The following is a 112036-nucleotide window of genomic DNA, read 5'->3' as shown; positions in this document are numbered from 1 at the left end:
GTCCGCGCAGGTGCTCGCGGGGTCGCGGCGACTCGGTCGCGTCGGCCTGGCCGCGACCCTGCTGCTCTGGTCGGTCGTGCTCGTGCTGCTGCTGGCGCTTCTCGTCGTCCCGTCGCTCGTCTTCTCGGTCGCCGCGCTCGACGGGACGCTGGCCGTCCTGCAGGTCGTCCTGGTCGCCTGCGCCGCGCTCTGGCTCGTGCTCACCCTCGACACCCTCAGGCTGACCCGGCTCGTCAAGCTCCGGCCGCGCGCCCGCGTCGCGCTCGGGGTGGCGACGGCGCTCGCGCTGCTCGTCTCGGTCGGAACGGCGGGCTACGGCGGCCACCTCGTCGGGATCTCCCGTGGGCTGCTGTCGACGGTGTTCGGCGACGGGCCGGTGGCCGCGCCGGTCGACGGCCGCTACAACGTCCTGCTGCTGGGTGGCGACGCCGGCGAGGACCGCGCGGGGCTCCGCCCGGACAGCATCTCGGTCGCCTCGATCGACACGGCGACCGGAGCGGCGACGGTCATCGGCCTGCCGCGGAACCTCCGGAACGTGCCCTTCCCCGAGGACTCGCCGATGCACGACCTCTACCCCGACGGCTACCTGTGGCGGGGCTGCAACGTCGATCCCTGCATGCTCAACTCCATCCACACGGAGGTCGAGCTGAAGAGCCCCGAGCTCTACCCGGACGCGGTGGCCGACGGCAGCTCCCCCGGCATCGAGGCGATGCGCGACGCCGTCGAGGGCGCGCTGGGGCTGCCGATCCAGTACTACGCCTTCGTCGACATGCAGGGCTTCGCGAGCCTGATCGACGCGCTCGGCGGCATCGACGTCGACTACACCGGCGACGGCGACCTCCCCTTCGGCGGCGTCCTCGACGAGACCACCGGCGAGCTGGTCGGCGTGAACGCCTGGCTCACCCCCGGGGAGCACCACCTCGACGGCAGCAACGCGCTGGCCTACGCCCGTTCCCGCTACGGCTCGGCCGGCGGCGACTACGACCGGATGGTCCGCCAGCGCGAGGTGCAGGGCGCGATCCTCGCCCGCCTCTCCCCGGTGAACGTGCTGCTGCAGTTCCAGGGGATCGCGGACGCCGGCGCGCGCGTCGTCCGCACGGACATCCCGCAGGGCGCGCTGGGCGGCTTCCTCCAGCTCGCGCTCCGGACCCGCTCGCAGCCGATCGGCTCGGTCGAGCTGACGCCCCCGGCGGTCGACCCCGAGCACCCGGACTACGACGCGATCCACGCGTCGGTCGCCGAGGCGCTCACAGGCGGCTGACCCGCCCGCGTCCGGGGGACGCGCCGCGGAGAGCGGCTGAGCCGCGGAGCCGCGGAAAGTCGACGAGCGCGATGTCGCGGGGTCGCGGTAGCGTCGACAGCGGGGTCAGCCCTCACCAGAGAACGGGAGAACGCCGTGAACGCCGTGAAAGCCGTGATCCATCGCCTCCGATCCCTCGCCGCAGCGCTGCGGAGCGCCGTCTCGAGGACTCCGGCCGAGCTGCCGGTCGACCCCTTCGGCGAGCCGCCGCGGGCGCCGCACGATCCGCACGCCTACCGGTCGGAGGCGTGGAAGGCGCCGTCGCCGTCCACGCTGAACTTCCACTGACCGTCGGAACTCGATCGTGCGAGGGACGTGCGGCGCACTGGCGGTCGCCTCCGCGGTCGCGCTGCTGCTCTCCGGGTGCTCCTCGGAGCCGGAGCCGGTGCTCGTCGGAGCCACGGGCGACCTGCACGTGAGCCCCGACGGCGGCATGCTGTTCTGCGAATCGGTCATCGACACCGGCTTCGGCACGGACTGCCGCGACGGCGTCCCGACGGCAGGGATCGACCGGGCGTCTCTCGCTGGCACGCCCGGCGACACGGTCGTCCTCTCCCCCCGGGGCGAGCGGTCGACCTCCCCCGGTGGCCTCGTGCGCACCCTCGAGGACGGCACCCGGGTGTACTCGCTCTTCCTCGTCGGCACGAGGGACGCCGACGTCTTCACCGTCTCCTCGATCGGGACCGCAGACCACACCCTCCCCGACGAGTACCGGAAGCCGGACGTCGACGTCCCCGGCGGCTTCCTCGTCCCGGTGGTCCCGACGGGCTGACCGTCCGGGCCGGGCGAGCGCGGCGGGACCGAGCCGCGCGCCATGAGGGCACTGCGCCATGATCGAGTCATGGTCGCGTCGGTCGAGGTCGTCACCCGCTCGGAGCGGTCGGTCGAGGACCTGTTCGACCGCGCGCGGAGCATCGACCTGCACACGGAGTCGCAGGCCGCGGCCGGTGAGCGGGCGGTCGGCGGAGTCGTCAGCGGCCGGATCGGCCTCGGCGAGGAGGTGACCTGGCAGGCCCGGCACTTCGGAGTCCGCCTGCGGCTGACCAGCCGGATCACCGCCTTCGACGCGCCGCACTCCTTCACGGACGAGCAGACCCGCGGCCCGTTCCGCTCCTTCCGGCACGAGCACCGCTTCGAGCCGGACGGCAGCGGCTCGGTGATGACCGACCGGCTCACCTTCCGCGCGCCCTTCGGCGTCCTCGGCCGGGTCGCCGAGCGGCTCGTCCTCGCGCGCCACCTGCGCCGGCTGCTCGAGGAGCGCGGCGCGTTCCTCGCGGCCTCGCCCGCTCCGGGAGACGACCGGCGCTCGTGACGGCCGCCCGATACTCCTGCCGTTGGAGTATGGTGTCGCCCGTGCCCGAGGAGATGCGAGAGACGACCTTCTGGATCCTGACCGCGCTCGCTCTCGGGCGCCGCCACGGCTACGCGCTGCTGCAGGAGATCGAGGAGCAGTCGGAGGGCCGCGTGCGGCTGCGGGTGACCACGCTCTACGCGGCGCTCGAGCGGCTGGGGTCGGCGGGTCTGATCGCCCCCGACGGCGATGAGCGGGTCACCGGCCGGGTGCGCCGCTACTTCCGGCTGACGGACAGCGGCCGATCCGCACTCGGCGGGGAGGTCGCCCGGATGGAGGCGAGCGCCGTGCGGGCGCGGATCAACCTCGGGCTCTCGCCGTCCGCCGCGCTCTGACCCGACCACCCGACGAAGGAGAACGGCATGACGACGAACGAGGACGCGCGGCGCACCGACCGCTTCCGCCGCGCGCTGCGCTGGTACCCGGCCGCCTGGCGCGACGAGCACGGCGAGGTCCTGCTGGGCATCCTGCTCGACGAGGCCGACGACCGCGGGCACCGCGGCCCGGGCATCGGGCAGCGGATCACTCTCGCGGTCGGCGGTCTGCGCCACCGCCTCCGATCCGCTCCCGGGCGCTCTTCGTCGACGATCGTCCCCCTCGCCCTCGCCACGGCGTTCTTCGTCTTCTACGCCGTCGTCAACTGGTCCCCCGGTGTCAGCTACCCCGGTGCGATCGGACCGTTCACCAACCCCTCCTTCCTCGCCGGGGCGCTCTTCGCGATCGCCCTCGGCCTCGCCCTCGCCGCCCGGACCGGCGCCGCCCGGGTCACCGCCCTGCTCGCCTCCGCCACGGAGTTGAGCATCGCGCTCGTCGCTGCGGCGGCCGGCTGGCTCGGTCCCGACCTGTCGACTGCGGGTCCGGTGGCGGTGCTCGGGGTCCTCGCGGTCGTGCCCTGGCGCGGTCGGGTGGCGGCCGTGATGTCGGTCCTCCTGCTGGTCGGCCTGTCGGCGCTGCTGACCGCCGTCGACGCCCTCGGTGCGACGGTGCTCATGGATGTGCCGGCCGCCCGGGTCGTCCTGCCGCTCCCCGTCATCGCCGCCGTGCTGCTCGCACTCGCCCTGGCCGCCCGCCGCGCCACCCTCCTGGAGCGGAGTCTCCCCCGCGGCGTCTGGGCGTGACGCGCGAGGCGTCCCCGAACGGTCGAGGCAGCCCGTTCCTGCGGGACGTCTCGACCGTTCCGGGACGCCTCGTGGAGGCGTGACGGCTGACGGCGGACCGACCCGCGGCAGGGGTGCCCCGGCAGGGAGTCCCAGCCGTGCGCCCGGCGCTCCTAGCCTGGGCGGACCCGAGGAGAGGACGACGACATGGACCTGGACCCGGACCTGGACCTGGACCTGGACGACCTGATCGCCGCGTTCGACGCGCGGCGGACGATCGAGGGCGGCTCCCCGCTGTACGCCGTTCTGCACGCGGCGAGCCAGGAGGCGCTGCGCATCACCGGCGAGCTGAACAGCGGCTACCACCCGCCGGAGCGCGTGCGGGAGCTGCTCGCGGAGCTGACCGGCCGGCCGATCGACGAGTCGGTGACCCTCTTCCCGCCGCTGCGCGCCGACTTCGGCCGCAACCTCCGGATCGGCGCCCGGGTCTTCATCAACTCCGGCTGCGCCTTCCAGGACCAGGGCGGCATCACGATCGGCGACGACTGCCTCATCGGGCACGACGTCGTCTTCGCGACCCTGAACCACGACCTCGATCCGGCGCGACGCGGCGACCTGCACCCCGCCCCGATCGTCGTCGGCTCCAACGTCTGGATCGGCGCGAAAGCCGTCCTGCTCGCCGGCGTCACGGTCGGCGACGACGCGGTGGTCGCCGCCGCCGCGGTCGTCACGAAGGACGTCCCGGCGGGAGCGGTCGTCGTCGGCGCCCCGGCCCGTGTCGTCCGGAACGTGCGGGAGGCCGGCGCGGATGCGACGGCCTGAGGGCCCGCCCGCGGCCGGTTCCGCGCGTCACTCCGACGGGACGGCGCAGGTCTCCTCGGCGGCGGTCTGCCCGGGGGCGTCGAGCGGTTCCGGAGCGGGCTCCGCGGCGGCGGGGTCGGTCGCCGCAGGAGCGGAGGTGCCAGCCACGACCGGCGGAGCGGGCTGCTCCTCCGCGGGCGTCGACGCGAGCACGACCGGCTCGTCGTTCAGAACCTTCGCCATCAGCTCGCCGCCGAGCACCGTGTCCGGCAGGACCTTGCCCGGCCGGTCCGGGTCGTCCAGCGCCGGGTACTGCACGAACACCATCTGCGCGAGGTCGACGTCCTTGAGGGCCAGCGCGAGCGAGATCATCGTCGACGGGTTCGTCAGCGTGGTGGAGAGGTGCACGTTCGAGGACACCGCCTGCGCGAGTCCGTAGAGCGCGGGCACGTTCGACAGCGTGTCCGCCGAGCGGACCGTGCGCATCAGCGAGGCCAGGTACTGCTGCTGCGAGGAGATCCGGCTGAGGTCGCTCTCGTCGCCGACGCCGTGCCGGGTGCGGAGGAACGCGAGCGCGGTCGCTCCCGAGACGGTGCTCGTGCCGGCGGGGAGGTCGAGCCCGGAGTCGGTGTCGCGGATCGGCCCGGTGAGGCAGATCGGCACTCCCCCGACGGCGTTGCTCATCTCGATGACGCCGTTGAAGGAGACCCAGCCCGCGTACGGCACGGTCAGGCCGGTGAACCGCTGCACCGTGTCGTTGACGCAGGAGAGCCCGCCGGCCTCGAACGCGGAGTTCAGCGGGACGTCGGCGGTCGCCTCCGTGACCTCGCCGGTCTCCGGATCGGTGCAGGCCGGGCGGTCCAGGACGAGGTCGCGCGGGAAGCTGATCACCGTGGCGCTGCGGTGGTCGGCGGAGACGTGCAGCAGGATCGTGACGTCGTTGAGCGTGCCGTCGCGGACCCCGAAGGCGTCGCCCTGCACCGCGTCGTTGTCGGTGCCCACGATGAGGACGTTGAAGCCGCCCTCGATCGCACCCAGCTGTGCGGCGCGCGGCTCCGCGGAGGGCGCGATCCCGAGGTCGACCGCGTTGCCCGCGACGTTGCTCGTGATGCTCGCGGTCGCGATCCCGACCAGGCAGGCGCCGCTCACCGCGAGGACCGCGACGGCGGCCGCAGCGCCGCGGAGCAGAGTCCGAACGCCCGAGCGCGGCCTGAGCCGTCCGTGCCGTGCGCCACCCGTCGTCGCCATCCGTCCCCGCCACCCCCGCAGCTCGTGCCGCCGTCCGCGCGGCGCCCGGGCCAGTGTACGGAAGCGCCTCGACCGGGAGCGGACGGCGTCGCGCCGGGTAGCCTTCCCCGGTGACGACTCCGACCGCAGCGCTCGATCTCGGCTACGCACGCCTGGCGGTCGGCGCCTGGGGCCTCGTGCACGCGGCACTCGCCGCAGTCCTGGTGCCGTTCGCGCTCCTGGGCACCACGTCCGCGATCGACCCGGGCATCGACAGCTGGAAGGACCTGCGCGTGCTGTCGCCCGCGGTGCAGTGGGCCGTGCTCGGCGCGTGGCTGCCCGTGCTGATCACGCCCGTCGTCGGGTTCGCGGTGGTCCGGCGGCTCGCGAGACCGCTGCGCTGGTGGTGGGTGACGCCCGCGATCGGAGTCCTCGCGACGCTCGTCCTGCACTTCCTGCCGTACCTCTTCTTCACCGCCCCTACGCCGGCGATCGGCGGCTAGCGGCACCGCCTGTGCCACCGCCTGTGCCACCGTCTGTGCCACCGTCGCCCGGTACGCTCGTCAGCGGATCCGAGAGGGAGGCGACCGGTGCTGGAGACGATCCTGGAGGCTCTCTCCCTCATCACGCTCCCGCTGGGGCTGCTGTTCCTGTTCGCGGCGTTCGTGGGGCTGCTGATCGACGGGCGGTGGTCGACGACGACCGCCTACCTCGAGGACGGTCCGCCGCGCGCGCTGCACTGGGTCACCCGTGCGGGCGAGGTGCGCTCACGGCCGCTCGCCGTCGACGACCCGCTGACGCCGGTCGGCTCGGACCAGCGCGAGGTCTACTACCGCGAGGAGGACCCGGAGCGGATCCGGCTGCACCGGCGCGCGGATCCGGTGCGGGCGCTGCGACTGACCGGCCTGATCCTGGTCGGCACCGGCGCGGTCTGCGGGATCCTGTCGACGGTGCTCGCGATCCTCGGGAGCTGAGGCCGCGCCGGTGTGCTCGGCTCACGTGCGCCGGACTCACGTGCGCCGGACTCGGGTGCGCCGAGCAAAGGTGCGCCGGGCTCAGGCCTCGGGACGCCGCTCGTCGTCGATCGCGCGGCGGTGCGCCTCGTCCTCGCGATCGAGGGCGGCGGCGCTCGCCGGAGTGATGACTCCGGCCCGCCTCAGCGCGCTCGTCACCGCCGCCCGGACGACGAAGTAGACCGCGACGAGGACGAGCGCGAACCAGAAGAGGTTGATCACGAGGCCGGTGAGCAGGGCTCCGAAGCTGGGTTCCATGCCCTCCACGCTAACCACCGAGTCCGTCCGGAGCCGAGTGTGCCCACCCCTGAAGTCGCGGCGATCCGCCGATCGACCCGTCACGAACGGCTCCCTCGGCACGTCGGCGAGAGCCGTTCGCGACGGATCGACCGCCGACGGGGTGCGCTGCGGAGCCTCAGCGCCAGTGCGCGAGCGTCGCCTCCATCAGCAGGCGGGCCCGGGAGAGCTGCCCGCGGACCACGGTCGCGCTGACGCCGAGCTCGGCGCCGATGTCGTCGTAGCTGCGCTGCTGCAGCTGGCGGAGCTCCCAGCAGCGGCGCTGCAGCTCGGGCATCCGGCCGAGCACGGCGCGCGCCTCGGCGACGAGCGCCGAGCGCTCCGACACCGCGGTCGGGCAGTGGTCGAACGACTCGGGCAAGTTCTGCTCCAGCTCGGCGTGGTTCTGGTGGTCGCTCGAGCGCAGCCGGTCGTAGCAGCGCCGGCGCACCGTGGTCAGCAGCCAGCCGACGATCGTCTCCCCGTCGATCACGCTGTCCATGTGCGTCCAGGCGGCGAGGAACGTCTCCTGCACCACGTCGTCCGCCTCGCTCGAGGCGCGGAGGATGCGCAGCGCCGTCGCGCGCAGCAGAGAAGTGTGCCGGCGGACGATCTCGGCGAACGCGCCGTCGTCGCCCGAGGCCGAGCGGATGACGAGCATCCGGTCGGAGTCGGGCGGGAGCAGCGGCAGCGCGGGCGCGAGGACGGCGCGCGAGCGGCGGGCGGCAGCGGTGCCGGCGGTGGGGGCGGTGCCGGTGGCGGTGGCGAGCATGCGGGCTCCGGTCGTGAGGTTGATGTGTACGCATGATTCGGAGCAGACCTGGGAGCGGATGGCGGGAAGGGCCGCTCTGGCGCGACAGGACGGCCGGAACGTCGCCACATCAACGATTCTGAGCACCTGCGCAGCCGCTGCCGGTGTGGCGTCCGTTGTTGCCGGTCGAGCAGCCCGGAGGGGCGTATCTCCTTGGCAGAGGCGCTCGCACACATGCTGGTCGAGTAGCCCCGGAGGGGCGTATCGAGACCCACCGTCGCCAGCAGGGCAGCCTGCAGACCCGCCTTCCGACGCTGGTGGATGTCGATACACCCGCTCCGCGGTCCACTCGATCAGCAATGGAGGCGCCCACTCGCGCCGGGTGCGGCACGCCCGGGATCGCCTACCGCGACTTCCGCGGCGAGGTGGTGCCCTGGTGACGGCGGTGCGGTGCCGGTCCTGCGGTACCGGTCCTGCGGTAGCGGTCCTCCGGTAGCGGTCCTGCGGTGCCGGTCCACCGGTAGCGCTCCTCCGGAGCCGGTCCTCCGGTGACGGTGGTCTTCCGTACGCTCGGGGGGTGCCCTCTCCTCGACCCTTCCAGCAGCGACTCCTCCGGCAGCTCGTCGGCACGCTGAGCGGCCAGCGCCCCGCCGCGCCGGTGAGCCGGCGCTCGCAGCGCGCCGTCCTCGCCGAGCAGACCGTGCGCGGCGTGCTCGAGCTGGCGGTGCGGCTCGGCGAGACCCTGCTCTCGCTGGGGTCCGCGGCCGCGGAGGTCACCGAGACCATCGAGCGGGTCTGCCGCGCCTACGGCATCGAGGTGCAGGTCGACCTCACCTTCACCTCGATCCTGGTCGTGCACGACGGCAGCGAGGACTCGCCCAGCGTGAGCGTGCTGCGCGTCGTCGCCTCCCGCAGCGCCGACTACGAGCGGCTCGCCCGCGTGACGACGCTGGTCACCGCGATCACCGACGGCTCCCCCGAGGTCCGGGTCGCCGACACCGTCGACTCGTCGACCGCGCGCGACCAGGCCCGGCAGCAGTTCGAGGACGCGCACGAGCGGCTCGACGCGATCCTCGTCCAGCCGCACCGCTACCGGCGGAGCGTCGTGACGCTCACCCTCGCGGTGATGGCCGCGGGCGTCGCGATCCTGCTCGGCGGCGGGCCGCTCATCGTCCTCCTCGCCGCGCTCACGACCGCCGCGATCGACGGCGTCAACCAGCTGCTCGGCCGCTGGGGGCTGCCCGCCTTCTTCCAGCAGATCGCCGGAGCCGCGCTCGCGACCGGAGTCGCGGTGCTGCTGCTCGCGGTCGTGCCGCAGCTGCCGGTCGAGTTCGCCGTGCTGCCGCCGGCACTGGTGGTCGCCTCCGGAGTCGTCGTGCTGCTCGCCGGGCTCTCCTTCGTCGGAGCGGCGGACGACGCCATCAACGGCTTCCCGATCACGGCCGGCGGCCGGCTGCTCGAGGTCGGGCTGCTGACGCTCGGCATCGTCGTCGGCATCGCCGCCGTGCTCGACGGCGCGCGCACCCTCGGCGTCGAGCTGGTGCTGGTCGACTCCTACGCCCGCCCCTGGCCCGCGAGCGTGCAGGTGCTCGGCGCCGGCATCGCCGCGGGCGCCTGGGCACTCTCGTCGCACACGCCCCCGCGGCCGGCGCTCGTCGCCGCTCTCACCGGCGCGGGAGCGTGGGTCGCCTCCGACGCGCTGAGCGGGCTGGGCGCCGCGCCGCTGCTCGCCAGCGCCGTGCCCGCGATCGTGATCGGCCTGCTCGGCGAGACCCTGGCCGAGCGCTGGCGCGTGCCCGCCGTGGTGACCACCGCCTGCGGCATCGTGCCGCTGCTCCCCGGCCTCACCCTCTACCGCGGCGTGCTCGACCTCACGTCCGGCCGTGGCCCCGAGGGCGGGATCGAGCTGCTGCTCCAGGCGGGCATGATCGCGATCGGGCTCGCGGGCGGCGTCACCCTCGGCCGCATCGCGTACCGGCGGCTGCGCACTCCGGTCGTCCGCGCGGTGGCGCCGGTCCGGGCGCGCCGCTCCCCGCATCCGGAGTCGGCGCCGACCGCCGAGGAGCCGCTCGCGCGGACGGGCACGATGCCGATCATCAGCACGATCGGGGTGACCGAGCCGACGGAGGACGACCTCGCCGGAGGGGCCGCGGCGGCGAAGGACTGACGCCCGACGGCAGTGGGCGGCGTCACTCGCTGTCGATGCGGCCGATCTCGCGCCCGTCCTCGCGGAACGCCGCCCGCGCCGCCGACCAGCTGCTCACGTCGACGCCGAGCGCCGTGCGGAGGTAGGCCGTGGTCAGCTGCTGGATCGTGGAGAGTCGCGCGGGATCCGCGTCCGTCGTCTCGGCGACCTCCTCGCCGACGATGCCGCCGAGCGAGTGCTCGCCGCCGTGCAGGGTGAGCAGGTCGGTCGCGCCCGGGCTCTGCGTGTAGGCGTCGGTGAACCAGTCCGGCCCGCGCCGGGAGAGCCGCGACTGATCGCGGTCGCCCGCGACGACGAGGGTCGGCGAGCTCAGCTGCGCGAAGGAGGGGCGGAGGAAGGGGAAGGCCGCCTGCGCGAACGGCTCGAGGTCGTCGCCGGCGACGCCTGTCGCGGCGAGGAGGACGCCGGCGCGCACCCGGCGGTCGGAGCGGTCCGGGCTGAGCGAGCCGTCCTCTCCGACGATGCGGGCGCCGAGCAGCGTCTGCGCCGTCTGCGCGCCCCAGGAGTGCCCGGCGACGGCGATGCGGCTCGAGTCGACCCGGCCGGCGAGTCCGGGCACGGCCGCCTCGAGGACGTCGAGCCGGTCGAGAACGCGGGTGAGATCGGCGATCCGCTCCTCCCAGATCGTCGGGAAGACGGGATGGTCGAAGCCGAAGCCATGACGCCTCGAGTCCAGATGCGTCGGCTGGATCACGACGAAGCCGCGCGAGGCCCAGTACGCGGTGAGCGGCGCGTAGCCGTCGTGGTTCCAGCCGTTTCCGTGTGAGAAGAGCACGACGGGGAGGTCCGTGCCGGTCGTCGGGGCGGAGATCCGCACGGTGAGCGGGACGGGGCGGCCCGGAGCGTCGAGCTCGACGGGGGCGACCGAGACGACGGGGACTGCTTCGGGGAGTACTTCTGGGAGAGAAGTGGGGACGGTGCTGGTCATGCTGGTGCCTTCCGGTTCGCGCTCTGCGATACTGCTTATCGGAGCGACGTTCCGCAACGATACGGAGCGCTGTTCCGTTAAGCAAGCGGAGCGTTCGGAGGAGGAGCAGCAGTGACGGATCATGGCGGCGCCGGCCCGGCGGTCCCCCGCGTCGGCCGACCCCGGCGCGACTCGCAGGCCCTGCTCGACGCGGCCGCCGCGGTCTTCGTCGAGTCCGGCGTCGACGCCCCGGTCCGCGAGATCGCGACGCGCGCCGGCGTGGGCACGGGCACGATCTACCGGCACTTCCCCACCCGGGCCGACCTCGTGGTCGCCGTCTACCGGCACCAGGTCGAGGCCTGCGCCGAGGCCGGGCCGCGACTCCTCGCCGAGAGCGACTCCCCCGAGGCGGCGCTCCGGGAGTGGCTGGCGCTGTTCGTCGACTTCCTGGTCACCAAGCACGGGCTGCCGGATGCGCTGCAGGGCGACGGCGCCGGCTCGGACGCCCTGCACGCCTTCTTCGTCGATCGGCTGGTGCCGGTCTGCGCGACGCTGCTCGAGGCGGCGATCGCGCCGAACGCCCCGCCGGTCGACGCGTACGGCCTGCTGCGCGGCATCGGCAATCTCTGCATCGGCGGCGCGGGCGACCCGCGCTACGACACGGACGCCCTCGTGCAGCTGCTCGTCACCGGTGTCCTGGCGCGCGGCGGGTCCTGAGACGCGCGCTCCGAGGCGCGGCACCCTCAGTCGCCGAAGCGGGTCTCCTTGTGCGGGGCGCCGGTGCGGTCGTAGGTGGTCCAGACTCCGACCTGGCGCCCGCGATCGAACGAGCCGCTCCGCAACCGGGTGCCGTCCAGGCGGAACCACTCCCAGTAGCCGTGCAGCTCGCCGTCGAGCGTGGCGCCGCGAGCGCGGAGGCTGCCGTCGCGGTGCAGGACGTCCTGCGGTTCCGGGTCGGTCATCGGTCTCCTCCGCGGTCGTGCTGTCGCATGCCGCATCGTCGCACGCCGGATCGTCGCACGCCGGATCGTCGCATGCCGCATCGTCGCACGCCGGATCGTCGCACGCCGGATCGTCGCACGCCGGATCGTCGCACGCCGGATCGTCGCACGCCGAGCCGGCCGGCTGCGCTTGGATGGACGGATGACCGCGCTCATCGTCGCCGCCCACCCCGATCGGGACTCGCTCACCCTCGCTCTGGCCCGACGGCTCGCGGAGGAGCTGCCGCCGGCCGAGCTCGCGGATCTCGCCGCGGAGGGCTTCGACCCGCGCTTCAGTGCGGCCGACCGGCACAGCTACCGCGTCGCGGACGAGTACCCGGCCGACGTCGCGAGCGAGCAGCGCCGGCTCGACGCCGCCGAGCACCTCGTGCTGGTCTTCCCCGTCTACTGGTGGTCGATGCCGGCGCTGCTGAAGGGCTGGATCGACCGCGTCTTCGTCAACGGCTGGGCCTTCGAGATCGACCCGGCCGACGGGATGCGCCGGAAGCTCGGCGGGCTCACCGTCCACCTCGTGCCGATCGCCGGCGACAGCGCCGGGGTGTACGAGCGGCACGGCTACGAGCAGTCCCTGCGCACCCAGATCGAGCACGGCGTCGTCGACTACTGCGGCGCCGTGCGCGGCGCGACGGCCTTCGTCCACGACTCCGAGCACGAGGACGCCGCCGCCCGCGCGGCGAGCGTCGACCGCGCGGTCGCGGCCGTCGTCGCCGCGGTCCGCGGGCGTGCCCCCGCGCCGGCCGAGTAGCCGCCTCGGCCGCCCTCCTTCTCGCCCTCGCCGCCCTTCGTGCCGGTCGAGCAGCCGCCTCCTGCGCCGTTCATGCTGGTCGAGCAGCCGCCTCCGGCGCCGTTCATGCTGGTCGAGTAGCCCCGGAGGGGCGTATCGAGACCCGCCCAGCTCAGCACGGTGGATCTACTTGGAAGAGACGCCCGCAGACATGCTGGTCGAGTAGCCCCGCAGGGGCGTATCGAGACCCACCACCGCAAGGACGTCGGTCTCTTCCCCGCCCTGCGCTGGCGCCGAAGGCGCCCCCTCCGCTCGATACGCCCGTTCCGCGGGCTGCTCGATCACCATGGGGTCGCCGTCCGCAGCCGCGATGCGGGTCGTGGGCTTCATGCTGGTCGAGTAGCCGCCACCGGCGCCTCCTCATGCTTGTCGAGTAGCCGCCTCCGGCGCCTCCTCATGCTGGTCGAGTAGCCGCCTCCGGCGACCCGTGCATGCTGGTCGAGTAGCCGCCTCCGGCGGCGTATCGAGACCCACCATCACCAAGGCATCCGGGAGCAAGCCTCCTCCACACTCGCGTTCCGACGACGTTGTCCCCGATCAGCCCATGGTTCCGACTCCGGTGTCGGTATCTCCTGCTTCAATACGCGTATGTCAGAAGATGAGAACGCGGCAGCACTCGCGGAGGTGCGCGACTGCTTCTACGACGCCGCGGCCACCGAGCGCGCCGCGTCCCCGACGCGCCTGAGAGCCGCGGAACGCATCCACCGCGGCTACCGCGTCGCCCTCACCGTCCCGGAGGCGTTCGCCCGCGGCGCCTCCCGGAGCGAGACCCGTGACCTCGTCGAGCGCTCCATCCGCGCCGAACTCGCGGTGACGCTCGGCGTCTCCGAGCGGGAGGTCTGCCGCCGGCTCGAGACCGCGCAGATGCTGATGGAGCACCTGCCGCTCACCCGTGCGCTGCTCCGCGACGGCCGGATCCTCTGGGAGGTCGGCGAGGCGATCTGCAGGACGGCGAGCAGTCTCCCGGGGGCCTCCCGCGCGGCACTCGACGAGCGCGCGGCCGACGCCGCGCTCACGCTGACGACGACCCAGCTGCGCCGCGCCCTGAGTCGCTGGCGCGAAGAGCTGCACGAGCAGCCCCTGAGCGAGCGCCACGCCCGCGCCACGCTGGACCGCGCGGTCTGGATCACACCGGATGTCGACGGCATGGCCACGCTCTGCGTCCACGCTCCCGCGCCGGCGGTGACGGGCGCGTACGACCGGCTGCGCCGCATCGCCCGCACCCTCCGCGACGACGGCGACCCGCGCACCCTGCAGCAGCTCAGCGCCGACGCGGCCGTCGATCTCCTCTGCGACGGCGACATCGCAGGAACGACACCCGACCCCGAGCACCAGCCGGACCCGACCTTCGTCCCCGGAGTGCGCGCCGAAGTCCGGCTGACCCTCGCCGCCTCCACCGCAGTCGGCCTGGACGACGCACCCGCGGACCTCGACGGCTACGGACCCGTCCCCGCGCCGATCGCCCGCGAGCTGGTCCGCACCGCCGCCTCCTTCACCCGGGTCCTGACCGATCCGGAGACCGGCGCGGTCGTCTCCGTCGGCCGCACCCACCGGGTCCCGCCGCCGCAGATGCGCCTGCACCTGCAGCTGCGGGACCAGACCTGCCGCTTCGCCGGCTGCACCCGGCCCGCCGCGACCAGCGAGGCCGACCACACCCTCGAATGGCGCAACGGCGGCGAGACCGCCCTCGAGAACCTCGTCTCGCTCTGCACCTCGCACCACCATCTGCGGCACGGCGACCAGTGGACGTACATCGGGAGCGGTGACGGGACGATCGTCTGGACGAGCCCGACCGGTCGGCGGATCAGCAACCGCCCGCCCCCGCTCCCCGGCCGACCGCCCGACCCACCGCCGAAGCCCCGCTTCATCGACGTTCCCGCGCCGTTCTGACGACGGTGGATCTCGATACGCCCGCTCAGCGGGCTACTCGATCAGCAGGTAACGCGCGCGATACAGGCGTGCGCTCCCGGCCCGCACATGCTGGTCGAGCAGACCCGGGGGGCGTATCGAGACCCGTCCAGGCCCGCACGGTGGATCTACATGGAAGGGACGCCCGCAAAAATGCTGGTCGAGTAGCCCCGCAGGGGCGTATCGAGACCCACCCACCCCAAGGACGTCGGTCTCTTACCCGCCCTGCGCTGGCGCCGGAGGCGCCCCCTCCGCTCGATACGCCCGCTCCGCGGGCTACCCGATCAGCACGCGTCCGGGGCAGGGGCGGCGCCGTGATCGGATCGCGACAGCCCTCGATCCGATCGGGACACCCGCCGTCGGCCCCCGCCGCGAGGCTGGATCCATGACCGACACCACCACAGTCCCCCTCCTCACGGACGACCGGCTCGCCGGCCGCACCGCCCTCGTCACCGGCTCCTCCAGTGGACTCGGCGAGGCCATCGCCCACCGACTCGCCTCGTCCGGCGCGCACGTCCTCGTGCAGGGCCGCGACCGCGCGCGCACCGAGGCGGTCGCGCAGGCGATCACCGCGGCCGGCGGCACCGCCTCCGTGCTCGTCGCCGACCTCGGCGGCACGCCCGACGCCACCCGAGCCGTCGCCGCCGAGGCGCTGCGCCTGCTCGGCGGCCGGATCGACGTGCTCGTCAACAACGCCGGCGTCTTCCCCGTCGGCCCGACCGCCGAGCTGAGCGACGCCGACGTCGACGCACTGCTCGTCACCAACATCCGGGTCCCGCACCAGCTCGTCGGAGCGATCGCGCCGACGATGGCCGAGCGCGGCTCCGGCGTGATCATCAACATCACCTCGTGGATGGCGCGCGTCGGCACCCTCGGCACCGCCCTCTACCCGGCGACCAAGGCCGCGCTCGACCACCTGACCCGCGCCTGGGCGGCCGAGTACGGCGCGGACGGCGTGCGCGTCGTCGCGGTCGCCCCCGGCGCGACGCTCACCCCCGGCAACGCGCACGCCTCGGCGATCCTCGACGCGATGACCGCCCCGACTCCCGCCGGCCGGCCCGGCCGCCCGGACGAGATCGCCCAGGCCGTCCGCTGGCTCGCGACCGACGAGGCGTCCTACGTGCACGGCACGACCCTGCTGGTCGACGGCGGCATCGTCGGCGCGCGGCGCTGACCGGAGCCGGTGTCGGGGAGCAGGTCAGTCAACCTGCACCAGCCGGCCGGGGTGCAGCGCGGCGTCGGCGGCGGGGGTCGTCTCGTAGGCGCGGCGGTAGTCGCGGCCGAAGTGCGATGCGCTCGCGTAGCCGACGGCCGCCGCCGCGCCCGCGGCCGTCTCGCCGCGCACGAGCAGGAGGCGCCGCGCCTCGCCCAGCCGCAGCCGGCGCAGATAGCCGAGCGGGGACATCCCGGTCAGCTCGCGGAACCGCCGGGTGAGCGTCGGCACGCTCGTGCTCGCCTCCGCGGCCAGCGCGTCGAGCGTCCAGCCGTGCGCGAGAGCGCCGGTCATCGCGTCGACCGCCCGGGTCACCGCGGCCGAGCGGACGGCGGACGACGCCGACAGCAGGCGTGGCGCCTGGTCGCTCTGCAGCAGCCGGAGCACCAGCTCGCGGGACACCGCCGGCCCGAGCACCGGGATCTCCTCGGGGACGTCCAGGAGCCGGAACAGGCGGTGCAGCGCGTCGGCGAGCTCCGGGGTGATCGTGCCGATCCGCTCAGGGATCGCGGCGGCGGGCCGGTGCGCGACGAGCCCGGCGACCTCGGCGACGAGCACCGGATCCAGGTGCCAGTTGGCCGAGACGAAGTCGCCCTGCTCGCCGGTCTCGACGACGGCCGCGATCACCGGCAGGTCGACCGGCGTGATCAGGAAGCGGCCGGCGCCCCACTGCTCATCCGAGTCGCCGACGATCGAGCGCTTGCGGCCGGAGAGCACGAGGCTCAGCGTCGGCGGGAAGCGCGTGTAGACCAGCGAGGTCGGCGCCGTGACCCGGTGCAGCCGCAGGTCCAGCGCGGCGGCGCGCTCCGGATGCTCCAGGTGCCGGCGGGCGAGATCGGCGGCGGCGGCGAGGTGCTGCCGGGCGGTCCCTGGCGCGGCGCTCCCGGGCGCGGCGGTCACGGGCGCGGCAGCGCCGCGAGGGCGAGCTCGCCGATCTCGGCGACGCGCTCGGCGCTCCCGCCGTCGCGGGCCTGCGTCGACATCCCGGTCAGCACCGCGACGACGAAGGCGGCCGTCCGCGCCGCGTCGGTGCCGGCCGGCACATCCCCCTCGGCGATCCCCCGCTCGATGCGGGCGGCGATGACGTCCTCCATCGAACGGCGGCGCTCGGCGAGGCGCGGCTCGCTCAGCACGAAGCAGCCGGAGGGCGTGCCCGGGTCGGAGTAGCCCGCGGCGCTCGAGCGGACGACGGCGGCCAGCGCGTCCCAGGCCGTCGGGGCGTCGAGGAGCCGGGCGAGGGCGGCGTCGGCGGTGTCGGAGTAGCAGCTCGCCGCGGCACGGAAGAGCTCGTCCTTGTCGCCGAAGGCCGCGTACAGGCTCGGCGCCGAGATGCCGATCTCGCGGGTGAGCACGGCGACCGTCGTCTCGTCGTAGCCGTCGCTCCAGAAGCGGCGCATCGCCGTGTCGAGCGCCTCGTCGCGGTCGAAGCCCCTCGGTCGTCCTGCCATGCTCCGATTCTATAACAGTCGCTACGGAACGTGCTAGCGTGCGTCGCACCAGTTCTTTATCGACCATTACAGAAAGGCACTCCCATGCAGATCCAGGACTCCGTCGTGCTCGTGACCGGCGCCAACCGCGGCATCGGCGCCGAGTTCGTCCGGCAGCTGACGGCGCGCGGCGCCCGCACCGTCTACGCCGCGGCGCGCGACGCCTCGACGATCGCCGCTGCGCCGGGCGTCGTGCCGATCGCGCTCGACGTGACCGATCGGGACCGCATCGCCGAGCTCGCGGCGACCCTCGGCGACGTGTCGATCGTCGTCAACAACGCCGGCATCGCCCCCACTGTCGACTTCGTCACCGGTGACCTCGACGAGATCCGCCGCACGGTCGAGACCAACGCCTTCGCGCCGCTGATGCTCGCGCGCGCCTTCGCCGGGAGCCTCGGCCGCGCGGGCGGCGGCGCCGTGCTGAACGTGCTCTCCGTGTCGGCCTTCGTCTCGTTCCCGGGCTCGGAGTCGTACTCGATGTCCAAGGCCGCGGCCTGGAGCGTCACCGACGGCCTGCGCCTGGCCCTCGCTCCGCAGGGCACCCAGGTGCTCGGCCTGCACATGGGCCTCGTCGACACCGACATGGCCTCGTGGTCGGACGCTCCGAAGTCGAGCCCCGAGGCGATCGTGACGGCCGCCCTCGACGGCCTCGAGCGCGGCGCCGCCGAGGTCCTCGCCGACGACACCGCCCGCGCGGTGAAGCCCGGCCTCGCCCTCGACCCGGCCGAGCGTTACGCGGACGTGCTCGCCACCACCCGCTGACGCCTCATGCTGGTCGAGTAGCCGCGGGACGCGGCGTATCGAGACCCGCCGTCCCAGCAGGACAGCTCTGCAGACTCGTCCTGCTGACGCCGGTGGATCTCGATGCGCCCGCTGCGCGGGCTGCTCGATCAGCATGGAACGGCCGACACGAAGAGGACGCTCCCTCCCAGGATTCGGAAGGGCGTGGCCGCCGCTTGCCATCATGCTGGTCGAGTAGCCCCGCAGGGGCGTATCGAGACCCGCCGTCACCAGCACGTCAGGTCTGCACACTCGCCCTGCCGACGCCGGGTGGAGGCGGATCCGCGATCTCCGACGCGGTGCGGCCACTGCTCCGCCTTCGCGGGAATAGAGTGGCCTCTGAGACGCAGAAGCGGAACTCCTTCCCGCACCGTCGAACCCAGGAAGGCCCCTCCATGACGCTCCCCCGCGCCGCCGCCGCACTGCTCACCTCCGCGGCCCTCCTCGCGGTCCTGGGAGGCTGCTCCGCCTCGGCACCCGCCGAGACCGCGACAGCCGAGGCCTCGAGCACGCCGACCGCGACCAGCGCACTCTCCGGCTCGATCACCGTCTACGCCGCCGCGTCGCTGAAGGGCACCTTCACCGAGATCGCGACCGCCTTCGAGGCCGAGCACCCGGGCACCACCGTCGAGCTCGCCTTCGCCGGCTCGTCCGACCTTGTGACCCAGATCACCAACGGCGCGCCCGCCGACGTCTTCGCCTCGGCCGACGAGAAGAACATGGCGAAGCTCACCGACGCCGACCTCATTGAGGGCGACCCCGTCGACTTCGCGACCAACACCCTCGAGATCGCCGTCCCGCCGGCCAACCCCGCAGGGATCGCCTCGTTCGCCGACCTCGCCCGCGAGGGCGTGAAGACGGTCGTCTGCGCGGCCCAGGTCCCGTGCGGCGCGGCGACGGTCACCGTGGAGACCGCGACGGGCGTCGACCTCCGGCCGGTCAGCGAGGAGTCGTCGGTCACCGACGTCCTCGGCAAAGTCACCTCGGGCGAGGCCGACGCCGGCCTGGTCTACGTCACCGACGTCGCCGCCGCCGGCGACGCGGTGACCGGGATCGAGTTCCCCGAGTCGTCGCAGGCCGTGAACACCTACCCGATCGCCCCGGTCGCCGGCTCCGCGAACCCGGACCTCGCCGCCGCCTTCACCGCGTACGTGGCCGGCGACGAGGGCCGCACGGTCCTCGCCGCGGCGGGCTTCGGCGCCCCCTGAGCACCCTCCCCCTCCGCCGAATCGGCTCTACGATGGCTCCCATGCCGCAGATCCGGATCAAGAACGCCGCCGACTACCTCGGCGTGAGCGACGACACCGTCCGCCGCTGGATCGAGAACGGCACCCTCGCGAGCAGCAAGGACGCCGCCGGCCGCAGCGTCGTCGAGGGCCTCGACCTCGCCCGCCTCGCCCGCCAGAACGCGATCCTCCCCGTCGACCCGAGCGAGGTGGGCCGCTCGGCGCGCAACCGCTTCGTCGGCATCGTCACCGAGGTGGTCTCCGACACCGTGATGGCGCAGGTCGAGCTGCAGTGCGGCCCGCACCGCGTCGTCTCGCTGATGTCCGCCGAGGCCGTCCGCGAGCTCGGCCTCGAGCCGGGCTCGCCCGCGATCGCGATCGTCAAGGCGACGATGGTCGTGGTGGAGACGCCGAACGGGAAGGCGTGACCCGCTCGCCCGTGACCCGGTCGCCCGTGACCCGCCGGCCGGTGACGCTCTCCGCCGGAGTCCCCCGCTGGGTCGTCGCCGTCGCGGTCGTCGGCGGTGCCTTCGTGCTGCTGCCGCTGGTCGGCATCCTCACCCGCGTCGACTGGGCCGGGTTCGTCCCGCTGATCACCTCGGACTCCTCGATCGCGGCGCTCCTGCTGAGCCTGCGCACCGCCGCCGCCGCCACCGCACTCTGCCTCGTGATCGGCGTGCCGATGGCGCTCACGCTCGCGCGCACCTCCTTCCCCGGCCAGGGCCTGGTGCGCGCCCTCGTGCTGCTCCCGCTCGTGCTGCCCCCGGTGGTCGGCGGCATCGCCCTGCTCTACACCTTCGGGCGGCTCGGCCTGCTCGGCGGCGCCCTCGAGGCGCTCGGGATCCGGATCGCGTTCTCCACCACCGCGGTGATCCTCGCGCAGACCTTCGTCGCGCTGCCGTTCCTGGTGCTCAGCCTCGAGGGGGCGCTCCGCTCGGCCGGCGACCGCTACGAGAGCGTCGCCGCGACCCTCGGCGCCCGGCCCTCGACCGTGCTGCGCCGGGTCACCCTGCCCCTGATCCTGCCCGGGCTGCTCTCCGGCGCGATCCTCTCCTTCGCCCGCGCGCTCGGCGAGTTCGGCGCGACGCTGACCTTCGCCGGCAGCCTGCAGGGCGTCACCCGCACGCTGCCGCTCGAGATCTACCTGCAGCGCGAGACCGACCCGGACGCCGCGGTCGCCCTCTCGCTGGTGCTGGTCGTCGTCGCGGTCCTCGTGATCGGGCTCGCGCATCGCCGGCCGCGCGCCGCCCGAGTGGAGGCTCGCCCGTGACGCTCGAGATCGACGCGCGGCTGCACGCCCGCGGCGTCGACGTCGCGCTGCGGGTCGAGACCGGGACGACCACGGCCGTCCTCGGCCCGAACGGCGCCGGCAAGTCCACGCTCGTCGGGCTGCTCGCCGGCCTCCTCCGCGCCGACGACGGACGCGCGACCCTGGCCGGAGCGACCCTGTTCGACTCCGCCCGCCGCCTGCACCTGCCGCCGCACCGCCGCAGCGTCGCCCTGCTCGCCCAGGACCCGCTGCTGTTCCCGCACCTCAGCGTGCTCGACAACGTCGCCTTCGGCCCGCGCAGCACCGGCGCCGGCCGCTCCGCCGCGGCCGAGACCGCGCGCACCTGGCTCGAGGCCGTCGACGCCGTCGACCTCGCCGACCGCCGGCCGGCGCAGCTCTCGGGCGGGCAGGCGCAGCGGGTGGCCGTCGCCCGGGCGCTCGCTCCGAGCCCGGAGCTGCTGCTGCTCGACGAGCCGATGGCCGCTCTGGACGTCGCGGTCGCCCCGCTGCTGCGGCGGATGCTGCGCCGCGTCCTGCCCGGGCGGACCACGATCCTGATCACCCACGACGTGCTCGACGCCTACACGCTGGCCGACCGCGTCGTGGTCTTGCACGAAGGGCGGGTGATCGAGGACGGGCCGACCCACGAGGTGCTCGAGCGGCCGCAGAGTCCGTTCACGGCGGAACTCGCGGCGCTCAATCTGCTGACAGGCACGGCGACCGGCACCGGGCTGCGGACCGACGACGGCGTGGAGCTGCGGGCGGCGGGCTCCGTCGCCGCGGGCGTGCGGGCCGCGGCCGCGTTCCGGCCCGCCTCCGTGACGGTCGCGCCGGCCCTGCCGGGGGCGCCGGGCGCGGGCCGGGTCCGCACCCGCATCCGCGACCTCGAGCGGCGCGGCGACCTCGTGCGGGTGCGCGCCGCCGGCATCGCGGCCGACCTCTCCCCCGCTCAGCTCGCCGCCCTCGGCGCGGGGATCGACGACGAGGTCGACTTCGTGATCGATCCGGAGGCGGTCGCGCTCTACCCGGCGCGCGGCGTCGCGGGCGGAGGGTAGCCCTCCGCGGCCCGCCCGAGAAGGGCCCCCTCGCGCGGCCTCTCCCGCGGGTAGCTTTCAGCCATGGCGCAGCGCAGCGAGACCAGGTCCGTGCCGTCGACCGCGATCGACGTCACCGTGAACGGCGAGTCGAGAGCGGTCGACGTCGACAACCGCACCACCCTCCTCGATCTGCTCCGGGAGCGGCTCGACCTCACCGGCTCGAAGAAGGGCTGCGATCACGGCCAGTGCGGCGCCTGCACCGTGCTGCTCGACGGATGCCGGACCAACAGCTGCCTCGTGCTGGCGGTGTCGGTCGACGGCCGCGAGGTCACCACGATCGAGGGCCTGGCCGACGGCAACGACCTCCATCCGGTGCAGCGGGCGTTCCTCGAGCGCGACGCCTACCAGTGCGGCTACTGCACGCCGGGGCAGATCTGCTCGGTGGTCGGGATGCTCGCCGAGGCGCGCGCGGGCATGCCCAGCCACGTCACCGCCGAGCTCGGCACCGAGAACGTCGTCCTCGACGACGAGGAGGTGCGCGAGCGGATGAGCGGCAACCTCTGCCGCTGCGGCGCCTACGCCAACATCGTGCCCGCCGTCCACGACGCGGCGGAGCACCCGAGCGAGACGGAGACCGCGCAATGAGGACCTTCGAGTACCAGCGGGCCGCGGACGTCGCCGACGCCGTGCGCCTGCTCGCCGCGTCCCCCGAGGCGAAACCGCTCGCGGGCGGCACCAACCTCGTCGACCTGATGAAGCTCGGCGTCGAGCGCCCCGCCGCGCTGGTCGACGTCAGCCGCGTCGACTTCGGCGGCGTCGAGGAGACGGCCGAGGGCGGACTCCTGATCGGCGCGGGAGTCGCCAACAGCGACCTCGCCGCGCACCCGCTCGTCCGCCGCCGCTACCCGGCCCTCAGCCGCGCCCTGCTCGCCGGCGCCTCCGGCCAGCTGCGGAACCAGGCCTCCACCGGCGGGAACCTGCTGCAGCGCACCCGCTGCACCTCCTTCACCGACGTCTCGAAGCCGTGCAACAAGCGGGAGCCCGGCACCGGCTGCTCCGCGCTGAAGGGCGTCTCCCGCGAGCTCGCGATCCTCGGCATCACCACCGACGCCGACCCCGGGCACGTCTGCATCGCGACCCACCCCGGCGACATGGCCGTCGCACTCACCGCCCTCGACGCCGTGATCCGCTTCGAGACCGTCGACGGTCCGGCGAACCTGCCGATCACCGACTTCTTCCGGCTCCCCGGCGAGCACCCCGAGCGGGACACGAACCTGCCGGCGGGTGCGCTGATCACCGCCGTCGAGCTGCCGCCGCTGCCGTTCGCCGCGACCTCCACCTACCGCAAGGCCCGCGACCGCCGCTCCTACGCCTTCGCACTCGGCTCGGTCGCCGCGGCGCTGGACGTGACCGACGGGACCGTGACCGACGTCCGCCTCGCCCTCGGCGCGGTCGCGCACGCGCCCTGGCGCGCGCGGATCGCGGAGGACCTGCTCCGCGGCGGCCCCGCGACCGTCGAGGCCTTCACGCGTGCGGCGGAGGCGGAGCTCGCCGCCGCGACGCCGACCGAGCAGAACGCCTTCAAGGTCCCGCTGCTCACCAGGCTGATCGTCGGCGTCCTCGCCGAGCTCGCCGGACTCGACGAGGAGGTGGCGGCATGACCGCGCTCGACACGGCCCCGGGCACCCCACTGGGCACACCGCTGGGCACACCACTGGCCCGGCTGGAGGGCCTCGACAAGGTCACCGGCGCGGCCCGCTACGCCTTCGAGCACTCGCCGGAGGGTCTGCTGCACGCCTGGCCGGTGCAGTCGGCCGTCGCGACGGGCATGGTGCGGCGGATCGACGTCGACGCCGTGCTCGCGCTGCCCGGCGTGCACTCGGTGATCACCCCCGACTCCGCGCTTCCCCTCGAGGACGCCGACGACGGCGAGCTGCAGGTGCTGCAGTCGCACGCCGTCGCCTACCGCGGCCAGGTGATCGCGCTCGTCCTCGCCGACACGCTCGAGACCGCCCGCGAGGCCGCCGCCGCGCTGCGCGTCGAGTACGTCGACTCCGGGACCGACGTCGTTCTCACCGAGGACCAGCCCAAGCTCTACGCGCCGGAGCAGGTCAACGCCGGCTTCCCGACCGACAGCTCCGACGGCGACGTCGACGCGGCGATCGCGGCCGCGGCCGTCTCGATCGACGCGCGCTACTCCACCCCGGCGCTGTTCAACTCGCCGATGGAGCCGCACGCCTCGGTCGTCACCTGGTCCGACGGGCGCCTCGACGTCCTCGACTCCTCGCAGGGCACGAGCTCGGTCCAGTCGACCCTCGCGACGCTGTTCTCGCTCGATCCCTCCGTCATCCGGGTGCGCAGCAAGCACGTCGGCGGCGGCTTCGGCTCGAAGGGCTCGCCGCGGCCGAACGTGGTGCTCGCGACGATGGCGGCCATCCTCACCGGCCGGCCGATCAAGATCGCCTACACCCGGCAGATGATGTTCGCGCTGGCCGGCTACCGCACGCCGACGATCTCGCACGTCCGGCTCGCGGCCGATGCGGAGGGGCGGCTCACCGCGATCGCGCACGAGGCGTTCTCGCACACCTCCACGATCCAGGAGTTCGCCGAGCAGACCGGCGAGGCCACCCGCCACCTCTATGCGGCGCCGAACCGACTGGTCACCCACCGGGTCGCGGCGCTCGACGTGCCGACGCCGCGCTGGATGCGCGCCCCCGGCGAGTGCCCCGGCATGTACGCGCTCGAGTCGGCGGTGGACGAGCTCGCGGTCGCCGCCGGGATCGACCCCATCGAGCTGCGGGTGCGCAACGAGCCGGACGTCGATCCCGATTCGGGCTCGCCGTTCTCCAGCCGGCACTACCTCGAGTGCTTCCGCCGCGGAGCGGAGCTGTTCGGCTGGGAGGACCGCGATCCGCGGGCAGGCAGGGACCGCCGCGGCCGCTGGCTGGTCGGCACCGGGGTCGCGGGCGCCACCTACCCCGTGCTCACCTCGCCGAGCGGGGCGCGGGCCACCGCGCTGCCCGGCGGCCGCTTCGTGATCGCGGTCAACGCGACCGACATCGGCCAGGGCGCCCGCACGGTGCTCACCCAGGTGGCCGCCGACGCGCTGGACGTGCCGGTCGACCGGATCGAGATCGTCATCGCCGACAGCGCGCTGCCGCAGGGCCCGGTCGCCGGCGGCTCCTCGGGCACCGGATCGTGGGGCTGGGCCGTCACGAAGGCCTGTCACCGCCTGCTCGCCCTGCTGGCCGACGGGCAGCCGCTTCCCCCGGAGGGCCTCGACGTCGTCGTCGACACCACGGAGGACGTCGCCGGGATGGGCGACTTCGCCCGCTACGCCTACGGCGCCCACTTCGTCGAGGCGCGGGTGGACCTCGACTCGGGCGAGATCCAGGTGCCGCGGATGCTCGGCGTCTTCGCCGCGGGCCGGATCCTCAACCCGCGGACCGCCCGCTCGCAGTTCCTCGGCGGCATGACCATGGGCCTCTCGATGGCGCTGCACGAGCACGGCGCCCTCGACCCGGTGCTCGGCGACTACGCCAACCACGACTTCGCGACGTACCACGTGGCGGCGAACGCCGACGTGCTCGACCTGCGCGCGGAGTGGCTGGACGAGGAGGATCCGCACCTCGCGCCGATGGGCGGCAAGGGCATCGGCGAGATCGGCAACGTGGGCACCGCCGCGGCCGTCGCCAACGGCGTCTTCCACGCCACCGGCGTCCGCGTCCGCGACCTCCCCGTGCAGCCCGACTCGCTGCTCGCCGCCCTCCCGCCCCGCTTCTGACCGTGAGCTCTCCCTCTCGGTCGGACGACTGCATGCTGATCGAACCCCGCGCAGTCGCGTCTCGTCACATGCTGGTCGAGTAGCCGCGGAGCGGCGTATCGAGACCCACCAGCGTCAGAAGACGAGTCTGCAGACCGCCCTGCTGCCGACGGCGGGTCTCGATACGCCCCCGCGGGGCTACTCGACCAGCATGCTCTCGCCCCTGCGGGCCTACTCGAACAGCATGATGTCGGCCCGTGGGGCTACTCGACCAGCATGCTCTCGTCCCCGTGGGGCTGCTCGACCAGCACGGTGGGGCGACACCGCGTCCGTTCCCTCAGCACCGAGCTGCGGATCGGCTGAGGCCCGGCAGCCGGCCGAAGGCGGCGACGACGGCGGTCGCGGCGAACGGGAGGACGGCCCCGGCGGCCGCGAGGCCGAGCCCGGGGAGGCTCGTCGCGAGCGCCAGCAGCAGGAGCAGCACCGCGGCCAGCATCAGGGTGCAGAGCGGCCGCGCGAGCAGCAGCTGCGCGGTGGTGCGCAGCTGCCAGCGCGTCCGCTCCGCGAAGTGCGCGCGGACCACCCAGAACTCCACGGCGAACACCGCGAAGAGGGCTGAGACCACGAGGAGGACACCGGTCACCGCGACGCCGAGGCCGTCGACCTCGACGCCGCCGAGGATCCGGTGATCGACCCAGAGGACCGCGCCGACGCCGAGCAGGGCGCAGCCCGGCACGTTCGCGCGCGGGAACTCGTCGCGCCAGAACCGCGCGAACAGCGAGACGGTCTGCCGGAGCGACCACGGACCGTCCGGGTCGAGCAGCCGGGCGCGGTGCAGCGCGTGCGCGGCGGCCACCGAGGGGAAGAACCCGGCGATGACCGCGCCGCGCAGCGTGAAGAGCAGCATCGCCGCCGAGACGACCAGCACGAGCAGCACGACCCGGCAGGCCGCCTCGTAGCGCTCGGCGAGCGACGCCATCAGCCCTTCACCGCCCCGACCAGCACGCCCTTGTCGAAGTAGCGCTGCAGGAACGGGTAGAGCACGAGCAGCGGCAGCGTCGAGACGATGATCACGCCGTACTTGATCTGGTCCGCGGTCTCCTGCAGCTGCTGCGCGGACTGCCCGCCGCTGCCGCCCTGGCCCGCGACCGACTGGTTCGCGAGCAGGATGCTCTGCAGCACGTTCTGCAGCGGCAGGAGTGAGGCGTCGCGGACGAAGACCAGGCCCGTGAAGTAGTCGTTCCAGTGCCCGACGAAGTAGTACAGCCCGATCACGGCGATGATCGCGGCGGAGAGCGGGAGCACGATCCGCAGGAAGAAGCCGAGGTAGGTCACCCCGTCGATGCGGGCCGCGTCGTGCAGCTCCTCGGGGATCGAGGTCTCGAAGAACGACCGGGCGATGATCAGGTTGAAGACGCTGAGGGCACCCGGGAGCACGAACACCCACATCGAGTTCAGCAGCCCGAGATCGCGGTAGAGCAGGTAGTTCGGGATCAGCCCGCCGGAGAAGAACAGCGTGACCGCGAACACCAGCAGCAGCACCCGCCGCGGACGGAACTCGGGCCGGGCGAGCGCGAACGCCGCCGGGATCGTGACGAGCAGGTTCAGCGCCGTCCCGAGGACGGCGTAGACGACGGAGTTCCGGTAGCCGTTCCAGATCCGCTCGTCCTGGAGCAGCCGCTCGTAGCCCGAGAGCCGGAACCCCTCCGGGATCAGCGTGAGCCGCCCCGAGGAGACCGCACCCGGATCGGAGAACGACGCCACCACGATGAACCAGAGCGGGTAGAGCACGGCGAGCACGACGATCGCGATCAGGAGGCCGGCGACGGCGTCGATCACCCGGTCGAGCGGCCGTTTCGGCACCGTCCGGCGCCGTCGGCGCGGCGGAAGGGGTGCGCTGCCGCCGGCTCGGGCGTCGGCGACGGCGATGCCGCGGGTGTCCGGTGCAGGGGTCACGGACGTCCTCTCCCTCGGGGTCCAGGGGTCCCAGCGCCGGCTCGCCCCTCCGCGCTCCGACGATCCCCCGCGCTCAGAAGACACTGGAACCCGTGGCGCGCTTGGCGAGCTGGTTGGCCACGATCAGCAGGGTGAAGTTGATCACCGTGTTGAAGAGGCCGATGGCGGTGGAGTAGGAGAACTGATTGCTGAGAATGCCGATCTTGTAGGTGTAGGTCGCGATGACCTCCGCGGAGGACAGGTTGAGCGAGTTCTGCATCAGGTAGACCTTCTCGAAGCCGACGCTCAGCACCGACCCCATGTTGAGGATGAGCAGGATGGCCGCGGTCGGCAGGATCGTGGGGATGTCGACGTAGCGGATGAGCCGGAGCCGCCCGGCGCCGTCGATCTTCGCGGCCTCGTAGAGCGACGTGTCGACGGTCGAGAGCGCGGCGAGGTAGATGATCGCGTTCCAGCCGCAGTGCTGCCAGACCTCGCTCATCCAGTAGATCGCCGAGAAGGCGTCCGGCTCGGCGAGGAGGTTCTGACCCGGCAGGAACCGGCCGAGGAGCCCGTTCTCGGGCCGCAGGAAGATGTTGATCATCGCGACGATCACCACGACCGAGATGAAGTGCGGCATGTAGGTGATCGTCTGCACGAAGCTCTTGAGGCGACCGGCGCTGATCTGGTTGATCAGCAGCGCCAGCACGATCGGGGCGACGAACCCCATCGCGAGCGTCCAGAGGCTGATCTGCACGGTGTTCAGCACGATCGTCGAGAAGAGCGGCGACTCGAAGAACTGCACGAAGTAGTCGAGGCCGACCCACTCCCCGCCGCTGAGCCCGCGCGCGGGGACGTAGGTCCGGAAGGCGAGCTGGAGCCCGTACAGCGGCACGTAGGCGAAGACGGCGGTGAAGACCAGCGCCGGCAGCACCATCAGCCAGAGCTGCCACTGGTTCCGCACGCTGCGGAGGGCGCGCAGCGGCCGGGGCGGGGCCGGGAGCGGCGCCCCCGCGGCCGGGGCGAGGGGCGCCCCGGCCGCCGACGAGTCGAGTGCCGTCCGCGTCATGACGCCGCGGTCGCGAGGTCGTAGGCCTTCTGCCAGAGCTCGACGTTCTGCACGAGGCCGATCGACTCGAGCTGGGCGACGTACTCGTCCCAGTCCTCGTCGACCCCGCCCTCCGCGATCCACTGCGACGTCTTCTGCAGCGCGTAGTTGAGCACGGCGGTGTCGTTGTTGGCGGCGGTGATCGCGTCCTCGGCGGACAGCCGGACGTAGTCGGGCATCAGGTCGCGCACGTGGTCGTAGTGCGAGTACTGCTCGGTGTAGACGTCGTCCACCTCACGGAGATCGTCGCGGTTCCAGTCCCCGTTCAGGGTGACCGAGTCGGGGATCCAGCCGGCCAGGCGGTCGGCGAGCGCCGGGTCGCGACCGTCCGCGACGGCGGCCCGGTACGCCTCGGTGACCGAGTACGTGCCGTCGCCGTCGTCCGTGACGAACTCGGGGATCGATCCGGTGAACTGCTGGATCGAGTACTTCTCGCTGTAGAGGGCGTCGACCACCTTCCACACGCACTCGTCGCCCGCCGCGGCCGCCGAGACGGCGAGCTTCCCGCCCTCGTACTCGTTGTCCGAGCCGTCCCAGACCACGTCCTCGGCGGACATGCTCGCGGAGGCGGCGGGAGCGGGCATCGCCACGTACTGGTCGCGGAGATCTCCGAAGTCGGCGAGCGACCAGCCGAAGATCAGGCCGATCTGCGCGGTCTCCCCGTCCCCCGCCTGAGCGGCGTAGTACGCCGAATCGTCCTTGGTGAGCGCGTCGGCCGGGATGAGGCCGGCCGCGAGCAGCTCGTGCAGGTACTCCACCACCCGGCGGTACTCGTCCGAGACGAGGAAGTTGGCGACCCGTCCGCCGGAGACGTGGATCCCCTGCGCCGACGGACCCTTGTTGAACGAGGTCGCGATGCCGGTGGAGTTCAGCAGCAGGAACGGGCTGTACCAGCCGAAGCCGGCCGTCTCGAGGCGGCGGACGTTGAACGGGACCTCGTCCGCCTGCCCGTTGCCGTTCGGGTCCTGCGTCTTGAACGCCTGCAGCACCGTCGTCAGCTCGTCCCAGGTCCGCGGGACCTCGAGGCCGAGGGCGTCGAGCCAGGCCCGGTTGATCATCATGTGCTGGCCGGAGCCGCGATAGCCGCTGCCGCGGGACGAGGAGAGCGAGTGGATCTCGCCCTTCTCGTTCTCGACCAGCCGGCGCGCGTCGGGCTTCTCCTCGAAGAACCGCCGCACGTTCGGCAGGTCGTCCAGGTGCGGCGCGATGTCCTCGAAGAGGCCCGGGTACTGCACCGCGTCGTTCGCGCCGACCGCCCGGAGTGCGATGTCCGGCACGTCCCCCGCGGCGAGCGAGGGGTTCTTCTGCTGGGTCCACGCGGTGTCGTCGATCGTGTTCCAGTTCACCGTGCAGCCGGTCTCCGCCGCGAGCGCCGCGGCCCAGGGGGTCTCGCCGACCGGCACCTGCGCCGTGCTCTGCGCGACGAGGACGTCGACGGCGCCGTCATCAGCGGCCGGACCGCTGTCGGTGCAGGCCGCCAGGCCCGCCGTCAGCGCGAGCGCGGTCGCTCCGGCGAGCGATCGCCGGACCAGGGTGTTCGAGACGAGGGGCATGGTGGTCTTCTCCATCGAAGGGTGAGCGGCAGGGGAACGCGGCAGCCGTGACCGTTCACGTGAACGGTCACGGACGACGAGTGCCCACACGCTAAGCTGGCGGCCGTCGACCTGTCAAGGCAGCTGTCGCCGAAGACGCGAGGCGCTGTCGCCATATGCGTGTTGCCAGACGAGACTGAGAGAAGGAGGGCCGCTGTGGACCGCTCCGGCGAACCGCCGATGCCCCCTCGTCCACCGAGAGACCTGCCGGTTCGCCGCGCCACCATCCGCGACGTCGCCCGCGAGGCCGGCGTCTCGCGGCAGACCGTGACGCGCGCGATGAACGGCATGTCCGAGATCAGCGCCGCCACCCGCGAGCGCGTGCTCGCCGTGAGCGAGGCCCTCGGCTACGTCCCCAGCCGGTTCGCCGCCAACATGGCCCGGCAGAAGAGCATCGCGGTCGGCCTCGTGATCACCTCGCTGCGGAACCCGTACTACACCGACCTCGCCGCCGACCTGCTGGAGGAGTTCGCCGTGCGCGGCTGGCAGGTCGTCGTCGTCGCCGAGACGAACGAGTCCGAGGAGCAGATCGTGGCGGACCTGGCCACCCAGGTCGACGTCATCGTCGGCTATCTCGCCCGGGAGAGCCTGGAGTCGATCCGCCGGGCGGCGCGCGGGGTGCCGGTCCTGCTGATCGAGCGAGACGACGAGCTGCCCGGCGTGCACGCCATCGCCGTGGACTTCGCACCCGGGATGCGCGCGCTGGTCGACGGGCTGCGCGAGCGCGGGGCGCGCACCATCGGGATGCTCGACCACGCCGAGCCCGACGAGTACGCCCCGAGCGCGCGCCGGCTGCGATTCGAGGAGTGCCTCGCGCCCGGCGAGGCCGCGCTCGTCGCGACCGGCGGCGACACCATCGCCGGCGGAGCCGACGCCTTCGGCGAGCTGCTGGCCGCGCACCCCGAGGTCGACGCCGTCATCGCGTTCAACGACATGATGGCGCTCGGCGCCCTGCAGCGGGCGAGCCGCCTCGGGCTCGAGGTGCCGCGCGACGTCCGCATCGCGGGGATCGACGGCCTGAGCCTGGGCGCGGCGATGCTCCCGAGCCTGACCTCGCTCACCATCGATCGCGCGCTGATCGCCCGGGCGGCGGCGCTCCGGCTGGCGGAGCTGCTGTCCCCCGCCGGCGCGATCCCGGGCGGTGCGGGTGCCGCGGGTCCGATGACGGTCGTCACGCCGTGGCCGGAGTGGCGGGACAGCGCATGAGGATCACCGCTCCGGCCCCCCGCTGGCACCGGCCGCGGGAGCGCGCACTAGCCGACGGCCGTCGGCCGGTCAACGCGGTCATCCCGATCCGCTCCGCTCCGTACGCTGAGGATCCGGGCCGAGAGGCCCCACGAGACGGGGGAACCATGCTGCAGGTGACGGTGTCCGAGCGGACGTACCTCCTCGCCGCGGACGCGACGATGGAGCGGACCAAGCAGGACGTGCTCGAGGCGATGCGCACCGCCCCGGCCTTCCTGTCCCTCACGACGGTGCTCGGCGGGCGGGTCGAGGTGCTGCTGACCGCGGCCAGCTCGGTCGTGCTCGAGCTGCACGACGAGGCCCCGCTCCCGACGGCCCCGCACGGCGACGCGGCGCCGGACTACGACGACCTCTACGGCGTCGACTACCTCTGACCCGAGGGCGTGTCGGAGGTCGGTCGTAGACTGACGTCCCCATGCGCAGACACAGCCTGACCCCGCGTCCCGACTGGCGAGCCCGCTGCGACGAGGTCGGCTTCAGCTTCTACGACCTCCCCTCGGAGGGCGGCCGGCCCTACTGGAACGAGTCGGCGGCCTACGGCTTCGCGCTCGCCGAGATCGAGCTGCTCGAGACGGCGACCCAGGAGCTCTTCGACCGCTGCATGGAGGCCTGCGAGCACGTCGTCCGCACCGGCCGCCTCGCGGAGTTCGGCATCCCGGAGCGCTTCCACGAGCTGGTCCGCACCTCCTGGGACGAGGACGACCCCACGGTCTACGGGCGGTTCGACCTCGCCTACGACGGCGAGGGCGCGGTGAAGCTCCTCGAGTTCAACGCCGACACCCCGACCTCGCTGGTCGAGACGGCCGCCGCGCAGTGGCAGTGGCTGGAGGAGACGCGCGGCCCCGAGGCCGACCAGTTCAACGGCCTGCACGAGCAGCTCGTCGAGCAGTGGCGGCACCTCCGCGTCGACCGCTGGCAGCTGGACGAGGGCGCACGGCTGCACCTCGCCTCGCTGCACGACTCCGGTGACGGCGAGCTGATCGTCGAGGACGCGGACACCGTCGCCTACATGGCCGAGACCGCGGCGCAGGCGGGCTTCGACCCGAAGCTGATCTTCGTGGAGGACATCCGCTACGAGCTCGACGGCGCCGGCTTCCTCGACGCCGACGGCGAGCCGATCCGGCGGATCTTCAAGCTCTACCCCTGGGAGTGGATGCTCGGCGAGCAGTTCGGCGGGCTGCTGCTCGACCGGCGCGAGCGCACCCGCTGGGTCGAGCCGGCCTGGAAGCTGCTGCTCAGCAACAAGCAGCTGCTCGTGGTGCTCTGGGAGCTGTTCCCGGGCCATCCGAACCTGCTCCCGGCCGCCGTCGAGCCGCTCGTCGGCACGGCGCAGGTGCGCAAGCCCCGGCTCGGCCGGGAGGGCGCGAACGTGACGATCCTCGACGCGGACGGCGCGGTCGTCGCGGAGAACGGCGGCGCCTACGGCGAGGAGGGCTTCGTGCACCAGGCCCGGGCCGATCTCGCCCGGATCGACGGCCGGACGGTCGTGATCGGAAGCTGGATCGTCGGCGAGACGCCGGCCGGCATCGACGTGCGCGAGACCGGCGGACCGATCACCGGCGACCTCGCGGAGTTCGTGCCGCACTTCATCGAGGAGGGCCGGACCCCCCGCGACGAGCCCCTCTTCGGCCGCCCCGAGCACGGCCGACCCCAGGACGCGCGGGAGAACCGCCCGCAGGACGAGGAGACCCGATGACCACCCCCGACGACCGCGCCGACGAGCACACCGAGAAACGCCCCCAGGACGCTCCGCAGGACTCCCCCGCCGGCGACCCGGGCACCACGCGCACGCGGCGCCGCTCCGGCGACGTCGGCATCAGCGGCATCGCCTCGAAGCGGCGCGGCCTCGTCATCGGCGGCGTCGTCGCGGTCGGCGTGCTCGGGCTCGCGGTCGCGCTGAACTCCGCGAACCCCTCCACCGACGGCGTGGTCACCACCGGCGCCGACGGCCAGGACTACGTCATCCCCGAGAACGCCGAGCGCCCGGTCTACGCGAGCCGCGAGGACTGCCTGGCGGACGTCCGGGAGCAGATCGCGCAGCTGCAGGCCCAGGGCGAGGAGGTCGGCGACGATCCCGAGCAGCTCTGCGAGGCGACCGACGAGTACCGCGGGCACTACGCCGGCGGCTTCTGGGTCGGCCCGCTGATCTTCGCGTCGTCGCGCTGGAGCTCGACCCGGGCGACGAGCTGGGCTCCGGTCACGACGGGCGGCTTCGCGGCGCGCGGCGCGACCCAGCCCGACGTGGTGCAGAAGGCGCCCGCCGGATCGGCGCCCGGCTCGAAGGCCACCCTCGCGGGCGGCTTCGGCGGCACGGGCAAGTCCGGCTTCGGCTCGCACGTCGGCGGCTGAGCGGCGCCTCCGAGGGGCTTCTCAGCGGCGAGCGTCGCGGAGCTGGTCCAGCGCGGCCCGCACGTCGCGCCGCACGTCCTTGTCCGGGTCGCGGACCATCGAGGTCAGCGTCTGCTCGACGCTCGCCGCGAACTCGCCCTTCGCGTCGCGCCCCGAGCCGATCCCGGCGACCGCGGCGGCGACGAGCGCCCGCGCACCGGCCGCGCGGACGCGCGCGTGCTCATCGGTGGTGAGCCGCGCCAGCTTCTTCTGCCCGCCGAGGACCCGCTCGGCGCAGACCCGGGCGCACATCTCGCGCACGCGCCAGGCCGGGTTGGCCAGCCCGGCGAGGACCGCGTCGGCCGCGGTGTCGTCCCAGACGTAGAGCAGGGCGCGCGCGCCCCACAGCTCCGGCCAGTACAGCGAGGGCGCCCCCTGCAGGACGCCCGCCGCGTGCTCGCCGCCGACGGTGAGCAGGAAGGCCTCGCCCTCGTAGCCGCCGGTCAGCAGCGCGGCCGAGCGCAGGGCGACCGCGCGCTCGCCCTCGCGGGCGACCTGGGCGCGCAGGCGCTCCTCGAGCGGATCGGTGAGGGTGACGGAGGGTTCGCTGTCGGATGCCATAGGGCCACCAGCGTAGTCGGGGCGCCGTCGTCCCCGGCGAGGGGGATGCGGCCGCCCGGTCGGCGTCGCTAGCGTGCAGGGATGTCACGAATCACGCGCCACGGCGCTCCCGCGCGCCTCAGCGCCGCCGCCACCACTGCCACCGCCGCCGCCCTCCTCGTCCTCCTCGCCGGCTGCTCCTCCCCCGCCGGCACCGACGCCGGCACCGACTCCGGCAGCGACGCCGACACCATCGACACGGCCGCCGCGGCCGGCGACACGATCACCGGCGACGGCTACTCCTACTCCGTGCCCGAGGGCTGGGGCACCCCCGACGCCGACCCCGCGAGCATGGGCGCGGACACCCTCGCCGCCGACCTCACCGACACCGACGGCTTCGCCGACAACGTGAACGTCGTCCTCAGCCCCGCCGGCGAGGTCTCCGCCGAGCAGGTCGAGGACGCCGGGGTCACCGAGCTCGAGAACGCCGGGGCCACCGACGTCGAGGCGAACGACCGCGTCGTCGTCGCGGGAGCCGAGTCCGCGCACCTCAGCGCGAACCTCAGCGCGTCGGGCACCAGCTACGCCGTCGAGCAGTACTACGTCACCGACAAGGGCCAGACCTACGTCGTCACCTTCTCGTTCAGCCCCACCGTGGACGACGACCAGCGCGAGGCCGTCGCCGAGTCGGTCCTCGCCTCCTGGGCCTGGGCCTGATCCTGACGTGAGCCTGCTCCGGCCGCCGCCTCAGCCGTGCGGCCGGAGCAGGAAGTCGACGTGCCCGAGCACGGACGCCGCGACGAGCGGCCGACGCCCGACGACGGGCAGGATGATCGCCCCGAGGATCGAGAGCCCGAGCTCGTCGACCGGGGCGTCGGCCGGGAGCTGCCCCGCCTCGACCGCCTTCGCGAAGCGGTCCGAGAGCGTCTGGTCCACGCCGAACGCGCGGCCCAGCCGCTCCCCCACCGCCGCGTCCTCCGCACCGGCCGCGATCAGCGAGCGCACCAGCGACGCGCCGGGCTCACTTCCCGCGAGCTCCAGGATCGGCGCGAGCCACACCCCGAGGTCGCGGCGGAGGTCGCCGGTGTCCGGGAGCTGCACCTCGACCGCGACGAGCCGGCCCTCGATCATGCAGTCGGCGATCAGCGCGCCGCGGGAGGGCCACCAGCGGTAGACGGTCTGCTTGGAGACCCCCGCGTCCTTGGCGATGCCCTCCATCGTGAGGTGGTCCCAGCCGCGCTGCAGGAACAGCCGGGCGGTCGCCTCGAGGACCGACTCGCGTGCCGCGGCGCTGCGGACCGGTCCGCTCCGGTGCTCCGTCATGCGACGAGCGTACAGCGGCTCTAGACGAGACGTACCGTATGATCTAGCGACCGCTGTCGCCGCTCGCGTCTGAGCACCTCTCGATCGGACACCTCCTTGGCCTCCCTGCTGTTCCGTCTGGGCACCTTCGCCGCTCGCCGCGCCTGGGCGGTGACCGTCGCCTGGGTCGTGATCCTCGGCGTCGCGGTCGGCGCCTTCCTCGCGGTCGGCGGCAGCCTCACGAACAGCTTCGACATCCCGGGCACCGCGTCCGGCGCCGTGACCGACCAGCTGGCCGAGAAGCTGCCGGACACCGCCGGCGGCACCGGCACCGTCGTCTACCGCACCGCCGACGGCTCCGCGCTGACGGCGGAGCAGGAGTCGGCGATCTCGGCGCTGGCCGCCTCCGCCGAGGACCTCGAGGGTGTCGCCGCCGTCGTCGATCCGTTCGCCGCGCGCCAGTCTCAGCTCGACGGCGCGCAGCAGCTCGCCGACGGCCGAGCGCAGCTCCAGGCAGGGCAGGAGCAGATCGACGCCGGGCAGGCGCAGCTCGACGCGGGCCAGGCCCAGCTCACGGCGGGCCAGCAGCAGCTGACCGCGGCCCGCGAGCAGGCGGTCGCCGCCGGCGCTCCGGAGCAGCAGCTCGCCGCCCTCGACGCCCAGCAGGCGCAGCTCGACACCCAGCAGGCCGAGCTCACCGCGCAGCAGGCGGCGCTCGACGCCTCGCGCACCGAGCTCGAGGCCGGCGCGGCCCCGCTCGACCAGGGCGAGGAGCTCCTCGCCCTCGCGGACGGCATCGGCGTCGTCTCGGCGGACGGCTCGACCGCCATCGTCAACGTCTCCTTCACCGAGCCGCGCCTGGAGCTGCCGGAGGAGGTCAAGCAGGGCGTCATCGACCACTTCGAGTCCGCACCGGTCGCCGGCGCCGACGTCACGTTCGCGACCGATCTCGCCCAGGGCGTCCCGCAGATCTTCGGCGTCGGCGAGGCGATCGGCCTCGTCTTCGCGGGTGTCGTCCTGATCGTGATGCTCGGCTCGCTCGTCGCCGCCGCGCTCCCGATCGTCACCGCCCTCGTCGGCGTCGGCGTCGGCGTCACCGCCTCGCTCTCCTTCTCCGGCGTCATCGACATGGCCTCGGTCACCCCGGTCCTCGGCGTGATGCTCGGCCTCGCGGTCGGCATCGACTACTCCCTCTTCATCGTCAACCGGCACCGCAAGCAGCTGCTCTCGGGCGTCGAGGTGCGCGAGTCGATCGGCCTGGCCAACGGCACCTCCGGCACGGCCGTCGTCTTCGCCGGCTCGACGGTCGTCGTCGCGCTGCTCGCCCTGAACGTCACCGGCATCCCGTTCCTCGGCCTGATGGGGACGGTCGGCGCGGTCTGCGTCGCGGTCGCCGTGCTGATCGCGGTCACGCTCGCCCCGGCGATCCTCGGCCTGCTCGGCACCCGGCTCCTGCGTAAGAAGGCCCGCTCGGCCGTCGTGCACCACGCGGCGGTGAAGACGGTCGCGCCGATGTCCACCCTGCGCGCGGTCCTCACCGTCGTCGGCACCGTCGCCGTGCTGCTCGTCATCGCGATCCCCGCGCTCTCGATGCGCCTCGGCCTGCCGGACGGCGCCAGCGAGCCCGAGGGCTCGACCAGCGCCCGCACCTTCGAGATCGTCGGCGACGAGTTCGGTGCCGGCGCGAACGGCCCCCTGCTCGTCACCGCGACGGTCCCCGGCGGAGTCGCCGACGACGCGCTCCTCGCCACCCAGGTCGCCGTCGCCCGCACCATCGCCGAGCAGGACGACGTCGTCGCCGTGGCGCCCGTCGCCGCCTCCGACGACGGCACGCTGCTCGCCTTCCAGGTGCTGCCGACCGACGGTCCGAACAGCGCCTCGACCGAGGCCCTCGTGCAGGATCTGCGCGCGCTGCCCCCGGTGGACGACGACATCGTCCTCGGCGTCGCCGGCCAGGCGGCCACCAACATCGACATCTCCGAGGGGCTGAACGACGTCCTGCCGACCTACCTCGCGGTCGTCGTCGGCCTCTCGCTGCTGATCATGATCCTGGTGTTCCGCTCGCTGCTCGTGCCGCTGATCGCGACCGGCGGCTTCATCCTGTCGCTGTTCGCGACCTACGGGCTGATCGTCGCGGTCTTCCAGTTCGGCTGGGGCGCCGACCTGATCGGACTGCACTCGACCGGGCCGATCCTGAGCTTCCTGCCGGTGATCCTGGTCGGCATCCTGTTCGGGCTGGCAATGGACTACCAGCTCTTCCTCGCCTCGGGGATGCGCGAGGCCTATGTGCACGGGGCGAACGCCCGCCTCGCGGTCGCGCAGGGCTTCCAGGCCGGCAAGGCGGTCGTGATCGCGGCGGCCCTGATCATGGTCGCGGTCTTCGGCGGCTTCATCTTCTCGGAGTCGACCATCATCCGCTCGATGGGCTTCGGCCTGGCCTTCGGCGTCCTGCTCGACGCGTTCGTCGTCCGGATGCTGCTGATGCCGGCGCTGATGCACCTGCTCGGGCGCTCGGCCTGGTGGCTCCCCCGCTGGCTCGACAGGCTCCTGCCGGACGTCGACCTCGAGGGCGCCGCGCTCGAGCGCAGCCACCCGCACCCGCACGCCTGAGCCCCGCGGCTAGATTGGCGGGATGACTGCCGCTCCGGACTCCCGCGCCTGGCGGCGGTCGCCCGCCACGCCCGACCAGCGCCGGGCCGACGTCGCGACCGCCGCCGTGCTCTTCGGCGCCGCGGTGCTCTCGCTGGTGCTCGGCCGCGCGATCGGGCTGTTCACCGATCCCGCGTCGCCCGCGCTGAGCGCCGCGGTGCTCGCCGTCGTCATCCTCCCGCTCGCGTTCCGGCGGACGGCGCCCGTCGCGATCCTCGCCGTCATCGGGGCCGCGTTCCTGCTGGTCGGCGAGCTGAAGGTGCCGGAGCTGACGATCAGCAACATCGCGCTGTTCATGGCGCTCTACAGCGTCGGCGCGTGGGAGCAGAACCGGACGCGGGCGGGCTGGGCGCGCGGCGTGCTGGTCGCCGTGATGGCGGTCTGGCTGCTGATCACCTTCTTCCGCGCGAGCACGCAGGACCTCGACTTCGAGGGTGCCGGCATCGGCGCGCTCACGCCGATCGCGGCCTACATGCTCCAGCAGATCCTGATCAACGTCCTCTACTTCGCCGGCGCCTGGTGGTTCGGCGACCACGCCTGGGCCTCGGCCCGCCAGCGCGCCCTCACGGACCTGCGCACCCGCCAGCTCGAGGAGGAGCAGTCGACCGTCGCCCGCCAGGCGATCACGATCGAGCGGCTGCGGATCGCGCGCGAGCTGCACGACGCGGTCGCCCACCACGTCTCGCTGATGGGGGTCCAGGCCGGAGCGGCGCGGATGCTCGTCGACGCCGACCCGGCGAAGGCGCACGAGCAGCTCCAGGCGCTGGAGGGCACCTCGCGTGCGGCGGTCGGCGAGCTCTACCAGCTGCTCGGCACCCTCCGCGACGAGGAGTCCGCGCTCGACCCGGTCACGGCCTCGCTCGATCTGGACGCGCTGCCGGCGCTGGTCGCGGACGCCGAGGCCTCGGGTCTGCGGGTTTCGCTGGAGGTGGTCGGCGAGCCCGTCGAGCTCCCTGCACTCGTGGGGCTGAACCTCTACCGCATCGCGCAGGAGTCGCTCACCAACGTCCTCAAGCACGCCGGTCCGGGCACCCGGGCGCGCGTCCACCTGCGTTACGAGGGCGACTCGGTGGAGCTCGAGGTCGCCGACGACGGACTCGGGCGCCCCGGCCCGCGTCGGCAGAGCGGGGGGCTCGGCCTGCTCGGGATGCGCGAGCGGGCGGCGACGCTCGACGGCACTCTCGAGGCGGGGCCGCGCACCGGCTCCGGCTGGGTCGTCCGCGTCGCCGTGCCGCTGGCGGTCCGGGCATGAGCGGCGGTCCGCGCCTGAACGGCGCTGCGGGCGGCGTGCGAGTCGTCCTCGTCGACGACCACGCGCTGATGCGGCAGGGCATCCGCACGATCCTCTCGCTGCAGGCCGGCATCGAGGTCGTCGGCGAGGCGTCCAGCGGCGAGGAGGCCGTCGAGGTCGTGGCGCGCACCCGGCCCGACGTCGTCTGCATGGACGTGGAGATGCCCGGCATCGGCGGTCTCGAGGCGACCCGGCGGATCCTCGCGGAGCCCGGAGCGACGGTCCAGGTGCTCGTGCTGACCACCTTCGAGCGCGAGGACTACCTGCTGGCGGCCCTGGAGGCGGGCGCCAGCGGCTTCCTGCTCAAGAACTCGCCGCCGGAGCGCCTCGTCGCCGGCGTCCGCGCGATCGCCGCCGGCGACGCCCTGCTCGCGCCCGAGCTGACCCGCACGGTGATCGAGCGCGCCGTCGCCCGCGAGCGGGAGCGCACGCCGCTCGCGGAGCCGCCCGCGGGGCACAGCGCGCAGCCCGGCACCGCGCCCGAGAACCTGACCGCCCGCGAGACCGAGGTGCTCCGCCTGCTCGCGCAGGGCCTCTCCAACGACGAGATCGCCGAGCTGCTGGTCGTCGGCCGCGCGACGGTGAAGACGCACGTGTCGAACGTGCTCGCCAAGCTGTCGCTCCGCGACCGCGTCCAGGCCGTGGCCTTCGCCTACCGCTCCGGCCTGGTCGACCCGCGGCGGCCGTCGGAGGCTCCTCCGTCCTGAGGCGGAGACGGCCGTTCACCCCCGCGCCGGAGGTGCCGATGACGCGCCCTCCGTAGCGTGGAGGGGTCAGTCGGATCCGAGGAGGTCGCATGCTCAGCGTGCAGAACATCAGTCGCAGCTTCGGTGCCCATCGCGCCGTCGATGACGTCAGCTTCGATGTCGGGCGGGGCCGGCTCACCGGGTTCGTCGGCGGCAACGGCGCCGGCAAGACCACGACCATGCGGATGATCCTGGGCGTCCTCCGGCCGGACTCCGGCGAGGTGACCCTGGACGGCACGCCGGTCGGCCAGGCCGCGCTGCACGGCTTCGGCTACATGCCCGAGGAGCGCGGCCTCTACCCGAAGATGGAGATCGGCGAGCAGCTCGCCTACCTGGCCCGGCTGCACGGCATCGACAAGGCCACCGCCGTCCAGCGGGCCGACGACCTGCTCGAGCGCCTCGGCCTGATCGAGCGCCGGCGCGACAAGCTCGAGGCGCTCTCGCTCGGCAACCAGCAGCGCGTGCAGGTGGCGGCCGCCCTCGTGCACGACCCGGACGTGCTGATCATGGACGAGCCGTTCTCCGGGCTCGACCCGCTGGCCGTCGACGACGTCGTCACGGTGATCGCCGAGCACGCCGCCCGGGGCATCCCGGTGCTGTTCTCCTCGCACCAGCTGGACGTGGTCGAGCGGCTCTGCGACGACCTGGTGATCATCGCCGGCGGCCAGGTGAAGGCCGCGGGCGAGCGCGAGGCGCTGCGCGAGCAGTACTCCGGTGACCGCTGGTCGCTCGAGACGGACGGCGACGCGGGCTGGGTCCGCGGCGTCCCCGGTGTCGAGGTGGCGGAGCTGGCCGGCACGTCGGTGCTCTTCCACGCGGACCGGGCGGCGGCCGACGCCGTGCTGCGGGCCGCCGTCGAGCGCGGCACCGTGGCGTCGTTCCGGCCCGTGCGGCCGACCCTCGGGGAGATCTTCCGGGACATCGTGGTGAGCGCGCCCGCGGGCGCCGAGAAGAAGACGGAGGCGGTCCGATGACGACGAGCAGCACGAGGAGCGCGACCGGTGCCGGTACCGGTGCCCCGGACGGCCGGCTGAGCACCTGGGGCGCGACGCTCCTGGTCGCCGAGCGCGAGATCCTCTCCCAGATCCGGTCGAAGGCGTTCCTGGTCTCGACGGTCATCACGCTCGTGCTGGTCATCGGCGGGATCGTGCTCGCCAACGTGCTCGGCAGCCGCACCGCCGACGCGACCCCGGTCGCCGTCGTCGGCTCCGCCGCGTCCTCCCTGGCCGCCGCGGACACCCTCGACGTCACCGAGGTCGGGAGTGTCGCGGAGGCGGAGGAGCTGGTGCGCTCCGGCGACGTCGACGCCGCGCTCGTCCCGAGCGACGACGCGGTCGGCTTCTCCGTGCTCGCCCTCGACGAGGCGCCGGAGGGCCTGGTCGCGGCGCTCTCCGTCAGCCCGGCGGTCGAGCTGCTCGAGCCCTCCGAGACTCCCTCCGGCCTGCGCACGCTGATCGGCCTGGCGTTCGGCCTGGTGTTCATGCTCGCCGTGCTCGGCTCGGGTGCGACCATCATGCAGAACACGGTGCAGGAGAAGCAGTCGCGCATCGTCGAGATCCTGCTCGCCGCGGTGCCCGCCCGGGCGCTGCTGGCCGGCAAGATCCTCGGCAATTCGGTGATCGGCGTCGGCACGGCCGCCGCGATCGCCGCCGCGTCCGCCCTCGGGCTGGCGATCACAGGGCAGACCGAGCTGCTCGACCTGCTCTCGGCGCCGCTGATCTGGTTCGTCGTGTTCTTCGTCTTCGGCTTCGTCCTGGTCGCGAGCGTCTTCGCGGCCGGCGCCGCGCTCGTCTCCCGCCAGGAGGACACCGGCTCGGTGATGACCCCCGCGATGATGCTCGTGATGGTGCCATACTTCGGCGTCGTCATCTTCGGCGACAACCCGCTGGTGATGACGATCCTGTCCTACGTGCCCTTCAGCGCCCCGGTCGCGATGCCGGTCCGGCTCTTCTTCGGCGAGGCGGAGTGGTGGGAGCCGCTGGTCTCGCTCGGCCTCCTCGTCGTCGCCACCGCGGCCGTGATGGCCGTCGCCAGCCGCATCTACACCAACTCCCTGCTGCGGATGGGCTCCCGCGTCCGCCTCCGCGACGCCCTGACCGCGAGCTGACCCTGCCAGATCGACTGCATCGTGCCACCGATGGGGCGAGGCCGACCGCGGAGCACGAGACTTCGGACTTCCAGCGGATGATCGGTGCTCGGCTCCCGCCTGAGACCAGCACCGGCACGATCAGGGAGAGACGATGTCGGACGCTCGACGGGACGATGCACCCTTCGAGGAGAGGGACGGCGCCGAGCGCGGGGTGACGCGCCGGACCGCCGTGGCGGCAGCCGCGTGGACCACTCCGGTGGTCTCGGCCGCGGTCGCGGCGCCCGGTGCGGCCGCGTCCGCGCCCATGCCGGTCGATGAGGGACCCTACGTCGGGCTCTTCGTGGTCTCCGGGCGTGCGGGTGAGTTCCGCGTCGATCTGCGGATGGCGAGGAGCGGCGCGGCCGGAGCCCCCGTCGTGCTCGCCGACGAGGCGAGGATCGACATCACGTCGGAGCACGACATCGAGAGCTGGTCCGGCGGGGTCGTCGTCGACGGCCTGCGCGCCGGGCACCTCCTGCTGCCGGCCGGCCTCTACCCCTCGGCCGGCACGTACACCGGCAAGGACGGCGTGACCCTCCAGATCGCGAGGATCGCGGGGAGCGGGTACTCGAGGTTCACCTTGCTCCCCAAGGGCGGATTCGCGGTGACGGCCACCGTGACGCGAGGTCGCGTCCACCCGGGCAGCGATCCGAAGGCGCAGACCGCGCTCGGCTTCGGGACCCAGTCCCTCGTCATCATCGCCTGAGCGGCCGACCTCTCGCGCCGGCCGAGCAGCCCTCGCCTCATGCTGATCGAGTAGCCCGCGCAGCGGGCGTATCGAGATCCGCCCTCGCTGAGGACGATGCGTCTCGATACGCCCCTGCAGGGCTACTCGACCAGAATGCAGCTCACCCGTCCCTCCACCCCGCGCGTCGACGCCCCGGCGCCAGGTTCACCGCATCGCGCCAGCGATTCGGCGGATCCGGACAGGTCACCGAGCATTGCGGCATCCGTCCGGTCTCGGTGAGCCGAGGGCGGACGGCACGACGGGTCGCGAGGAGCCGTGCGACCGGAGGGAGATCTCATGTCCGGCAGTCGTTCGGACGGTCCGGGAGTCACCCGCCGCGCCGCAATCGCGATGGCCTGCGCGGCGCCCGTCCTCGCCGCGGCGGTCGGCGCCCCCGGGGCCGCCGCAAGCGCTCCGCGACCCCTCGAGGCCGGACCGTACGTCGGTCTCTTCCTGGACTCCCTGTCCTCGGGGAACTTCATCGTCGAGCTCCGGGCGGCGCGCAGCGGGGCGTCCGGAGCCTTGGTCGAGCTCGTCAGCGACGCCCGGATGGACGTGACCACCGAGCACGACGTCGGGCACTGGTCGGAGTGGCTCGTCGTCGACGGCCCGCGCTCCGCCCACCTCGTGGTCCCGGCCGGGAGCTATCGGAGCCGCGGCACCTACACGGACCGGGACGGGCGGGTGATGCAGGTGGCGCCCCTCGGCCCGGGACGGATGTACTGCGCACTGACGCCGGTTCCCCCGGGCGGCTTCCGAGTCACGGCGACCGTGACGCGAGGCCCGGTCTCTCCCGAGACGAAGGGCGAGGCTCCCGCCTTCCTCGGCCTCCCGACCCGGACGATCCTCGTCGACGTCTGAGTGCGGCGACGGCGGGTCTCGATTCGCCCCGTCGGGGCTGCTCGACCAGCATGGGGAGCGGCTGCACCCCACGGCGGGCTGCCTCGATCCAAGCCGATCAGCCATCCGTGCTGATCGAGTAGCCCGCGCAGCGGGCGTATCGAGATCCACCCTGCTGACAACGGTGGGTCTCGATACGCCCCTGCGGGGCTACTCGACCAGCAGGGAGCGCTCTGCCCTGCGGGGCTGCTCGCGCGCTACCAGCCCTCGGGGCCCGCGCTTCCGGCCTCGTACTCGTCGAGCGGAGTGCCGCCCTCGGCCCAGTGCGAGAGCACCGGGGTGATGATGCGCCAGCACTGCTCGGCGACGGCGCCCGGCACCGACAGCAGGGTGTCGCCCTGGAGGATGCCGGCGAGCACCTGCGCGTAGGGGTCGAGGGTGGCGGCGCCGGGCTGCGCCTGGAGCGTCGTGCGCTCGAGGTCGGTCAGGTCGTCGGCGCTGTTCACCAGCAGGTCGAGGCTGACGTCGCCGCCCTTGAGCGACATCCGCAGGACCGTGCCCGCGCCGTCGTCGGCGCCGACCAGGCCGCGCGGCGGGGTCGCGGCGCGGAAGTGCACGGCGACTTCGTGGCGCGGGTCGCCGATCGCCTTGCCGGAGCGCAGCACGAACGGCACGCCGGCCCAGCGGGGCGTGTCGACCTGGAGCAGCAGCTGCGCGAGCGTCTCGGTGCCGGCCTCCGGATCGACGTCGGGCTCGTCGACGTAGGAGGGGAAGAACCGGCCGTCGACCCGGCCCTCGGTGTAGCGCGCGCGGCGCGCGGTGGCGGGGTCGTCGCGCCAGAGGCGGACGGCGCCGAGCGCCTCGGCCATCCGCTCGTGCACGTCCTCGGGTGAGACCTCCTCGGGGCGCTCCATCGTCGTGAGCGCGAGCACCATCAGCAGGTGGCTCTGCAGCATGTCGCGCAGGGCGCCGGTGCCGTCGTAGAAGGCGGCGCGCCCCTCGATCCCGAGCGTCTCGTCGTAGACGATCTCGATCTTCTCGATCTGCTCGGCGCTCCAGCTCGCCTCGAGGAGGCGGTTGCCGAAGCGCAGTCCGAGCATGCCCATGACGGTCGCGTTGCCGAGGAAGTGGTCGATGCGCCACAGGCGGTCCTCGGAGATCACCGGGGCGAAGGCGGCGTTCAGCGCGATCGCGTCGTCGAGGTCCTCGCCGAACGGCTTCTCGACCGCGACGACGAGGTCCTCGGGGAGCTCGAGCTTCGACAGCGAGTCGGCGACCTTGTGGCCCATCGCCGGCGGCAGCGCGACGTAGAGCACGGGCGTCGTCGGGCAGGCGTCGAGCAGGGCCTTCAGCTGCTCCGGGTCGGAGGCGTCGGTGGCGACGAAGCGGGCGCGCGAGGCGAGGTCGTCGACGGTGTGCGACGCGATCCCGGCGGCCTCGAGGCTGCGGCGGACGAGGCCCTGCCACTCGTCGTCGGTCTGCGGGGTGCGGGCGGCGCCGATCAGGGTCAGCTCGGAGTCGCGCGCGAGCTCGGCGACGCGGCCGAGACCCGGCAGGAGCAGCCGCTCGGTGAGGTCGCCGCCTGCGCCGAGGATCGCGATGGTGCGGCGGGTGCTCTCGAGAGCGGTGGCGTCGGGGATGCCGATCGGGTCGGTCATGGTGTCTCCTCCTGTGGGTGGGGATGCTGGGCGTCGTGCTGGTGGGTGGTGCGGGATCGTCGTGGCTCGTGCTCCGGGGCTCACGCCTCGGGGATCGTGCGCTCGAAGAGCGCCGGCCGCTCCACGTCCGGGTCGGGGCCGCTGCGGACGCCGGTGTCGAGGGCGTCGATCCGGGCGAGCTCGTCGTCGCTCAGCTCGAAGTCGAACACGTCGATGTTCGCCGCGATCCGCTCGGGGTTCGTCGACTTGGGGATCGCGGAGCGGCCCTGCTGCAGGTGCCAGCGGAGCATCACCTGCGCCGGGCTCTTGCCGTGCTCGGCCGCGATCGCGCCGATCGTCGCGTCGTCCATCACGCTGCGGCGCTCGTCGCCCCAGCCGGGGTAGAAGGTGATGCCGCCGATCGGCGACCAGGCCTGGGTGAGGATCCCGCGCTCGGCGTGCTCGCGGCGGAGGTCGGGCTGCGCGAAGTACGGGTGCAGCTCGACCTGGTTGACGGCGGGGATGACGTCGACCTCGGCGAGCAGGCGCGCCAGGTGCGCGGGCGTGAAGTTGCTGACGCCGATCGCGCGCACGCCGCCGTCGGCGAGGAGCTTCTCCAGCGCCCGGTAGGCGGCGACGGTGGTGTCGAAGCGGGAGGGGACGGGCTGGTGCAGGATCAGCAGGTCGAGCTGCTCGACGCCGAGCTTGCCGGTCGCCTTCTCGAACGCGTGCAGGGTCTCGTCGTAGCCGTAGTCGGTGACCCAGACCTTGGTCTCGACGAACACCTCCGAGCGGTCCAGGCCCGAGCGGCGCAGGCCCTCGCCGACCTCGCGCTCGTTGCCGTACGCGGCGGCGGTGTCGATGTGGCGGTAGCCGGCCTCGAGGGCGGACTGCACGGCGGCGGTCGTCTCCTCGGGCGCGCTCTGGAAGACGCCGAGCCCGAGAGCGGGGAGGGTGACGCCGTTGTTGAGGGTGAGCTGCAGGGTCATGACTCCACGCTAGGACGCGATCGCCGCCGGAGGGAGGGTCCCGCCACCCCCTCGACGGGAGCGCCGGAGTGTGCGCTGATGGAGGCGGTGCTCGACGACGTCCCTCCGCTTCCGGAGCGGAGCGCGCAGCCCTCATCCGGAAAGGTCGGGTCCGCCGTGCCCCTCAGCGTTCTGTTCATCGGAGGAACGGGCATCATCAGCTCCGAGGGCGTCCGCCGCGCTCTCGCCGTCGGGCACGAGGTGACCGTGCTGAACCGCGGCCGCACCTCGATCCGCCCGCTGCCCGACGGCGTCCGGACGCTGACCGCCGATGTCCGCGATCCCGCCTCCGTGCGCGAGGCGCTCGGCGAGGAGCGCTTCGACGCGGTGATCGAGTTCGCCGCGTTCACTCCGGAGCACGTGCAGCAGGACATCGACCTGTTCGCCGGCCGCACCGGCCAGTACGTCTTCATCAGCTCGGCCTCGGCCTACCAGAAGCCGCCCGCGCGCGTGCCGGTGACGGAGTCGACGCCGCTCCGCAACCCGTACTGGAGCTACTCGCAGGACAAGATCGCCTGCGAGGACCTGCTGGTCGGCGAGTATCGGCGCACCGGCTTCCCGGTGACGATCGTCCGCCCCTCGCACACCTACGACCGCACCGCGCTGCCGGTCGACGGCGGCTGGACCGTCATCGACCGGATGCGGCGCGGACTCGAGGTGGTCGTGCCCGGCGACGGCACCTCGCTCTGGACGATCACCCACAGCCGCGACGTCGCCGTCGGCCTCGTGGGGCTGCTCGGCGCGCCGGCGGCGATCGGCGAGGCGTTCCACATCACCGGCGACGAGACGCCCACCTGGGACCGCATCCACCACGACCTCGCGGCCGCCGCGGGCGCCGAGGCGCGGATCGTGCACGTGACCTCCGACGCGATCGCCGCGGCCGACCCGGAGCTGGGCGCGGGCATCGTCGGAGACAAGGCCCACTCGATGATCTTCGACAACGCGAAGATCCGGAGCCTGGTGCCGGCCTTCGCGCCCTCGACCCGCTTCAGTGACGGCGCACGCGAGATCGTCGAGTGGTACGACGCGGACCCGGCCCGCCGAACGGCGGACGAGCGGATGGATCGGCTCTTCGACGCGCTGATCGAGACCTACCGGCCGCGGGCGCTCTGATTGCGCGTCAGACCACCGCGATGGTGAGGTAGTCCTCGATCGGAGCGGCCGAGGTGCTCGTCAGCGAGACGAGGCAGCTGACGATGTAGCCCGACGCGTGGACGCTGAACTGCGGCGGGACCGGAGACTCGCCGTCGCGGAGGCCGGTCGCGTCCGACCAGGCGAGGACGACGACGCCCGGCGTGCGGGAGCCGAGCGGCTCCACGACGACCCAGGGGCCCTCCTCGAGGACGAAGTCGGACAGCACGACGTCGCTGTCGCCCGTGTCGAACGTGATCCGGGCGACGATGTCGCGCACGGGCTCGCTGTCCCGAGCGGCGGAGACGACCGGGGTGAACTGGCCCGCGTAGAGGTCCCCGCCGCCGTTCGCGAGCCCGCCGGAGACGATGCCGAGCGAGGCCGAGACCGCCGTCGAGGCGGCGGCGAGCGGAGCAGCGGAGGCGGCGAGGAGGACCGGGGCGCTCCACAGGGCGGCGGTCGTCGCGGTGCGGCGCGAGACGGGGCGGGGCGTGGTCATGGGGTCCTCTCGGGGCGTTCGGCGGCGGCGGCCACCGAGGGTCACGCTAATGCTCGGCTTCGGGTCTGGTGCCGGATCCGCCCGGGTTGACCCCCGCACGGGGTCACCGCACGCGGTCGCCACCGGGACCGGCGCGCGGAAAGTTCACCCGGCTATGCATCCCCGTTCACCCACGGGAGCGGGAATCAGGAGTGTGCTGGGTGAGCCCCTTCTCAGGGGCCCTCACCCCAAGGAGTCCCCGACGTGACACGACTGTCCCGCTCCGCGCATCGCGGACGCACCGCACTGGCCCTCACGGCCGTCGCCCTGGTCGGCGCCGCCGCCCTGGCCGCCCCCGGCGCGGCCACCGCCATCGGCGCCGCCGACCTCGCCGCCACCGGTGGCGCCGCCCGCATCTCCCCGGTCGACGCCGACCTCTCCGACTCGCTGCGCGCGGCGGTGGAGGAGCAGGACGCGAAGAACGTCATCCTCCTGATCGGCGACGGCATGGGCGACTCCGAGATCACGGTCGCCCGCAACTACGCCTACGGCGCCGCCGGCCGCTTCCCCGGCATCGACGCCCTGCCGATCACCGGCCAGTACACGACGTACTCGCTCTACCGCGCCGACGACCCCGCGACCGGCGCCGTCAAGGGCGCCCCGGACTACGTGCCCGACTCCGCCGCGACCGGCAGCGCCTGGGCGACCGGCACCAAGACCTACGACAACGCGATCTCGGTCGACATCGACCAGGAGCGCAAGGACACCCTCCTCGAGATCGCGAAGGCGAACGGCCTGAAGACCGGCAACGTCACCACCGCCGAGATCCAGGACGCGACTCCGGCCGTGCAGGCCGCGCACGTCGACGCGCGCAGCTGCTACGGACCCGACAGCGCCAGCTGCGGCAACGACGCGCTCGAGAACGGCGGACTCGGCTCGATCAGCGAGCAGATCCTCGACACCCGCGCCGACCTCACCCTCGGCGGCGGCTCCGCCACGTTCGCGCAGACCGCGAAGGCGGGCGACTGGGCCGGGCAGACCCTGTTCCAGCAGGCCGACGAGCGCGGCTACCAGGTGCTCGGCGACGCGACGACGGCCGGTACGGCGGACCAGCTCGACGCGCTGACCGTCGCCGACCAGGACGCGCCGGTGCTCGGCCTGTTCAACTCGGGCAACCTGCCCGTGCGCTACGCGCCGACCCCCGCGACCGTCGGCGGCGCCGACGCCGCGCCGCAGACCTGCGTCGCGAACCCCTCGCGTCCCGCCGAGCAGCCCACCCTGCGCGCGATGACCGAGAAGGCGATCGACCTGCTCGACACCGGCGACGAGGGCTTCTTCCTCCAGGTCGAGGGCGCCAGCATCGACAAGCAGGACCACGCCGCGAACGCCTGCGGCCAGATCGGCGAGACCGTCGACCTCGACGAGGCCGTCCAGGCCGCGCTCGCGTTCGCCGAGGCGGACGGGAACACTCTCGTCATCGTCACCGCCGACCACGCGCACTCCAGCCAGATCGTCGACTCCACCCCGCCGACCTCGCTCAGCACCGCGCTGAAGACGGTCGACGGCAGCACGATGAAGGTGTCCTACGGCACGGCCGCCGAGGGCGGCTCGCAGCAGCACACCGGCACGCAGCTCCGCATCGCAGCCTACGGACCCGGCGCGGCCAACGTCGCCGGCCTCACCGACCAGACCGACACGTTCTTCACCATCTCGAACGCGCTCGGCCTCGACCGCGACATCCGGAACCTGAGCTTCGGCGCCACCGCCGAGCTCTCGGGCAGCACCTTCGCGCCCGGAGCCCGCATCACCCTGACGGCGGAGGGCTTCCAGGGCGACACGCAGCTCATCGGCTCCGCGCCGCTCTTCACCGAGCGCACGGCGACGCGCGACCTCAACGACGGCGCGCTGACCGCCACCGCGAAGGCCCCCACCACCCCCGGGGACTACAGCGTCACGGTCACCGGCGCGCAGTCGGGCAAGGCGATCACCCTCGCCTTCACCGTGAAGCGCTGATCCCCAGGCACTGATCCTCGGGCACTGATCCCCGGGCACTGATCCCCGGGCACTGATCCCCGGGCACTGATCGCAGAAGGGCCGTCCCCATCGGGGCGGCCCTTCCGCCGTCCCCGGCCCGCCCTCCCCCGTCTCGGAGGCGCGGAGTGCTGGCCCCTCGACCCGCCACCGGCCTAGGTTGGACGCACCTGCTCCGCCCGCACCGAGTTCCGATGGAGGAACCCCATGGCCACGATCCGCAGTCTCCGACGGGCGGCGCTCGCGCTGGTCGCCGTCGCCTCCCTCGGAGTGGCGGGCGCCGCACCCGCCGCCGCGCTCGACTGGCCGTTCCCCGGCGTCCCGAGCAGCGGTCTGCCGTCCGCGCAGGAGCTCCGGGACGCCCTCGGCGGTCCGGTCGTCTCGCCGTCGACGTCGGTCGGCTACGGCGGCGCGGTCTCCTCGGTCGACGCGCTCGCGAGCCGGGTCGGCCTCGAGGTGCTCAAGCGCGGCGGCAACGCGGCGGACGCGGCCGTCGCGACGGCCTCGGCCCTCGGCGTCACCGAGCCGTACAGCGCCGGGATCGGCGGCGGCGGCTACTTCGTCTACTTCGATGCGAAGACCGGCGAGGTGAGCACCATCGACGGCCGCGAGACGGCGCCGGCCGGCATCACTCCGGACGCGTTCCTCGACCCCGCGACGGGTGCACCGTACCCGTTCACCCCGCAGCTCGTCTCGTCCGGAGTCGCGGTCGGCGTCCCCGGCACGGTCGCGACCTGGGACGCCGCGGTCGATCGCTTCGGCACCCTCCCGCTCCCGGTCGTGCTGGCCCCGTCGATCGTGCTCGCGGCCAAGGGCTTCCCGGTCGACGAGACCTTCCGCAGCCAGACGCTCGACAACCTCGAGCGCTTCCAGCAGTTCCCCGACACCGCGGAGCTGTTCCTCCCCGGTGGCGACGCTCCGGCGGTCGGCAGCACCTTCCGCAACCCGGACCTCGCGAAGACCCTCGCCCGGATCGCCGCCCGCGGACCGAGCGCGTTCTACGACGGACCGCTCGCGGCTGAGATCGCCGACACGGTGCAGAACCCGCGACTCGCGGAGGGCGCGACCCTCCCCGCCCCGGCCGGTTCGATGACCGAGGACGACCTCGCCGGCTACTCGGTGGCCGAGCAGGCGCCCACTCACACGTCCTACCGCGGCCTCGACGTCTACGGCATGGCGCCCTCCTCCTCCGGCGGGATCGCGATCGGCGAGGCGCTGAACATCCTCGAGAACCACGACCTCGCCGCCGAGGACACCGGCAGCGCCCTGCACCTCTACCTCGAGGCGTCGGCCCGCGCCTTCGCCGACCGCGGCGCGTACGTCGGGGACCCGGCCTTCGTCGACGTGCCGACCGAGACGCTGCTCAGCCAGGAGTTCGCGGACTCCCGCGACTGCACCATCTACCCGGCGGCCGCCTCCACGCGGCCGGTCGCCCCGGGCGCGCTCGACGGCGTCGGCTGCGCGACCGCCATCAGCGCGGAGCAGCCGGACACCGAGAACGTCTCGACCACGCACCTCTCCGTCGTCGACAAGTGGGGCAACGCGGCGTCCTACACGCTGACGATCGAGCAGACCGGCGGCTCGGCGATGACCGTCCCCGGCCGCGGCTTCCTGCTCAACAACGAGCTGACCGACTTCTCCGCGACGCCCGTGGAGGGCGACCCGAACCGGATCGAGCCCGGCAAGCGCCCGCGCTCCTCGATGTCACCCACGATCGTGCTCGAGGACGGGGCGGTGAAGTTCGTCGTCGGCTCGCCGGGCGGAGCGACGATCATCACGACCGTGCTGCAGACGCTGGTCAACCGCATCGACCTCGGCATGACCCTGCCGGAGGCGGTGGCCGCGCCCCGGGCGTCGCAGCGCAACACCGCGTCCACCTCCGCCGAGCCCGGCTTCATCGAGGCCTACGCCGACGACCTCGCGCCCTTCGGCCAGCAGCTGACGCCCTCGGGCGACACCTTCACCTCGGCCGCGCAGATCGGCGCGGTGGCCGCCATTGAGGTCGACCCCTCCGGCCTGATGACCGCCGTCGCCGAGCCCGTCCGCCGCGGCGGCGGCGTCGGCCTCGTCGTCACCCCGGAGAAGTGACCCGGACTCCCCGCTGATCGAGCAGCCCCCGCAGAGGGCGTCTCGAGACCCACCGTTCTGCCGGAGGTGGGTCTCGATACGCGCTGCGCGCTACTCGACCAGCATGGGGCGGGCCGCCCACTTCGTCCTGCTGACCTCGCGCACAATCATGCTGATCGAGTAGCCCTCGCAGAGGGCGTATCGAGATCCACGCACGCAACGACGGCAGCCCTCGCCACACCCTCGACCGCGAAGTCTGCTGGTGCCTCCTCCACGAGATGTCCCCCACCGAGCGACGGATCGCGCCAGCCGCACGGTCTCCCGCAGCGGCGGCTAGGTTCAGGCCGCGTCGAACCGTGACGCCGACGCGAGGAGGACACCGTCGAGCTGCCGCGCGCCCGCCCCACCGACCCTCCCCCGAGCGATCCCACCACCTCGCACAGGCCGCCGACCTCACGACTCCCCCTCGGCCTCGTCATCGCGGCGATCGCCGTCCTCGGGACGATCGCCGCTCCCCTGGTGCTGGCGTACCTCGGCTTCGCCTCGAAGCTCACCTTCTTCGGAGAGTCGCCGACAGAGGAGGAGGACGCCGCAGGAGACGCGCTCCTCCTCTCCGCCGGGATCGTCGCGCTGTCGAGCGCCCTCGCCGTCTGGGTCCTCACCCTCGTCCGCCTGACGACCGCTCCGAAGAGCCGTCACGGGTGGGAGATCCTCTGGTGCCTCCTCGCCCTGCCCGTCACCCTCGTCGGCCTCGCTCTCGTCGTCTCGATCCGGTGAGCGCCCGGCCGGAGGGCCTTGCTACCGTCGCCTGATGGCGAGCATCACCTACCCCGCGCCCCTCCGCGCCGGAGCCGTCGTCGAGGTCCCCGCGCCGTCGATGGGCGTGCCGGAGCACCTGCACGAGCGGCTCGACGCCGCGGTCGGGAGCCTGTCGGCGCGCGGCTTTGACGTCCGGGTCCGCCCCCACGCGCTCACGCCCGGACTCGTGCCGGCGTCCGCTGCGGCGCGGGTCGCCGATCTGCACGACGCCTTCCGGACGGGCGACGCGGTCCTGCCGCCGTGGGGCGGCGAGCTCGCGATCGAGCTGCTCGACGCGCTCGACTGGCGCGCTCTGGCCGACGCTCGCCCGTGGTTCGTCGGCTGGTCGGACGTGTCGACCCTGCTCCTGCCGCTGACGACGATCACCGGGCTGGCGACGCTGAACGGCGCGAACCTGATGGACGAGCCGTGGGAGCTCCCTCTCGAGTTCGAGCGGTGGACGGACGTCGCGGCCCTCCCACCCGGGAGCTCCTTCACCCAGCGCGCCGCGCCGCGCCGCCGGGGCCGGCCCTGGGAAGCCTGGGCGGACGAGCCCCTCGACCGCGATCGCGCCTACAAGGCACCCACCCGCTGGCGCTCCCTCGACGGGATTGCGGACGTCGCGATGCGCGGCCGTCTGATCGGCGGCTGCCTCGAGACGGTCTCGCTCCTGGCGGGCACGCCGTACGGCGACGTCCCCGGATTCGCGCGCCGGTACGCACCGGAGGGGACCATCGTCCACCTCGAGGCGGCCGAGTCCGACGCCGTCTCCGTCCTCCGGATGCTCACCTCGCTGCGCCTCGCGGGCTGGTTCGAGGACGCGAACGGCGTCCTGATCGGCCGGACCGGCGGCGGTGCCGTTCCCGAGCTCAGCCAGGACGAGGCGGTGCGCCGGGCGCTCGGTGATCTCGGCCTCCCCGTGGTCCTGGACTTCGACACGGGACATCAGCCGCCGCAGATGCCGCTGGTGAACGGCGCGCTCGCGGACGTCCGCCTGGACGGCGCGAGCGGATCGATCACCCAGCACCTCGTGCCGTGATCGTCAGGAGCGACCGGGCCGGGTGTCCGGTTACGGTGCCGTGATGGACGCTTCGCGAGAGCTGGTGGACCGCTGGGTGGCGGGGTGGTGCGAGTCGCGCGGGATGTTTGCGCGGCGCGACGGGGACGGCCGGCTCGTCGAGGTCGCGGCGGAGACCCGCTCCCGCGAGTACGTGATCGCCGAGCCGTCGCTGCCCGAGCTGCACCGACTGGCCGCCGCCGTCACCGCGCCCGACGTCTGGCTGACGATCGTCGGCGAGCTCGACGAGCGCGGTCGCGACGCGGTGGCCGGCCTCGACGCCGTGACCAGCGACGAGCGAATGATGACCACCCGGCTCCGAAGGTCGGCGAGGCCGGCGCAGGTGCGGATCGCGGTGAGCGGTCGCGTCGCGCACGCCCGCATCGAGGCGGAGGGCGAGGTCGCGGCGCGCGGGCAGGCGGCGCTGAGCGGCGGCGACGCCGTCTTCGACCGGATCGAGACGACTCCGCGGTTCCGCCGCCGCGGCCTCGGCGGCCTGGTGATGACGGGCCTCAGCGCCTGGGCGGCGGAGAACGGCGCGACCACGGGCCTCCTGATGGCGAGCGTCGGCGGGCGCGCGCTCTACACGAGCCTCGGCTGGACGGAGGTGGCGCCGATCGTCACTCTGCACGGGCGGGCCGCCGGCGCGGCGGTCGACGTGGGGGCATAGCTCCTCCACAGATCGGATATCCGCGGGTTCTCCTAGGGCCCCGCCCGACGGCCGCTCGGGTGTCGGTGGTCCCTGCTTGAATACGCGTATGGATGACCACAGCGACCCGGGAGCGGCAGGGCAGCCGAGCGCGCTCGCCGCCGTCGACGCGCTGACCGATATCGCCGCGGAGATCGGACGCACCTCCGCGCAGCTGCTCCTCACCCGCGCGCAGACCCTGCACCTCGCCTACCGCGCGGCCGTCACCGTCCCTGACGCGTTCGCCCGCGCGAAGTCACTCTCCCGCAGCGAGGCGCGCTCCCTGGTCGAGCGGTCCATCCGGGCCGAGTTCGCGGTCAAGCTCCGCCTGTCCGAGCGGGCCGCGGAGACGGTCCTCGAGCACGCCCGACTGCTCGTCGAGGACCTCCCCCGCACCCGCGCCCTGCTGGCCGAGGGCCGGCTGCTGTGGGACTCGAGCGAGATCGTCTGCGCGACCGCCGCCACCCTGCCTCCCGGCTCCCGCGCCCGGTTCGACGAGCGCGCCGCCGAGATCGCACCGGAGGTCACGCCGACGCAGCTGAGAAGAATCGTCGCCCGCCTGCGCGACGAGCTGCACGAGGAGCCGCTCGCCCAACGGCACGTCCGCGCGAGGCAGGATCGCGCCGTCTGGGTCTCGCCAGAGGTCGACGGCATGGCGACGCTCTGCGCGCTGCTGCCCGCGCCGGACGCGATGGGCATCGCCGAGCGCGTCGACCGCATCGCCCGCAGTCTCCGTGAGGGTGGCGACGAGCGCACGCTGGCACAGCTGAAGGCCGACGTCTTCACCGATCTGCTGCGTGACGGCGACATCGCCGGAACCACGCCCGCGGGCGACGGACCGCAGCTGTCGGCGTCGTACGTGCCCGGGATCCGCGCGGAGGTGCGCCTCACCCTCGCCGCATCGACTGCTGCCGGTCTGGACGATGCCCCCGCGAACCTCGACGGCTACGGCCTCATTCCGGCCGATCTCGCCCGAGCGCTGGTCGAGACGGGCGCGTCGTTCACCCGCGTCCTCACCGACCCCGATACCCGCGCGGTCGTCTCCGTCGGCCGCACCTACCGAGTCCCGCCCCCGCAGATGCGACTGCACCTCCAGCTGCGCGATCAGACCTGCCGCTTCCCCGGCTGCACCCGCACCGCCTCCCGAGCGGAGGCCGACCACACCCTCGAATGGAGGAACGGCGGAGAGACGTCCCTCGAGAACCTCGTCTGCCTCTGCACGTCCCACCACCACATCCGCCACGGCGACCGCTGGAGCTACGTCCCCCGCAAGGACGGCAGCATCGTCTGGACCACCCCCACCGGCCGCCTCGTCACCGTCCGCCGACCGGCCCTCGCCGGCGCCCCACCGGGCCCCCGCCTCGAGGACTCACCACCCCCGTTCTGACGGACGCCGGTCTCGTCACGCCCCGCCCCGTGCTGATCGAGTAGCCCTCGCAGGGTGTGTATCGAGATCCACCATCACCGGGCGGGAGGGTCTCGATACGCGCTGCGCGCTACTCGACCAACATGGGTCCGTCCAACATGGGTCCGTCACGCCTGCTCAGCACGCCGGTGCCGATTCATGCTGATCGAGTAGCTCTCGCAGAGGGCGTATCGAGATCCACCGCTCCGCGAGGCAGCGCCCGGCGGCTAGAGGCCCGCGGGCTTCGACGGGGTCCGGAGCCAGGTGTCGAAGAAGGCGGTCAGGTCCTGGCCCGACACGGACTCGGCGAGGTCCTGCAGGTCGGCCGTGGTGACGTTGCCGTAGCGGTTCTCGGCGGCCCAGCGCTGCAGCAGCGTGCCGAAGGCCTCGTCGCCGATGGTGGAGCGCAGCTCGACCAGGGTGAGTCCGCCGCGTGCATAGATCGGGCTGTCGAAGAGGCCGAGCGCGCCGGGATCCGCGACCTGCGTGGCCCAGAACGGGTCGTCGGCGGGGATCGACGCGACCTCTGCGGCCGACTCCGCGACGGTCGGGCCGCCGTCGTGCTCCGCCCACAGCCACTCGGCGTAGGTCGCGAAGCCCTCGTTCAGCCAGATGTCCGACCAGAGCCGCGGGGTGACGCTGTCGCCGAACCACTGGTGCGAGATCTCGTGCGCGACGGTCGAGGTGTCGGCGCTGCCCGAGTAGAACGAGCGTCCCTGCGTCTCGAGCGCGTAGCCGATCTCCTCGTCGTCGACGACGGCTCCCCCGGAGCGGAACGGGTAGGCGCCGAAGACGCCCGTGAAGTAGTCGATGATCTCGCCCTGGCGCGCGAGGGCGGCCTCGGTGCTCGCCCGCGCCTCGCCGGTGATGTCGCGATCGACCGCGTCGATGCTGACGACGCCGCCCGCCCGGGAGCGGACGAGGTCGTAGTCGCCGATGTTCACCATCGCGAGGTAGCTCGCCATCGGACTGGTCTCGACCCAGCTCGACGTGGTCCAGCCGTTGCGGGTGACCGGCGAGCCCACCGGCACCCCGTTGGCGACGGCGGTGCGCCCCTCCGGCACGGTGAGGGTGAAGGAGTAGCGGGCCTTGTCGGCAGGCGAGTCGTTCACCGGATACCAGGTCGAGGCGCCGTCGGGCTCGCTGGCGACCAGGGCGCCGTCGTCGGTCGACCACCAGCCGTACGGGGCGCCGGTGCCGTCGACCGGGTTGCCGGTGGTGCCGGCGTAGCGGATGTCGACCAGGGTCGGCACGCCCTTCTTCAGCGAGCTGGACGGCGTGATCGTCAGCTCGTCGCCGACCTGCGTGAAGGCGGCGCCCCGGGTGTTCACCGACACCTTCGAGACCGTCAGCCCGCGCAGGTCGAAGGAGAACGAGCTCAGCTCCTGCGTCGGCGCAAGGGTCACGACGGCCCGGCCGGTGAGCGCCCGCGGCGCCGGGTCGTAGGTGAGGAACAGGCTGTAGCTGAGCGCGTCGAAGCCCGAGCTGCCGAGGCCGGGGAAGTACGGGTCGCCGGAGCTGGTGCCTCCGCTCGTCCCCGCTTTCACAGCGGTGTCGGCGAGGGCGGGCGCCGGGAGGGCGAGAGCCCCGGCGACGAGGGCGGAGGCGAGGAGCGCCGGGACGACACGGCGGGAGGAGGCGGGCATGCGGCACACGCTAGCCCCTCGGCCACCCGCCGGGCACTCCCCCTCCGCGCGACGCCGATGCCCTACGAGCGCCGCTCCAGCGCGGCCAGCAGGTACGGCGCCGTCCGGCTGCCCTCCGCCCGCGCGACCTGCTCCGGCGTGCCGGTCGCGACGATCGCGCCGCCGGCGTCCCCGGCGCCGGGTCCGAGGTCGATTACCCAGTCCGCGTCGGCGACGATCCGCATGTCGTGCTCGACGACGATCACCGTGTTGCCCGCGTCGACGAGGTGCTGCAGGTGGCCGAGCAGCCGGTCCGCGTCGGCCGGGTGCAGTCCCGACGTCGGCTCGTCGAGCAGGTAGAGCGTGTCGCCGCGCTGGGCCCGCCGCAGCTCCGACGCGAGCTTCACCCGCTGCGCCTCGCCGCCGGACAGCTCCGGCGCGGGCTGCCCGAGCGCGACGTAGCCGAGGCCCACGTCGAGCAGCGCGTCGAGGTGCCGGCCGATCTCCGTCTCCTCTGCGAAGACCTCGCGGGCCTCGGTGACGCTCAGCGCGAGCACCTCGGCGATCGAGCGCCCGCCCCAGGTCACCTCGAGCGTCTCGGCGTTGTAGCGCGTCCCGCCGCACTCCGTGCACGGCGCCTGCACCGTCGGCAGGAAGAGCAGCTCGACCTCCATGGTCCCCTCGCCCTTGCAGACCGGGCAGCGGCCGCTGGGCATGTTGAAGGAGAAGCGGCCGGCACCGTAGTGGCGCCGCTTCGCCTCGGGAGTCGCCGCGAACAGTGCGCGGACGCGGTCGAAGAGCCCGGTGTAGGTCGCGACGTTGGAGCGCGAGGTGCGCCCGATCGGTGTCTGGCCGACCTGCACGACCCGGCGCAGCCGCTCCGCCGGACCGGTCGCGCTGCCGGTGGTGACCGCGGTGTCGGCGTCGAGCAGCGGGTCGTCGGAGGAGGACTCGTCCGGCTCCGGGCTCTCCCCCGCCAGATCCGCCTGCAGACTCGCGCGGAGCAGATCGGGGAGCGCCTGATTGACCAGCGTGGACTTCCCCGACCCGGACACCCCCGTCACCGCGGTCAGCGCGCCGAGCGGGAACGACACGTCGAGCCCGCGGAGGTTGTTGCGCGCCACGTCGACCAGCCGCACCTGCGCGTCGGGCGTCCGCCGGGCGGGCAGCGGCGGCGTCGGCTCCGCGGTCTCGGGGAAGAGGTAGCGCCGGGTGATCGAGTGGTCCACTTCGCGCAGCCCGTCGAGCTCGCCCGAGTAGACGACGGTGCCGCCGCCCGAGCCGGCCGCCGGGCCGATGTCGACGATCCAGTCGGCCTCGCGGATCACGTCGAGCGAGTGCTCGACGAAGAAGACCGTGTTGCCGCTGTCCTTCAGCGAGCGCAGGATGCCGAGCAGCGCCTCCGTGTCGGCCGGGTGCAGCCCCGTCGACGGCTCGTCGAGCACGAACACCACGCCGAACAGCCGCGAGAGCACCTGGGTGGCGAGGCGCATCCGCTGCAGCTCGCCCGAGGACAGCGTCGGCGTCGAGCGGTCCAGCGACAGGTAGCCCAGGCCGAGGTCGACGATCGGCGCCATCCGGCCGAGCAGGTCCGAGACGAGGCGCTGGGCGGCGAGCCGGGTCTCGGGAGGGAGGGGCGCTCCGCCCACCGGCACCCAGTCCCGCTCGAGCACGCGGGCCAGGAGCGCCGCGAGCTCCTCGAGCGGCAGCGCCGAGAGCTCCGTGATGTCGAACCCCTCGAAGCTCACCGCCAGCGCCTCGGGCTTCACCCGCTTTCCGTGGCAGTCCGGGCAGGCGACGCTGACCAGGAACGTGGCCGCGCGCTCGCGCATCCGGGCGCTCTTGGAGCCCGCGAAGGTGTCCATCACGTAGCGCTTCACCCCGAGGAACGTGCTCATGTACCGCGGCTCGGCCCCCGCCGCCACGGCCGCCCGCACCTCCGCCGGTCCGCGATCCGTCCAGACCGGGACCTGCGGCGACTCCTGGGTGTACAGGATCCACTCGCGCTCCTCCGCCGGAAGGGTCCGCCAGGGCACGTCGATGTCGTAGCCGAGCGAGATCAGGCTGTCGCGCAGCTGCTTGCCGTGCCAGGCGGTCGGCCAGGCCGCGAGCGCGCCGTCGCGGATCGAGAGCGAGTCGTCCGGCACCATCAGCTCCTCGGGCACGTCGTAGACGCGGCCGATCCCGTGGCAGGCCGGGCAGGCGCCCTGGACGGTGTTCGCGGAGAAGTCCTCCGCGAGGAGCATCGGCGCGCCCTCGGGGTAGGTGCCGACCCGGGAGAAGACCATCCGCACCACGGACGAGAGCGTGGTCGCGCTCCCCAGGGTCGAGCGCGCCGAGCCGCCGGAGCGCCGCTGCGGCAGCGCGACGGCCGGCGGGAGCCCGTCGATCGCGTCGACGTCCGGCACCCCGACCTGATCGATCAGCCGCCGCGCGTACGGCGCCACCGACTCGAAGTAGCGGCGCTGCGCCTCCGCATAGAGCGTGCCGAACGCGAGGGAGCTCTTGCCCGAGCCCGAGACGCCGGTGAAGGCGACCAGCGCGTCGCGCGGGATGTCCACGTCCACGTCGCGAAGATTGTTCTCGCGGGCGCCGCGGACGCGGACCCGGTCGAGGCGGTGGTCGTCGGGAGTGCGCGCAGTCATCGGACCAGCCTGCCCTGTCCCGATGTGCGCTGTCCCGATGTGCGCCTAGTCCAGGGTCGGGCGGTACGCGCGGACCACCGGCGGCGACTCGATCGCCTCCCGCTTCACGACGTCCAGGCGCTGCAGCAGCGCGGGGAGCGTCGGCGTCATCTCGAGCCGGACCTCCAGCTCGCCGTCCCGGCCGGGCAGCGTGAAGGCGACCTGCGCCGCGGAGGCGCTCCAGAGAAGCCGCTCGCGCAGGGGCCGCGCGGTGGGCTCCTCCGCGAGGCCGCCGACCTCCGCCAGCACCGCGGCGAGGCGGCGGGCGCGCACCTCGGCGGGCACGTCGCTCAGGAGGTTCGGGCTGAACAGCACGCCGCCGGAGAGCTCCTCGGCCCGCGCGGGGTCGCCGGGACCGACGATCGCCGCCTCGACGGCGGCCGCGGCCGCCAGTGTCGACGGGTGCACCGCGATGGTGCGCGCCGGCGGATCCGCGTCCTCGAGCGCCGCGCGCAGCAGGCCCGTGGCCGCGGCGGCGAGCTTGGCGCCGTTCGTGGTCGCGAAGACCACGACGCCCAGGCCCGACTCGAGGTGCCAGCGCATGTTCGAGGACCAGCCGGGCAGCCCGCCGGAGTGGTGCGCGATCGCGCCGAAGCGGACGTCCTGCTCGATCACGAGGCCGAGCCCGTAGGCGGAGCCGTCGAGCGTGCTCTCCCCGGCCCGCGGGCTGAGCGCGGGGACCGGGGTCCAGCCGCGCTGCATCTCGCGGCGGGAGGCGCGGCTGAGCACGGCGTCGTCGGCGTCCTCGAACGCCGAGGACAGCCAGGCGCTCCAGCGCGCGATGTCGCCGACGGTGCTGAACATGCTCGCCGCGCAGGCGCCCACGCCGGTGCCGGTGTACGGGCGGGGGGTCCAGGTCGCGCCCTCGTCGAAGCTGCTGAAGCCCTGCGCGAGGTCGGTGCCCTCGGGGTAGGCGTTCACGTCGTAGCGCGTGCTCGAGAGGCCGAGCGGCTCGAGGATCGTCCGGGTCGCGAAGGCGACGAAGTCCTCGCCGGAGATGTTCTCGACGATCACCCCGAGCAGCCAGAAGCCGATGTTCGAGTACTGGTAGACCTCGCCCGGCCGCTCGGTGAAGGTCAGACCGCGCGCGATCAGCGCGAGGAACTCGGCCCGCGGCATCGCCATCACGTGGTCGGCCCAGCCGTTGTCCTCGGGCAGCCCCGAGCAGTTGCTGAGCAGCATCCGGAGCGTCACCGGCAGCTCCCGGCCCGCGGCGTCGACCGGATCCGCGAACTCGGGCACGTGCGCGCTCACCCGGTCGTCGAGGTCGAGCAGCCCGCGGTCGCGGAGGATCAGCACCGCCGCCGCCTCGAAGCTCTTCGACATCGACGCGATGCGGTGCACGGTGCCGGCGTCCGGCGCGGCGCCGTCGAGCCGGTGCTCCCCGCGACCGTGCCGGGTGATCAGCCCGTCGCGGTCGAACAGCGCCCAGCTCAGCGACGGCGCGACCGGCGCCCCCTCGTCGAACCAGTGCGCGAATCGGTCGAGGAGCTCCGGAGTCATCCCCTCATCCTTCCGCACGCGATCCCTCCGCACTCGCCCCTGGAGCTCGCAGGGGGTCGTCCCTGCGCAGCTCCACGAGGATGCGGCGCAGATGGATCGCGACCAGGACGCCCGGCCCCATGCTCGTCCCGGTCGTCGCGGCGCGCGCGTCGACGGCGCGCGCGAGCTCGTCGACCGCCCGCTGCGCCGGCTCCAGGGAGCGGTCCTCGGGCGAGCCGCCCGTCACCACCGCGTCGCCGACCGCGTGGCAGGCCGCGCTCAGCGGCGCCGCCAGCTCGGCGTCGAACGGCAGCGCACCCGGCCGGTTCCAGATCGTGTCCGCCAGCGCGGCGGTCATGTCGCGGACGTGGAAGAGCGTCCCGTCCAGGGTCGCCAGCCGGAGGTGGTCGGTCTGCGAGCTGTGCCGGTGCAGCAGCGCGCGCGGATTGCCCTTGCGGCTCTCGTCGCCGTCGACCAGCGCCCGCCGCACCTCGGTCGCGGTCGCCGCCAGCTGCTCGCCGTTGGTCGACCAGGCCTCGTGCTCGGGCGGCCAGGTCTCCTCGAGGGCCTCCGCCATGTCGTGCAGGTGTCGCCCGAGCTGGCGCTCGAACTCGTCCACGCGGGCCGTCGCGGCCTCGGAGGTCAGCCCCGGAGCGACGAGGAGGTTGACCAGCAGCCCGACCACCACGCCGACCGCCATCTGCACGAGGTAGCCGAGCGAGTAGTCCTCCGCCTTCGCGCCGCCGATGATCAGGACGAAGAGCGCCGCCATCGGCACGTACTCGCGGCCCGCGCCGAACCAGCCGGTGCCCGAGAGCACCACGCCGATGCCCACGATCAGCGGGATCGTCCACCAGGTCGGGCCGACCGTCACCACGACCAGCACCGCCAGCCCGATGCCGGCCGCGAGCCCGAGGAGCGTCTGCAGCCCGGTCTTCGCCGAGCCCATCAGCGTCGGGTACATGCTGACCAGCGCGCCGAGCGGCGCGTAGTACGGGTACTGCTCGGCGACGCCGGGCACGTACGGGGCGACGGCCCAGGCGATGCCCACCGCCACGGCCGTCTTCAGCGCGAGCAGCAGCCGAGGGCCGGCCACCGCGTCGCGCCAGGCCCGGCCGGCCCGGGCGAGGCGAGGGCGGATCACGCCCGTGCGTCGAGCCGCGCCGCGACGTCGGCCGGGAAGCCGCCGGTCGCGATCGGGCTCCAGTGCGTCGGCGTGATGCGCAGCAGCGACTTGTCCTGCAGCCGCATCGCCGCGCGGTACTCGTCCCAGTCCGGGTGCTCCCCCGAGATGCTGCGGTAGTAGTCGACGAGCGCGTCCTCCGCCTCGGGCATGTGCAGCACCTCGGCGTCGCCGTCGACCTGGATCCACGCGTCGTTCCAGTCGTCGGACAGCACGAGGACCGAGGCCGCGGAACGGCGCTCGGCGTTGCGCGTCTTCGCCCGGCCGGGGTAGGTCGAGATCACCAGGCGGCCCTCGGCGTCGACACCGCCGGACACCGGCGACATCTGCGGCCGGCCGTCCGCGCGGGTGGTGGCGACGAGCATCCGGTGCCGCGGTCGCACGAAGTCGAGCATGCCGTCGCGGTCGACGGCGGTGGTGGTGGAGACGGTTCTGGCCATGCGGACCAGGCTAACGAGGACCTCTTCCGGACTAGGTGGTTCTACGTGGTCGTGTCAGCCGGAGCCCAGGAACGGCGTGCCTCCTCCCCCTGAGAGGGGCCGTGGCCGGGCGGGCGCTGGCGCGGAAGGACGGGGCGGCTGTCGCTAATTTCTGCACGGAAAACTCCCCCTCGAAAGGACCCCGTGTCTCCCACCTCCCCCCTCTCCCCCTCCCGTCGCGCCGTCGCCGTCGCCGCGGCCTGGTCGCTGCCCGTGATCGCCGTCGCCGCCGCGGCGCCGCTCGCGAGCGCCTCCACCGTCCCGGTCGTCCCCGGCCAGCCGGACACCTACCCGAACCCGACCTTCTCGGCGACGCGCCAGTCGGTCGGCGACCCCAGCCTCAAGGCGACCAACAACACCGGCTACGCGCGCACCGACTTCACCGCGGTCCCGGACGACGGCGACTACGCCTCGTACAAGACCGGCTGGACGTACGTCATCAGCTCTGCGAAGCCGGTGTCGACGATCACCTACGACACCACCAGCCTCGCCCCGGGCGTGCAGGGCGTGCTGACCGACGGCCTCTACACCTACTCCTGGACCCTGACCCGCGCGGCGGAGACGACCTGGGTGCGGGTGAAGCCGACCGCCTTCCCGCAGGAGATCCGCTTCGTGCTGACCGACACCACCTCGAACCCGCAGGGCGTCGTCGGCAACGCGACGGCCACCTCGAAGGCGTAGGGCGCGCGCGGGCTCGCCTACTCGGGCGAGCCCGCCTGCTCCGCCGCGCTCACCAGTCTCCGGAGGCGCGCCCGCTGCTCGCGGAGCACCACGACCAGCGCGACCCCGTCCGAGCCGCGGAGCCACTCGTCGAGCGCGGCGTCGAACAGCGCGGACGCCGTGCGCGCGGCGAGCCCCGCCTCGCTGGCCGGCACCCCCGCGTCCAGCAGCGCGTCGCGCATCGCGTCGGTGAGCACCGCCGACTTCAGCAGCTCGCGCTCGCGCAGCGCCGGCTCGGACAGCACGACCGCCCGCCGTGCCGCGATGTCGCCGCGCCAGCCCTCGAGGTCCCCCGCCGCGACCGTCTCCAGCCCGTGCATCAGCAGCCCGAGCGGGTCCAGGCCCGCGGGTGCCGCGGCGAGCAGTCGGGCGACAACCTCCGGGAACTCCCGCTCGCGGAGGAACAGCACGTCGCGCTTGTCGGCGAAGTGCCGGAAGAAGGTGCGGGTCGTGAGCCCGGCCCGCTCGGCGATCGACGGCACCGTCGTCGCGGAGTAGCCGTGCTCGGTGAACAGCTCCATCGCGGCGCGCTCGAGGCGCAGTGCGGCGTCGGGTGCCCAGCGTGACATGCAGCCAGGCTAGCCGATGACACGTCGTGTCATCAGGGCTACAGTGATGACACGTCATGCCGTCGAGCACTGGAGACCCCTTGCCCTCGAACACCGCCGCACTCACGAACACCGCCGCGCGCCTCCCCTCGCCCCGCGCCGACCTGGTCGTCGGTCCCGCCGCGCTGCACGAGCCCGGGCCCGGCGAGCTGCTGGTGCGCAACCGCGCCGTCGCCGTGAACCCGCTCGACGAGCTCAAGCAGTGGACCGGCGACCTGATGTACCGCTGGCTCCCCTACCCCTCGATCCTCGGCGAGGACGTCGCCGGCGAGGTCGCGGCCGTCGGGCCCGGCGTCGACCGCTTCGCCGTCGGCGACCGCGTCGTCGCCTACGCGGTCGGCATGGAGCGCGGCCGCCGGCACGACGCCGAGGGCGGCTTCCAGGAGTACACGGTCGTCCGCGCGGACCTCGCTGCGCCGATCCCGCCGCAGCTGGCGGACGAGCAGGCCGTGGTCCTGCCGCTCGCCGTCTCCACCGCCGCGACCGCGCTCTTCCAGAAGGACCACCTGGCGCTGCCCCACCCCTCGGCCGAGCCCGTCGCCACGGGCCGGACCGTCCTCGTCTGGGGCGGCGCCACCAGCGTCGGCAGCAATGCGATCCAGCTCGCCGTCGCCTCCGGCCACCGCGTCGTCGCCACCGCCTCGCCCGGCAACCACGCCCGCCTCCGCGAGCTCGGCGCCGACGTCGTCGTCGACTACCGCGGCCCGAGCGCGGTCGCCGACGTCGTCGCCGCGATCGGCGGCGCGGAGGTGGCCGGGATCCTCGCGGTTGGCACCGGCTCCGCCGAGCCCTGCGTAACCGTCGCGGCCACCACCGGAGCCCGCCGGGTCGCCCTCGCCAGCCCCTCGGTCTCCTTCGGCTCGCTGCCGCGCAGAGCGGGGCTCTCGCTCCCGTTCGTGCGGACGATGTCGCGGCTGGTCGGCGCGAACCTCCGCCTCCAGCTCGCCGCCCGCCGTCGCGGCATCCGCGCCCGCTACGTCTGGGGCGCCACGCTGATGAGCAACGAGGTCGGGCCGATGCTCTGGCGCGACCACCTGCCGAGCGCGCTCGCCGACGGCCGCCACCGCTGCGCGCCCGAGCCCGAGGTCGTCGGCACCGGTCTCGGCGCCGTGCAGGGCGCGCTCGACCGGCTGCACGGGGGCGTGTCCGCGCGCAAGCTCGTCGTGCGGCTCTGACCGCGAGCCGCTCGGGTGCGCCACTATGGACCGTGCCGCTCCCCTCCCCCGCCGGACCGTCCGCTCCCTCCGCGCGCTCCTGGCTGCTCGTCGCGCCGTCGCTCGTCGTCCTGGGCTGGGGCGGCAACCAGTTCCTGCCGCTGATGCAGCTCTACCGCCAGCTCGAGGGCTACACGCAGACGCAGGTCACCATCCTGCTCGCCGCGTACGTCCTCGGCATCGTCCCCGGCTTCGCGCTGGCCGGCGGCTGGTCCGACCGCTTCGGCCGCCGCCCGGTGCTGCTCGCCGGTCTCGTCCTGGGGATCCTCGGCAGTGTCGTGCTCGCCTGCTCCCCCGCCTCGGTGCTCGGGCTCGGCGTCGGCCGCTTCATCAGCGGGCTGAGCGTCGCGGCGGGGATGGTCGTCGGCACGGCCTGGATCAAGGAGCTCTCGATCGCGACCGGGGCGTCCTCGGCCGGCGCCCGCCGCGCCTCCGCGATGCTCACCATCGGCTTCGGCGGCGGCGCGGGAGTCGGCGGCGCGCTCGCGCAGTTCGGCCCCTGGCCGACCGTGCTCCCCTACATCGTCCAGTCCGCCGCCTGCGTCGCGGCCGTCCTCGTGCTCCTCCGCGCACCCGAGACCCGGGCCTACGACCCGTCCGCCGGCCGCCTGACCGGCGAGCTGAGCATCCCGCGCCCCGCCCGCGCCCGCTTCGCCGCCGTCGTCCTGCCGCTCGCCCCCTGGGTGTTCGCGGCACCCGCCCTGTCCTTCGCGGTCGGACCGAGCCTGGTCGCCGACCGCCTGCCCGGCGTCACCGTCGGCTTCGCGACCCTCGTCACCGTGATCACCCTCGGCTGCGGCTGGGTCACCCAGCTCTTCTCCGGCCCGCTGCTGATCATGCTGCGCGGCCGCGGCGCCCTCGTCGGCGGCGCGCTCACCGCCCTCGGCGCTCTGCTGCTGATCCCCGCCGCCGTCGGCCAGCAGCTCTGGCCGGTCCTCGTCGCCGCGCCGGTCTTCGGCTGCGGCTACGGCCTCGCGATGGTCTCCGGACTGACCGCCTCGCAGGCCCTCGTCGAGACGCGCGACCTGGCGAGCGTCACTGCCGTCTACTACTCCGTCACCTACGCCGGCTTCCTGGTGCCGGCGATCCTCGCGGCGTTGGCCGTCGCCCTGCCGATGCCGCTGCTGCTCGCGGCGACCGCGCTCGCGATCCTCGCCTGCGTCGCGCTCGCGGCCCGTGGACTGCGACGCCCGCCCGCGCCTACGCTCGGCTGAACCGCCGCCCACCCGAAGGAGACCCCGTGTCGAAGGTCCGCGTCCACAACTTCTCCGTCTCGCTCGACGGCTACGCCGCCGGGGAGGGCCAGTCGCTCGACACCCCGTTCGGCCACGCCGGCTCCCGGCTGGTCGAGTGGGCGATGGGGACCCGCACCTTCCGCAGGATGGGCATGCCCGGTCCGGGCGAGGGCTCGCAGGGCGTCGACGAGGCGTTCGCCGGCGCCTGGGCGGACGGCATCGGCGCCGAGATCATGGGCCGCAACAAGTTCGGGCCCCAGCGCGGTCCCTGGGAGGACGAGGAGTGGACCGGCTGGTGGGGCGAGGACCCGGTCTTCCACACGCCGGTCGTGGTCCTCACGCACCACCCGCGTCCGACCGTCACGATGGCCGGCGGCACCAGCTTCCACTTCGTCGACGCCGACCCGGCGACCGCCCTCGAGCGGGCCCGCGAGCTGGCCGTCGGCGGCGACGTGCGCATCGGCGGCGGTGCCGCGACGGTGCGGCAGTTCCTCGCCGCCGATCTCATCGACCGGATGCACGTCGTGCTCGTCCCGATCGTTCTCGGCCGCGGCGAGCGGCTGTGGGACGGGCTCGAGGGCCTGGAGCAGCGCTTCCGCATCGAGGCGACGCCGTCACCGTCCGGGGTCGTGCACCTCGTCTTCGAGCGCCGGGAGCGCTAGAACCGCGCCGCGACCTCGTAGAGCACGTCCTCGTCGCCCGCGTACAGGCCCTCCGTCCGCGGCCAGTGCGCGATCACGTCGGTGAAGCCCAGCGCCTCGGCGCGGCCGGCCGAGTCGGCGAAGCGGTCGACGCTCTCGAGCGAGTAGTCCGGCCCGGAGTCGAGCGAGAGGTGCCGCTCGATCGAGCGCGGGTCGCGCCCGGCGGCCTCGAGCGCGTCGTCGAGGCGCTGCGAGAGCTCGGCGACCGCCGCCCACCACTCCTCCGTGCTGCGCCCCTCCGGACCCGTCGTCACCCAGCCCTGCGCCCGCTCGGCCACGAGAGCGAGGCCCTTCGGCCCGTTCGCCGCGAGCACGAACGGCACGCGCGGCGACTGCACCGGCTCCCCCACCATCCGGGCGCCGCGCGCCGTGAACCAGGCGCCGTCGAGGTCGATGCCGCCCGAGCCGGGAGTCTCGTGCCGCAGCAGCACGTCGAGCGCCGCGACGAACTCCACGTAGCGCTCGTGCCGCTCCCGCGGCGAGTGAAGCTTCTGGCCCAGCACCGTCGCATCGAATCCCGTCCCGCCCGAGCCGATCCCGAGGACGAAGCGGCCGCCCGAGATCTCGTCGACCGTCGCGATCTCCTTCGCGAACGGCACCGGATGCCGGAAGTTCGGCGAGGCGACGAAGGTGCCCAGCCGCAGTGTCTCGGTGACCACCGCGGCGGCCGTCAGCGTCGGGATCGTCGCGTGCCAGACCTGGTCGGCGAGCGAGCGCCAGGAGAGGTGGTCGTAGGTCCAGGCGTGGTCGAAGCCGAGCCCCTCCGCGGACTGCCACTTGCGGCGGGCGGTGGACCAGGGCTCCTGCGGGAGGATGACGATGCCGTGTCGCATCGTCCGAGTGTAGGGAGGGTCCGAGTGCAGGGAGGAACCGCACCGGTACGATGGTCGGCGGTGTGCCGGGAAGTCTGGTCGGCGGACGCGGCCCTCTGCCGCGTTCTCACGTGATCCGACGACCTCCCGAAGGAAGCCCCTCCGTGCCCCACACTCCTGCCTCCGAGCCCACCCACCAGGCGCCGCACGCGATCTGGAGGGGACTGCGCCAGACGCTGCGCTCCGACGCCGTCGGCGGCGCCCTGCTGCTCGGCGCGACCGTCCTCGCCCTGGTCCTCGCCAACTCGCCCGCGGCCGGCTTCTACGAGACCGTCCGCGACTACGAGTTCGGCCCCGAGGCGCTCCATCTGAACCTGAGCGTCGGCGCCTGGGCGGCCGACGGACTCCTGGCGATCTTCTTCTTCGTCGTGGGCCTCGAGCTCAAGGAGGAGTTCGTCGTCGGCAAGCTCCGCGACCCGCGCACCGCCGCCCTCCCGGTCGCCGCCGCGTTCGGCGGCGTCGCCGTCCCCGCCCTGATCTACGTCGCGATCAACGCGACCGCCAGCCCCGACGCGCTGCAGGGCTGGGCGATCCCGGTCGCCACGGACATCGCCTTCGCCGTCGCCGTGATCGCGGTCGTCGGCAAGAGCCTCCCGGTCGCCCTGCGCACCTTCCTGCTCACCCTCGCCGTCGTCGACGACCTGCTCGCCATCACGATCATCGCCGTCTTCTACACCTCGGCCATCGCCTTCCTGCCGCTGCTGGTCGCGCTCGTCCCGCTCGGGATCTTCGCCGTCCTCGTCCAGCGCGGCGTCCGCACCTGGTGGATCCTGATCCCGCTCGGCGTCGCCACCTGGGCGCTCGTGCACGCCTCCGGCATCCACGCGACCGTCGCCGGCGTGCTGCTCGGCTTCGCGGTCCCGGTCGTCGCGACCGCCCGCGCCCGCGTCCGCACCGGAACCGGCAGCGACGGCGAGCCCGAGTACGACGGACTCGCCGCTCACTTCGCCGACCGCTGGAGCGGCGTCTCGGCCGGCGTCGCCGTCCCGGTCTTCGCCTTCTTCTCGGCCGGAGTCACGATCGGCGGCCTCACCGGCCTCGTCGAGTCGTTCCAGGACAGCATCGCCCTCGGCATCATCGTCGGCCTGGTGCTCGGCAAGCCGCTCGGGATCCTCGCGACCACCTTCCTGATCACCCGCCTGCCCGGCCTCCGCCTGGACCCGGCGCTGCGCTGGCCGGACCTGGTCGGCATGTCGATGCTCGCCGGCATCGGCTTCACCGTCTCGCTGCTCGTCGGCGAGCTGTCCTTCGGCGTCGGGAGCGAGGCCGACGAGCACGTGAAGGTCGGCGTGCTGGCCGGCTCGGTGATCGCCGCGGTGCTGGGCGCGACAGTCCTCTCGATCCGCAGCCGCGCCTACGCGCGGACCGGAGTCCTCTCGGACTGACCCTCGGCCAGCCGCATCGTGCCGCCCGCCCGGGCGGCGAACGCGCGCGCCGTCGCCGCGATCGTGCGCTGCATGACGCGCACCGCCGCCGTCGGCGCGAGGTCCGCCGGGCGCGCGAGGCTGATCGTCCGGCTGAGCGTCGGCTCCTCGAGCCGGATCGAGCGCAGCCCCGGGCGGCCCTGCAGCACCATCGCCGGCACGATCGCGACGCCGAGACCGCGCTCGGCGAAGCGCAGCACCGCGTCCATCTCGGCGCCCTCGAGCACCACGTCGGGCAGCAGGCCCGCTGCCGCGAAGGCCGCATCGGTCGTCCGGCGCAGGTCGTAGCTGGAGTTGAAGACGATCTGCGGGAGCCCCGCCACGGCCGCCAGTCCGAGGGCGTCGCCGTCGGCGAGCGGGGGCTCGGCCGCGGAGGAGACCACCACCAGCTCCTCGACGAGCAGCGGCGTCACCGTGAACGCACCGACGGCCGCCGCCGTCGAGGTCGTCACCAGCGCGAGGTCGAGCTCGCCGCGTGCGAGCCGGTCGAGCAGGCTGCGCGAGCCGTCCTCGGCCAGGTGCAGCTCGATCGCCGGGTGCGCCGCGTGGAAGGCGTGCAGCACCTCCGCCACGAGGCTGATGCAGAGCGTGGGCGTCGCGCCGAAGCGGACCCGCCCGCGCTCGAGCCCGGCGAGCTCGGCCAGTTCGCGGCGCACCGATTCGGCGTCCGCGAGCATGCGCCGCGCGAGCGGCAGCAGCAGCTCGCCGGCCGGGGTGAGCGTGCTGCCGGAGCGCGCCCGCTGGAACAGCTCGGAGCCGAGGTCCTGCTCGAGCGAGGAGATCTGCCGGCTCAGCGAGGGCTGCGCGAGGTGCAGCTCCTCGGCCGCGCGGGTGAAGCTCCCGAGGCGCGCGACCTCGACGAATCCGGACAGCTGCTCGAAGTTCACACCCATAGCGTAAGCGCATGCCCGGCCCCAGCATTATGCATTGGAGTAATCGAAGCGCCCTGCCTAGCGTGGAGTCATGACCACTTCAGCACCCACTGCCACGGCGGAGCGCCGGATCTCCACCTCCGTCCTCGTCATCGGCACCGGCGGCTCGGGACTCCGCGCCGCGATCGAGCTGGCCGAGGCCGGCGTCGACGTCCTCGCGCTGGGCAAGCGCTCGAAGTCGGACGCCCACACCTCGCTCGCCGCCGGCGGCATCAACGCCGCCCTCGCCACGATGGACCCCGACGACAGCTGGCAGCAGCACGCGGCCGACACCATCACCGAGTCCTACCAGCTCGCCAATCCGCACACCGTCGAGATCGTCACCTCGAACGCCGCCCGCGGCATCCAGGACCTCGAGCGCTACGGCATGCCGTTCGCCCGCGAGGACGACGGCCGCATCTCGCAGCGCTTCTTCGGCGCGCACACCTACCGCCGCACCGCGTTCGCCGGCGACTACACCGGCCTCGAGATCCAGCGCACCCTGGTCAACCGGGCCGCGCAGCTCGACATCCCGATCCTCGACACCGTCTACGTGACGCGGATCCTGGTCAACGAGGACGGCGCCGTCTTCGGCGCCTACGGCTTCGACCTCGTCGACGGCACCCGCTACCTCATCCACGCCGATGCGGTGATCCTCGCCGCCGGCGGCCACAACCGCATCTGGCGCCGCACCTCCTCGCGCCGCGACGAGAACACCGGCGACTCGTTCCGCCTGGCCGTCGAGGCCGGCGGTCGCCTGCGCGACCCCGAGCTGGTGCAGTTCCACCCGTCGGGCATCATCGAGCCCGAGAACGCGGCCGGCACGCTGATCTCCGAGGCGGCCCGCGGCGAGGGCGGCATCCTCCGCAACGGCCTCGGCGAGCGCTTCATGGGCAAGTACGACCCCGAGCGGATGGAGCTCTCCACCCGCGACCGCGTCGCGCTCGCCTGCTACACCGAGATCAAGGAGGGCCGCGGCACGCCGAACGGCGGCGTCTGGCTCGACGTCTCGCATCTCCCGCGCGAGACGATCATGACCCGCCTCCCCCGCGTCTACCAGACGATGCTCGAGCTGCAGATGCTCGACATCACGAAGGACCCGATCGAGATCGCCCCGACGGCGCACTACTCGATGGGCGGCGTCTGGGTCCGCTCGGACGACCACAGCACCGACGTCCCCGGCCTCTACGCCATCGGCGAGGCGTCCAGCGGACTGCACGGCGCGAACCGCCTCGGCGGCAACTCGCTGATCGAGCTGCTCGTCTTCGGCCGGATCGTCGGCCAGGCGGCGGCGGAGTACTCCGCGTCGCTGACCGCGCAGACCCGCTCCGCCGCGTCGGTGCAGGTCGCCCGCGACGAGATCGCGGACCTGCTCGCCGCCGACGGCGAGGAGAACGTGCGGGCCCTGCAGCGCGCGATCCGCAACACCATGACCGAGCACGCCGGCGTCGTCCGCGACGAGGCGGGCCTGCTGGCCGGTCTCGCCGAGCTGGACGCGATCGAGGCGCGCATCGCCGACATCGGCATCCACCCGGACATCGCGGGCTTCCAGGACCTGGCGCACGCCTTCGACCTGAAGTCGGCGGCGATGGCGGCGCGGGCCACCCTCGAGGCCGCGCTGGAGCGCCGCGAGAGCCGCGGCTGCCACAACCGCAGCGACTACCCGGACATCGACCCGGCGCTGCAGGTGAACCTGGTCTGGTCGCCGTCCACCGGCATCACCCGCGAGGACATCCCCGCGGTCCCGGAGGAGATCCAGGCGCTGATCCGCGAGGTCGCCACCGCGGGCAAGCTGCTCGAGTAGCGGCACCGCTCGCGCTCCGCGCGCACGACGACGCCGGCCCGGGAGTGTTTCCGGGCCGGCGTCGTGTCGTTCCGCATCCGATCAGGCGCGGCTGCGGGCGCGTCCGCCGAATCGGGTGTAGAGGAACAGCACGATGACGGCGCCGATGATGGAGCCGATGATCCCGGCCGGCTGGAGGAAGCCCTCCATCGGGTCGTGCTGGAAGATCAGGAAGCCGAGGAAGCCGCCGACGAAGGATCCGACGATCCCCAGCACGATGGTCATCAGGATGCTGATGTTCTGGCGTCCCGGGACGATGAGGCGGGCGAGAGCGCCGGCGATGAGGCCGACGACGATGAGGCTGATGATGAGTCCGAGCACGGGCGTCACCTTCCTGTCGAGCACGGCGGACCGTGCGGTGGGGCTCTGCGGTCGCTGAGCCGATGGGCAACCCAAGCAGTCGCGAAGGGGTGGCCGGTACACCCCTGGGGGTGTAGTCACGGAGCCCGGTCGCGCGGTACGGTCCGTGGATGGACAGAGCATGCCGGCGCCCCTGACCGTCGCCCTGGTCGACGACTACGACGTCGTCCTCAAGGGCCTCGCGCACATGTTCGACCACTACCGCGACCGCGTCGTCGTCGCCGAGATCGACGCGAACGCCGCGCTCTCCGACCGGATCGACATCGTGCTCTACGACTCGTTCGCCCAGCCGGAGTCGGACCTGCAGGAGCTCGCCGACCTCGTCCGCAACCCGCGCGCCGAGCACGTCGTCGTCTACACCTGGAACTTCCACCCCGACCTCGTCGCCGACGCCCTCGACCAGGGCGTGCGCGGCTACCTCTCCAAGACCCTGCCCGCCCGCGAGCTCGTCGCCGCCCTCGAGGCCGTGCGCTCCGGCGAGCTCGTCGTCAGCGAGCCGCCCCGCCGCGCCGGCACCGCCCCCGGCCTCGACTGGCCCGGCCGCCACGAGGGCATCACCGACCGCGAGTCCGAGATCCTCGCCCTGATCACCCAGGGCAAGAGCAACGCCGACGTCGCCGCCCTCACCTACCTCAGCCCCAACACGGTCAAGTCCTACATCCGCAGCGTCTACGGCAAGATCGGCGCCTCCAGCCGCACCCAGGCCGTCCTCTGGGGCGTCGAGCACGGCTTCACCCCCGACCACCACCGCATCGACCACTGGCTCGGCGGCCCGTGAACCGGCACGCCCACCTTCGGCTCGTGAATCCGGCCCCGGCTCGCTGAAACCGGCCGTTCCGACGAGCCCGACGCGCTTTCGCGAGCCGGAGCCGCTCCGCTTCCCGTCCACGCCCCTCGAAGCCGCCTAGGGTGAGCACACCGGAGCACGAGGGGGACGCGATGCCACGGAACCACCCGCACAGAGCCACCGCCGCCGCGATCGCGCTGCTCGCCCTGCCGCTGCTCGCGGGGTGCGCGGGACCGACGCCCTACTCGGACTTCGACCGGACGCGGGACGACCGCGATGTGCTGCCGGATCTCGGCGACGTGGGCGAGCAGATCGAACCGGACTCCGTGCGCTTCGTCGGCACAGCCGAGGGCGTCGACGTCTATCTCGGCTCGTCGATCCGCGGTGACGACCACTGCGTGATCATCGACGGCGACGACGGGCCCGTGAGCGGCTGCGGCGGAGGCGGCGACCTGGAGGTGTCGCAGCGCACCTCGGTGGTGGTGCAGGTGCATCCCGACGGCGTCGAGCCGGAGGACTCCCCCGGTCTCGACTGGACGGCCCTCGGCCAGAACGTGTCGGTGCGGTCCTACAACTGACCGCCGTCGCGCCTGCGGTAGGTCGCCAGCGCCACTCCGCCGGGCAGCGCGCGCAGGTCGACGGCCTCGAGCGCCACCGGCTGCAGGAGCCCGCCGAAGAGCGGAACCTCCGCGCCCAGCAGCACCGGCGAGATCTTCACCTGGATCTCGTCGATCTCCTCGATCAGCTGCGCGGCGAGGTCGCCGCCGCCGCAGAGCCAGACGTCGCGCCCGGGCTCCCGCTTGAGCGCCGCGACCTGCGCGCGCACGTCGCCCGCCATCGTCTCCACCCGGTCGGAGGCGGGCAGTTCGCCGTGGGTCACCACGATCTGGCGCAGGTGCGGGTACGCACCGTCGACGAGGCCCGCGTCGACCGCGGGAGCGTGCGTGCGGCGGCCGAGCAGCACGGTGTCGAACCGGCGCGGCGACGCCGTGACCCCGAGCGCCGCGCGCAGGTGCGCCGGGCAGGTCTCCGGGTAGCGCTCGAACAGGTCGGCGAGGGTCTCCGGCGCGGTCGGGAACGCGGAGACGTCCCCCGCCGGATCCGCGAGGAAGCCGTCGAGCGAGGTGGCGATGTAGTAGACGAGGTCGCGCATGCCACCGCACGGTACCCCTCCTCGGCGGGGGTCTTCTAGCCTGGAGGAAGAGGAGGCCCCATGTCCGAAGCCAGGGATCGCGCCGCCCGGTACGCCGCGGAGCGCGCGACTGGCGGCCGCCCCGAGACCGGCGACGAACGCACCGGCTCCCTCCCCGAGAACCCCGAGGACCGCGCCGCGTTCATCGAGACGTCGATCCAGCAGGCGATCCGCCGCGGCGAGTTCGACGGCCTGCCGGGCGCCGGCAAGCCGCTCGAGGGGCTCGGCGAGCACCACGACCCGGACTGGTGGATCCGCCGCAAGATCGAGCGCGAGAACCTCACCGGCATCGGTCCCGCCGCCTTCCTCCTCCGCGCCGAGGACCGGCGGCTGGACGAGCAGCTCGACCTCCTGATCCGCGAGTCCGAGGTGCGCGCAGTGCTCGCCGACTTCAACAAGCGGGTCGTCGAAGCGCGCCGGCAGCTGCTCGGCGGCCCGCCGGTGGTCACGCCGCTCCGCGACGTCGACGCGGAGGTCGCCGCCTGGACCGAGCGCCGGAACGCGCGGTTCGCAGCCGCCAAGGCGCAGCATCCCATACAGCCGCGCCGCCGGTGGTGGCACCGGCGCTGACCGCACCGCGCAGGAGCGCGCCGATCCGCATCACTATGCTGGGAAACTCCGCGAGGGAGGGTCGGATGAAGGTTCCGCGCACCGCGACGACCCGCGTCGTCACCGAGATCAACCGGACGGCGATCGTCGACGCCCTCCGCCTGCACGGCCCCTCCTCCCGCAGCGCCATCGCGCGCCACACCGGCCTCAGCCCGGCGACCGTCGAGCGGCTCTGCTCAGCGCTGCTCGGCGAGGGCGTCATCGTCCTCGACGGCCGCGAGCGCTCCTCCGGCGGCCGGCCGTCCTCGCTCTACCGCTACGCCGGCGACGCCCGGGTGGTCGCCGCGATCGAGGTCTCCGAGACGCAGGCGCACGGCCGCCTCGTCGACTTCGACGGCAAGACCGTGCGCGACGAGGTCCTCGCCTTCGACCTCTCCGGCGACGGCTCCGACGCGGACCGCCGCCTCGCCGGCACCATCGAGACGGTCGACCTCCTGATGGCCGCGTCGAAGCGGATCCGCAAGCCCTGCGCCGGCGTCGGCGTCACCATCCCGGGCATCGTGCACGGTCCGGAGGGCCGGGTCACCAACACGATCGAGCTCGGCTGGAGCGACGTCATGCTCGGCAGCATCCTCAAGGCCCGCGTCGGCGTGCCGGTGCTGGTCGAGAACGACGCGAACGCCATCGGCTTCGGCGAGTGGTCCCGCGGCGCCGGCCGCGGCGCGCAGAGCCTGGCCACCTACGTCCTCGGCGTCGGAGTCGGCGCCGGCATCGTGCACGACGGCGCGCTGCTGCGCGGCTCGCGCTCGGCCGCGGGAGAGATCGGCTACCTGGTCACCGAGCGCTCGCACCTGGAGCGGCCGTACACGACCCAGGGCGACCTGGAGTCGCGGATCGCCGGGATCTCCCGGAGCTACGCGCGCGAGCACGCGGCGGACGCGACGAACCCGCTCGAGGCCCTGCTCGACGCGGCCTCGGCGGGCGACGAGGGGGCCCTCGCACCGGCGGGCGAGATCTTCGACTACATCGGCCTGTCCTGCATCGCGCTCTGCACGGTGCTCGATCCCGAGCTGATCGTGCTGGCCGGCCACCTCTCGCGCCAGCCCGAGTACGCGGTGCAGGAGGTGACCCGTCGCCTCGTCGGCCGGATCACCATCCCGCCGCGCATCGTCACCGCCGAGCTGGGCGCCGATGCCGCGCTGGTCGGCGTCGCGCAGCTGATCATCGCCCGCTCGCGCACGGCGACCTACCTCAGCTGAGGGCCCGGTTCAGCCGAGCTCCCGCTCCAGCACCGCGGCCGCCTCGCGGTCGAGCAGCACCGTGACGTCCGGATGGCCCTGGAGCGCCGAGGCCGGGCAGTCGACGTCGACCGGGCCGAGCAGCGAGCGCGCGACGGCGTCCGCCTTGGCCGCGCCCGAAGCGAGCAGCACCAGCGAGCGCGCGGCGAGGATCGTCGCGATCCCCTGCGTGATCGCCGACTCCGGGACCAGATCGATCCGCCCGTCGAAGAACCGCGCGTTCGCCTCCCGGGTGCTGCGCTCGAGCCGTACGACGTGAGTGCCGACGTCGTGCGGGGTGCCGGGCTCGTTGAAGCCGATGTGGCCGTTGCCGCCGATGCCGAGGATCTGCAGCTCGACGCCACCGGCCGCCCGGATCGCGGCGTCGTAGTCCCGGCCCGCCTGCTCGCCGTCCGCGCGAGTGCCGTCCGGGACGTGCACGGCGCCCACGCCGAGCGGCACGCGCACCTCGCGGTCGAGGACCGCGCGGTAGCTCTCGGGATGCCCGGGGTCGATCCCCACGTACTCGTCGAGCGCGAAGGCGCTCACCCCGGTGAAGTCGAGCCGGCCCGCCGCGACCCGGCCGGCGAGCTCGCGGTAGAGCAGCGAGGGCGTCGAGCCGGTCGCGACGCCGAGCACCGCGCGCGGGTCGGCGAGGACCCGCGCGGCGACCAGGTCGGCCGCGGCGCGCGAGGCCTCGGCGAAGGAGTCGACGACGCGGACCGAGGTCCCCGGGGCGAAGCCCGTCCTGCCCGTCGTCGGACCGATGATGGTCACGAGGCCACCTCCGAGAGCGTGCGCTCGGCGGCCGCCAGGGCGTGGGCGTGCGCCATCGCGCCGACCACCGGCGGGCGCCGCACGACGACGAAGCCGAGCTGCGGGGCCTCCTCGGCCAGCCGCTCGCGGATCCGCCGCTCATAGGCGGGCTGGTTCACGATCACGCCGCCGCCCGCGACGACGAGCGAGCCGATCGCGCCGCGGCGCACGAGCGAGGCGACGCCCGCCGCGAGCGCACGGGCGGCGTCCTCCAGGATGCGCTCGGCGAGCGACGAGCCCGAGGCCGCCTGCTCGAAGACGAGCGGGGCGAACGCCCCCCAGGCCGCGCCGCCCGCGATGCGCGTCGCCTCGGCGGCGAGGGTGGCCGCGTCGCTCGCGCCGAAGGCGGTGAGGACGGCGCCGATCAGCGGGTCCGGCGCCCCGCCGTCGGAGGCGATGCCGCGGTCGCAGGCCACCAGCGTCTCGCGCAGCGCCGTCGACACCAGGTCGTGCGCGCTGCCCCGGTCGCCGAGCGGCCAGCCGTGGCCGTCGACCGTGATCCGCGTGCCGTCGGCGGTCGTTCCGCAGATCACGGCGCCGGTGCCGACGATCATCTGGATGCTCGGCTCCTCCTGCTCCGCGAAGCCGAGCAACTCGGCGTCGTTGACGACCGTCACCGCGCGGCCGAGGTGCAGCGACAGAGTCGCCGTCGCCTCGCGCATCTGCCCGGGGGTGTCGCAGCCGTGCACGCCGAGGACCACCACGGCGTCCCCGGCGAGCGGGCGCAGGCGCAGCAGGACGCCGGCCAGACGCGGCAGGTTCTCGGGGTCGGCGAAGAGCTCGCCCGAGCGCCAGGCGCTCGAGGGGAGGACCAGGTCCTCCTCCGCGCCGGCCGTGTCGAGCAGGCGGACGTGCGTCTTGGTCCCGCCCACGTCGACACCGACGAGGTGGGCTGCGGCTCGGGGAGGTTTATTCGTCACAGTGGCATGAAAGCACCTCTCGGCCCGGGGGACAAGGCGGCTGGCGCGGGATGCGGCCCCTCGCACACCTCCGCGTTACGGCGCTGTTTCCGCGAGTTACGGCCCGATCACGACTTCACGCGCCTCGGAGATATCTGTTGACCTATATGTCTCGTATTGATAAGAAAGCACTACCGCCTCGACGACGAAGCGCCCGCGCCTCGTCGACTGACAGACACATGAAAGGTGTTCCGTTGAAGAAGACAGCACGCGCCACCCTGGCGCTCCTCGGCACGGGAGTGCTGATCGCTTCTCTCGCCGGGTGCGCGAACGGCTCCTCCGGAGCCGGCGCCTCCGAGCCCCTCCAGTTCGTCCTCTCCGGCGACGGCACCCAGGGCGGCGGCTACCAGAAGATGGCCGATCTCTACCAGGAGCAGACCGGTGTCGAGGTCGAGATCGTGGACGTCCCGGGCGACGACCTGACGACCCGCCTGCGCAACAGCGCCCAGGCGAACGACCTGCCGGCCCTCGCTGCGGCCGCCAACGTCGACCCGCTGTGGAAGGACCAGATCCTCGATCTCTCGCAGATCGCCGAGGACCAGGACATCCTGCCGCTGCTCGCCGTGCCGGACCCCGAGGACGGCAAGGTCAAGGCGCTGCCCACCAGCCTCACCTCGGTCGGCATGTTCATCAACAAGTCGCTCTTCGACGAGGCGGGCGTCTCGTACCCCACCGACGCGACGCAGAGCTGGACCTGGGACGAGTTCGTCGCCAAGTCCGAGGAGGTCCAGGCGGCCACCGGCGCGCAGTACGGCATGGTGATGGACAACTCCGCGCACCGCCTCCGCTCCTTCCTCTACGAGTTCGGCAGCGAGGGCATCGTCGACGACGGCGGCACCTTCACCGCCAACGCCGAGACCAAGACGGCGCTGGAGTACTTCAAGAAGCTCAACGACGACGGCTTCATGCCCAAGTCGGTCTGGACCGCGGGCGAGGACGCCAGCGCGACCTTCAAGAGCGGCCAGGTCGTCTCCTACTACTCCGGCGTCTGGCAGATCGCGGACTTCCAGTCGAACATCACCGAGTTCGAGTGGGCCTCGGTGCCGACCCCGCAGCAGCCCGTCAAGGCGACCAACTACGGCGCCGCCTCGTGGATCGTCGCCTTCGACGGCACCGGCCAGGAGGAGGAGGCCCAGAAGTTCATCGACTGGCTCTACCAGCCTGAGCAGTACTCCGCGTACTGCGAGATCGCCGGCTGCCTGCCCGCCGTCACCGGTCTCGAGATGAACTACCCGGCCAACCAGGACGCGTTCGCGCTCTACAACGCCGAGATCGCGGCCTCGCCCGCCGTCTCCTCGCTGCAGACCGTCGACCAGCTGATCGGCGGCTACGAGGGCAAGTTCCTCCAGTCGGAGCCGCTCAAGGACGAGACGATCAAGTACCTCAACGACCAGCAGAGCGTCGACGAGACCATCGACAACATCCTGTCGACGACCCAGGCCGCTCTCGGCGAGTAGGTCCCCCCGGGCGGTGCGGGGTCCTCTCCCCGCACCGCCCTCCCCCTCGCAGGATCACCCGATCAGGAGAGCATCATGACCGTCCAGCCGCTCGTCACTCCGTCCTCACCACCGGAGGCGGTCCTCACGGTCCCCGGCGCAGGTCGCGGATCGAAGGGCTCGCGCCAGCGCCCCGTGCGCCGCCCCCGCTACGTCGTCAGCACCGTGCTGCTGACGGTCGGCGTCGCGATCCTCTTCGCCCTCTTCTTCGTCTGGCCCGGCGCCCTCGGCGTGATGTACTCCTTCACCTCCTACCGGGGCTTCGGCGACATCGAGTTCGTCGGGCTCGACAACTACACGGCGCTCGCGCAGGACCCGGTCTTCTACGCCGCGGTCGGCCGCACGCTCGTCTACGCGCTGTTCTCGGTGCCGTTCGCCTGCGGCCTCTCGCTGCTGATGGCCGTCGCGCTGAACAACGCGCGGGCCAAGGGCAAGATCGGCGCCCGCATCATCTTCTTCCTGCCCTGGCTGGTCTCCCCCATCGTCGCGGGCGTCATCTGGCGCTGGATGTTCGGCGAGAGCTTCGGCTTCGTCAACTTCGCCATCACCTCGCTCGGCGGCGGCGCCGTGCCGTGGTCCTCGAACGCCGACCTCTCGCTCTTCGTCGTGATCCTCGCCTCCGCGTGGGGCGGCGCGGCCTTCAACATGCTGCTGTTCATCGCGGCGCTCAACAACGTGCCGACCTCGCACTACGAGGCGGCCGAGCTCGACGGCGCGAACCCCTGGCAGCGCTTCGTCTCGATCACCCTCCCCGGCATCGCGCCGACCACGCTGCTCGTGGTCCTGCTCTCGACGCTCGGGCACATGAAGGAGTTCGCGATGATCCAGGCCCTCAACAACGGCGGCCCGGGCACCGAGAACCAGCTCATCGTCCAGTACATCTTCCAGACCGGATTCGCGCAGTCGAACGTCGGCTACGCCAGCGCCGCCTCGATGGTGCTGCTGGTGATCCTGCTGATCATCGCCGCCGTCCAGCTCGCCATCAGCAAGAGGAGCCAGGCATGGTGACCACGACCCCCGCCCCCGCCCGCACCACCCGCGCGAAGCGCACGCCGGCCGCCCCCGCGCCGATGACCCGGAAGAAGACCGGCGAGTTCCGCCGCTCGATCGGCCCGACCGCGATGCTCTGGGCGATCGCGATCCTCACGCTCTTCCCGCTGCTCTGGTTCCTGCTCAGCTCCTTCAAGGGCGGCGGCGACCTCTTCACCTACCCGCTCTCGCTGCTGCCGCGCGAGTGGACCCTGGACGGCTACCAGCGCGCGCTGGAGCGGGTCGACTTCGTCCGCTACTTCTCGAACACCTTCGTGGTCGCGACGCTGACCACGCTGCTCACCGTCTTCTTCAGCGCGACGACCGGCTACGCCCTGGCCAAGTACAAGTCGCCGTGGCTGAGCGTGCTGGCGCTCTGCATCCTCGCGACGACGATGCTGCCCGGCGAGGTCATCCTCAACCCGGTCTTCACCGTGGTGCGCGACCTCGGCATGTACAACACGCTGATGGGCATCATCATGCCGTCGATCCTCACCCCGACCGGCGTCTTCATGTTCCGGCAGTTCTTCATCACGGTGCCGGACGAGCTGCTCGACGCCGCCCGGATCGACGGGGCGCGCGAGCTCTCGATCTTCTTCCGGATCATGCTGCCGCTGTCGAAGCCGATCATCCTGACGCTGTCGATCATCTCGTTCCAGTGGCGCTGGAACGACTACATCTTCCCGCTGATCATCCTCAGCGACCCGAAGAACTTCACCCTGCAGATCGCACTGCGCCAGCTGATCGGCGCGCAGAACATCGACTGGGCGATCCTGCTCTCGGCCTCGGTGCTCTCGATGCTGCCGCTGGTGGCGATCTACCTGGTGTTCCAGAAGTACATCACCGGGTCCGACATCAATGCGGGGCTGCGCGACTAGAGATGCACCACGACGAGATGCGCCCCGAAGACCTGAAGGCCGCCGCCCGCGTCGACCGCTTGCTCGCCGAGCGCCTCCCCCTCGCGGTGACGGCCGAGCGGATCCCGCTCGCCGTCGCCGCGTGGACGGCGGTCGGCGAGCCGGTCGGCGTCGAGACCGCGACCGACCCGCGGAACACGTACGAGACGATCGAGCCGGGAGCGCCGTGGGGCGCCCCCTGGGACACCACCTGGTTCCGGGTGACCGGGACGGTGCCGGCGAGGTGGGGCCACACGGGCCGGGGCGACGCGGGCGACCGGTTCCGGATCGAGCTCTCGCTCGACCTCGGCTTCGACCGGGCCAAGCCCGGCTTCCAGTGCGAGGGCCTGGCCCGCGCCGCGGACGGCCGGGTGCTCAAGGGCCTCGAGCCGCGCAACCACCACGTGCCGCTCGACGCGGCCCCCGGCGAGGAGTTCCTCGTCTGGGTGGAGGGCGCGTCCAACCCCGACCTCACCGGCGGGAACGACTTCGCCGGCCCGGGCGGCTTCTCGCCCACCCCGTTCGGCGACCGCGCCACCGCGCCCGTCGAGCCGCTCTACCGGCTGGGCCGCTTCTCGCTCGTGCTCGTCGACACCGTCTCCGAGCGCCTCGGCCTCGAGCTCAGCGTCCTGCGCGGGCTGCACGACGAGCTGCCGTCCACCGAACCGCGCCGGCACGAGATCCTCGCCGGGCTGACCCGGGCCCTGAACGCCCTCGACCCCGACGACCTCGCCGGCACCGTCGCCGACGCGCGCGCGGTGATCGCGCCGCTGCTCGCCGCCCCGGCCGCGCACTCCGCGCACCGGATCTCGGCCACCGGCCACGCGCACATCGACTCCGCCTGGCTCTGGCCCACCCGCGAGACCGTCCGCAAGTGCGCGCGCACCTTCTCCAACGTGCTCGACCTGATGGACCGCGACCCGGACGCCGTCTTCACCTGCTCCTCCGCCCAGCAGTTCGCCTGGATGAAGGAGCAGCACCCCGGGATCTTCGCCCGCATCGTCGAGCGGGTCCGCGAGGGCCGCTTCGTCCCGGTCGGCAACATGTGGGTCGAGTCCGACGTCACCCTGCCCTCCGGCGAGTCGCTGGTGCGCCAGCTGCAGCAGGGCACGCGGTTCTTCCAGGACGAGTTCGGCGCGATCAGCGAGGTCGGCTGGCTGCCGGACTCCTTCGGCTACCCGGCCGCGCTGCCGCAGCTGCTCCGGAAGGCGGGCCTGCGCTGGTTCTTCACGCAGAAGATGTGCTGGAACGAGACCAATGCGATGCCGCACCACTCCTTCGTCTGGGAGGGCCTCGACGGCTCGCGGATCTTCACCCACTTCCCGCCCTCGAACACCTACAGCGGCGACCTGCGGCCGACCGAGCTGGCGCGCATCGTCCGCAACTTCCAGGAGCACGGGCGGGCGACGCGCTCGCTGATGCCGTTCGGCTACGGCGACGGCGGCGGCGGGCCGACCCGCGAGATGATGGCGCTCGCTCGGCTGCAGTCCGATCTCGAGGGCTCGCCGCGCCTCGAGTTCTCCTCCGCGCACGACTTCTTCGCGGCCGCCGAGGCCGAGTACGCCGACCCGCCGGTCTGGTCCGGTGAGATGTACCTCGAGTTCCACCGCGGCATCCTCACCTCGCAGGCCCGCACCAAGCAGGGCAACCGCCGCAACGAGCGGCTGCTGGCCGAGGCGGAGCACTGGGCGAGCGTCGCGTTCCTGCGGTACGGCGTGCCGTTCCCGTTCGACGAGCTCGACGCGCTCTGGCGGCGGGTGCTGCTCCTGCAGTTCCACGACATCCTCCCCGGCACCGCGATCGCCTGGGTGCACCGCGAGGCCGAGCGCACGCACGCCGAGGTGACGGCGGCCCTGGAGCGGATGATCGACGAGCGGCTCGCGGTGCTCGTCGGGCCGGGCGAGCGGCGGATCGCGCTGAACGCGGCGCCCGTCGTCGTCGGCGGGGTGCCGGCGCGGGGCGGGGCCGCGGTGGAGGCTGTCGTGGCGGCCGCCGAGGGACTCTCCGTGCGCGCCGAGGGCGAGGGCTTCGTCCTCGAGTCGCCGCGCCTCGTCGTCGTGGTCACCGCCACCGGGCAGCTGTCGAGCATCGTCGACCGCGACTCCGGGCGCGAGCTGCTGCCCGCCGGGCGGGTCGCGAACCTGCTGCAGCTGCACCGCGACGAGCCGAACCAGTGGGACGCCTGGGACCTCGACGCCGCCTACCGCGACACCGTCGTCGACCTCGTCGACGGCACGGTCGAGCTCGGCGAGGACGGCGCGAGCGTCGTCGTCCGCCGGACCTTCGGGCGCGGCGGCAGCACGGCGACCCAGACGATCGCCCTCGATCCGCGCGAGCCCGCGGTCCGGATCCGCACGGTCGTCGACTGGCACGAGCGGCGGAAGCTGCTCAAGCTCGCCTTCCCGCTCGACGTGCACGCCGAGCACTCCTCGGCCGAGACGCAGTTCGGCCACGTCCGCCGCCCCGTGCACACCAACACCAGCTGGGAGGCGGCGAAGTACGAGATCTGCGCGCACCGCTGGCTGCACGTCGGCGAGCCGGGCTTCGGCGTCGCCGTGGCCTCCGACGCGGTCTACGGCTACGACGTGCAGCGCACGATCGACGGCGGCCGCGTCAGCACCGTCGTCCGCCAGTCCCTGCTGCGCGCGCCGACCTTCCCCGATCCGGAGGCGGACCAGGGCGAGCACGCGTTCCTCAGCACGATCACCGTCGCGCCCGGCATCGCCGACGCCGTCCGGGCCGGCTTCGCCGCGAGCACCGCGCCGCGCGTCGTCCTCGGCGGGTCGATCCCGGAGGCGCTCGTCGTCGTCGAGGACCCGGCCGTGGTCGTCGACACGGTCACGCTCGCCGCCGACCGCAGCGGCGACGTGATCGTGCGGCTGCACGAGGCCCTGGGCGGGCGCGTCCGCACGGCGCTGGTCGTCGCGCATCCGCTCAGCGGCGTCCGCGAGGTCGACCTGCTCGACCGCGACGCCGAGGGGACGGCGCTGCTGGGCGTCGACCCCGGCCGGATCGCGCTCGAGCTGCGGCCGTTCGAGGTCGTGAGCCTGCGCCTCTCCCCCGCTTCCGTTCCTTCCCCCGCTTCCGATCCTTGCCCCGTGGAGACCCCGTGATCACCGTCGACGACGCCCCCTACGCCGCCCGGCTGACCGCGGACGCCCGCGTGCGCGGCGACGAGTTCGTCGCGCGCGCCCGGCAGCCGCTGACCGGGCTCGGCCCGCGCCCGACCATGCGCGCCATCACCTCCCTGGTCACCCTGGCGATCGCGGAGGACGACAAAGGGCCGGAGTCGCGGGAGGCGGCTGAGACCTACCTCCGTCACCTCGCCGCCCAGCAGCTCGACAGCGGCCTGTTCTCGAGCAGCGGCAATCTCGCCTCCCCGCCCGACACGGCGTTCACGATCAACGACCTCTGCGGCTGCGTCGAGCTGCTCGACCGGTACCGGCCCGCAGGGTTCGAGCAGGTGCGCGCCGGTCTCGCCGCCGTCGCGGTCGCCGCCTCGCCCGCGATGCTGGCGGGCGGCGTGCACACGCCGAACCACCGCTGGGAGCTGGCGAGCGCCCTCGCCGCCCTCGCGGTCCACGTGCACGGCGGGCGCTCGGCGGGCGGCGCGTCCGGCGCCCTCGCCGCCGCGCTGCTCGACCGCGCCTACGCCTGGCTGGCCGAGGGCGTCGACATCGACGCCGACGGGCAGTACAGCGAGCGCAGCGCCGTCTACGCCACCGAGGTCACGAACCCGAGCCTGCTGACGCTGGCGCACGACCTCGATCGGCCGTCCCTGCTGGAGCCGGTGCGGCGGAACCTCCGCGCGATCGCCGGCCTGGTCGAGGACGACGGCGAGATCGAGTGCGTGCACTCCCGCCGCCAGGACCAGACCATCCCCTACGACGTCGAGAACCTGCTCTCGCCCTACCGCCTGCTCGCGCTGGAGCACGCTGACGGCGATGCCGCCCGGATCGTCGGGCAGATCCTCGGCCGGACGCTGCGCGAGCCGGAGCGGCACCTCGCCGAGCTGCTGCGCCGCCCGGAGATCGGCGGACTCCTGCCCGAGCCGGCCACGACGCCCGGCTCGGTCACGCGCAGCTATCCGGTCAGCCGGCTGCTCCGCCGCCGCGAGGGCGCGCTCTCCGTGTCCGTCTCGGCCGGCAGCGACTTCGCGAGCACCGGCCGGATCGGCTCCGGCCTCGCCAACTCCGCGACCCTGCTCCGGGCGCGCGCGCATGGGCTGGTCCTGCGCTCGCTGCGCGTCTCGCCCGCGTTCTTCTCGCTCGGCTGCGCCCGACCGCAGTCCCTCGAGCCGACCGAGCGCGGCGCGGTGCTCGTCGAGCGGCGGGTCTCCGGCTACTACGACACCCTGGGCGCCGGCGCGCCCGCGGTCACCGCCGTCCCGGACAGCGAGGGCCGCTTCTTCTCGGTGATGGACTTCGCCCGGCGCGAGCGCTTCGACGTCGAGCTGCGGACGGAGGTGGCGGTCGAGGTCGACGAGACGGGCATCGACGTGCGGGTCTCCTTCACCGGCCTCGAGACGCGCTACGCGCTGGAGCTCGTCGTCGACGGCGACGCACTCGTGTCGGGCGCCGCGGCGCTCGAGGACGGCTGGTGGCTCGACGGAACCTACGCGACCGTCGCCACCGACGCGGCCGTGCTGTCGATCGACACCGAACCCGGGGACGGCGTGCCGCCGGTCTTCGACGACGGCGAGATGTTCACGTACGTCGGCGGCGCCGACCGCATCGCCGGCACCCGGATCCTGCTCGGCGGCTCCACGGCCGAGCCGCGCCGCCTGCGACTCGCGATCGCGCCCCGATGAGCACCCCCATGAGCGCCGACGGCTCTCACCACGGCACGGCCGGCTCCGGAGGCTTCCACGGCAGCACCGCCGCCACCGGCTGGGAGACGGGGCTGATGGTCGGCACCGGGACGACCGGTGCGGCGCTGTACGAGGGCCCCGACGGCGAGGGAGACGGCGGAGGCGCGGTCGTCTCGCTCTCGCACGAGCGGCTCCGCCTGCCGGTCGACCCGCTGGTCGGGCCGCCGCTGCTCGCCCCGCTGCTGCCGGCGATCCGCGCGCTGCTCGACCGGGCGCCCGTCAGCGACGCCGACGCGGAGCGGATCGAGGAGTGGCACACCCGCGCCTGGGCCGAGGAGGGGCACGACGGCGCGCTCCTCGACGCCGACCCCCTGGTGCCCGCGGGAGTCCTCCGGCTCGAGCTGGCGACCGGGTCGTCCGTCGGCACCCGCGAGCGCTCCGTCGACTACGCGGCGGGCTCTGCCGCCGTGACCCTCCCGACGGGACTCACGGTCAACGTCCGGGCCGACCGCGCGGCGGACCGGCTCCTCGTCTCGGTGCACGCGGACTCGCCCTTCTCCGGCCTGCTCCGGCTCGCCCCGGCCGACGAGCCGACCGAGCCCGACCTCGGCCCCGACGCGCCGCGGGACCACCGCGAGCACGCCCTCGTCCGCGCGGTCGACGGCGGCGAGACCCTCGCCCTCGAGACCGTGCCCCGGCACCCCCGCGCGACCGGCTTCCGCTCCGCCCTCGTCGTCGCGCGCCTCTTGCGGGGCCAGGAGTCCGCCGTGAGGGAGCGCGACGCGACCTGGCCCGCCTGGCGCGTCTCCGGCGCCCGCGAGCTGGAGCTGGAGCTGCGGGTCTCGGTGACCTCGACCGCGCCCGCGCCCGTCACTCCGCCGGTCCTCGCCCGCTACCCCGCCGCGACCACCCCCCACGAGCGGCTCGTCGGCGCCTGCTCCTTCTCCCTCGGCGCCGCGACCCCGCGCAGCATCGAGGAGGTGCGCGCCGACCCCGCGGCGAGCGACGAGCTCGTCGAGCGCGCCTTCGCCGCCGGCCGGCACGCGATCATCGCGGCGACCGGCGAGCTGCCCGCCAGCCTGCAGGGCGTCTGGGCCGGCTCCTGGGCGCCGGCCTGGTCCTCGGATTACACGCTCAACGGGAACGTGCAGAACGGCGGCGTCGCCTCGCTCGGCACCACCGGCACCCCCGAGCTGCTGCGCTCGTTCTTCACCGCCGTCGCCGAGTTCGAGGACGACTACCGCCTCAACGCCGAGCGGATCCTCGGCGCGCCCGGCTTCCTGCTGCCCACCCGCATCTCCGGGCACGGCCGCGCCAACCACTTCACCGCCGAGTACCCGCTGCAGTACTGGCTCGGCGGCGGCGGCTGGATCCTCCGCCTCGCCTGGGACCACTGGTCGAGCACCGGCGATGAGGAGTTCCTGCGCGGCTGGGCCCGGCCCTTCGCCCGCGAGGTCGTCGCCTGCTACCGGCACGCCCTGGTGATCGACCTGGACGGGACGGCGCACGTCTCTCCCGGCTACTCCCCCGAGAACCACCCGGGCGACCAGCGGACCCCGATCACCCGGGACGCCACCTCCGAGGTCGCGATGGTCCGGGACGCGCTGCTGATCGCCGCGCGCATCGAGCGGCTGGTCGCGCCCCGCGATCCCGGTGCCGCCGCCGAGTGGGAGGCGCTCGCCTCGCGGCTCCCCGGCTACCGCATCAGCCCCGACGGGCAGCTGGCGGAGTGGCAGGACCCGGCGCTCACCGACCGGCCGGAGCACCGGCACGCCTCGCACTTCTACCCCTGGTGGTACGAGGGCGACCCGGCGACCGCCGATCCCCTGCTCGGTGCCGCGGCCCTCGAGGCCGTCCGCGCCCGGCTGCGCTGGCGCGCCGAGGAGCCGACCGCCCCGCCCGGCCGGATGGAGATGGCGTTCGGACTCGTGCAGGCCGGCGTCGCCGCCGCCACGCTCGGCGACGCCGAGGCGGCACTGCAGTGCGTCGACTGGCTCGCCCGCCTGCACTGGCGCCCGAACATGATGCCCACCCACGACGCCGACGCGATCTTCAACGTCGACGCCGCGGGCGGCCTGCCCGCCCTGGTCGCGCAGATGCTCACCCGCTCGGACGGCACGACGCTGCACCTGCTGCCCGCACTGCCCGACCGCTGGGCGGCGGGACGGATCACCGGCCTGCACCTGCGCGGCGCCCTCCGGGTCGAGTCGCTCTCCTGGAGCCCGGAGTCCGTCGAGTGCCTGCTCCGCAGTCCCCTCGACGCGGCGGCGGCACGCCTCGGCGAGCGCGTGCTCGTGCGGCTGCCGATCGACGTCGAGCTCGAGGAGGGCACGCCCGGAGCGCTCCAGATCGACCCGCGCACCCTCTCGGTCGACCTGCGGGACGGCGCGCCCCTGCACCTCGCCCTGCGGAGGCTCTAGGCCGTCGCGATCGGCCCGCCGGCGGCCCAGACGGCCCGCACCTGCAGCGCGTCGTCCAGAAGCACCACGTCCGCCGCCCGGCCCACCGCGAGCGCGCCGAGCGCGCCCTCGGCTCCCAGCACGCGCGCCGGAGTCGCGGTGACCGCGCCGACCGCTGCCTCGAGCCCCAGGCCGACCGCCCCGGCCGCGCGCCGGAGCGCCGCGTCGAGCGTCAGTGTCGAGCCGGCGAGTGTCTCCGTGCCCTCCAGCCGGGCGACGCCGCCTCGCACATCGACGCGCAGCCGGCCGATCCGGTGCGCACCGTCGCCCGCTCCCGCCGCCGCCATCGCGTCGGTGACCAGCGCGATCCGTCCGGGCGCCGACGCGAAGGCGATCCGGGCGACGTCCGCGTCCACGTGCTCGCCGTCAAGGATCAGCTCCAGCACCACCCGATGGTCGGCCAGCGCCACCGGGATCGGCCCCGGCGCGCGGTGCCCGATGCCCGGCATCGCGTTGAAGGCGTGGGTGACCAGCCGCGCCCCGCGCTCGATCGCCGCGCGCGTCGTCGCCGCGTCCGCCTCCGTGTGTCCCACCGCGACGACGACCCCCGCCTCGGTGAGCCGCTCGATCGCCGCGAGGGCCCCCGGCAGCTCGGGAGCGATCGTGATCTGCCGGAGACTCCCGCGGGCCGCGCCGAGCAGCCGCTCGACCGCCTCGGCCGTCGGCGCGATCAGCGCCTCCGGGTCGTGCGCCCCGCAGCGCGACGGCGCGAGGAACGGCCCCTCCAGGTGCGCGCCGAGGACCAGCGGATCCTCCGCCGCCAGCGAGGCGACCGCGTCGAGCGAGGCCTCCAGCTGCGCGAGCGGAGCCGACACCAGGCTCACCAGCGAGCGCGTCGTCCCGTGCGTGCGATGCAGCGCGAGCCCCGCCCGCATCCCGTCCGCACCCTCGTCGAAGCTGCGGCCCGCCCCGCCGTGCACGTGCAGATCGACGAACCCCGGAGTCGCGGTCAGCCCGCTCGCGTCGTGCACCCGAGCACCGTCCGCCGCCCGCTCCCAGCCCCGCCCGGCCCCGACCTCGACGATCACCCCGTCGACCGCGACCAGCCAGAACTCCTCGACCGTCCCGCCCGCGTCGACCTTCCGCGCGCCGTGCAGCACCAGCCTCCCGGTCCGCTCCATGTCCACTCCTCCTCGTCCCGGGGCCACCGCCCCCTCGGCTCCTGCTGTCCGACCACCCGCGCAGCGGCCCTTCATGCTGGTCGAGCAGCCGCGCAGCCGCCTTCATGCTGGTCGAGTAGCCGCGCAGCGGCGTATCGAGACCCGCCCCGCCAGCACTCAGCCGCGCCGCCCCCAGATCGCCTCGATCTCCTCCGCACCCAGCACCCGATCCGCGAGCAGCAGCTGCCAGCTCCAGCTCGCCTCCGCCCCCGCGTCCAACGTCCACGTCTCGCCGAAGAACGGCGCCGCGCACAGCATCGGCGTCCCGCTCGTCCGCACGAACCACGTCGACGGATCGACGGGACTGCCCTCGTCCGCCCGCAGCGCGACCGTCGCGCTCCCGTCCGCCACCGCGAGCCAGCGCGACACGACCCCCATCGGCTCCGCGACGGCCCCGTCCGGCCCGCTCACCGTGCTTCCCTCGAACGACGGGTCCAGCCGCAGGAACAGCCCGCCGTAGCCCGCGTCCGGCCGCCCCGCCGTGGTCGGCGACCCGAAGACCAGCCGCTCCCCGAGCGCGCGCCAGCGGCTCTCGACCCGCAGCACCGTCACGTCCCCGAGCCGCCGCACGCTCAGCCGCCGCCGCTCGTCGAGGAAGCGCCACCCGCGCGCATCGAACCACCCCAGCGCGAGATCCCCCGGGTCCGCGCCCTCCGGCCGCTGCGACCCGTTGTTGTCCACCTGCCGGTAGCCGGTCCCCGTCAGCCAGGTCGGCCCGCCCCACAGGTTCGTGTCGAGCTCGGCGTCCCCGATCGTGACGTTCGACACCGCGAGCGACAGCCCGAGATGCCAGTCGTGGTCGGCGGGCCGCAGATCGCTGACGACGCGCCCGGCGGGCGTCCGCAGCGGATGCAGATACGGCCGCGGCGAGTCCTTCGGCGGCGTGTCCGGATCGGTGAGCACGAGGCGCCCGACCCCGTCCGGCAGTTCGACGGAGGTCGGCGAGTCCTGATCCATGCGGCCGACGGTACACGCTTTCCCGGGCTACAGTGCGACGATGCCCCGCACCGGAACCCCGCCCCGATCGCCGCGCCGATGACCGCCGTCCGCTTCGTCTCGATCGGCGACTCCTTCTCGGAGGGCGTCGGCGACGAGCTCCCCGACGGCACCGCCCGCGGCTGGGCCGACCTCACCGCGCAGAGCTGGGCGGATGCGCTCGGCGAGCCGATCGAGTACGCCAACCTCGCCATTCGCGGCCGCCTCATCGACCCGATCGTCGACGAGCAGCTCGAGCCCGCGCTCGCCCTGCGGCCGACCCACCTCTCCTTCAACGGCGGCGGCAACGACATGCTCCGACCACGCGCCGACATCGAGCGCATCGCGGACCGCTACCTCGAGGTCCTCGCCCGCTGCGACGCCGAGGGCGTCGTTCTGATCGCCCTCTCCGCCCCGGACCCGTCCGCGCGGCTCCCGCTCGGCCGCCTGATCAAGCGCCGCGGCGACGCCCTCACCTCGGCCGTCCTGCGCCGCACGCAGCAGCGTCAGGACATCGTCGTCGCCGACAACTGGACCGACCCGGCCTTCGCCGACCCGTCGCTCTGGTCCGAGGACCGCCTGCACCTCGGCCCGCGCGGTCACCACCGCGTCAGCGCCCGCGTGCTCGGCTCGCTCGGCCTCCCTGTCCCGCCCGCTGCCCAGGAGGCGCCCGAGCGGCCGACCGCAGCGAGCGGAGGCTCCGCGCAGTACTACCGCACCCACGTCGCGCCGTGGCTGCGCCGCCGGCTCACCGGCACGTCCTCCGGAGACGGCCGCACGGCCAAGTACCCGGAGCTCGTGCGCATCGCCCCGACCGCTTAGGCGGGGCCGCCGGAGGTCGGCGCCGGCTCAGCGCCAGCCGTAGCGTGCCGAGACGACCCGCGCGACCGCGTCGAACCGCGCACGCTCGAGCGCCGCGCCCTCGCGCCGCATCCCCGCGGGGTGCACGCGGAAGACCCGCTCCGGATCCGCGAAGCTCGGCCGCCCCTCCGGATCCCAGGGCCCCGCGCCGACCGCGAGGTAGCCGTCGTGCTTCTTCGAGCTCAGCCGGATCGCCAGCGCCGTGCCGGCCTTCTCGACCGCGAGGACGAGGACGGGGCGGTCCTTGCCGCGGCCGTCGTCCTCCTCGTAGGGCACCCAGGTCCAGACGACCTCGCCCGGGTCGGGATCGCCGTCCGGCGTCGGCGCGTAGCCGAGGTGGACGCGGCGCAGCCGGGTCGGGTCGACCTCGGAGGTCCTGCCGATGCCGTTCGCGCCCGGCGTGGGCGCCGTGGTGCTCAGGTACGGCCGCTGCGCGGGGGCACCGGCGTCGGCGCGCGGGGCGCTCGCGCGGCCGAGCAGTCGGAGGAGCAGGGACACGACGGAGCGTGAGGAGGGCACCTGAAAACCCTAGCCCGGAAACGGAAGGAGCCGGCTCCGAAGAGCCGGCTCCACCGGGGTGTCGCGGCGAGCGCGACGAGGCAGCGGGAGGACTAGTCCGCGAGGACGTAGCCCGCCTCGCCGTGGATGGCGGTGTCGATGCCGGCGATCTCGTCCTCGTTCTTCACGCGGAAGCCGATCGTCTTCTGGATGACCCAGCCGATCGCGTAGGTGAGGACGAAGGAGTAGATCAGGACGGTGAAGGCCGCGAGGGCCTGCTTGCCGAGCTGGCTGGCGTCGCCGGTGAGGAAGAGGCCGACATCGGTGCCGAAGAAGCCGATGTAGAGCGTTCCGATCAGACCGCCGACGAGGTGCACGCCGACCACGTCGAGCGAGTCGTCGTAGCCGAGCTTGTACTTGAGGTCGATCGCCAGGGCGCAGACGGCACCGGTGATCAGGCCGAGCACGATCGCCCAGAAGGGCGAGAGCACGGCGCAGGCCGGGGTGATCGCGACGAGGCCCGCGACGGCACCGGAGGCGGCGCCGATCGAGGTGGGCTTGCCGTCCTTGATCTTCTCGATGATCAGCCAGCCGATGATGGCGGCGGCCGGAGCGGCGATGGTGTTGAGGAAGGCGATCGCGGCGATGCCGTCGGCGGCGAGCTCGGAGCCGGCGTTGAAGCCGAACCAGCCGAACCAGAGGAGGCCGGCGCCGAGGAGCACGAACGGCGGGTTGTGCGGCTGGTGCGCACCCTTGGTGAAGTTGACGCGCTTGCCGAGGACCAGGGCGAGGGCGAGGGCCGCCGCACCGGCGTTGATGTGCACCGCGGTGCCGCCGGCGAAGTCGATCGCACCGACGTTGTAGGCGATCCAGCCGCCGTCCGAGGTGGCGCCGGTCTCGGGGTCGAGGGCGAAGTTGAACACCCACGAGGCGACCGGGAAGTAGACGATGGTCGCCCAGACGCCGGCGAAGACCATCCACGCGCCGAACTTGGCGCGATCGGCGATCGCACCGGAGATGAGCGCGACGGTGATGATCGCGAAGGTGGCCTGGAAGGCCGCGAAGGCGAGCGTCGGGTATGCGGACTCGATGTCACCGCGGGCCTCGGCGTAGGCACCGGCGAGGCCGAGCTGGCTGAGGTCGATGCCGAGGACGCCGTCGATGCCGACGAAGTCGCCCACGCCGGCGTTGGAGAAGGTGATCGCGTAGCCGTAGAGCACCCACAGCACGCCGATCAGGCCCATCGCGCCGAAGCTCAGCATCATCATGCTGATGACGCTCTTCGCTCGGACCAGACCGCCGTAGAAGAAGGCGAGCCCGGGGGTCATGAGCAGGACCAGCGCCGCCGCCAGGAGCAGGAACGCGGTATTGCCTTGATCCATTGTTGAACCTCTCGTGAGTAAGCAGAGTCGTGCAGGAGTCGTGAGTGAGGGCAGTGCAGAGCCCGATGAGGGCCGGCAGTCGCTGCACGACCCCGAAGACACGGCGTCTCGGAGGACGCGGGGTGTCGGGTCACCTCGGGTAGCCGACAGTCTGGCCGCGCGACGTTACGACCCGTGCGGCACGAGGTTTCGCGGATGTTACGAGCACGGCTCCCGTGTGAACAGTGCGTTACAGCGCGCCGCGGATCCCCCGCGCACGAGCCGCGGAGATGCCGCGGAGGACCGACGCGTCGCGTCAGCCCGTCGTCAGGCGAACGGCCGCATCGAGGTCAGCGCGATCAGGCGCGACATCGAGCGGAGGTACTTCTTGCGGTAGCCGCCGCTGAGCATGTCGCCGCCGAAGACCTCGTCCAGCGCGACGCCGGAGGCCAGCACCGGGATCTGCGCGTCGTAGACGCGATCGATGAAGGCGACGAGGCGGAGCGCGTCCGTCTGGTCGGTGAGGGTGGCGACGTCGCGGAGCACGATGGCGTCGACCCCGTCGATCACCTTGATGTAGCGCGAGGGGTGCACCGAGCCGAGGTGGTCGACCGCGGCGCGGAAGGAGTCGTCGGTGACGACGGCGCCGGAGGGGGCCGTGGCGACGAGCTCGTCGATCTCGCTGTCCGAGCGGGTGACCGCGTGGCCCTCGATGTCGCGGCGGCGGTAGTCGGTGCCGTCGATCCGCATCGTCTGGAAGTGCTCCGCCATCGCGTGGATCTCGCGGAGGAAGTCCGCGGCGGCGAAGCGCCCCTCGCCCAGCGCGTTCGGCGGGGTGTTCGAGGTCGCCGCGATGCGGGTGCCGGAGGCGACCAGCTCGCCCAGCAGCCGGGTCATCAGCATCGTGTCGCCCGGGTCGTCCAGCTCGAACTCGTCGATGCAGAGCAGCGCCGATCCCTTGAGGAGGGACACGGTCGCCGCGTAGCCGAGGGCGCCGACCAGGGCGGTGTACTCGATGAAGGTGCCGAAGTAGGTGCGGCCGGGCACCGCGTGCCAGATCGCCGCGAGCAGGTGGGTCTTGCCGACGCCGAAGCCGCCGTCGAGGTAGACGCCGGGCTTCACCGCGGGCGCCTTCCTCCGGCCGAAGCCGAGGAACCCGCCGCCGCCCTTGGATCCGCCGCCGGCCGCGAACGCCCGCAGCGCCTCGACGGCCTCCGCCTGCGAGGGGTACTCCGGGTCCGGCCGGTAGCTCTCGAAGGTCGCGCCCTCGAACTGCCGCGGCGGCACCAGGGTCGAGGCGATCTCGTGGCCGCTGATCTGCGGCGAGCGCGCGGTCAGGCTGCTCGTCGAACGGACGTCGTCGGGGGTCACGCGGTCTCGCATCCAGGGTCGCAGTACTGTGTCGAGCCGCACGTCGGCGGACGCCGGCGGCACTGTGTCGAACTCTTACGGGGCCGTCCGTGCACCCGCGCACGAGGGCGCGTACTGTCGCTGAGGGCGGTCTCCAGCGTAGCCCGCCCGCACCGCCGCCCATCCGAGAACCACGTCTGCGCCCCGCGCACCATCCTGGAGGTCCCCCTTGCCCGTTGAACTCGACCCGTCGCCGAAGTTCGCCGCCTACGCGCACCCCGAACGGCTCGTCAGCGGCGAGTGGCTCGAGCAGCGCCTCGGCACCCCCGGCCTCGTGGTCGTGGAGTCCGACGAGGACGTCCTGCTCTACGAGACCGGCCACATCCCCGGCTCGGTCAAGATCGACTGGCACACCGACCTCAACGACCCGGTGCAGCGCGACTACATCGACGGCGCCGCCTTCGCCGCGCTCGTCGGCGCCAAGGGCATCGCCCGCGACAGCACGGTCGTCATCTACGGCGACAAGAACAACTGGTGGGCCGCCTACGCCCTCTGGGTCTTCACCCTCTTCGGCCACGAGGACGTCCGCCTGCTCGACGGCGGCCGCGACAAGTGGATCGCCGACGGCCGGCCGACCACGACCGACGCCTCGAGCCCGGCCGCGGCCGAGTACCCGGCGGTCGAGCGCCGCGACGAGGACATCCGCGCCTTCAAGGAGGACGTGCTCGCCCACTTCGGCAACCCGCTGATCGACGTCCGCTCCCCCGAGGAGTTCTCCGGCGCCCGCACCACCGCGCCGGCCTACCCGGAGGAGGGCGCCCTGCGCGCCGGCCACATCCCCAGCGCGCAGAACGTGCCGTGGGGCAAGGCCGCGGCGGAGGACGGCACCTTCCGCTCCCTCGACGAGCTGAACGGCATCTACCGCGACGGCGCCGGCCTCGCCGACGGCGACACCGTCATCGCCTACTGCCGGATCGGCGAGCGCTCCTCGCACACCTGGTTCGTGCTCACCCACCTCCTCGGCTTCGAGGGCGTCAAGAACTACGACGGCTCCTGGACCGAGTGGGGCAGCGCCGTCCGTGTCCCGATCGTCCAGGGCGCCGAGCCCGGCGAGGCCCCCGCGCCCCGCTGATCGACCGGCTCCGACCGTGACCCGAGGGCCCCGTGCACACCTGTGCCGGGGCCCTCGGCGTCCTGCCCCGTCGTCCCCGCGTAGGGAAGAATGGAAGCGATGACCACCGACACCCCCGCCACCGACCTGCTCGGCCCCGCGCTCCGCGAGATCCGCGAGGAGTTCCTCGCCCTCGAGAAGCCCGAGCGCCTCCAGCTCCTCCTCGAGTTCTCCAACGACCTCCCCGAGCTGCCCGAGCGCTACCGCGATCACCCCGACCTGTTCGAGCGGGTCGAGGAGTGCCAGTCGCCGGTCTTCATCGTCGTCGAGTTCGACGGCGACGTGATCCACCTGCACGCGACCGCGCCGCGCGAGGCGCCGACCACCCGCGGCTTCGCCTCGATCCTCGCCCAGGGCCTGGACGGCCTGACGCCCGAGCAGGTGCTCGCGGTTCCCGACGACTTCCCGCAGACCATCGGCCTGTCCGAGGCGGTCTCGCCGCTGCGGCTGCGCGGGATGAGCGCGCTGCTCGGCCGCACCAAGCGCCAGATCCGCGCCCACCTGGCCGCCTGAGCCCGGCGCGAGAGCCCGGCACCGTGATCCTGCAGCCGCTCGTCCCCGCCGGCGAGCCGATCCGCCTCGGCGAGGACGGCGCGCGAGCGGCGATCGAGGCGGCCTACCTCCCCGGCGCCGCCGTCCGCGTGCGGCTCAACATGATCGCGAGCGTCAACGGCTCCAGCATCGGCTCCGACGGCACCAGCGAGACGCTGACCAACCGCGTCGACCGCACGATCCTCGGGGTCATCCGCGCTCAGGCCGACGTCGTCCTCGTCGGCGCCGCGAGCGTCCGCGCGGAGGGCTACCGCGTGCCCCAGCGCGCGCCGCTCGCCATCGTCTCCTCCTCCGGAGACCTGGCCGGCCACCGCCTCGAAGTGCAGGAGGGCGCCCGCGTGCTCCTGCTGCTGCCGGAGGGGCGAGCGACGCCGGCCGATCTCCCCCGCGGCGTCGAGGTGGTCCCGGTGCCCGCGACCGGCGGGCGGATGAGCGTCGACGCGATCCTCGCGGCCCTGCACGCCCTCGGCCTCGAGCGGGTCGTCTGCGAGGGCGGCGCCTCGCTGTCGGGCCAGTTCCTCGCCTCCGGCCGCGTCGACGAGCTCTGCCTGACGACCGCGCCTCGCGTCGTGCTGCCGGGCCTCCCCGTCGCGTCGACCGGCCGGCGGATCGACGACGCCTACGCCCTGACGTCGCTCGCCGCGGACGACGCCGGCTTCACCTACGCGCGCTGGACCCGGACCGGCTGAGCGCCCGCTCCGCCAGCCAGCGCTCGACCGACGACTCCCAGAGCTCCGGGTCGTCGTTCCAGAGCCGGGTGTGCCCCGCCCCGTGGAAGCGCACGAGGTCCACCAGATCGGGGCGCGCCGCCGCGAGGGCCTCGGACGGGCCGCTCGGCACGAAGTCGTCGTCGACGCTGTGCAGCAGGAGGACCGGCACGGTCAGCTCGGCGGCCCGCTCGACCAGATCCATCGCCGCCAGCGGGATGTGACTGCTCTGCCCGGTCAGCGCGGCCGACCACGGCCGCTGCATCGCCGTGAGCGCGAGCGCCGCGATCGGCGCCGGGATCCGGTTCAGCCGCGCCTGCTTCCGCAGGGTCACCCGCCAGTCGATCACCGGCGAGTCGAGCACCAGCCCGGCGATCAGCTCGCGGCGGCTCGAGCGCAGCGCGGTCTGCAGCACGATCGCACCGCCCATCGACCAGCCGACGAGCACGACCCGGCGCGCGCCGCGCCGCTCGGCGAACCGGATCGCGGCGTCGACGTCGCGCCACTCCGTCTCCCCCAGCGCGTAGCGCCGGTCCGGGCTCTCCGGAGCGTCGCCGTCGTTACGGTACGAGACGACCAGCGAGGTGACCCCCGCCCGGTGGAACGCCGCGATCCCGCGCAGCGTCTCCTCGCGGGTCGTCGCGCGGCCGTGCACGTGGATCGCCCAGACGCCGCCGTCCTCCTCGGCCGGGAAGAGCCAGGCCGGAGCCGCCCCGAACTGCGTCGGCACCTCCTCCGCCGTGAACGGCAGCCCGGTCTCGCGCGGCGAGAGCAGCAGCCAGCCGTTCAGCCGCCCGCGGGCGCCGGGCCGCAGCGTCCCGCGGTCGACCTGCCCGAGCTCCCGCACGACCCGGCCGCGCCCGGTCGCGAGCAGCCGCCCGATCCGCGCGTGCCCGCGCCCGTGGTCGAACCAGAGGCTGAAGCCGCCGCGGACCGCGGTGTCGACCGACGCCGACAGCTCGATCTCGTGCACGTCCGGCCGCACGGCGAGGACCCGCACGTCCTGCGCGCGCCGGGAGGGCGGAGTGACCACTCCGCGGAGGAAGGCCGTCCCGAGCGCGGCGCCGCCGAGGGCCGTCAGAGCGGCGAGGGCGGGGGCCGCGAGGACCGCGGCGAGGACGACACCGGTGTGCGCGCTCTCCGCGGCGTGCCTGCGGGCTTCGAGCATGCGGGAACTCTAGTCTGCGAGCGTGCCCGAATTCCCAGCGCCGTCCCAGCTCCCGGAGGAGTTCCGCGCCGCGGTCGACTCCCTGCGCCGGGCGACGACCCGCTCCGAGCTCACCGTCTCCGAGATCGCCTCGCCGGCCGGACTCGCGCCCTACGCCGTCGCCCTCTCCGGCGACGTCTCGCCGCGCGCCCACGGCCGCGACTCCGAGCTGGGCACCGGGCGCTTCATCCTGCTCTACGACCCCGAGGAGCCGGAGCAGTGGGGCGGCCCGTTCCGCGTCGTCTGCTTCGCCCAGGCCCCGCTCGAGATCGAGATCGGCACCGATCCCTTCCTCGCCGAGGTCGCCTGGTCCTGGCTGATGGACGCGCTCGAGGTCCGCGGCGCCTTCTACACCGCCGCCTCCGGCACCGCGACCAAGGTCCTCTCCACCGGATTCGGCGAGCTCGCCGCCCAGGGCGACGGCGCGCAGATCGAGATCCGGGCCTCCTGGAGCCCCGAGGATGCGCAGCTCGCTCCCCACGTGGAAGGCTGGGGGGAGCTGTTGTGCATGCTCGCGGGCCTCCCGCCCGTATCGGGCGACGGCGTGACCTCGCTCGCCTTCCGACGGAACAACCGTGACTGATTACCGTGTCCTCTCCACCCCCGACGAGTTCCTCGCCGCGGTCGACGCCCTCGCCGCCGGCGAGGGTCCCGTCGCCGTCGACGCCGAGCGCGCCTCCGGCTTCACCTACTCGCAGCGCGCGTACCTGATCCAGGTCTACCGCCGCGGCGCCGGAGCGTTCCTCTTCGACCCGCCCGCGATCGGCCGGATGGACGCCCTCCAGGCGGCGATCGGCGAAGAGGAGTGGATCCTGCACGCCGCCAGCCAGGACCTCGCCTGCCTGCGCGAGGTCGGCCTCGACCCGGTGCGCATCTTCGACACCGAGCTCGCCGCCCGCCTGCTCGGCCTGCCCAAGGTCGGTCTCGGCGCGGTCGTCGAGGACCTGCTCGGCATCCACCTCGCCAAGGAGCACTCGGCCGCCGACTGGTCGACCCGCCCCCTCCCCCAGAGCTGGCTGGTCTACGCCGCGAAGGACGTCGAGCTGCTGCCCGACCTGCGCGACCGGATGGCCGAGATGCTCGTCGAGGCCCGCAAGACCCGGATCGCCCGCGAGGAGTTCGAGGCGACCCTGGCACGGCAGCCCAAGCCGGTCCCGGCCGAGCCGTGGCGCCGCCTCTCCGGCATGCACGCCCTGCGCGGGCCCCGCGCCCTCGCCATCGCCCGCGAGCTCTGGCTGACCCGCGACGCCTTCGCTCGCGAGCGCGACATCGCGCCCGGCCGGCTGATCCCCGACTCCTCGATCATCGCCGTGTCGCGCAACGTCCCCACGAGCCTCGGCCAGCTCTCCGGCCGCCGCGACTTCACCGGCCGCGCCAGCCGCGGCGAGGTCGAGCGCTGGTGGGCCGCGATCGAGCGCGGTCAGAGCACCGAGGACCTGCCCGGCCCCGTCCGTCCCGCCGCCGACACCCTGCCGCCGCCGCGCGCCTGGGGCGACCGCAACCCGGTCGCCGATGCCAGGCTGAAGGCCGCCCGCGCCGTCGTCGGCGAGATCGCCGAGCTGCTCTCGCTCCCGGTCGAGAACCTGCTCACGCCCGAGCTGGTCCGCCGCCTCGCCTGGAACCCGCCGGAGCCGCTCGACCGGGACTCCGTCGCCGCCGAGCTGGAGCGCGCCGGTGCCCGCTCCTGGCAGATCGACGCGACCGCCGGCTCGCTCGCCACCGCGTTTGTGGAAGCCGGGCAAGCACCCGTCGAGGGCACGGAACCCGCTTCGTAGGAAGAAGCAAAGGATTCCGGCGCCCGTGGCCGCCTTCCTACGATCGGAAGGACGTCCGGTTTCCGAGAGGGCGTCCCGTTTTCAGGAGGCACTGTGGCCGAGAGATCCGAAGTCGTGTTCGTCGACGGAGTCCGTACTCCGTTCGGGCGAGCCGGTGAGAAGGGCATGTACTGGCAGACCCGGGCCGACGACCTCGTCGTCAAGGCCATGATCGGTCTGCTGGAGCGCAACACCGCCCTGCCCAAGGAGCGCGTGGACGAGGTCGCCATCGCCGCGACCACCCAGCAGGGCGACCAGGGCCTGACCCTCGGCCGCACCGCCGCGCTCCTCGCGGGCCTGCCGCGCTCGGTCCCCGGCTACGCGATCGACCGGATGTGCGCGGGAGCGATGACCTCGGTCACCACGACCGCCGGCGGCATCGCCTTCGGCGCCTACGACGTCGTGATCGCCGGCGGCGTCGAGCACATGGGCCGCCACCCGATGGGCTTCAACGCCGACCCCAACCCGCGCTTCCTCTCGGAGCGCCTGGTCGGCGAGGAGGCCCTCAACATGGGCAAGACCGCGGAGAAGATCCACGACCGCTTCCCGCAGCTCACCAAGAGCCGCTCCGACCACTACGCCCTGCGCAGCCAGCAGAAGCTGGCCGAGGCCTACCGCAACGGCGACATCCAGCCCGATCTCGTCCCGGTCGCCACCCGCAGCGCCGCCGGCTGGGGCCTCGCCACCGCCGACGAGGCGCCCCGCCCCGAGACCACGCTCGAGGGGCTGGCGAATCTGCGCACCCCGTTCCGCCCCCACGGTCGCGTGACCGCCGGCAACTCCTCCGGTCTCAACGACGGCGCCGCCGTCTCGCTGCTGGCCAGCGCCGACGCCGCGAAGGAGCTGGGCCTGCCCGAGAAGATGCGCCTGGTCAGCTTCGCCTTCGCCGGCGTCGAGCCCGAGATCATGGGCATCGGCCCGGTCCCCTCGACCGAGAAGGCGCTGAAGAAGGCCGGGCTCGGCATCGAGGACATCGGCCTCTTCGAGCTCAACGAGGCGTTCGCCGTGCAGGTGCTCTCCTTCCTCGACCACTTCGGCATCGACGACGACGATCCGCGGGTCAACGAGTACGGCGGCGCGATCGCGATCGGCCACCCGCTCGCCTCCTCGGGCGTCCGGCTGATGATCCAGCTCGCCCGCCAGTTCGAGGCGCACCCCGAGGTCCGCTACGGCCTGACCGCGATGTGCGTCGGTCTCGGCCAGGGCGGCTCGGTCATCTGGGAGAACCCGCACTTCGACGGCAAGCGCGCACGACGGAAGGGACGCTGACCCATGCTCGAAGGATTCGAGGACCTGGTCGAACTCGCCGAGGGCGAGGTCGTCACCCACTCCTACGTCCGCGACGTCCCGCTCCCCAGCGGCCGCGTCCTGGCGCTGATCACGCTCGACAACGACCGCGACCACACCCGGCCGAGCACCTTCGGCCCCGCCGGGCTGTTCGAGCTGGCCGACGTGCTGCTCGCCCAGCAGGCGCGCGCGAAGGCCGGTGAGATCCAGGCGGTCGGCGTGACCGGCAAGCCGTTCATCCTCGCCGCCGGCGCCGACCTCAGCAAGGTCGGCAGCATCCCGAGCCACGAGATCGGCCGCCAGCTGGCGCGCCTCGGGCACACGACCCTCGGCCTGCTGTCCGAGCTCGGCGTCCCCTCGTTCGTCTTCATCAACGGGCTCGCGCTCGGCGGCGGCACCGAGATCGCGCTGAACGCCGACTACCGCACCGTCGACGCCTCGATCCCCGCGCTCGGGCTGCCCGAGGTCTTCCTCGGCATCATCCCCGGCTGGGGCGGCGCCTGGCTGCTGCCGAACCTGATCGGCATCGAGAACGCGCTCAAGGTGATCGTCGAGAACCCGCTGAAGAACAACCGGACCCTCAAGGGCCAGGACGTCTTCGACCTCGGCATCGCCGACGCGATCTTCCCCTCCGCGAGCTTCCTCGAGAACTCGCTGGTCTGGGCCGACGGCGTCCTCGGCGGGACCGTCGAGGTGAAGCGGCCGAACGTGCCCGGGAAGATCGAGCGCCTGGTCAAGTGGGACGCCGCGATCGCGATCGCCCGCAAGCAGCTCGAGTCGAAGATCGGCACCGTCGCCGCGTCGCCCTACCGCGCGCTCGACCTGCTGAAGGCCGCCAAGAGCAGCACCCGCGAGGAGGGCTTCGCCGCCGAGGACGAGGCGCTGGCCGACCTCGTCTCCGGGGATCAGTTCCGCGCGAGCATCTACGCCTTCGACCTGGTGCAGAAGCGGGCCAAGCGCCCCGCCGGCGCGCCGGACAAGAGCCTCGCCAAGCCGGTCACCAAGGTCGGCGTCATCGGCGCGGGTCTCATGGCCACGCAGTTCGCGCTGCTCTTCGTCCGCCGCCTCCAGGTGCCGGTCGTCATCACCGACCTCGACCAGGAGCGGGTGGACCGCGGCGTCGCGAGCATCGTCGGCGAGATCGACACCCTGCTCGCCAAGGGCCGCCTCTCGCCGGACGACGCGAACCGCCTCCGCGGTCTCGTCACCGGCACCACCGACCGCGCCGACTTCGCCGACGCCGACTGGATCATCGAGGCCGTCTTCGAGGAGCTCTCCGTCAAGCAGGAGGTCTTCGCCGACATCGAGCGCTACGTCTCCCCCACCGCCGTCCTCGCGACCAACACCTCCTCGCTCTCGGTCGAGCGGATCGGCGAGCGGCTGCAGCACCCGGAGCGCCTGGTCGGCTTCCACTTCTTCAACCCGGTGGCCGTGATGCCGCTGATCGAGGTCGTGAACACGCCGCAGACCGACGACGAGACGCTGTCGACGGCGATGGTCACGGCCGCGAAGCTGAAGAAGAACGCGGTCATCACCCGCGACACCCCCGGCTTCGTGGTCAACCGCGTGCTGGCCAAGGTCCTCGGCGAGGCGATGCACGCCGTCGACACCGGCACTCCCTTCGAGGTCGTCGAGGCCTCGCTCGAGCCGTTCGGCCTGCCGATGACGCCGTTCGAGCTGCTCGAGCTCGTCGGCCTCAAGGTCGGCGCGCACGTGCTCGACACCCACCACGCCGCCTTCCCGGACCGCTTCTACGACAGCGCCAACCTGCACCGCCTGGCGGAGCTCGGCCACGTCTTCGAGCGCGACGCCAAGGGCCGGGTGAAGGGCGTGGACAAGCGCGCCGTCGCCATCGTCAAGGGCGGCTCCGACCCGATGACCGCCGAGGAGCTGCGGCTTCGCGTCGAGACCGGCCTCGCCGACGAGGTGAAGCGGATGCTGGACGACGACGTCGTGCACGCCGCGGAGGACATCGACCTCTGCCTCATCCTCGGCGCCGGCTACCCGTTCCAGATGGGCGGCCTGACGCCCTACCTCGACCGCGTGGGCGCGAGCGAGCGCGCCTTCGGCGGCACGTTCCACGACCCGGCCATCCGCGGCGTCCAGTAGCCGCAGGGACGGCGAGAACGCAGGAGGGCGCCACCGGTCCGGTGGGCGCCCTCTCCCGTGCGTGGTGCGCGCTCAGTCCTTGCGCGCGTCGTCGTGCGCCGCGACCTCTTCGGGCAGCGGGCGCGCGACCGGGATCTTGCTGCCGAGCACCTGGGCGACGACGTCCCGGGCGATGTGCTGCGGAGTCAGTCCGACGTCCTCGAGGATCTCCTCGCGCTTGGCGTGGTCGAGGAACTGGTCCGGCAGCCCCAGCTCGGTGACGGCCGTGTCGACGCCGGCCTCGCGGAGGTCCTGGCGGATCCGGGTGCCGATGCCGCCGACGCGGACGCCGTCCTCGATCGAGATCACGAGGCGGTGCTCGGCCGCCAGATCGATGACGCTGCGCGGGACCGGCACGACCCAGCGCGGATCGACGACGGTGGCGCCGATGCCCTGCGCGGCGAGCCGCTGCGCGACGTCGAGGCCCATCGCGGCCATCGGGCCGACGGTGACGATCAGCACGTCCTGCCGCTCCGAGCGCAGCAGCACGTCCACGCCGTCGTCGAGGCGCTCGAGCGCGTCGATCTCGTCGCCGACGTTGCCCTTGGAGAAGCGCACGACCGTGGGGGCGTCCTTCACGCCGACGGCCTCCCGCAGCTCCTCGCGCAGCCGGACGGAGTCCCGGGGCGCGGCGAGGCGGATGTTCGGGACGACCTGGAGGATCGCGAGGTCCCACATGCCGTGGTGGCTCGGGCCGTCCGGGCCGGTGACCCCGGCGCGGTCGAGCACGAAGGTGACGCCGGCGCGGTGCAGCGCCACGTCCATCAGCACCTGGTCGAAGGCGCGGTTGACGAAGGTCGCGTAGAGCGCGACGACCGGGTGCAGACCGCCGAAGGCGAGGCCTGCGGCCGAGGTCACGGCGTGCTGCTCGGCGATGCCGACGTCGAACACGCGGTCCGGGTACTTCTCGGCGAGGCGGTCGAGGCCGACCGGGCGGAGCATCGCGGCGGTGATGCCGACGATCGTCGGGTCCTCGTCCGCGAGGGTGACGATCTCCTCCGCGAAGACCGAGGTCCAGGAGCGGGCGCCGCTCGCGCTGAGCGGCTCGCCGGTCTCGGGATCGATCTGGCCGACCGCGTGGAACTGGTCGGCGAGGTCCTGGACGGCGGGCTCGAAGCCCTTGCCCTTCTGCGTGATCGCGTGCACGATCACGGGCGTGCCGTAGTCCTTGGCCTGCTGGAGCGCCTCCTCCATCGCGGTGAGGTCGTGTCCGTCGATCGGGCCGAGGTACTTGATGTCGAGGTTGGAGTACAGCGCCTCGTTGTTGATGAAGCGGCTGAGGAAGCCGTGCAGGCCGCCGCGCACACCGCGGTAGACCGCGGCCGCGGGGCCGCCCAGGCGCTCGGAGACGGCGCGGGAGCCGCGGTGCAGCGTCCGGTAGGTGCGCCGGGTGCGGACGCCGTTGAGGAAGCGCGCCATGCCGCCGATGGTCGGGGCATAGGAGCGGCCGTTGTCGTTGACGACGATGACGAGCCCGCGGGAGTTGTCGTCGCTGATGTTGTTCAGCGCCTCCCAGGTCATCCCGCCGGTGAGCGCGCCGTCGCCGACGACGGCGACCACGTGGCGATCGGTCTGGCCGGTCATCGTGAAGGCGCGGGAGATGCCGTCCGCCCAGGACAGCGAGCTGGACGCGTGCGAGCTCTCGACGATGTCGTGCGGCGACTCGGAGCGCTGCGGATAGCCGGCGAGTCCGCCGCGCTGGCGGAGGCCGGAGAAGTCCTGGCGCCCGGTCAGCAGCTTGTGCACGTAGGACTGGTGCCCCGTGTCGAAGATGATCGCGTCGTGCGGCGAGTCGAAGACCCGGTGGATCGCGATGGTCGTCTCGACGACGCCGAGATTCGGGCCGAGGTGGCCGCCGGTCTTGGACACCTCGCGCACGAGGAAGTCGCGGATCTCCAGCGCCAGCGTCTCGAGCTCGGTCCGGGTCAGGCGGTCGAGGTCGCGCGGTCCGGAGATGGTCTCGAGAACAGCCATTCGCGCCGCCTTTCCGGGGGATGTCTGAGGGGTGTGGACGTCTCCCGAGTCTACGCACGGGGTCCGGTGGAACAGGTGCGCGCCTCCCCGGCTTGCAGGGAGGCGCGCAGATCTGCTCGGAATCAGACCAGGGAGCGCAGCACGTACTGCAGGATCCCGCCGTTGCGGTAGTAGTCCGCCTCACCGGGGGTGTCGATGCGGACGACCGCGTCGAACTCGATCGGCTGCTTGCCCTCGGGCGAGTCGGACGTCGGCGTGGCGACGACGTGGACCGTCTTCGGGGTCACGCCCTCGTTCAGCGCCTCGATGCCCGAGATGCTGATCGACTCCGTGCCGTCGAGCCCGAGCGAGGCCCAGGTCTCGCCCTGCGGGAACTGCAGCGGGACGACGCCCATGCCGATCAGGTTCGAGCGGTGGATCCGCTCGAAGCTCTCGACGATGACCGCCTTGACGCCCAGGAGGCTGGTGCCCTTCGCCGCCCAGTCGCGCGACGAGCCGGAGCCGTACTCCTTGCCGCCGAGGATCACCAGCGGGGTGCCCTGCGCCTGGTAGTTCTGCGACGCGTCGTAGATGAACGACTGCGGGCCGCCCTCCTGCGTGAAGTCGCGGGTGTAGCCGCCCTCCACGTTGTCCAGGAGCTGGTTGCGCAGGCGGATGTTCGCGAACGTGCCGCGGATCATCACCTCGTGGTTGCCGCGGCGCGAGCCGTAGGAGTTGTAGTCCTTGCGGTCCACGCTGTGCTCGGCGAGGTACTGACCGGCCGGGCTGTCGGCCTTGATCGAGCCGGCGGGGCTGATGTGGTCGGTGGTGACCGAGTCGCCCAGCTTGGCGAGCACGCGGGCGTCGGCGATGTCGGTGACCGGGGTCGTCTCCATCGTCATGCCGTCGAAGTACGGGGGCTTCCGCACGTAGGTGGAGTCCTCGTCCCACTCGAAGATCGAGCCCTCGGGGGTCTGCAGCGAGCGCCAGCGCTCGTCGCCGTCGAACACGCCGGCGTACTGCGTGTCGAACATCGACTTGTCGATCGAGGAGTCGATCGTCGCCTGCACCTCGGCCGCGTCGGGCCAGATGTCCTTGAGGAAGACGTCGTTGCCGTCGGTGTCGGTGCCCAGGGCGTCGACCTCGAAGTCGAAGTTCATCGAGCCGGCGAGCGCGTAGGCGATGACGAGCGGCGGGCTCGCCAGGTAGTTCATCTTCACGTCGGGGTTGATGCGGCCCTCGAAGTTGCGGTTGCCCGAGAGGACGGCCGTGACGGCGAGGTCGTTCTCCTGCACCGCGGTCGAGATCTCCTCGAGCAGCGGGCCGGAGTTGCCGATGCAGGTGGTGCAGCCGTAGCCGACGGTGAAGAAGCCGAGGGCCTCGAGCGACTCGGTGAGCCCGGCCTTCTCGTAGTAGTCGGTGACGACCTTCGAGCCCGGCGCCAGCGTGGTCTTGACCCACGGCTTGGCCTTGAGGCCCTTCTGCGCGGCGTTGCGGGCCAGCAGGCCGGCCGCGAGCATCACCGAGGGGTTCGACGTGTTGGTGCACGAGGTGATCGCGGCGATCGCGACGGCGCCGTGGTCGATGGTGAAGCTCTCGTGGCCCTCGCCCAGCTCGACGGTCGTCGGCTTCGACGCGGTGGTCGGCGCGTGCGAGCGGTGGGTGTGCGAGTGCGAGCTGTACTCGTCCTGCGGCTGGAGCTCGCCCGGGTCCGACGCGGGGAACGACTCGGCGAGGGTGAGGTCGACGATGTCGTGGGTGACGTCAGTGTAGTTGTTGAGGTCCGACTCGAACTGCGTCTTCGCCGAGGTGAGCTCGATGCGGTCCTGCGGGCGCTTCGGCCCGGCGATCGAGGGGACGACCGTGCTGAGGTCCAGCTCGAGGTACTCGCTGAAGACCGGCTCGACCGCGGGGTCGTGCCAGAGCTTCTGCAGCTTGGAGTACTGCTCGACCAGGGCGATCTGCTCGTCGCTGCGGCCGGTGAGGCGCAGGTAGTCGAGGGTCACGTCGTCGATGGGGAACATCGCGGCGGTGGAGCCGAACTCGGGGCTCATGTTGCCGATGGTGGCGCGGTTGGCGAGCGGCACCTGGGCGACGCCGGCGCCGTAGAACTCGACGAACTTGCCGACGACGCCGTGCTTGCGCAGCATCTCGGTGATCGTCAGGACGACGTCGGTGGCGGTCACGCCGGCCGGGATGGCACCGGAGAGCTTGAAGCCGACGACCTTGGGGATGAGCATCGACACGGGCTGGCCGAGCATGGCCGCCTCGGCCTCGATGCCGCCGACGCCCCAGCCGAGCACGCCGAGGCCGTTCACCATGGTGGTGTGCGAGTCGGTGCCGACGCAGGTGTCGGGGTAGGCGCGGAGGACGCCGCCGACCTCGCGGGTCATGGTGACGCGCGCCAGGTACTCGATGTTGACCTGGTGGACGATGCCCGTTCCGGGCGGGACGACCTTGAAGTCGTCGAACGCGGTCTGGCCCCAGCGGAGGAACTGGTAGCGCTCGCCGTTCCGCTCGTACTCGAGCTCGACGTTGCGCTCGAGGGCGTCGGGGGTGCCGAAGAGGTCCGCGATGACCGAGTGGTCGATGACCATCTCGGCGGGCGCGAGCGGGTTGATCCTGTTCGCGTCTCCACCGAGGGCCGCGACGGCCTCGCGCATGGTGGCGAGGTCGACGATGCAGGGCACACCGGTGAAGTCCTGCATCACGACGCGCGCGGGCGTGAACTGGATCTCGGTGTCGGGCTCCGACTCCGGGACCCACTCGCCCAGGGCGCGGATGTGATCGGCCGTGATGTTGGCGCCGTCCTCCGTGCGGAGCAGGTTCTCGAGCAGCACCTTCAGGCTGAACGGGAGCTTCTCGTGACCGGGGACCCGGTCGATGCGGAACACCTCGTAGTCGGTCGAGCCGACCTTCAGGTTGTCTTTCGATCCAAAGCTGTCTACCGCGGACACGTCGCCCTCTCCTTCGCTGACGTGGGCTCCGCCGACGGGCGCACCCACATATCCGTCTCCATCTTGGCGACCGCGCACAGCGCCCCGCCACCAAGGAGGACCTAACTATTTATCTTGACGTCGAGACAACTCTACGCGCGTTCGGCGGGCGGAGCCGCCTCGTCCCGCTCCGCCGCGCCGCGGTACTCCGCGCGCACGGCCAGGACGGTGAGCACCAGCAGCGGCGCATAGAGGGGCAGGCCGAGCACGAGCTTCCAGGTGCCCAGGGCCGTGGCGTCGCCGGCGAGGAAGAGCGGGTACTGCACCGCGAGCCGGACGAAGAACAGGGCCGCCCAGGCGAGCGTCAGCAGCGAGAAGAGCCGGCGCTTCCGGCGGTCGTTCCGCCAGGCCGTGCCGTCGCCCATCAGGTAGCCGGCCGCGACGCCGATCAGGGGCCAGCGCGCGAGCACCGACACCAGGAAGACGAGGCCGTAGACGAGGTTGGTGATCAGACCGGGCACGAAGTTGTCGACCGCGCGGCCGGTGATCAGCGCGAGGGCGGCCGAGATCACGACGCCGAGCAGACCGCCGACCGCCTGGATGACCGGGGTGCGCCCGAGGATCCGCGCGACGGTGAACAGCACGGCCATCCCGACGGAGGCGACCAGCGAGAGCACGAGCTCTCCCGTGATCGTGAAGAGGAGGACGAAGGCGACTCCGGGCACGACGGCCTCGAGGATGCCGCGGACGCCGCCCATCGAGCCGAGCAGTGCGCGGCCGTCGAACGGCTCGCCGTCGGCGACGACGCCGAGTCCGGAGCGGCGGGCGGCCTTCGCGATCGCCTCACCGACCTCGGGACGCTCCGGCTGCCCCTCGCGCTCGGACGGGCCGGTGTGCTCCGACCGCCCGTCGCGCTCGGGCTGCTGGTCGCCCTCGGCGCCCATCCCGCTCAGCTCGCGCTCTGCTGGGTCTGGCCGCTGTCCGGCATCTTGAGCGGGATGAGGTCGCGCGGGGGCATCGGGCCGGAGCCGCGCACCACGACGACACTGCGGAAGAGGTCCTCGACGGCGGCCGCGGCCTGCTCGTCGGTGGCCCCCGCGCCGGCGATCACGCCGCGGAGGAACCAGCGCGGACCGTCGACGCCGACGAAGCGCGCGACGCGCACGCCGCCGCCGGCCAGCGGGAGCTGCGCGACGATCTCCGGGCCGAAGACGCCCTCGCGCTCCTCGGTGCTGCCGCCCTGGCGGCCGATCTGCTCCGCGATCTGCCCGCGGATCTCGTGCCAGAGACCCGAGGAGCGCGGTGCCGCGAACGGCTGCACCTGGAGGGTGGACCCGGCGTAGTCGAGGCCGACGGCGATGACGCGCTTGGTCGCCTCCTCGACCTCGAGGCGGATGTGCATGCCCTCGCGGGGCAGCACCTTCACCCCGCCGAGGTCGATGTAGGGGCGGACCGGGTTGGCCTCGCGCTCGTCGAGCGGGCCGGCCTCCGCGCGGTCGGCGGGCGCGGACTTCTCGAAGTCCTGCGCGGCGGTCTCGACGGCCGCGTCCTCGGTGCCGGCGGGCTGGATGTCGCTCATGCGTTCTCCTCGTTGGTGCGGGCGTCTGCTGGTGCTGCGGTGGCGTAGCCGGTCGAGCCGAAGCCGCCGGTGCCGCGGACGGAGTCCGGCAGCTCCTCGACGGCGGTGAAGCGGGCCCGGACGACGGGCAGGATGACGAGCTGCGCGATCCGGTCGCCCGCGGCGATGCGGTACGGCTCGCGGGCGTCGGTGTTCAGGAGGGCCACGCGGATCTCGCCGCGGTAGCCGGCGTCGATGGTGCCGGGCGCGTTCACGATCGTGAGGCCGTGCTTGAAGGCCAGCCCGCTGCGCGGCACGACGAAGCCGACATGACCGTCGGGCAGGGCGATCGAGACCCCGGTGCCGACGCTCGCCCGCTCGCCGGGAGCGAGCACGAGCTCCTCCGTGGAGCGCAGATCGGCTCCGGCGTCACCGGGGTGGGCGTAGAACGGGACCTCGTCCGCGCGGATCGGGACGTCGACGGTTTCGTTCACGTGACGAGGGTAGACCAATCGTCTGATGCAATAGGGACATGCCGTCCTACCGAGAGAGGCTGTGGCCCGCGCCCTGGCTCTTCGTCTCCACCGCCCTCGTGATCCCCGCCAGCATCCTGGTCTTCGCGCCGATCAACCTGTCCGTCGGCTTCCTCGTCGCGCTGGTGCTCTACGGCGGCACCGT

The 112036-nt window shown here is 73.2% G+C and carries 105 protein-coding genes (2 of these 105 only partly in view); 66 read left to right on the top strand and 39 right to left on the bottom strand.

Features of this window, described 5'->3' with window-relative positions; genetic code table 11:
• The 7 genes from EDF43_RS12195 to EDF43_RS12165 all read left to right on the top strand — a co-directional run.
• Positions 1–1261: the 3' portion of an LCP family protein gene (locus EDF43_RS12195; protein WP_243646301.1), read on the top strand. Its footprint begins 128 nt before the window's first position; 1261 of the gene's 1389 nt are visible here — the last part of the coding sequence; its start codon lies off the left edge, out of view; the stop codon is at positions 1259–1261.
• A gap of 135 nt (positions 1262–1396) precedes the next feature.
• Complete coding sequence (locus EDF43_RS12190) at positions 1397–1588, top strand: hypothetical protein (RefSeq protein WP_123737118.1); 192 nt, start codon at positions 1397–1399, stop codon at positions 1586–1588.
• 16 nt (positions 1589–1604) lie between these two features.
• Positions 1605–2072, top strand: coding sequence for a hypothetical protein (locus EDF43_RS12185; RefSeq protein ID WP_132437127.1), 468 nt, complete (start codon positions 1605–1607; stop codon positions 2070–2072).
• 69 nt (positions 2073–2141) lie between these two features.
• Positions 2142–2612: an SRPBCC family protein gene (locus tag EDF43_RS12180; protein ID WP_123737120.1), complete on the top strand. Its 471-nt coding sequence runs from the start codon at positions 2142–2144 to the stop codon at positions 2610–2612.
• A gap of 41 nt (positions 2613–2653) precedes the next feature.
• A complete protein-coding gene (locus EDF43_RS12175; protein WP_243646300.1) occupies positions 2654–2986 on the top strand; it encodes a PadR family transcriptional regulator in 333 nt (110 codons plus the stop codon).
• A gap of 27 nt (positions 2987–3013) precedes the next feature.
• Positions 3014–3769 carry a hypothetical protein gene (locus EDF43_RS12170; RefSeq protein ID WP_132437126.1) on the top strand — a complete coding sequence of 252 codons (756 nt, stop codon included), beginning with the start codon at positions 3014–3016 and terminating at the stop codon, positions 3767–3769.
• A 186-nt stretch (positions 3770–3955) separates the two neighbouring features.
• On the top strand, positions 3956–4570 hold the full coding sequence (locus tag EDF43_RS12165; RefSeq protein WP_243646299.1) for a DapH/DapD/GlmU-related protein: 615 nt from the start codon (positions 3956–3958) through the stop codon (positions 4568–4570).
• A 27-nt stretch (positions 4571–4597) separates the two neighbouring features.
• On the opposite strand, the gene EDF43_RS12160 is transcribed toward EDF43_RS12165, so the two are convergent.
• On the bottom strand, positions 4598–5698 hold the full coding sequence (locus EDF43_RS12160) for an LCP family protein (protein ID WP_243646298.1): 1101 nt from the start codon (positions 5696–5698) through the stop codon (positions 4598–4600).
• A gap of 209 nt (positions 5699–5907) precedes the next feature.
• Between EDF43_RS12160 and EDF43_RS12155 the strand changes: the two genes are divergently transcribed.
• Together EDF43_RS12155 and EDF43_RS12150 are read left to right on the top strand one after the other, a co-directional pair.
• Positions 5908–6279 carry a hypothetical protein gene (locus tag EDF43_RS12155; protein WP_132437124.1) on the top strand — a complete coding sequence of 124 codons (372 nt, stop codon included), beginning with the start codon at positions 5908–5910 and terminating at the stop codon, positions 6277–6279.
• Positions 6280–6366: 87 nt separating this feature from the next.
• On the top strand, positions 6367–6750 hold the full coding sequence (locus tag EDF43_RS12150; protein ID WP_123737123.1) for a hypothetical protein: 384 nt from the start codon (positions 6367–6369) through the stop codon (positions 6748–6750).
• Positions 6751–6831: 81 nt separating this feature from the next.
• Here EDF43_RS12150 and EDF43_RS12145 read toward each other — a convergent pair whose 3' ends face one another.
• The gene (locus EDF43_RS12145; RefSeq protein ID WP_123445935.1) at positions 6832–7047 is read right to left on the bottom strand and encodes a hypothetical protein; all 216 of its coding nucleotides are present in this window, start codon (positions 7045–7047) and stop codon (positions 6832–6834) included.
• A 157-nt stretch (positions 7048–7204) separates the two neighbouring features.
• Entirely contained in the window at positions 7205–7837 is a 633-nt protein-coding gene (locus EDF43_RS12140; RefSeq protein ID WP_132437123.1) for an RNA polymerase sigma factor, read from the bottom strand.
• A gap of 556 nt (positions 7838–8393) precedes the next feature.
• Here EDF43_RS12140 and EDF43_RS12135 point away from each other — a divergent pair.
• Positions 8394–9983 carry a threonine/serine exporter family protein gene (locus EDF43_RS12135; RefSeq protein ID WP_132437122.1) on the top strand — a complete coding sequence of 530 codons (1590 nt, stop codon included), beginning with the start codon at positions 8394–8396 and terminating at the stop codon, positions 9981–9983.
• Between the two features lie 22 nt (positions 9984–10005).
• Here EDF43_RS12135 and EDF43_RS12130 read toward each other — a convergent pair whose 3' ends face one another.
• Positions 10006–10950, bottom strand: coding sequence for an alpha/beta fold hydrolase (locus EDF43_RS12130; RefSeq protein WP_132437121.1), 945 nt, complete (start codon positions 10948–10950; stop codon positions 10006–10008).
• A 111-nt stretch (positions 10951–11061) separates the two neighbouring features.
• Here EDF43_RS12130 and EDF43_RS12125 point away from each other — a divergent pair, with 111 nt between their 5' ends.
• Positions 11062–11646 carry a TetR/AcrR family transcriptional regulator gene (locus EDF43_RS12125; RefSeq protein WP_132437120.1) on the top strand — a complete coding sequence of 195 codons (585 nt, stop codon included), beginning with the start codon at positions 11062–11064 and terminating at the stop codon, positions 11644–11646.
• Between the two features lie 26 nt (positions 11647–11672).
• Here EDF43_RS12125 and EDF43_RS12120 read toward each other — a convergent pair whose 3' ends face one another.
• The gene (locus EDF43_RS12120) at positions 11673–11891 is read right to left on the bottom strand and encodes a hypothetical protein (RefSeq protein ID WP_123737128.1); all 219 of its coding nucleotides are present in this window, start codon (positions 11889–11891) and stop codon (positions 11673–11675) included.
• A 181-nt stretch (positions 11892–12072) separates the two neighbouring features.
• Between EDF43_RS12120 and EDF43_RS12115 the strand changes: the two genes are divergently transcribed.
• From EDF43_RS12115 to EDF43_RS12105, 3 genes are all read left to right on the top strand, one after another.
• Entirely contained in the window at positions 12073–12675 is a 603-nt protein-coding gene (locus tag EDF43_RS12115) for an NAD(P)H-dependent oxidoreductase (RefSeq protein WP_132437119.1), read from the top strand.
• A gap of 627 nt (positions 12676–13302) precedes the next feature.
• Positions 13303–14604, top strand: coding sequence for an HNH endonuclease signature motif containing protein (locus EDF43_RS12110; RefSeq protein WP_132437118.1), 1302 nt, complete (start codon positions 13303–13305; stop codon positions 14602–14604).
• Positions 14605–15007: 403 nt separating this feature from the next.
• Positions 15008–15796, top strand: a complete 789-nt coding sequence (locus EDF43_RS12105; RefSeq protein ID WP_132437117.1) for an SDR family NAD(P)-dependent oxidoreductase — start codon at positions 15008–15010, stop codon at positions 15794–15796.
• Positions 15797–15820: 24 nt separating this feature from the next.
• Here the strand turns inward: EDF43_RS12105 and EDF43_RS12100 are convergent, their stop codons facing one another.
• Together EDF43_RS12100 and EDF43_RS12095 are read right to left on the bottom strand one after the other, a co-directional pair.
• Positions 15821–16735, bottom strand: coding sequence for an AraC family transcriptional regulator (locus EDF43_RS12100; protein WP_132437116.1), 915 nt, complete (start codon positions 16733–16735; stop codon positions 15821–15823).
• Positions 16732–17283: a TetR/AcrR family transcriptional regulator gene (locus tag EDF43_RS12095; RefSeq protein ID WP_123737133.1), complete on the bottom strand. Its 552-nt coding sequence runs from the start codon at positions 17281–17283 to the stop codon at positions 16732–16734. Before EDF43_RS12095 ends, EDF43_RS12100 begins: the two co-directional genes overlap by 4 nt.
• Positions 17284–17367: 84 nt before the next feature.
• On the opposite strand from EDF43_RS12095, the gene EDF43_RS12090 reads away from it, so the two are divergent.
• From EDF43_RS12090 to EDF43_RS12055, 8 genes are all read left to right on the top strand, one after another.
• Complete coding sequence (locus tag EDF43_RS12090; RefSeq protein WP_132437115.1) at positions 17368–18084, top strand: SDR family oxidoreductase; 717 nt, start codon at positions 17368–17370, stop codon at positions 18082–18084.
• 413 nt (positions 18085–18497) lie between these two features.
• Positions 18498–19310 carry a molybdate ABC transporter substrate-binding protein gene (gene modA, locus EDF43_RS12085; protein WP_132437114.1) on the top strand — a complete coding sequence of 271 codons (813 nt, stop codon included), beginning with the start codon at positions 18498–18500 and terminating at the stop codon, positions 19308–19310.
• 41 nt (positions 19311–19351) lie between these two features.
• A complete protein-coding gene (locus tag EDF43_RS12080; RefSeq protein ID WP_132437113.1) occupies positions 19352–19756 on the top strand; it encodes a TOBE domain-containing protein in 405 nt (134 codons plus the stop codon).
• 41 nt (positions 19757–19797) lie between these two features.
• Positions 19798–20598 carry an ABC transporter permease gene (locus EDF43_RS12075; protein ID WP_185020243.1) on the top strand — a complete coding sequence of 267 codons (801 nt, stop codon included), beginning with the start codon at positions 19798–19800 and terminating at the stop codon, positions 20596–20598.
• Positions 20595–21653, top strand: a complete 1059-nt coding sequence (locus tag EDF43_RS12070; RefSeq protein ID WP_132437112.1) for an ABC transporter ATP-binding protein — start codon at positions 20595–20597, stop codon at positions 21651–21653. The genes EDF43_RS12075 and EDF43_RS12070 overlap by 4 nt, the downstream gene beginning before the upstream one ends.
• Before the next feature lie 63 nt (positions 21654–21716).
• On the top strand, positions 21717–22280 hold the full coding sequence (locus EDF43_RS12065; RefSeq protein ID WP_132437111.1) for a 2Fe-2S iron-sulfur cluster-binding protein: 564 nt from the start codon (positions 21717–21719) through the stop codon (positions 22278–22280).
• On the top strand, positions 22277–23296 hold the full coding sequence (locus EDF43_RS12060) for a xanthine dehydrogenase family protein subunit M (protein WP_132437110.1): 1020 nt from the start codon (positions 22277–22279) through the stop codon (positions 23294–23296). Before EDF43_RS12065 ends, EDF43_RS12060 begins: the two co-directional genes overlap by 4 nt.
• Complete coding sequence (locus EDF43_RS12055) at positions 23293–25419, top strand: xanthine dehydrogenase family protein molybdopterin-binding subunit (protein ID WP_132437109.1); 2127 nt, start codon at positions 23293–23295, stop codon at positions 25417–25419. Before EDF43_RS12060 ends, EDF43_RS12055 begins: the two co-directional genes overlap by 4 nt.
• 316 nt (positions 25420–25735) lie before the next feature.
• Here EDF43_RS12055 and EDF43_RS12050 read toward each other — a convergent pair whose 3' ends face one another.
• From EDF43_RS12050 to EDF43_RS12035, 4 genes are all read right to left on the bottom strand, one after another.
• Positions 25736–26377, bottom strand: a complete 642-nt coding sequence (locus EDF43_RS12050) for a DUF624 domain-containing protein (protein WP_132437108.1) — start codon at positions 26375–26377, stop codon at positions 25736–25738.
• On the bottom strand, positions 26377–27354 hold the full coding sequence (locus tag EDF43_RS12045) for a carbohydrate ABC transporter permease (protein ID WP_243646297.1): 978 nt from the start codon (positions 27352–27354) through the stop codon (positions 26377–26379). The genes EDF43_RS12050 and EDF43_RS12045 overlap by 1 nt, the downstream gene beginning before the upstream one ends.
• A 73-nt stretch (positions 27355–27427) precedes the next feature.
• Positions 27428–28402 carry an ABC transporter permease subunit gene (locus tag EDF43_RS12040; protein ID WP_123737143.1) on the bottom strand — a complete coding sequence of 325 codons (975 nt, stop codon included), beginning with the start codon at positions 28400–28402 and terminating at the stop codon, positions 27428–27430.
• Entirely contained in the window at positions 28399–29994 is a 1596-nt protein-coding gene (locus tag EDF43_RS12035; protein WP_207901727.1) for an extracellular solute-binding protein, read from the bottom strand. Before EDF43_RS12035 ends, EDF43_RS12040 begins: the two co-directional genes overlap by 4 nt.
• Positions 29995–30213: 219 nt before the next feature.
• Here EDF43_RS12035 and EDF43_RS12030 point away from each other — a divergent pair, with 219 nt between their 5' ends.
• The 4 genes from EDF43_RS12030 to EDF43_RS12015 all read left to right on the top strand — a co-directional run bounded on the left by EDF43_RS12030 (position 30214) and on the right by EDF43_RS12015 (position 33627).
• Positions 30214–31239: a LacI family DNA-binding transcriptional regulator gene (locus EDF43_RS12030; RefSeq protein ID WP_132437107.1), complete on the top strand. Its 1026-nt coding sequence runs from the start codon at positions 30214–30216 to the stop codon at positions 31237–31239.
• Positions 31240–31385: 146 nt separating this feature from the next.
• Complete coding sequence (locus tag EDF43_RS12025) at positions 31386–31652, top strand: hypothetical protein (RefSeq protein ID WP_123445913.1); 267 nt, start codon at positions 31386–31388, stop codon at positions 31650–31652.
• Positions 31653–31693: 41 nt separating this feature from the next.
• Positions 31694–32974, top strand: a complete 1281-nt coding sequence (locus tag EDF43_RS12020) for a glutathionylspermidine synthase family protein (protein WP_132437106.1) — start codon at positions 31694–31696, stop codon at positions 32972–32974.
• Entirely contained in the window at positions 32971–33627 is a 657-nt protein-coding gene (locus tag EDF43_RS12015; protein WP_132437105.1) for a hypothetical protein, read from the top strand. Before EDF43_RS12020 ends, EDF43_RS12015 begins: the two co-directional genes overlap by 4 nt.
• A gap of 21 nt (positions 33628–33648) precedes the next feature.
• Here the strand turns inward: EDF43_RS12015 and EDF43_RS12010 are convergent, their stop codons facing one another.
• Positions 33649–34227 (bottom strand): HEAT repeat domain-containing protein, encoded by a 579-nt coding sequence (locus EDF43_RS12010; RefSeq protein WP_164874455.1) that lies wholly within the window; start codon positions 34225–34227, stop codon positions 33649–33651.
• Positions 34228–34308: 81 nt separating this feature from the next.
• Here EDF43_RS12010 and EDF43_RS12005 point away from each other — a divergent pair, with 81 nt between their 5' ends.
• Positions 34309–34923: a hypothetical protein gene (locus EDF43_RS12005; RefSeq protein WP_132437104.1), complete on the top strand. Its 615-nt coding sequence runs from the start codon at positions 34309–34311 to the stop codon at positions 34921–34923.
• Between the two features lie 30 nt (positions 34924–34953).
• Here the strand turns inward: EDF43_RS12005 and EDF43_RS12000 are convergent, their stop codons facing one another.
• Entirely contained in the window at positions 34954–35529 is a 576-nt protein-coding gene (locus EDF43_RS12000; protein WP_132437103.1) for a TetR/AcrR family transcriptional regulator, read from the bottom strand.
• Between the two features lie 96 nt (positions 35530–35625).
• On the opposite strand from EDF43_RS12000, the gene EDF43_RS11995 reads away from it, so the two are divergent.
• From EDF43_RS11995 to EDF43_RS11965, 7 genes are all read left to right on the top strand, one after another.
• The gene (locus EDF43_RS11995) at positions 35626–38118 is read left to right on the top strand and encodes an MMPL family transporter (RefSeq protein ID WP_132437102.1); all 2493 of its coding nucleotides are present in this window, start codon (positions 35626–35628) and stop codon (positions 38116–38118) included.
• 22 nt (positions 38119–38140) lie between these two features.
• On the top strand, positions 38141–39409 hold the full coding sequence (locus tag EDF43_RS11990) for a sensor histidine kinase (protein WP_132437101.1): 1269 nt from the start codon (positions 38141–38143) through the stop codon (positions 39407–39409).
• The gene (locus EDF43_RS11985) at positions 39406–40155 is read left to right on the top strand and encodes a response regulator transcription factor (protein WP_132437100.1); all 750 of its coding nucleotides are present in this window, start codon (positions 39406–39408) and stop codon (positions 40153–40155) included. The genes EDF43_RS11990 and EDF43_RS11985 overlap by 4 nt, the downstream gene beginning before the upstream one ends.
• Positions 40156–40244: 89 nt before the next feature.
• A complete protein-coding gene (locus tag EDF43_RS11980) occupies positions 40245–41168 on the top strand; it encodes an ATP-binding cassette domain-containing protein (RefSeq protein ID WP_132437099.1) in 924 nt (307 codons plus the stop codon).
• Entirely contained in the window at positions 41165–42301 is a 1137-nt protein-coding gene (locus EDF43_RS11975) for an ABC transporter permease (protein WP_132437098.1), read from the top strand. Before EDF43_RS11980 ends, EDF43_RS11975 begins: the two co-directional genes overlap by 4 nt.
• A 133-nt stretch (positions 42302–42434) precedes the next feature.
• A complete protein-coding gene (locus tag EDF43_RS11970; protein WP_132437097.1) occupies positions 42435–43028 on the top strand; it encodes a hypothetical protein in 594 nt (197 codons plus the stop codon).
• Between the two features lie 318 nt (positions 43029–43346).
• Positions 43347–43910 carry a hypothetical protein gene (locus EDF43_RS11965; protein WP_132437096.1) on the top strand — a complete coding sequence of 188 codons (564 nt, stop codon included), beginning with the start codon at positions 43347–43349 and terminating at the stop codon, positions 43908–43910.
• A 236-nt stretch (positions 43911–44146) separates the two neighbouring features.
• Here EDF43_RS11965 and EDF43_RS11960 read toward each other — a convergent pair whose 3' ends face one another.
• Together EDF43_RS11960 and EDF43_RS11955 are read right to left on the bottom strand one after the other, a co-directional pair.
• Positions 44147–45547 (bottom strand): glucose-6-phosphate dehydrogenase, encoded by a 1401-nt coding sequence (locus EDF43_RS11960; protein WP_207901721.1) that lies wholly within the window; start codon positions 45545–45547, stop codon positions 44147–44149.
• Positions 45548–45627: 80 nt separating this feature from the next.
• Complete coding sequence (locus EDF43_RS11955) at positions 45628–46515, bottom strand: aldo/keto reductase (RefSeq protein ID WP_123736984.1); 888 nt, start codon at positions 46513–46515, stop codon at positions 45628–45630.
• 156 nt (positions 46516–46671) lie between these two features.
• On the opposite strand from EDF43_RS11955, the gene EDF43_RS11950 reads away from it, so the two are divergent.
• Entirely contained in the window at positions 46672–47667 is a 996-nt protein-coding gene (locus tag EDF43_RS11950) for an NAD-dependent epimerase/dehydratase family protein (RefSeq protein ID WP_243646296.1), read from the top strand.
• Positions 47668–47674: 7 nt separating this feature from the next.
• Here the strand turns inward: EDF43_RS11950 and EDF43_RS11945 are convergent, their stop codons facing one another.
• Positions 47675–48184, bottom strand: a complete 510-nt coding sequence (locus EDF43_RS11945; RefSeq protein ID WP_132437094.1) for a hypothetical protein — start codon at positions 48182–48184, stop codon at positions 47675–47677.
• 243 nt (positions 48185–48427) lie between these two features.
• Here EDF43_RS11945 and phoA point away from each other — a divergent pair, with 243 nt between their 5' ends.
• The 6 genes from phoA to EDF43_RS11915 all read left to right on the top strand — a co-directional run bounded on the left by phoA (position 48428) and on the right by EDF43_RS11915 (position 56191).
• Positions 48428–50176 carry an alkaline phosphatase gene (phoA, locus tag EDF43_RS11940; RefSeq protein WP_243646295.1) on the top strand — a complete coding sequence of 583 codons (1749 nt, stop codon included), beginning with the start codon at positions 48428–48430 and terminating at the stop codon, positions 50174–50176.
• A 225-nt stretch (positions 50177–50401) separates the two neighbouring features.
• On the top strand, positions 50402–52282 hold the full coding sequence (gene ggt, locus EDF43_RS11935; RefSeq protein ID WP_132437093.1) for a gamma-glutamyltransferase: 1881 nt from the start codon (positions 50402–50404) through the stop codon (positions 52280–52282).
• 498 nt (positions 52283–52780) lie between these two features.
• Entirely contained in the window at positions 52781–53038 is a 258-nt protein-coding gene (locus EDF43_RS11930) for a hypothetical protein (RefSeq protein WP_132437092.1), read from the top strand.
• A gap of 34 nt (positions 53039–53072) precedes the next feature.
• The gene (locus EDF43_RS11925; protein ID WP_132437091.1) at positions 53073–54098 is read left to right on the top strand and encodes a S66 peptidase family protein; all 1026 of its coding nucleotides are present in this window, start codon (positions 53073–53075) and stop codon (positions 54096–54098) included.
• A gap of 43 nt (positions 54099–54141) precedes the next feature.
• Positions 54142–54786, top strand: a complete 645-nt coding sequence (locus EDF43_RS11920; protein WP_132437090.1) for a GNAT family N-acetyltransferase — start codon at positions 54142–54144, stop codon at positions 54784–54786.
• A gap of 88 nt (positions 54787–54874) precedes the next feature.
• Positions 54875–56191 carry an HNH endonuclease signature motif containing protein gene (locus EDF43_RS11915; protein ID WP_132437089.1) on the top strand — a complete coding sequence of 439 codons (1317 nt, stop codon included), beginning with the start codon at positions 54875–54877 and terminating at the stop codon, positions 56189–56191.
• A 245-nt stretch (positions 56192–56436) separates the two neighbouring features.
• On the opposite strand, the gene EDF43_RS11910 is transcribed toward EDF43_RS11915, so the two are convergent.
• From EDF43_RS11910 to EDF43_RS11890, 5 genes are all read right to left on the bottom strand, one after another.
• On the bottom strand, positions 56437–57855 hold the full coding sequence (locus EDF43_RS11910; RefSeq protein ID WP_132437088.1) for a M1 family metallopeptidase: 1419 nt from the start codon (positions 57853–57855) through the stop codon (positions 56437–56439).
• A 62-nt stretch (positions 57856–57917) separates the two neighbouring features.
• Positions 57918–60479, bottom strand: coding sequence for an excinuclease ABC subunit UvrA (locus EDF43_RS11905; RefSeq protein ID WP_132437087.1), 2562 nt, complete (start codon positions 60477–60479; stop codon positions 57918–57920).
• Positions 60480–60524: 45 nt separating this feature from the next.
• Positions 60525–62021: a serine hydrolase domain-containing protein gene (locus EDF43_RS11900; RefSeq protein WP_132437086.1), complete on the bottom strand. Its 1497-nt coding sequence runs from the start codon at positions 62019–62021 to the stop codon at positions 60525–60527.
• Between the two features lie 4 nt (positions 62022–62025).
• Entirely contained in the window at positions 62026–63144 is a 1119-nt protein-coding gene (locus tag EDF43_RS11895) for an aromatic acid exporter family protein (RefSeq protein WP_243646294.1), read from the bottom strand.
• A complete protein-coding gene (locus EDF43_RS11890) occupies positions 63141–63623 on the bottom strand; it encodes a PPOX class F420-dependent oxidoreductase (protein WP_132437085.1) in 483 nt (160 codons plus the stop codon). Before EDF43_RS11890 ends, EDF43_RS11895 begins: the two co-directional genes overlap by 4 nt.
• A gap of 183 nt (positions 63624–63806) precedes the next feature.
• Here EDF43_RS11890 and EDF43_RS11885 point away from each other — a divergent pair, with 183 nt between their 5' ends.
• Positions 63807–64343 (top strand): hypothetical protein, encoded by a 537-nt coding sequence (locus EDF43_RS11885; RefSeq protein ID WP_132437084.1) that lies wholly within the window; start codon positions 63807–63809, stop codon positions 64341–64343.
• Positions 64344–64360: 17 nt separating this feature from the next.
• Here the strand turns inward: EDF43_RS11885 and EDF43_RS11880 are convergent, their stop codons facing one another.
• Positions 64361–64951: a TetR/AcrR family transcriptional regulator gene (locus EDF43_RS11880; protein WP_132437083.1), complete on the bottom strand. Its 591-nt coding sequence runs from the start codon at positions 64949–64951 to the stop codon at positions 64361–64363.
• Between the two features lie 80 nt (positions 64952–65031).
• Here EDF43_RS11880 and EDF43_RS11875 point away from each other — a divergent pair, with 80 nt between their 5' ends.
• From EDF43_RS11875 to EDF43_RS11865, 3 genes are read left to right on the top strand one after another with little or no spacing between them, the layout of a single operon-like run.
• Entirely contained in the window at positions 65032–66165 is a 1134-nt protein-coding gene (locus EDF43_RS11875; RefSeq protein ID WP_243646293.1) for a zinc-binding alcohol dehydrogenase family protein, read from the top strand.
• A gap of 32 nt (positions 66166–66197) precedes the next feature.
• Entirely contained in the window at positions 66198–67418 is a 1221-nt protein-coding gene (locus EDF43_RS11870; RefSeq protein WP_132437081.1) for an MFS transporter, read from the top strand.
• Positions 67419–67444: 26 nt separating this feature from the next.
• Positions 67445–68101, top strand: coding sequence for a dihydrofolate reductase family protein (locus tag EDF43_RS11865; RefSeq protein WP_132437080.1), 657 nt, complete (start codon positions 67445–67447; stop codon positions 68099–68101).
• Here EDF43_RS11865 and EDF43_RS11860 read toward each other — a convergent pair.
• Positions 68098–68973 carry an LLM class flavin-dependent oxidoreductase gene (locus EDF43_RS11860; RefSeq protein ID WP_132437079.1) on the bottom strand — a complete coding sequence of 292 codons (876 nt, stop codon included), beginning with the start codon at positions 68971–68973 and terminating at the stop codon, positions 68098–68100. The genes EDF43_RS11865 and EDF43_RS11860 overlap by 4 nt on opposite strands.
• A 203-nt stretch (positions 68974–69176) precedes the next feature.
• Between EDF43_RS11860 and nhaA the strand changes: the two genes are divergently transcribed.
• Entirely contained in the window at positions 69177–70397 is a 1221-nt protein-coding gene (gene nhaA, locus EDF43_RS11855; protein WP_243582049.1) for a Na+/H+ antiporter NhaA, read from the top strand.
• On the opposite strand, the gene EDF43_RS11850 is transcribed toward nhaA, so the two are convergent.
• Positions 70367–71329: a LysR family transcriptional regulator gene (locus EDF43_RS11850; protein ID WP_132437077.1), complete on the bottom strand. Its 963-nt coding sequence runs from the start codon at positions 71327–71329 to the stop codon at positions 70367–70369. The genes nhaA and EDF43_RS11850 overlap by 31 nt on opposite strands.
• A 70-nt stretch (positions 71330–71399) precedes the next feature.
• Here EDF43_RS11850 and EDF43_RS11845 point away from each other — a divergent pair, with 70 nt between their 5' ends.
• On the top strand, positions 71400–73151 hold the full coding sequence (locus EDF43_RS11845; protein WP_132437076.1) for an FAD-dependent oxidoreductase: 1752 nt from the start codon (positions 71400–71402) through the stop codon (positions 73149–73151).
• Between the two features lie 81 nt (positions 73152–73232).
• Here EDF43_RS11845 and EDF43_RS11840 read toward each other — a convergent pair whose 3' ends face one another.
• The gene (locus EDF43_RS11840) at positions 73233–73511 is read right to left on the bottom strand and encodes a GlsB/YeaQ/YmgE family stress response membrane protein (protein WP_123732321.1); all 279 of its coding nucleotides are present in this window, start codon (positions 73509–73511) and stop codon (positions 73233–73235) included.
• Between the two features lie 160 nt (positions 73512–73671).
• On the opposite strand from EDF43_RS11840, the gene EDF43_RS11835 reads away from it, so the two are divergent.
• Positions 73672–74328, top strand: coding sequence for a response regulator transcription factor (locus EDF43_RS11835; protein WP_123445882.1), 657 nt, complete (start codon positions 73672–73674; stop codon positions 74326–74328).
• A 161-nt stretch (positions 74329–74489) separates the two neighbouring features.
• Complete coding sequence (locus EDF43_RS11830) at positions 74490–74915, top strand: hypothetical protein (RefSeq protein ID WP_132437075.1); 426 nt, start codon at positions 74490–74492, stop codon at positions 74913–74915.
• On the opposite strand, the gene EDF43_RS11825 is transcribed toward EDF43_RS11830, so the two are convergent.
• Positions 74906–75490, bottom strand: coding sequence for a dihydrofolate reductase family protein (locus EDF43_RS11825; protein ID WP_132437074.1), 585 nt, complete (start codon positions 75488–75490; stop codon positions 74906–74908). The genes EDF43_RS11830 and EDF43_RS11825 overlap by 10 nt on opposite strands.
• Before the next feature lie 60 nt (positions 75491–75550).
• Here EDF43_RS11825 and EDF43_RS11820 point away from each other — a divergent pair, with 60 nt between their 5' ends.
• Both EDF43_RS11820 and EDF43_RS11815 read left to right on the top strand, forming a co-directional pair.
• Complete coding sequence (locus EDF43_RS11820) at positions 75551–76099, top strand: DUF1992 domain-containing protein (protein ID WP_132437073.1); 549 nt, start codon at positions 75551–75553, stop codon at positions 76097–76099.
• A 65-nt stretch (positions 76100–76164) separates the two neighbouring features.
• A complete protein-coding gene (locus EDF43_RS11815; RefSeq protein WP_165909088.1) occupies positions 76165–77337 on the top strand; it encodes an ROK family transcriptional regulator in 1173 nt (390 codons plus the stop codon).
• 9 nt (positions 77338–77346) lie between these two features.
• Here the strand turns inward: EDF43_RS11815 and EDF43_RS11810 are convergent, their stop codons facing one another.
• Together EDF43_RS11810 and EDF43_RS11805 are read right to left on the bottom strand one after the other, a co-directional pair.
• The gene (locus EDF43_RS11810; RefSeq protein ID WP_243646292.1) at positions 77347–78132 is read right to left on the bottom strand and encodes a glucosamine-6-phosphate deaminase; all 786 of its coding nucleotides are present in this window, start codon (positions 78130–78132) and stop codon (positions 77347–77349) included.
• Entirely contained in the window at positions 78129–79043 is a 915-nt protein-coding gene (locus tag EDF43_RS11805; RefSeq protein ID WP_165932476.1) for a BadF/BadG/BcrA/BcrD ATPase family protein, read from the bottom strand. Before EDF43_RS11805 ends, EDF43_RS11810 begins: the two co-directional genes overlap by 4 nt.
• A 281-nt stretch (positions 79044–79324) precedes the next feature.
• Here EDF43_RS11805 and EDF43_RS11800 point away from each other — a divergent pair, with 281 nt between their 5' ends.
• From EDF43_RS11800 to EDF43_RS21810, 6 genes are all read left to right on the top strand, one after another.
• Entirely contained in the window at positions 79325–80587 is a 1263-nt protein-coding gene (locus EDF43_RS11800; protein ID WP_243646291.1) for an extracellular solute-binding protein, read from the top strand.
• 75 nt (positions 80588–80662) lie between these two features.
• A complete protein-coding gene (locus EDF43_RS11795) occupies positions 80663–81634 on the top strand; it encodes a sugar ABC transporter permease (protein ID WP_132437069.1) in 972 nt (323 codons plus the stop codon).
• Positions 81628–82533, top strand: coding sequence for a carbohydrate ABC transporter permease (locus tag EDF43_RS11790; protein ID WP_243599206.1), 906 nt, complete (start codon positions 81628–81630; stop codon positions 82531–82533). Before EDF43_RS11795 ends, EDF43_RS11790 begins: the two co-directional genes overlap by 7 nt.
• A 17-nt stretch (positions 82534–82550) precedes the next feature.
• The gene (locus EDF43_RS11785; protein ID WP_132437068.1) at positions 82551–85664 is read left to right on the top strand and encodes a glycoside hydrolase family 38 C-terminal domain-containing protein; all 3114 of its coding nucleotides are present in this window, start codon (positions 82551–82553) and stop codon (positions 85662–85664) included.
• Positions 85661–87361: a hypothetical protein gene (locus EDF43_RS21815; RefSeq protein ID WP_165909086.1), complete on the top strand. Its 1701-nt coding sequence runs from the start codon at positions 85661–85663 to the stop codon at positions 87359–87361. The genes EDF43_RS11785 and EDF43_RS21815 overlap by 4 nt, the downstream gene beginning before the upstream one ends.
• Before the next feature lie 8 nt (positions 87362–87369).
• Positions 87370–89781 carry a glycoside hydrolase family 95-like protein gene (locus EDF43_RS21810; RefSeq protein WP_165909085.1) on the top strand — a complete coding sequence of 804 codons (2412 nt, stop codon included), beginning with the start codon at positions 87370–87372 and terminating at the stop codon, positions 89779–89781.
• Here EDF43_RS21810 and EDF43_RS11770 read toward each other — a convergent pair.
• Together EDF43_RS11770 and EDF43_RS11765 are read right to left on the bottom strand one after the other, a co-directional pair.
• Positions 89778–90941 carry an amidohydrolase family protein gene (locus EDF43_RS11770; RefSeq protein ID WP_132437067.1) on the bottom strand — a complete coding sequence of 388 codons (1164 nt, stop codon included), beginning with the start codon at positions 90939–90941 and terminating at the stop codon, positions 89778–89780. The genes EDF43_RS21810 and EDF43_RS11770 overlap by 4 nt on opposite strands.
• Before the next feature lie 156 nt (positions 90942–91097).
• On the bottom strand, positions 91098–91937 hold the full coding sequence (locus EDF43_RS11765; RefSeq protein ID WP_132437066.1) for a DUF6807 family protein: 840 nt from the start codon (positions 91935–91937) through the stop codon (positions 91098–91100).
• A gap of 78 nt (positions 91938–92015) precedes the next feature.
• Here EDF43_RS11765 and EDF43_RS11760 point away from each other — a divergent pair, with 78 nt between their 5' ends.
• Positions 92016–92777: an SGNH/GDSL hydrolase family protein gene (locus tag EDF43_RS11760; protein ID WP_132437065.1), complete on the top strand. Its 762-nt coding sequence runs from the start codon at positions 92016–92018 to the stop codon at positions 92775–92777.
• 27 nt (positions 92778–92804) lie between these two features.
• Here EDF43_RS11760 and EDF43_RS11755 read toward each other — a convergent pair whose 3' ends face one another.
• The 3 genes from EDF43_RS11755 to zapE all read right to left on the bottom strand — a co-directional run bounded on the left by EDF43_RS11755 (position 92805) and on the right by zapE (position 96046).
• Complete coding sequence (locus EDF43_RS11755; RefSeq protein ID WP_243582019.1) at positions 92805–93335, bottom strand: type II toxin-antitoxin system PemK/MazF family toxin; 531 nt, start codon at positions 93333–93335, stop codon at positions 92805–92807.
• A 92-nt stretch (positions 93336–93427) separates the two neighbouring features.
• Complete coding sequence (locus EDF43_RS11750) at positions 93428–94696, bottom strand: ammonium transporter (RefSeq protein WP_123445871.1); 1269 nt, start codon at positions 94694–94696, stop codon at positions 93428–93430.
• 306 nt (positions 94697–95002) lie between these two features.
• On the bottom strand, positions 95003–96046 hold the full coding sequence (gene zapE, locus EDF43_RS11745) for a cell division protein ZapE (protein ID WP_243582020.1): 1044 nt from the start codon (positions 96044–96046) through the stop codon (positions 95003–95005).
• Between the two features lie 208 nt (positions 96047–96254).
• On the opposite strand from zapE, the gene EDF43_RS11740 reads away from it, so the two are divergent.
• The 3 genes from EDF43_RS11740 (at position 96255) to EDF43_RS11730 (ending at position 98437) form a co-directional block, all read left to right on the top strand.
• Positions 96255–97157, top strand: coding sequence for a sulfurtransferase (locus tag EDF43_RS11740; protein ID WP_132437063.1), 903 nt, complete (start codon positions 96255–96257; stop codon positions 97155–97157).
• 99 nt (positions 97158–97256) lie between these two features.
• Positions 97257–97709: a SufE family protein gene (locus tag EDF43_RS11735; RefSeq protein WP_123732307.1), complete on the top strand. Its 453-nt coding sequence runs from the start codon at positions 97257–97259 to the stop codon at positions 97707–97709.
• Between the two features lie 23 nt (positions 97710–97732).
• Positions 97733–98437 carry a dihydrofolate reductase family protein gene (locus tag EDF43_RS11730; protein ID WP_132437062.1) on the top strand — a complete coding sequence of 235 codons (705 nt, stop codon included), beginning with the start codon at positions 97733–97735 and terminating at the stop codon, positions 98435–98437.
• On the opposite strand, the gene EDF43_RS11725 is transcribed toward EDF43_RS11730, so the two are convergent.
• Complete coding sequence (locus tag EDF43_RS11725) at positions 98406–99623, bottom strand: alpha/beta fold hydrolase (protein WP_132437061.1); 1218 nt, start codon at positions 99621–99623, stop codon at positions 98406–98408. The two genes, EDF43_RS11730 and EDF43_RS11725, sit on opposite strands and share 32 nt — an antisense overlap.
• Positions 99624–99645: 22 nt before the next feature.
• Between EDF43_RS11725 and EDF43_RS11720 the strand changes: the two genes are divergently transcribed.
• The 4 genes from EDF43_RS11720 to EDF43_RS11705 all read left to right on the top strand — a co-directional run bounded on the left by EDF43_RS11720 (position 99646) and on the right by EDF43_RS11705 (position 104872).
• On the top strand, positions 99646–100245 hold the full coding sequence (locus tag EDF43_RS11720; RefSeq protein ID WP_123445865.1) for a DUF3000 domain-containing protein: 600 nt from the start codon (positions 99646–99648) through the stop codon (positions 100243–100245).
• On the top strand, positions 100238–101437 hold the full coding sequence (locus tag EDF43_RS11715; protein ID WP_132437060.1) for a ribonuclease D: 1200 nt from the start codon (positions 100238–100240) through the stop codon (positions 101435–101437). The genes EDF43_RS11720 and EDF43_RS11715 overlap by 8 nt, the downstream gene beginning before the upstream one ends.
• A gap of 93 nt (positions 101438–101530) precedes the next feature.
• Positions 101531–102745 (top strand): thiolase family protein, encoded by a 1215-nt coding sequence (locus EDF43_RS11710; protein WP_123445863.1) that lies wholly within the window; start codon positions 101531–101533, stop codon positions 102743–102745.
• A gap of 3 nt (positions 102746–102748) precedes the next feature.
• A complete protein-coding gene (locus tag EDF43_RS11705) occupies positions 102749–104872 on the top strand; it encodes a 3-hydroxyacyl-CoA dehydrogenase NAD-binding domain-containing protein (RefSeq protein WP_132437059.1) in 2124 nt (707 codons plus the stop codon).
• A 72-nt stretch (positions 104873–104944) separates the two neighbouring features.
• Here EDF43_RS11705 and dxs read toward each other — a convergent pair whose 3' ends face one another.
• The 5 genes from dxs to dut form a co-directional block, all read right to left on the bottom strand.
• Positions 104945–106885 carry a 1-deoxy-D-xylulose-5-phosphate synthase gene (dxs, locus tag EDF43_RS11700; RefSeq protein WP_123703583.1) on the bottom strand — a complete coding sequence of 647 codons (1941 nt, stop codon included), beginning with the start codon at positions 106883–106885 and terminating at the stop codon, positions 104945–104947.
• Between the two features lie 122 nt (positions 106886–107007).
• Complete coding sequence (acnA, locus tag EDF43_RS11695; protein WP_132437058.1) at positions 107008–109821, bottom strand: aconitate hydratase AcnA; 2814 nt, start codon at positions 109819–109821, stop codon at positions 107008–107010.
• 131 nt (positions 109822–109952) lie between these two features.
• A complete protein-coding gene (locus EDF43_RS11690; RefSeq protein WP_132437057.1) occupies positions 109953–110744 on the bottom strand; it encodes a DUF3159 domain-containing protein in 792 nt (263 codons plus the stop codon).
• 5 nt (positions 110745–110749) lie between these two features.
• Complete coding sequence (locus EDF43_RS11685) at positions 110750–111379, bottom strand: DUF3710 domain-containing protein (RefSeq protein ID WP_123445858.1); 630 nt, start codon at positions 111377–111379, stop codon at positions 110750–110752.
• On the bottom strand, positions 111376–111852 hold the full coding sequence (dut, locus tag EDF43_RS11680; RefSeq protein ID WP_123445857.1) for a dUTP diphosphatase: 477 nt from the start codon (positions 111850–111852) through the stop codon (positions 111376–111378). The genes EDF43_RS11685 and dut overlap by 4 nt, the downstream gene beginning before the upstream one ends.
• A gap of 38 nt (positions 111853–111890) precedes the next feature.
• Between dut and EDF43_RS11675 the strand changes: the two genes are divergently transcribed.
• Positions 111891–112036 carry the 5' portion of a DUF3093 domain-containing protein gene (locus tag EDF43_RS11675; RefSeq protein ID WP_123445856.1) on the top strand. It continues 331 nt past the right edge of the window, so only the first 146 of its 477 coding nucleotides appear in the window; the start codon lies at positions 111891–111893; its stop codon lies off the right edge, out of view.

Origin of the sequence: Rathayibacter sp. PhB179 (assembly GCF_004345345.1) — a bacterium.
Classification (GTDB): Bacteria; Actinomycetota; Actinomycetes; order Actinomycetales; family Microbacteriaceae; genus Rathayibacter; species Rathayibacter festucae.
This window is presented reverse-complemented; position numbering and strand designations above follow the sequence as displayed.

What these genes read in the sequence shown, in the direction of transcription:
- EDF43_RS12180 (WP_123737120.1), top strand. Translation starts at nt 2,142, where the DNA reads ATGGTCGCGTCGGTCGAGGTCGTCACCCGCTCGGAGCGGTCGGTCGAG.
- EDF43_RS12170 (WP_132437126.1), top strand. Translation starts at nt 3,014, where the DNA reads ATGACGACGAACGAGGACGCGCGGCGCACCGACCGCTTCCGCCGCGCG.
- EDF43_RS12165 (WP_243646299.1), top strand. Translation starts at nt 3,956, where the DNA reads ATGGACCTGGACCCGGACCTGGACCTGGACCTGGACGACCTGATCGCC.
- EDF43_RS12145 (WP_123445935.1), bottom strand. Translation starts at nt 7,047, where the DNA reads ATGGAACCCAGCTTCGGAGCCCTGCTCACCGGCCTCGTGATCAACCTC.
- EDF43_RS12140 (WP_132437123.1), bottom strand. Translation starts at nt 7,837, where the DNA reads ATGCTCGCCACCGCCACCGGCACCGCCCCCACCGCCGGCACCGCTGCC.
- EDF43_RS12130 (WP_132437121.1), bottom strand. Translation starts at nt 10,950, where the DNA reads ATGACCAGCACCGTCCCCACTTCTCTCCCAGAAGTACTCCCCGAAGCA.
- EDF43_RS12120 (WP_123737128.1), bottom strand. Translation starts at nt 11,891, where the DNA reads ATGACCGACCCGGAACCGCAGGACGTCCTGCACCGCGACGGCAGCCTC.
- EDF43_RS12115 (WP_132437119.1), top strand. Translation starts at nt 12,073, where the DNA reads ATGACCGCGCTCATCGTCGCCGCCCACCCCGATCGGGACTCGCTCACC.
- EDF43_RS12110 (WP_132437118.1), top strand. Translation starts at nt 13,303, where the DNA reads ATGTCAGAAGATGAGAACGCGGCAGCACTCGCGGAGGTGCGCGACTGC.
- EDF43_RS12105 (WP_132437117.1), top strand. Translation starts at nt 15,008, where the DNA reads ATGACCGACACCACCACAGTCCCCCTCCTCACGGACGACCGGCTCGCC.
- EDF43_RS12095 (WP_123737133.1), bottom strand. Translation starts at nt 17,283, where the DNA reads ATGGCAGGACGACCGAGGGGCTTCGACCGCGACGAGGCGCTCGACACG.
- EDF43_RS12090 (WP_132437115.1), top strand. Translation starts at nt 17,368, where the DNA reads ATGCAGATCCAGGACTCCGTCGTGCTCGTGACCGGCGCCAACCGCGGC.
- modA (WP_132437114.1), top strand. Translation starts at nt 18,498, where the DNA reads ATGACGCTCCCCCGCGCCGCCGCCGCACTGCTCACCTCCGCGGCCCTC.
- EDF43_RS12080 (WP_132437113.1), top strand. Translation starts at nt 19,352, where the DNA reads ATGCCGCAGATCCGGATCAAGAACGCCGCCGACTACCTCGGCGTGAGC.
- EDF43_RS12065 (WP_132437111.1), top strand. Translation starts at nt 21,717, where the DNA reads ATGGCGCAGCGCAGCGAGACCAGGTCCGTGCCGTCGACCGCGATCGAC.
- EDF43_RS12060 (WP_132437110.1), top strand. Translation starts at nt 22,277, where the DNA reads ATGAGGACCTTCGAGTACCAGCGGGCCGCGGACGTCGCCGACGCCGTG.
- EDF43_RS12055 (WP_132437109.1), top strand. Translation starts at nt 23,293, where the DNA reads ATGACCGCGCTCGACACGGCCCCGGGCACCCCACTGGGCACACCGCTG.
- EDF43_RS12050 (WP_132437108.1), bottom strand. Translation starts at nt 26,377, where the DNA reads ATGGCGTCGCTCGCCGAGCGCTACGAGGCGGCCTGCCGGGTCGTGCTG.
- EDF43_RS12040 (WP_123737143.1), bottom strand. Translation starts at nt 28,402, where the DNA reads ATGACGCGGACGGCACTCGACTCGTCGGCGGCCGGGGCGCCCCTCGCC.
- EDF43_RS12035 (WP_207901727.1), bottom strand. Translation starts at nt 29,994, where the DNA reads ATGCCCCTCGTCTCGAACACCCTGGTCCGGCGATCGCTCGCCGGAGCG.
- EDF43_RS12030 (WP_132437107.1), top strand. Translation starts at nt 30,214, where the DNA reads ATGCCCCCTCGTCCACCGAGAGACCTGCCGGTTCGCCGCGCCACCATC.
- EDF43_RS12025 (WP_123445913.1), top strand. Translation starts at nt 31,386, where the DNA reads ATGCTGCAGGTGACGGTGTCCGAGCGGACGTACCTCCTCGCCGCGGAC.
- EDF43_RS12020 (WP_132437106.1), top strand. Translation starts at nt 31,694, where the DNA reads ATGCGCAGACACAGCCTGACCCCGCGTCCCGACTGGCGAGCCCGCTGC.
- EDF43_RS12015 (WP_132437105.1), top strand. Translation starts at nt 32,971, where the DNA reads ATGACCACCCCCGACGACCGCGCCGACGAGCACACCGAGAAACGCCCC.
- EDF43_RS12010 (WP_164874455.1), bottom strand. Translation starts at nt 34,227, where the DNA reads ATGGCATCCGACAGCGAACCCTCCGTCACCCTCACCGATCCGCTCGAG.
- EDF43_RS12005 (WP_132437104.1), top strand. Translation starts at nt 34,309, where the DNA reads ATGTCACGAATCACGCGCCACGGCGCTCCCGCGCGCCTCAGCGCCGCC.
- EDF43_RS12000 (WP_132437103.1), bottom strand. Translation starts at nt 35,529, where the DNA reads ATGACGGAGCACCGGAGCGGACCGGTCCGCAGCGCCGCGGCACGCGAG.
- EDF43_RS11990 (WP_132437101.1), top strand. Translation starts at nt 38,141, where the DNA reads ATGACTGCCGCTCCGGACTCCCGCGCCTGGCGGCGGTCGCCCGCCACG.
- EDF43_RS11985 (WP_132437100.1), top strand. Translation starts at nt 39,406, where the DNA reads ATGAGCGGCGGTCCGCGCCTGAACGGCGCTGCGGGCGGCGTGCGAGTC.
- EDF43_RS11980 (WP_132437099.1), top strand. Translation starts at nt 40,245, where the DNA reads ATGCTCAGCGTGCAGAACATCAGTCGCAGCTTCGGTGCCCATCGCGCC.
- EDF43_RS11975 (WP_132437098.1), top strand. Translation starts at nt 41,165, where the DNA reads ATGACGACGAGCAGCACGAGGAGCGCGACCGGTGCCGGTACCGGTGCC.
- EDF43_RS11970 (WP_132437097.1), top strand. Translation starts at nt 42,435, where the DNA reads ATGTCGGACGCTCGACGGGACGATGCACCCTTCGAGGAGAGGGACGGC.
- EDF43_RS11965 (WP_132437096.1), top strand. Translation starts at nt 43,347, where the DNA reads ATGTCCGGCAGTCGTTCGGACGGTCCGGGAGTCACCCGCCGCGCCGCA.
- EDF43_RS11960 (WP_207901721.1), bottom strand. Translation starts at nt 45,547, where the DNA reads ATGACCGACCCGATCGGCATCCCCGACGCCACCGCTCTCGAGAGCACC.
- EDF43_RS11955 (WP_123736984.1), bottom strand. Translation starts at nt 46,515, where the DNA reads ATGACCCTGCAGCTCACCCTCAACAACGGCGTCACCCTCCCCGCTCTC.
- EDF43_RS11945 (WP_132437094.1), bottom strand. Translation starts at nt 48,184, where the DNA reads ATGACCACGCCCCGCCCCGTCTCGCGCCGCACCGCGACGACCGCCGCC.
- ggt (WP_132437093.1), top strand. Translation starts at nt 50,402, where the DNA reads ATGGCCACGATCCGCAGTCTCCGACGGGCGGCGCTCGCGCTGGTCGCC.
- EDF43_RS11925 (WP_132437091.1), top strand. Translation starts at nt 53,073, where the DNA reads ATGGCGAGCATCACCTACCCCGCGCCCCTCCGCGCCGGAGCCGTCGTC.
- EDF43_RS11920 (WP_132437090.1), top strand. Translation starts at nt 54,142, where the DNA reads ATGGACGCTTCGCGAGAGCTGGTGGACCGCTGGGTGGCGGGGTGGTGC.
- EDF43_RS11915 (WP_132437089.1), top strand. Translation starts at nt 54,875, where the DNA reads ATGGATGACCACAGCGACCCGGGAGCGGCAGGGCAGCCGAGCGCGCTC.
- EDF43_RS11910 (WP_132437088.1), bottom strand. Translation starts at nt 57,855, where the DNA reads ATGCCCGCCTCCTCCCGCCGTGTCGTCCCGGCGCTCCTCGCCTCCGCC.
- EDF43_RS11905 (WP_132437087.1), bottom strand. Translation starts at nt 60,479, where the DNA reads ATGACTGCGCGCACTCCCGACGACCACCGCCTCGACCGGGTCCGCGTC.
- EDF43_RS11900 (WP_132437086.1), bottom strand. Translation starts at nt 62,021, where the DNA reads ATGACTCCGGAGCTCCTCGACCGATTCGCGCACTGGTTCGACGAGGGG.
- EDF43_RS11890 (WP_132437085.1), bottom strand. Translation starts at nt 63,623, where the DNA reads ATGGCCAGAACCGTCTCCACCACCACCGCCGTCGACCGCGACGGCATG.
- EDF43_RS11880 (WP_132437083.1), bottom strand. Translation starts at nt 64,951, where the DNA reads ATGTCACGCTGGGCACCCGACGCCGCACTGCGCCTCGAGCGCGCCGCG.
- EDF43_RS11860 (WP_132437079.1), bottom strand. Translation starts at nt 68,973, where the DNA reads ATGCGACACGGCATCGTCATCCTCCCGCAGGAGCCCTGGTCCACCGCC.
- EDF43_RS11850 (WP_132437077.1), bottom strand. Translation starts at nt 71,329, where the DNA reads ATGGGTGTGAACTTCGAGCAGCTGTCCGGATTCGTCGAGGTCGCGCGC.
- EDF43_RS11845 (WP_132437076.1), top strand. Translation starts at nt 71,400, where the DNA reads ATGACCACTTCAGCACCCACTGCCACGGCGGAGCGCCGGATCTCCACC.
- EDF43_RS11835 (WP_123445882.1), top strand. Translation starts at nt 73,672, where the DNA reads ATGCCGGCGCCCCTGACCGTCGCCCTGGTCGACGACTACGACGTCGTC.
- EDF43_RS11830 (WP_132437075.1), top strand. Translation starts at nt 74,490, where the DNA reads ATGCCACGGAACCACCCGCACAGAGCCACCGCCGCCGCGATCGCGCTG.
- EDF43_RS11825 (WP_132437074.1), bottom strand. Translation starts at nt 75,490, where the DNA reads ATGCGCGACCTCGTCTACTACATCGCCACCTCGCTCGACGGCTTCCTC.
- EDF43_RS11820 (WP_132437073.1), top strand. Translation starts at nt 75,551, where the DNA reads ATGTCCGAAGCCAGGGATCGCGCCGCCCGGTACGCCGCGGAGCGCGCG.
- EDF43_RS11815 (WP_165909088.1), top strand. Translation starts at nt 76,165, where the DNA reads ATGAAGGTTCCGCGCACCGCGACGACCCGCGTCGTCACCGAGATCAAC.
- EDF43_RS11795 (WP_132437069.1), top strand. Translation starts at nt 80,663, where the DNA reads ATGACCGTCCAGCCGCTCGTCACTCCGTCCTCACCACCGGAGGCGGTC.
- EDF43_RS11790 (WP_243599206.1), top strand. Translation starts at nt 81,628, where the DNA reads ATGGTGACCACGACCCCCGCCCCCGCCCGCACCACCCGCGCGAAGCGC.
- EDF43_RS11785 (WP_132437068.1), top strand. Translation starts at nt 82,551, where the DNA reads ATGCGCCCCGAAGACCTGAAGGCCGCCGCCCGCGTCGACCGCTTGCTC.
- EDF43_RS21810 (WP_165909085.1), top strand. Translation starts at nt 87,370, where the DNA reads ATGAGCGCCGACGGCTCTCACCACGGCACGGCCGGCTCCGGAGGCTTC.
- EDF43_RS11770 (WP_132437067.1), bottom strand. Translation starts at nt 90,941, where the DNA reads ATGGAGCGGACCGGGAGGCTGGTGCTGCACGGCGCGCGGAAGGTCGAC.
- EDF43_RS11765 (WP_132437066.1), bottom strand. Translation starts at nt 91,937, where the DNA reads ATGGATCAGGACTCGCCGACCTCCGTCGAACTGCCGGACGGGGTCGGG.
- EDF43_RS11760 (WP_132437065.1), top strand. Translation starts at nt 92,016, where the DNA reads ATGACCGCCGTCCGCTTCGTCTCGATCGGCGACTCCTTCTCGGAGGGC.
- EDF43_RS11750 (WP_123445871.1), bottom strand. Translation starts at nt 94,696, where the DNA reads ATGGATCAAGGCAATACCGCGTTCCTGCTCCTGGCGGCGGCGCTGGTC.
- EDF43_RS11735 (WP_123732307.1), top strand. Translation starts at nt 97,257, where the DNA reads ATGACCACCGACACCCCCGCCACCGACCTGCTCGGCCCCGCGCTCCGC.
- EDF43_RS11725 (WP_132437061.1), bottom strand. Translation starts at nt 99,623, where the DNA reads ATGCTCGAAGCCCGCAGGCACGCCGCGGAGAGCGCGCACACCGGTGTC.
- EDF43_RS11705 (WP_132437059.1), top strand. Translation starts at nt 102,749, where the DNA reads ATGCTCGAAGGATTCGAGGACCTGGTCGAACTCGCCGAGGGCGAGGTC.
- dxs (WP_123703583.1), bottom strand. Translation starts at nt 106,885, where the DNA reads ATGGCTGTTCTCGAGACCATCTCCGGACCGCGCGACCTCGACCGCCTG.
- EDF43_RS11690 (WP_132437057.1), bottom strand. Translation starts at nt 110,744, where the DNA reads ATGGGCGCCGAGGGCGACCAGCAGCCCGAGCGCGACGGGCGGTCGGAG.
- EDF43_RS11685 (WP_123445858.1), bottom strand. Translation starts at nt 111,379, where the DNA reads ATGAGCGACATCCAGCCCGCCGGCACCGAGGACGCGGCCGTCGAGACC.